Origin of the sequence: Dactylosporangium vinaceum, from assembly GCF_019904175.1 — a bacterium.
GTDB classification, from domain to species: Bacteria; Actinomycetota; Actinomycetes; order Mycobacteriales; family Micromonosporaceae; genus Dactylosporangium; species Dactylosporangium vinaceum.
Genome location: NZ_CP061913.1, coordinates 631,840 through 746,774 on the forward strand (window position 1 = coordinate 631,840; position 114,935 = coordinate 746,774).

Here is a 114,935-nt window from a genome sequence, read left to right on the forward strand (position 1 = left end):
CAGGGCGCCGCCCTCCCGGCCGAGGAGCTGCGCGACCTGCTGGCGGGCTCGGGCTGGGCCGACCTCAACAACGCCCGCACGACCATCAAGGCCGGCGGCCGCACGGTCGAGCTCCTCGGTGTCGACGACCCGCACGTCAACCGCGACGACTACGACGCCGTGGCTGGCCCGGCCGCCCCGGACGCCGACGTCCGCATCGCCCTGACCCACTCGCCCGAGCCCCGCCTCCTGGACCGCATGGCCGACGACGGCTTCGACCTGCTCCTGGCCGGGCACACCCACGGCGGCCAGGTCGCGGTCCCGTTCTACGGCGCCCTGGTCACCAACTGCGGCCTCGACCGGCGCATGGCCAAGGGCCTGCACCGCTGGCCCTACTCGCAGGCATACCTGCATGTCTCGGCCGGCCTCGGCACCCACCCGACCGCCCCGGTCCGCTTCGCCTGCCCGCCGGAGGCGTCGATCCTGACCCTGATCTCGCGATGACCGCCCAGGCCGCTCCGGCGCCGCGCAAGTGGCCGCGCCGCGCCGCCTATGCGGGCCTGGCCGGAGCCGCCGGTCTCGCCGTGCTGCTGCCGACCGGCACGGCCGGCGCCGGCTGGCTGCTCGCCGGCCAGGTGCTGGACGTCCGAGGCCCGCGGGTGTACCCGGTGCGCGTCCGCGCCCGCGCCGGTAACCGGATCACTTTGACCCGCACACCCGACACGACCCGCGACATCCCGCTCAGCTTCGTCTGGGCCACGGGCCACGCCCGCCTCGGCACAGTCCTCTCGGTGGACCGGGCAACCGTGACCCGCGAGGTGGCCGAGGTGACACGGGGCGCGCTGGTGACGGGCTTGAGGGGGTACACCTCGGGATATGTCTTCGAAGGCGACCCCTTGAGCGCAAGGGGCCTCCCGTTCGAGGAGGTGCAGGTCCAGGGCGAGCTCGGCGCGCTCCCCGCGTGGCTCGTCCCCGGCACGACCCCTCCGGACGACACCTGGATCATCGCCGTCCACGGCCGCGGCGCCCCGCGCGGCGAGGCCCTGCGCGCCCTGCCCACCCTGGCCGCCTCGGGCCACCGCACCCTCGTCGTCTCGTACCGCAACGACCAGGACGCCCCGCCCTCCGCCGACCACCGCTTCCACCTCGGCCACACCGAGTGGCGCGACGTGCAGTCGGCAATCGACTACGCCAGGACCAACGGCGCCCGCGACGTCATCCTGATGGGCTGGTCGATGGGCGGCGCCGCGATCCTCAACCTGCTCCGCGAGTGGGACCACGAGGGCTTCCTGCGCGCCCTGATCCTGGACTGCCCGGTGGTGGACTGGAACGCCACCCTGCACATGAACGCCCGCCAGCTCAACGTCCCGCCGATCTGGACCTGGACGGCCCTGAAGCTCATCCAGCACCGCCTGGGCGTCCACACCACCGACCTGGACTACCGCTCGCTGGCCGAGCGCATCGACGTCCCGACCCTGCTGTACGTCGACCACGACGACCGCACCGTAGCCCCCGCCCCGACCGTGGAGTTCGCCCACGCCGCCGCCGCACACGTGCAGCTCGTAGAAACCCGTGAGGCCGGTCACTGCCGCAGCTGGAACCTGGACCCCGACGCGTACGAGCGCCGGCTGGGCGACTTCCTGAAATCCGTGTAGCCCCAGCTCAACCCCGCTCACCCCGACACGGGGGATACCGAGTTGGAGGTGGGACGGGCGTGGGCTACGATTACTCGGCACGCTCGGGGTATAGCGCAGCTTGGTAGCGCGCTTCGTTCGGGACGAAGAGGCCGTCGGTTCAAATCCGGCTACCCCGACTTCGTGAAGTACCAGCTCAGGGCTGGTTTCCTGGAGACAGGGAACCAGCCCTGACTCGTTTGTTGATCTCCTCGGGGAGAATCTCGGGAGAAAATCTTGGTCACAGCATCCCGTCCAAGATCTTTACGGGCGATGCGGGCCGGATCTTCCGCCGCTCGCCGAACGCCGCTTCCCAGAGGTCCGTCAGACCGTCCGTGAGCCTCTGCCGCATCTCCGGCGTGGTGTGGGAGTACCGCGCCTGGACCGAGCCGTCCGAATGGCCGAGTTGCTCATCCATGAGCACCGGCGGGGTTGCCAACAGGATCATCATCGTCTTGTACGTGTGCCGCAGCCCGTGCGGCGTGAGGCCGGGCGCCACAGGCAGCCAGCACGCGTCAGCCCGACCCGCGGCGTTGCGACCCCGCACCGGAATGCCCGGCCACGGCTCACCAAGGAACGGAACCGGGCGGGGGTGCTTGCCGGATACCGGCCCGTCGCAGCCGGCTGAAACAGCCAGGACGCGAAGCCGCTCCGACGCCAGTGCGCAGCCAGGTCTCCGGTTTGGGCGCTTCGGACATAGCCGAGATCAGCGATTGCCTTTGACCACTGTCTCCCTGGTCGCTGGCTGTACTAGATCAAGGCGCCTCGGGCGCAGCCCGCGCTCGGTCAGCCAGCTCGGCGAGCAAGCGGCGCCCGCGCTACGCGCTGGCGCCGGAAGCCCGCCGGCCGGAAGCCCACGCACGGACCGTCTACGACAGCGCCTGATAGGAAGCCCAGTCAGCTCACGGGCGACGAGGGTTCAGCATCCTTTGACTCCGGTCCGCCGAGCGCACGACCGCAGCTCCCGTCAGACACCGGTCGCTGCGCTCCCTGCCGCCCTCGCGTCTGGTTGCGCTTTTGCCTCCGGCGGGGCCTCCAGCCGGGGGCCTCGGGGTTCCGGAGGGGCTGGAGCAGCTGCGCGTGAGCGTAGGGGTCAGTTTGGTGTCTGGACACGCTCAGCCAGCCACCCGTGCAGGAGCGCCACCTGGTCACGGCTCGCCGACCGCAGGACGGCAACGAGCCCGAAGAACAGCAGCGTCGCCACCAACGCACATCCAGCGACCAATGCCGGCAGTCCAGCGGCATCAACGTGGCCAGCGATCGCCTGATAGCCCGCAATCGCCGCACCACCGACAAGCGCAAGCACGAAGGCGCCCAGCCAGATCGCCCCAAACACTTGGGCCGTCAAGGGCCAGTCGATGTCGTAGTACACCACGCAGCCGGTGGGTGTGGCCCGCAGCCAGCCCTGAAGAGCGGTCGGTGACCAGATTCCAAGGCCCGCGTGCATCGCCACCAACTCGATCTTGTCTTGGCGGACGTTGCCTCGGACTACTCCAGCCGGGCCGAGGCTCGCACCGAACGTTCCGCGGTGGCCTTGCAGGGCATCGTCCAGCCGCGCACGTACGACGTCGACAGGCAGAGACGACGAAACCGTGAAACGCCGCCCCTGCAACAAGCCCATATGGATCGAGGACCGATCAGGAAGCAGCGCGACGGGCGGCCAAGACATCGGTGTCGAGGCGGATCGCGAATGGGGCGTCAGACTGCAAGGTCTCGCCAGCGCGGGCTACCGCATGCTCGACGTAGTGCTCGCCGTCCAGGCGCAGTAGCCGCAGCGTCACCGCGGCCGGGTCCTCGGGCTCGATCAGCATGTACCAGCCGATTCGATCGGCGGCATACAGCTGCATCTTCACAAGCCGGTCCGTCGCCGCGTTGCTGGGCGACACGATCTCGCCGACCAGGGCCACATCCACCGCATCGATCGTCGACCCGTCCTCGACATCCGACACCACGAGATCCGGGATGACGATCCGGCCTGTACGAAGGCGAACGTTGACCGCCTCGAGGACCAGCAGCCCGGCATCCCCGGCGCCGGCGTCCAGAGCGTTCGCGATACGGCGGGACAGGATCTGGTGCCGAACCCCCGGCGCCGGACTCACCAGCAGGCTCCCATCGATCAACTCGACCCGGTTCGGCGTCTCCCCGAGCGCGAAATACTCGTCCTCGGTCCACGGCTCCGGATGCTCCAGCACGTCCACGCTCATCGGCGACTCACCCCCACCCGAACAGCGTCCCACGAGCGCCCCTCACCAGGCGACAACCGGCCACCCGCTTGGGAGAATTCTGGGAGACGATCTTGCGAAAACGACACACAAAGCCTGATCCGCACCCACACGGACCGATACCCTGACCTGCGCTTTCGCAAGATCTCCCAGTACAGCAGGCCTCTTTGACCTACTTCGGGACGAAGAGGCCGTCGGTTCAAATCCGGCTACCCCGACTTCGTGAAGTACCAGCTCAGGGCTGGTTCTCTGACTCAGAGGACCAGCCCTGGCTCGTCTCTTGATCTCCGTTCGGAGCAATTTCGGAGACGATATTGTCCGGCAGCATCTCGTCGAGAATGCCCATCGGTGATCTGGGGCTCATCGCTGCTCTTGCCGTGAGTGCCGCCGTCAAGGCGCCTGCGGTGCAGCCCACGCACGGACCCTGCGGTGGGAGCGCCTGATAGAAAGCCCGGCCAGCTCGGGGCCCACGATGGTTCCGCAGCCTTTGACTCCGGTTCGTCGGGCGCAGGTCTCGCCGCGCACTCGCCGTCCAGGCAAGGCCAAAGGGCCGACGGGCATACGGCGGGGCGTGGCCGGCCTCACCCTGCTCGTCAAGGGCTGGACCGCTCCTGCTCGAACTCGGCTTTACGGCGTGCCAGGTAGGCCGACCAGTCGGCGCGGGCAGCGATGACGTCCTCGATCGACAACTTGATCACCGCACAGTGCCCGATCGAGCAGGCCCGGGGCATGGAGGCGTCGATCAACGAGATGCCCTGGATCTCGTCGCCGTCAACGGACGTGCACAGCACCGGGTGGAACGAGCAGTCCTCATAGACGTCGCCCGGCCGGATCTCGCCGGGCTGGTCCTTCGTCACGATGTGGATTGTGGCCGATCAAGACCTGGTGCGGCGTACAGCCAACGCGTCCGTGTCGAGATCACGAGGGGCGGCGCGGATTCGTCCGGGTGGCTGGGCATCGCCGAGACGGTGCCGGTCGACGTGCAGGTAGCGCAGGACCGAGCGCCGTACCGCCTCGACTAGGTGACCGGAAAGGAGTCCTCGAAGTCCAGGCGGCCCGGGGCGGTGGCTGTGTCGATCATGAAGGCGGGTATGTCGTCGCGGGTGGTGACGGTCAGCTGCATGGTCAGCACCCAGTCGCCGGTGTCGAGGCCGAGGAGGTGCTGCTCCTCCGTGGATGCGGGCCGGGTCGAGACGCGCTCGGTCGCGTGACTGTACTGCAGGCCCTTGCGGACGTGCAGGTGCTCCTTCAAGCCCCGTGGCAGCGGGTCGCCCAGGACGATGCCCGTCCCGGCGGCCAGCGCTGCGGGGACGTAGTACGTGCGCAGCTCGACCGGGCCGGCACCGGCGCCGCTCACCAGATGCCGGCGCATCACGACAGGCGTGCCCTGTGCGAGGCCGAGTGCGGCGGCGGCCGTCGCCGGGGCCGGGACCTCGGCGGCGTCGAGCACGCGGACCGAGCCCTCCGCGTCGGCGGCCAGCAGTGTGGCGGCATGGGTCGGCACCGCGCGGGGTGGGGCGGGCTTGCCGCGGACGAAGCGGCCCTTGCCCTGGTGGGACTCTATCCAGCCGGCGTGGCGGAGGATTTCCAGTGCGCGTACCACCACCGGGCGGGAGGCGCCGAACTCGGACATCAGGACGGTTTCGCTCGGCAGCATCAAGCCCGGGCCGTATGTGCCGTCCTCGATCCGGGCCTGCAACGCGGTCACGATCTGGATGTACTTGGGCGGCCTGACATCGAGCTGCACCGAGCCCACCGTTCCTGGAGCCGACGACATGGCATTGCCGGAAACCTATCGGCATCGGCCGGTCGCCGGAACGGGGGTGCGCGGGTCAGGCGTTCTGGCCGGCCACCGTCCAGCGGGTTTCGAACTGCATGCGTTGGCAGCGGTCGTCCGTGTCCGGGTTCAGGGTCACGGCCGAGCGCAGGACGATCGTCACCTCGGCCAGGGACGGGATCCGGTACGCCGCCGGATGCTCGTCGATCGCGAAGACGGGCGTGGTGGCCACGGTGAGGCGGTCGGTGCAGTAGGCGCGGGTCGCGTCGTCGTCCGGGGTGGTGCCGGCCTTGACGACTTTGGCGGCGGTGGCGGCGGGGGTGATGGAGGTGATGGTCATGGCCACGCGGTTCGGGTTGGCGACGCGCATGGTGATGTCGGCGCTGTGGCCGGGGAAGAGGCCGTCCTCGCTGTCGAAGACGGAGTGGACGCTGCCCTCGATGACCACCAGCGGCTTCAGGCCACCGGCGCGGCCGTCGGGGACCCTGGCCTGCGTGGACTTGAACAGGCCGTCGAAGGCCCAGCCCGACGCGCCGATCGTGGCGGCCAGGCCGGCGGCGGTCAGGAGGGTGCGCAGCTCGGCGAGTGTCATGCGGCCGGGGACCCGGTGACGGCGGGGGCGGCGGTGGCCACGGGGGCGGCGACGGTGGACTCGACCACCGGTTCGGCCGCCGGGACCTCGGTGGCCTTCGGGGCGGCTGGCTCGGTGGTCGGCGGGGGAGCGGGAGCGGCGGTGGTCGCAGCGGGGGCGGCGGTGGTCGGAGCCGGAATCGGGGCGCCCGCCTGGGCCGGGGGCTTGCCGATGCCGATGATGGTGCCGTTCTTGGCCCTCGTCGGGTTCCGTACCACGGGGGCCGAGACGGGGGACGGGGTGCCGGCCGAGCCGCCGGAGCCGCCCGGGTTGCGCGTCACGGCGGGAGCGGCGGCCGCGGTGGACTCCTCGACGGCGGCCACCGGTGACGGGGAGGCCGGCTGGGCGAACTGGGCGGCCTGGCCCAGGACCAGGACGTCAGTGGCGGCGGTCCAGCCCGAGCGGGCACCGGCGGGGGCGGCGGCCCAGGCGAGGGCGGCCAGCGTGGCGGTGACGGCGATGACGATGTGGCGGGGTTGCTTGGGGACGCGCACGGGCTGGCCTTCCGGTACAGCAAAAATATCGACAACCGGAAGTTTGCGCAGGTCAGGGCGATTGCACTACTGGTTGACCGGTCGGCCGGGGGCCGTCGAGCGGTGTAACTCTTTCGTGTTTGCGCAGGTCAGCGCCGATGTAGGAGCCCGCGGGGAGTGACGGCCGTCGGGCGGATGTCACTCCCCGGTGGGTGTCGTCAGTACGACTTCTCCTGGCCCAGGAGGTGCTGGGAGACGAAGTTCAGGATCATCTCGCGCGAGACGGGCGCGATCCGGCCGGCTCGGACGGCGCCGAGCAGTGTCGACACGCCGTATTCGGTGGTCATGCCGTTGCCGCCCAGGGACTGGATCGCCGTGTCGACGGCCAGGGCGGCGGCCTCGGCGGCGGCGTACTTCGCCATGTTCGCGGCCACGCCCGCCTCCAGGTCGCGGCCGGCGTCGTAGAGCGTCGCCGCCTTGGCGACCATCAGGCGGGCCAGCTCGACCTGGATGTGGGCGTGCGCCAAGGGGTGCGCGACGCCCTGGTGGCTGCCGATCGGGCGGCCCCACACCGCGCGGGTCGCCGTGTAGGTGGAGGCGCGCTCCAGGGCGTAGCGGGCGGTGCCGCAGGCCATGGCGGCCACGGTGATGCGCTCCGGGTTCAGGCCGGAGAAGAGCGCCGCGAGACCGGCCTCCGGGTCCTCGCCGATGAGGGCCTCGGCGGGGACGCGCACGTCATCGAGGTACAGCTGGAACTGGTTCTCCGGACTGACGATCTCCATGTCGATCTTCGTCGCGGTCAGCCCCGGTGCGTTGGCCGGCACGACGAAGATGGCCGGCTTGAGCTTGCCGGTGCGCTCGTCCTCCAGGCGGGCGACGACCATGATCTTGTCGGACTCGTCGACGCCCGAGATGTACACCTTCCGGCCCGTCAGCGAATAGCCGCCGTCGAACGGTTTGGCGACTGTCGTCAGCCGGTGGAAGTTGGAGCCCGCGTCCGGCTCGGTGATGGCGAAGCAGACCTTCAGCGTGCCGCCCGCGAAGCCGGGCAGGAGCGACTGGCGCTGCGCCTCGGTGCCGTGCCTGGCCACGATCGTGGCGGCGATGGCGGGGGAGACGACGAGCAGCAGCAGGGGGCAGCCGGCCGCGGCCAGCTCCTCGCAGACGATCGCGAGCTCGGTGATGCCGCCACCGCCGCCGTCGTACTGCTCGGGCACGCTGACGCCCAGGTAGCCGAGCTTCGCCGCCTCCTGCCACAGCTCGTCGGAGTGCTCACCGGCCTTGGCCTTGCGCACGAAGTACTCGTGGCCGAAGCGCTTGCCGAGCTTGGCCACCGCGTCACGGAGATCCTGCTGCTGAGGGGTGGGGTCAAAATCCACGCGAAACTCCAAACGACTACGAGGGGGAGAGCACCGCCAGGAGTGCACCGGACTCGACCTGCGAGCCGGCCGCGACCCGCAGGTCGCTGATGACGCCGTCGGTGGGGGCGTGGACGGGGTGCTCGAGCTTCATCGCCTCCACCGTGAGCAGCAGTTCGCCGGCCGCGACCCGCTGCCCGGGGACCACCAGCACCCGGCCGACCGCACCCGGCAGCGGCGCGACCAGGGAGCCTTCGGGCTGGTCGGCGGACGGCAGCGGATACCGCGGCAGCTCCGTCAGCGTCACCGAGCCCTCGGGACTGTCTACAAAGGACATGCCGTCGACCTCGTGCACCGCGAACTGCAGCCGCACGCCGCCGACGTCGAGCACGACCCGCTCGCCGGTGGCGCTGAGGATCGCCGCCGGCGGGTGGTCGGGTGCACCGGCCGGGTCGAGCGCGGCGCCGGGCAGGCCGATGTCCTCGGGGTCGATGCGGCGCACGGCCCACGCGGCCAGGTCGTTGGCCCGGTCGATGCGGTAGCCGACCTCGATGGTGCCGGTCGGGCCCTCGTACACCACCGTCTGCAGCGCGCTCGGAACGTTGCGCCAGCCCGACGGCAGGCCGGGCAGCAGCGCCGTCTTGGCCCGGCGGGCGGCGCCGGCGAGGGCCGCGGCCAGACAGGACAACCGCACCGCGTCCACAGAGGACAGCAGCGGCGCGAAGACCTCGGGGTGACGATCCAGAAAGCCTGTGTCGGTACCCCCGGCAAGAAACGCCGAATGCCGGAGCACCCGCACGAGCAGGTCCCGGTTCGTCGTCACACCGTGGATCCGGGCGCGCGCGAGCGCACCGCCGAGCATCCGGGCCGCCTCGGCCCGCGTCGGCGCCCACGCGATCAGCTTGGCCAGCATCGGGTCGTAGTGCACACCGATGACGGAGCCGTCGGCCACGCCGGAGTCGAGGCGAAGACCGGGGGCGGACAGCGGGCCGAAGGCGTGGGTGACGCCGGGGACGTCGAAGCGGTGCAGCGTGCCGGTCGACGGCATCCAGGCGTAGGCCGGGTCCTCGGCGTAGAGCCGGACCTCGATCGCGTGCCCGCGCAGCGGCGGCGGCCCGTTGAACGGCAGCGGGCTGCCCTCGGCCACGACCAGCTGCATGCGGACCATGTCGACGCCGATGACGCACTCGGTCACCGGGTGCTCGACCTGCAGGCGGGTGTTCATCTCCAGGAAGAAGAACTCGCCGGTCGGGGCGAGCAGGAACTCCACGGTGCCGGCGCCGACGTAGGACACCGCGCGGGCGGCCGTGATCGCCGCCTGGCAGAGCTTCTCGCGCAGGACCGGGTCGACGGCCGGGGACGGCGTCTCCTCGACGATCTTCTGGTGCCGCCGCTGGATCGAGCACTCGCGCTCGCCGAGCGGCACCACGTTGCCGTGCGCGTCGGCCATGATCTGGACCTCGATGTGCCGGGCCCGCTCGACGTAGCGCTCGCAGAACACGGTCCCGTCGCCGAACGCCGCCGCCGCCTCGCGCCGGGCCGCGGCCACCGCCTCGGCCAGGGACTCGCGGTCGCGCACGATCCGCATGCCCCGCCCGCCGCCGCCCGCGGACGCCTTGACAAGCACCGGGAAGGTGTCGACGTCGTCCGGCTCGACGGCCGTCGGCAGCATCGGCACGCCGGCCTCGGCCAGCAGCGCCTTCGCCTCCAGCTTCGAGCCCATCATCGCGATGGCCTTCGGCGACGGCCCGACCCAGGTCAGCCCGGCGTCGATGACCGCCCGCGCGAACTCGGCGTTCTCCGACAGGAAGCCATATCCCGGGTGTACCGCATCCGCCCCACACTTCCGCGCGGCGGATATGAGCAGATCGCCCCGCAGGTAGGTGGCGGACGGCGAGTTGCCCGGCAGGTGCACGGCATAATCGGCCTCGGCGACGTGCGGGGAGTCGGCATCGGCGTCGGAGTAGACGGCGACCGTCTCGACCCCCATCGCCCGGCAGGTGGCGAACACCCGGCGGGCGATCTCGCCGCGGTTGGCTACCAGCAGCCTTCTGATCACTGCAGTTCCCCCTAGTGCCGGAATACGCCGAATTGGGCGTGCTCGCCGGTGCCGACAAGCGCCAGGCACATGCCCAGCACCGTGCGGGTGTCGCGTGGGTCGATCACGCCGTCGTCGTACAGCCGGCCGGAGAGGAACAGCGCCGCCGACTCCTGCTCGACCTTGTGCTCCACCATGAACCGCATGGTGCGGTCCTGCTCCTCGTCGTAGGCGTGGCCCTTGGCCTCGGCCGCCTGGCGGGCCACGATCGACAGCACCCCGGCCAGCTGCTGCGGCCCCATGACCGCCGACTTGGCGTTGGGCCAGGTGAACAGGAACCGCGGCTCGAACGCGCGGCCACACATGCCGTAGTTGCCGGCCCCGTAGGACGCGCCGATGTTGACGGTCAGGTGCGGCACCCGCGAGTTGGCCACCGCGTTGATCATCAGGGCGCCGTGCTTGATGATCCCGCCCTGCTCGTACTCGCTGCCGACCATGTACCCGGTGGTGTTCTGCAGGAAGATCAGCGGTGTGCCGCTCGCGTTGGCCAGCTGGATGAACTGGGCCGCCTTCTGCGCCTCGGCGGAGAACAGCACGCCCCGCACGTTGGCCAGCACGCCGACGCGGTGCCCGTGGATCGCGCCCCAGCCGGTGCACAGCGCCGCGCCGTAGGCGGGCTTGAACTCGTCGAACTCGCTGCCGTCGAGGACCCGGGCCAGGATCTCCCGCGGGTCGAACGGCACCCGCAGGTCGGCCGACGGAATGCCGAGCAGGTCGTCGGCGTCGAACTTGGGCTCGGCGCCGTAGGCCCGGGTGAGCAGGTGCCCGAAGTTGCGGACGCAGGACCGGGCCAGGCGCAGGCCGTCGCGCTCGTCCTCGGCGATGAAGTCGGCCAGGCCCGAGCGGGTGGCGTGCATGGCGGCGCCGCCGAGCGTCTCGTCGTCGACCGTCTCGCCGGTGGCCATCTTCACCAGCGGCGGCCCGGCCAGGAACACCTTGGCCCGGTCGCGCACGAAGATCGTGTAGTCGGACATGCCGGGGACGTACGCGCCGCCGGCCGTCGCGTTGCCGAACACCACCGCCACGGTCGGGATCGCCGCCGCCGAGAGCCGGGTCAGGTCGCGGAACGCCGCACCGCCCGGGATGAAGATCTCGGCCTGCTGCGGCAGGTCGGCGCCGCCGGACTCGACCAGGTTGATGAGCGGCAGCCGGTTCTCCCGGGCGATCTGGGACGCCCGCTGGGTCTTCTTCAGCGAGAACGGGTTGACCGCGCCGCCGCGCACCGTCGGGTCGTTGGCGACGATCACGCAGGGGACGCCCTCGACGATCCCGATGCCGGTGACCACGCTGGCCCCGACCGGGTAGTCGGTGCCCCAGGCCGCGACCGGGCAGAGCTCCAGGAACGGCGAGTCGCGGTCGACGAGCAGCTCGATGCGCTCGCGCGGCAGCAGCTTGCCCCGCGCGTGGTGGCGGGCGATGTACTTGTCGCCCCCGCCGCCGCGGGCCTGCCGCAGCGCCGACTCGAGGTCGGTGAGCCGCTCCAGCATGGCCGCCCGGTTTTCCGCGTAGACCGCACCCCGCGGGTCGAGGGTGCTCGTCAGTATCGGCATGGCCTCAGACCCCCAGCTGCTTCGCGATGATCTCGTTCATGATCTCCGTGGTCCCGCCGCCGATACCCATGATCCGGGCGTCGCGGTAGTGTCGCTCGACCTCGGCGTCGCGGACGTACCCCAGGCCGCCGTGCAACTGCACGGCCTGGTCGACGACGTGGTCGCAGGTCGCGACCGCGGTGTTCTTCGCCATCGCCACCTCCGTAACGAGCCGCTCGCCGCTTGCGACACGGACGGCGACGTGGCGGACGTACGTCTTCGCCACCTCCACCTGCCGCGCCATCTCCGCGAGCCGGTGCCGGACGAGCTGCCGGCTCGCCAGGGGCCGCCCGAACGTGTGCCTGTCGCGCACCCAGGCCAGGGTGAGGGCGAGGCAGCGCTCGGCGATGGCGTACGCCTGCACCGCCAGCGACAGCCGCTCGCTCGCGAAGTGGGTCATGAGCTCGGCGAACCCGCCCACGACGTGGCCGCGCGGCACCCGGACGTCGACGAAGGCCAGCTCCGCCGTATCGGAGCAGTGCCACCCCATCTTGTCCAGCCTGCGGGTGACCCGGAAGCCGCCGTCGGCCACGAGCAGCCGGAAGCCGTCGCGGGTCTGCACGGCGGTGGTCGCGAAGTCGGCCCGGGCCCCGCTGGTGATGAACGTCTTCGTGCCGTTGACGACGTAGTCGTCGCCGTCCTCGACCGCCTTCGTGCGGACGCCGGCCACGTCGGAGCCGCCGTCCGGCTCGGTGATCGCCAGGCAGCCGATCCGCTCACCGGCGAGCGTCGGGCGCACGAACCGCTCGATGAGCTCACCGCGCCCGGTCGCCACGATGTGCGGCAGCGCGATCCCGTGCGTGAACAGCGCGGCCACCAGCCCCGACGACCCGCCGGCGAGGATCAGCTCCTCGGTCACCACTATCGAGTCGAGCAGGTCGCCGCCGGACCCGCCGATCTCCTCGGGGAACCCGATCCCGAGCAGCCCGATGCCGGCGGCCCGCCGATGCAGGGCCCGGGGCACCTCGCCGGCCCGCTCCCAGTCGTCGAGGTGGGGGAGCACCTCCCGGCCGACGAAGGCCCGGGTGAGCTCCCGCAGCCGCCGCCGCTCCTCGGTCGCGAACGGATCGCTCATGCCGGCACCTCCGCAGGCTCCGGCGCCGGCCTGAGCGTCGCCCTGTGACATTGATGAGCGGCCACTCCGCTTCGCTCCGTACCGCTCATGCCGGCACCTCCGCAGGCTCCGGTGCCGGCCTGAGCGTCGCCCTGTGACATTGATGAGCGGCCACTCCGCTTCGCTCCGTACCGCTCATGCCGGCACCTCCGCAGGCTCCGGTGCCGGCCTGAGCGTCGCCCTGTGACATTGATGAGCGGCCACTCCGCTTCGCTCCGTACCGCTCATGCCGGCACCTCCGCAGGCTCCGGTGCCGGCCTGGACGTCGCCCTGTGACATTGATGAGCGGCCACTCCGCTTCGCTCCGTACCGCTCATGCCGGCACCTCCGCAGGCTCCGGCGCCGGCCTGAACGTCGCCCTGTGACATTGATGAGCGGCCACTCCGCTTCGCTCCGTACCGCTCATGCCGGCAGGTCCACGATCCGCGAGCGCAGCCACTCGCCGAGCGCCTTGCCCTGGGGGTCGAACCGCGTCCCGGCCGCCACGCCGTCGCCGAGGATCCCGCGGACGACGAAGTTCACGGCTCGCAGGTTGGGCAGCTCGTACCGCTCGACGGCCAGGCCGACGGTCTCGGGCAGGAGCTCCTGGAGCTTGGTCACGGTCAGCTGATCCCGGAGCCACGCGTAGCCCCGGTCGTCGCGGGCCCAGACCCCGATGTTCGCGTCCCCGCCCTTGTCGCCCGAGCGGGCGCCGAACCGCTCACCGAGGGGCGCCTGCCTGGTCTCGAAAAATCCAGACGCTTCGCGATCCGGATTTTTCGTACTTATCACCATATTGGCGGTCACGACGGGGGCCGGGATCTTGGCGCGGGTGCCGTCGGGGAGCACGGCGACGTGGTCGACCTCGGACTGGGGGAGGTACGCGGCGGTGAAGACGCCGAACGGGGTGGCGTCGCCGGGTGGGGCGGTAAGGGCCAGGCCCGGGTACGAAGCAAGCGCCAGCTCGACCGCGGCCTGGGAGAAGGGGCGGCCGGCCCGCTTGGCGTCCGGGTCCTTGATCGAGACCGTGAGCAGGGCGCTGGCCGCCGCCTCCGTCGACGCGTCGGGGTGGTCGGTGCGGGCCAGGGTGAACTCGAGGCCGTCGGCTCCCAGGGAGTCGGTGAGCTGGGCGCGTACCAGGGCGGCCTTTTCGGGAATCTGCAGCCCGCACAGCACGAACGTCATGGCGTTGCGGAAGCCGCCGAGCGTGTTGACGCCGACCTTGAGCTCCGGCGGGGGCGGGGTGCCGCGGACGCCCTCGATCCGGACCCGGTCCGGGCCGTCGGCGGCCAGGCGGATGGTGCCGAAGTCGGCGACCACGTCGGGGCCGATGTAGGCGGGGGCGCCGATCTCGTAGAGCAGCTGGGCGGTGACCGTCCCCACCGTGACCGCGCCGCCGGTGCCCGGGTGCTTCGTGATCACCGAGGAGCCGTCGGCGTGCAGCTCGGCCAGCGGGAAGCCGGGGCGGCGGGCGCCGTCGGGGAGCTCGGTGAAGAACGCGAAGTTGCCGCCGGTGGCCTGGGTGCCGCACTCCAGGACGTGGCCGGCGACGGTGGCGCCGGCGAGCGCGTCGAGGTCGGCCCGAGCCCAGCCGAAGTGCGCGATGCCGGGGCCGACGACCAGGGAGGCGTCGGTGACCCGGCCGGTGACGACCACGTCCGCGCCCGCCGCGAGGCACTCGGCTATGCCGAACGCGCCAAGGTAGGCGTTGGCGGTGAGGCCGTCGATCTGCGCGGTCACGTCGTCGCCCTCCACGTGGGCGACGGCGACGTCCAGGCCCAGCCGGTCCGCGAGAGCGCGGACGGCCGCGGCGAGGCCCGCGGGGTTGAGGCCGCCGGCGTTTGTCACGAGGCGGACGTTGCGAGACTTGGCGGTGCCGAGGAACCCTTCCAATTGGCGCAGGAACGTCTTCGCGTAGCCGGTGGCGGGGTCCTTCAGCCGGTCGCGGCCGAGGATGAGCATCGTCAGCTCGGCGAGGTAGTCGCCGGTCAGCACGTCGAGCTCGCCGCCGTCGAGCATCTCGCGCCAGGCGCTCGCCCGGTCGCCGTAGAAGCCGGAGGCGTTGCCGATCCGCAGCGTCACCGGGCCGCCGCCTTCGGCTCGCGCTTAGGCCCGGGCGGGCCGGCGAACGCCTGGGCCACGCTCAGCCACTCGTTCGCCCGCTCGCCGGTGGCCTGCAGGGCCAGGTCGGCCGGGTGCCGGCGCTGGGTGACGAGCAGGCAGAAGTCCAGGATGGGGCCGGTCACGCGCTCGTGCGCGTCGGCCGGGCCGAAGGACAGGACTGTCGAATCGGGCATCAACAGCTCGACCCGGAAGGCTTCGGCGGGCGTGGCGCGGCCGTGGCTGGCGAAGCCGTGGCCGATCGTGCGGTAGCCGATGAATGCGACATGTCGTAGACGGGCGGTCGGCTGGACGTACTCCCGCGCCCGCTCGGGGAACGTGTCGGCGATGTCGCGCCCGTGCGCCCACGTCTCCATCAGCCGGCCCGTCGCGCTGGAGACGGGCGACATCGCGGTACCGAACCAGGGGCGTTTGTCGTTGTCCGGCACCGCGCGGAGGGCCTCGGCAAGCGCGGCGCGGCCGGCCCGCCAGCGGGGGAGCAGCTCGTCCGGCGGGGCCACCCCGGCCGCGGCGGCCCGGTCGACGTAGGTGAGGGGGTCGTCCATCGACTCGGACAGCCGGGCCAGGAACGCGGCCGGCTCGCGGTTGGCCAGGGTGGCGATCTCGTCGGTCCAGTGCAGGTGGGCGATCTGGTGGGCCACGGTCCAGCCCGGCGCCGGGGTCGGGCGGCTCCACTCCTGTGGGCTCAGCCCGCTGACCAGCCGGTCGAGCGCGGCCGACTCCGCCTCCAGGTCCTGCAGCACCTCGTCGAGCATTCGGACTCTCCTAGATGAGCGTTGCGAGCTGTTGCTTCCAGGCCGCCAGGAGCAGCGTGCGGCGGGCGGTGTCGTCGGTGAGCAGGTTGGCCACGCCGAGCCCGCGCAGAAGGTCGAGCGTCGCCTGTACCGCCTCGCGGACGCCGGGCCGCGACTCGTCCGCGTCCAGGACGTCGACGGTGAGCCGGTGCATCTCCCGGCCGACCCGGGCCTCGAGGGGCACGAGCGCGTCGCGCAGCTCGGCGTCGGTGCGCGCGGCCACCCAGACCTCGAGGGCGGCGACGAAGAGCGGGCCGGTGAACGCGGCGGCGAGCAGCTCGACGACCCGGTCCAGCCGCTCCGCACGGTCGCCGGTGAGCGCGGCGACCTCCTTGCGGATCTCCTCGGCCCGCCGCTCGGCCAGGTGCTGCACGGCCGCGAGGACCAGGGCGGCCCGGGTGGGGTAGTGGTGCAGCTGGGCGCCGCGCGAGACGCCGGCCCGCTCGGCGATGACGGTGGTGGTGGCGCCGGACCAGCCGAACTCGTACAGGCACTCGACTGTGGCTTCGAGGAGGCGGCGCTGGGTGACTCGGCTGCGCTCCTGCATGTGCTTCAGGGTCTCGCGCCGGAAACAAACAGTCAAGCCTGATTGTTTTCTGGGCAAGTGGAAGGCCGCCGGGGTGTTCGGCGGCCTGTGTGCTCAGACTCGGGCGCGGCGGGCCAGGCGCTCGGGGTCCATGATGATCACGCTCTTGCCGTCCAGCCGCAGCCAGCCGCGCGAGGCGAAGTCGGCCAGGGCCTTGTTCACGGTCTCCCGGGAGGCGCCCACGAGCTGGGCCATCTCCTCCTGGGTGAGGTCGTGGTTGACCCGCAGCACGCCGCCGTCGCGGGTGCCGAAGCGGCCGGCCATCTGCAGCAGCGTCTTGGCCACCCGGCCGGGAACGTCGGTGAAGATGAGGTCGGCGAGGGAGTCGTTGGTGCGGCGCAGGCGGCGGGCCAGCACCCGCAGCAGCTGCTCGGCGATCTCCGGCCGGTTGGTCAGCCAGGGCCGCAGCGCCTGCTTGCGCAGCCGGGCGAGGCGGGTGTCGAGCACCGCGGTGGCGGTCGCCGTCCGCGGCCCGGGGTCGAACAGGGAGAGCTCGCCGACCATGTCGCTCGGGCCCATGACGGCGATCAGGTTCTGCCGGCCGTCGGCCGCGCGGCGCCCGACCTTGATCTTGCCGGACAGCACGATGTAGAGACTGTCGCCCGGCTCGCCCTCGCTGAACACGATCTCGCCCTTGCGGACGTCGATCGTCTCCATCTCCTTGGCGAGCGATTCCGCGGCGTCGGGCTCGACCCCTTGGAAGATCCCGCTGCGCGCCAGTGTCTCGTCCATCGCGTCCACCTCTAAATTCGTCGGCCGAACGCCAGTTTATGCATACGACGTCGCGTTCCGGACGGGGGCGGTCATCCACAATGGCGACCCCCGGGCTCGCGGGGGTGCGATATCTTCGCGTCGGACATGACCCGCTCGTGCTCGCCGTGGGCACGGGGCGTCGCCGAGTGGTGGAGTGGATCTCATGACGGTGTACGGCGGAGGCCCGTCCCGCTGGCCGGACGAGCAGCCGGAGCGGGGCCGCTCTGCTCCCCCTCCCCCTGAGCAACCCACGGGAGCGGCCGGAGGTTACGGGGCGCCGACGGGTCGTTTCGACGGATTTGCGGCGGGTCGTTCAGAACCGAACGATGACCCGGGCTCCGGCAACATCTGGGGCGGCGAGCGCACCGGCTCGGTCTACGGAGCCCCGCCCGTGCAGCCCCTCTACGGCGGCGAGCGTGAGCCGATCCCCGGTCCGCAGCGCCCCGAGGACCTGTACTCCGCCCGCGCCTACGAGCCCGAAGAGCGCGCCGGCCGCCGCAAGCTGCCCCTGCCCCCCGGCGAGCCCGTGGAGCCCCGGCGCGGCGGCGGGCGGCGCACGGCGATCATCCTGGGCGCGGTCGCGGCCGTGGTCATCGGCGCCGGCACCGCGGGCGCCGCCACCTTCCTCGGCGGCGGCGACGACAAGCCGGTCGCCAACCAGGGCCAGTCCTCGCCGCAGCCCGCCGCGGCCGGCGCCGGCTCCAAGTCGACAGGCGGGTCGCCGGCCGGCGGGGTGCCGGGCCCGGCCGAGGGCATCACGCTGAGCGCGACAGGCGACATCGTCATGGGCATGGCCCCCAACGGGCTGCCGCCGAACGCGGGCAAGGGCTTCTTCGACCCGGTGAAGAAGTACCTCGCCGCCGACTTCCAGATGGGCAACCTCGAGCAGGTCCTCACCGACGACACCGGGGTCGGCAAGTGCTCGGCCGACAGCGCCGGCAAGACGTGCTTCGCCTTCCGCACCCCGCCCGGCTACGTGCAGAACCTCACCGACGCCGGCTTCAAGATGATGAACATGGCCAACAACCACGCCTACGACTTCGGCGAGGTCGGCTACAAGAACTCCCAGAAGGCCCTGGACGGCGCCGGCATCAAGTACACCGGCTGGCCCGGCGACATCTCGATCGGCGAGGCCAAGGGCGTGAAGATCGCCGTGATCGGCTTCGCCTCCTACAAGTGGTCGAACCTCTGCTCCGACCTCGACGCCGCCGAGAAGATCGTCAAGGAGGCGGCCACCAAGGCCGACATGGTCGTCGTCCAGGTCCACATGGGCGCCGAGGGCTCCGACAAGACCCACGCCAAGAACGAGACCGAGATGTTCCTCGGCGAGAACCGCTGCAACCCGGTCGCCTTCAGCCACCGCGTCGTCGACGCCGGCGCCGACCTGGTCATCGGCCACGGTCCGCACGTCATGCGGGCCATGGAGTTCTACAAGGGCCGCCTGATCGCCTACAGCCTGGGCAACTTCGCCGGCTACAAGGCGCTGTCGACGGGCGGCACGGTGGGCATCGGCGGTGTCCTCAAGGTGACACTGCTCGGCGACGGTACGTGGAAGGGCGGCCTGCTGACCCCGACGTACATGGCCTCGCCGGGCCTGCCGCAGCCCGACCCGAAGAAACAGGCCATCCCGTTCGTCTCCAACCTGACCAAGCAGGACTTCCCCTCGACGGGCGCGAAGATCGCGGAGGACGGCACCATCACCGCGCCGGCCGCCTGATCTGACCGCCGGCGGATCCGAGAAGTCGGGCACCGCGCGCCGCGCTCCGCTCGACTTCTCGGATATTTCGGATATGTCGGGTTGATGTGGTTGCCGAGCGCTCCGCCGGTGCCGGGGGTTCAGGGGGCGGGAGCCCCCTTGCCCGGGGCGGGAGCGAAGCGGCCTCGGAATCCTCGGCTCTGTGCTTGTGCCTTTGCTCTTCTGCCCTGTCGTTCTGCCTTGTCGTTGCGGCTTCGGCGGGCGGCGCCAGCGGCCGGGGCGGGGTCGTTCGATCGTGTGTCTGAGTGGGCGACGTATTGTCGGTGCGTGACTGAGACCGCGTTGGCACTGAAGCGGCGGGCGCGGCGGATCGGGCGCGCCCTGGTGACCATTCACCCCGATGCCCACTGCGAACTCGACTTCACCAGCCCCCTCGAGCTCGCCGTCGCGACGATCCTCTCCGCGCAGTGCACCGACGAGCGGGTCAACCAGGTGACGCCGAAGTTGTTCGCGCGCTACCCGGACGCGGCCGCCTACGCGAGCGCCGACCCGATCGAGATGCAGGAGCTGATCAAGCCCACCGGATTCTTCCGGAACAAGACCGAGTCGCTCATCGGGCTCGGGCAGGCGCTCGTGGAGCGGCACGGCGGTGAGGTGCCGGGCACCCTCGACGAGCTCGTCGCGCTGCCCGGCATCGGGCGCAAGACGGCGAACGTGGTGCTGGGCAACGCGTTCGACGTGCCCGGGATCACCGTCGACACGCACTTCCAGCGCCTGGTGCACCGCTGGGAGTGGACCGGGGAGACCGACCCGGTGAAGATCGAGTTCGCGATCGCCGAGCTGTTCGCGCCGCGCGACTGGACCATGCTGTCGCACCGGATCATCTTTCACGGGCGGCGGGTCTGCCACGCGCGCAAGCCCGCCTGCGGGGCGTGCACCCTCAAGCGCGAGTGCCCTTCCTACGGTCTGGGCCCCACCGAGGTCGAAGCCGCCGTCAAGCTGCTGAAAGGCCCGCGCGCGGCCGAGCTGGCGGAGCTGGTCCTGTGAGGCTCCTGCCGCTCCTGCTGGCGATCGGGCTGCTGGCCGGCTGCACCGCGGACGTGCAGCCGTCGGCGAGCCAGGCGACCGCAACGGCCGGACCCCGCTGCATCGAGAAGGCGTCGTCGCCGGCGCCCGCCTCGGCGGCCCCGGGCCCCGCGCTGCCGGTGATGGCCCTGCCCTGCTTCGACGGCGGCCGGTTCGTCGACGTCGCCGACCTCGGCGGGCAGCCGACGGTCGTGAACCTGTGGGCGTCCTGGTGCCGGGAGTGCCGCGACGAGTTGCCGGCCGTCCAGCGGTTCGCGGCGGCCGGGAAGGTGCGGGTCGTCGGCATCGCCACCAAGGACCGTCACGACCAGGCCAAGTCGGTGATCGACGAGTTCGGGCTGACGTTTGCCAACCTCGAGGACCAGGGCCAGCAGTTCGTGATCGCCGCGAGCTCGCTGACGTCCAAGTCACTCGTCGCACTGCCGGCGACGCTGTTCGTGACGCCCGGGGGCCGGATCGCGTACGCGTACCAGGGCCCCGCGCTCACGGTGGAGCGGCTGCAGGAGCTGAGCGCGCAGTATCTGGGTGTGTCATGAGACCGGAGTGGCTCGAGCCGTTGCTCACGCGCCTGCGCGACGCGGAGGCGGCCGACTTCACCCGGCTGCCCACGCCCGACGGCGAGGGGCGGCGGCAGAGTGCGGTGCTCATCCTGTTCGGCGAGGACCCGATGACCGGCCCCGACATCCTGGTGCTGCAGCGGGCCGCCACCATGCGCAACCACGCCGGGCAGCCCGCGTTCCCGGGCGGCGCGGTCGACCCCGGCGACGCCGACACGGTCGCCTGCGCGCTGCGCGAGGCCGAGGAGGAGGTCGGCCTCGACCCGAGCTCGGTCGAGGTCGTCGCGACACTGCCGACGCTGTGGATCCCGGTCAGCAACTTCCTCGTCACGCCGGTGGTCGCCTGGTGGCGGGCGCCGCACCCGGTGGGGCCGGCCGACCCGCGCGAGGTGGCCCGGGTCGAGCGCCTGCCCATCGCCGAGCTCGTCGATCCCGCGCACCGCCTGCGGCTTCGCCACCCGAGCGGGTGGATCGGCCCGGCGTTTCGGATACACGACATGTTGGTGTGGGGTTTTACCGCGGGCGTGCTGTCTACGCTGCTGGAACTCGGTGGATGGGCGGTGGAGTGGCCGACCGGCCGAGTCGAGGAGCTGCCGACATCTGGTGCCACCCCTGTACGTTGAATGCGTGTATGGCAGCGTGATCGATATCGTCCTCCTGCTCCTCATGGTGATGTTCGCTATCAACGGATATCGCCAGGGCTTTCTCGTCGGTCTGCTGTCCTTCGTCGGCTTCTTCGGCGGCGCGCTGCTCGGCCTGCAGCTCGGCCCGCTGCTCGCCGAGCACTTCTTCGAGTCCGACCAGGCCCGCGTCATCATCTCGCTCTCGATGGTCTTCGGCCTGGCGATCGCCGGGCAGGCCCTCGCCAGCTACGTGGGCAACCGGCTGCGCAACGCGATCGTGAACCGCAACGCCCAGGCGGTGGACAACGCGGGAGGCGCTGTCGTTTCGGTTGTGGCGGTACTGCTCGTGGTCTGGCTCGTCGCCGCTCCCCTGAGCACCTCGTCGCTGCCGTGGCTGGCCCGGTCGGTCAGCAACTCGATAATCCTCAACGTGGTCGACAAGGCGATGCCGGCTCAGGCCGACGCCCTGTCCCAGGCGCTGCGCGACACGGTCGACACCCGCGGCTTCCCGGACGTCTTCGACGGCCTCTCGCCGACCCGGGTCAAGGACGTCTCCCCGCCCGACCCGAAGCTCGCCGGCTCGGAGCTCGTGAAGAACTCCAAGAAGTCGGTGGTCAAGGTCCTCGGCCAGGCACCGAGCTGCTCGCGGCGGATCGAGGGCTCCGGCTTCGTGTACGCCCAGAACCGCGTCATGACGAACGCCCACGTCGTCGCCGGCACCAAGACCGTGAGCATCCTGGTCGACGGCTCGTCCCGCCCGCTGCCGGCCACCGTCGTCGCGTATGACCCGGAGCGCGACATCGCGGTCCTATACGTCAAGAACCTCCAGGCCCCGATCATGCCGTTCGCCAAGAGCAAGGCCGACTCCAACGCCGACGCGATAGTCCTGGGGTACCCCCTCGACGGCCCCTATGACGCCCAGTCCGCCCGCATCCGCGACTACCGCAAGATCACGGGCCCGGACATCTACGAGGACGGCAAGGTCACGCGCGAGATCTACACCATTCGTGCCCTGGTCCGCTCGGGCAACTCCGGCGGCCCGCTGCTCGCCCCGAACGGTGAGGTCCTCGGCATCATCTTCGCCGCCGCGGCCGACGACCCGCAGACGGGCTTCGCGGTGACCGCCGACGAGGCCGCCGTCGTCGCCAACGCGGGCGTCCAGCACACCGACCCGACAAACACGGGCAAGTGCGCCTAGGGTTTTGTACCGCCCGTCGTGCCGCAAGCACCGGGAGTCCCGCCGCACCACCGCCGGCGGTGGCCTCGCTAGAGGGAGTGCCGCCCGCGCCGACGGTTGTTGCGTAACAGGACGCCCGCGGCACCGGCCATGAGGATCAGCAGCATCGCGGTGAGCCCCGCGACCGCGCTGAGCTCCTCGCGGCCATCGCCGGCCAGCCGCTGCTCCAGCTCCCGGTCGGCCGATGACGAGCTCGGCATCGGCGCCGCACCACCCGGGCGCATCGGCCCCTCGACGGGCGTCGGGTCGGCCTGGACCGGCTCGGCCTCCGCGGTGAGCGGGTTGTCGCCCACCTCCCCGAGCTCGGTGCGCAGCGCCGCCACCGGATCGACCTCGCCGTAGCCGAACCGGTCGTCCCGCCCCTTCGGCCCGAGGTCCTTCGCGGTGCCGATCAGCCGGTTGATGACGTTGGCCGCGCTCATCCGCGGGAACCGCGCCCGCACGAGCGAGGCCGCCCCGGCCACGAGCGGCGCCGCGAAGCTTGTCCCCTGCACCTGCCAGTACCCGCCGCCGGGCTTGGCCCCGGTGAGATTCACCGCGGGCGCCGCGAGCACGGTCTCGGGCCCGGTGAGCGAGCCGGACCAGAGCATGTCCGCGCTCTGCGCGCCGGCGCCGCGGCTCTTGGCCTGCGCCCCGAGCCCGGCGACGGCGACCACGCCGGGTTCACGCGCCGGGTACCAGACCTGATGAATCGACGTGTCGGTGGCGATGTTCCCGGTGCACGCCACGACCACGACGTCATGCGCCGCCGCATACTGCAGCGCCCCCGCAATGGCCTCGCTCCGCAGCGCCCCGCCGAGCGAAAGATTGATCACCGCCGCCTTGTGGTCGACGGCCCACCGCACCGCCTGCGCGATGACCCCCGGATCGTCGTACTTGTTGGCCTTGTCGAGCACCCGGATCGGCAGAATCTTGGCGCCGGGCGCGATCCCCTCCGCCCCGGAGCTGTCCTGGTTACTCCCGGCAATGAGCGCCGCCACAGTGGTCCCGTGCCCGACGGGGTCAACCTGCCCGAGATCCCCGGCCCCGGGGTCGACGAGATCGACCCCGGGCAGCACCTGCCCCTCAAGATCAGGGTGCGACGCATCGACCCCGCTGTCGATTACGGCAACGATCACCCCTTTGCCGGTCGACACCTTCCAGGCATCGCGAGCATCGAGCGCGCCGAGCTGCCACTGCTCACTGCGAGCCTCATCCCCCCAGGCCGCCGAACTCCCACCCACCACAAGACCAGAACAGCCAAGCGCCGCCGACAGCCCCAGAGCAAGGACAAAGCCAGCGGCGCGGACACCAATTCGAAGCGCGATGCCACCATTCTGACCGCAACCCACACATCTGTCAGTCAGGTGGCCACACGTAGCCAGAACGGGGTCCTCGCCCCACCCCGATTCCGTACAACCCCTCGTCTCCCCCCGCCACCACCACGATCACTGGCAGTAACACCACCCACCACCAACCGCCCCTTCACACCAACCCGGCAATCACCCCAAGCCGCCTATATACATTCACCCATCCACCACCCACTCATCTGCCACCCATCACTGCCCCACTCACCTCGCCACCCCTCCGCCGAAGCGATCCGCGTCCGGTGTCCACGAAGTGCGGCCATCGCCGCCCAGGACGGCTTTGGCAGCGCGCCTCGCTCCGGCGCGCTGGAGCTCGCGGCCGCGCCTGGTGCGCTCGGGCGCCCGGCCCACACGTGGCCGTGCAGGGCAGCAGGACGCGCGACCAGGCGGGTGCGGCCGGCCTGCTCACGGACGGGCTGCAGGACGCGCGGCTGAGCAAGTGCGGGCGGCCTGCTCACGGGCCGGCTGCAGGACCCGCGACTGTGCGCGTGCGGGCGGCCTGGTCATGAGCCGGGCGGCGCGCAGGTGCGGGGGCGGCGTGGTCGCGAGCCGGGTGGTGAGCGGGTGTGGGCGGCGCGGTTATGCGGGTGGGCGGTTGGCTATCTGGATCAGGGTGCCTTTCTCCTTTCGGGTTATCAGGCGGGCCCGGCCCGGGGGCAGGGCGCTGAAGCGGACGGCGCCGAGGCCCAGGTTCTCCTCGCGGTCGCCGGACAGCAGGAGGATCGGGGAGGCCAGCTCTTTCAGGCGCTGGAGTATCGGCTCGAAGAGGGCGCGGCCGGCGCCGCCGCTGTGGCGGGTCACGATCAGGTGGAGGCCGATGTCGCGGGCCTGGGCGAGGTACGGCAGCAGCGGCGTCAGTGGGTTGCCGGCGGCGGTCGGGACCAGGTCGTAGTCGTCGACCAGGACGAAGCACTGCGGGCCCGTCCACCAGCTGCGGGCGCGGAGCTGGTCCTCGGTGACCTCCGGGCCGGGCAGGCGCCGCTGCATGTAGTCGGCGACCGAGGCGATCAGGTCGGCGGCCTGCTCCGCGCCGGTGCCGTAGCCGATCAGGTGCTCCGACCGGACCGCCCCGAGCAGGCTGCGGCGGTAGTCGATGAGCACGATCCGCGCCTCCTGCGGCGTGAACCGGGTGCTGATTGCGGTCGCCAGTCCGCACAGCAGCGTCGACTTGCCGCACTCGGTGGTGCCGAACGCCAGCAGATGCGGCTCGCTGCCGAAGTCGATGCGGACCGGGCCCAGGTTCGACTCGGCGATGCCGATCGGCAGGGCGAGGCGGTTGGCCGGGTCGGCATCGTCGGCGATCGCGGAGTAGGGCACCGAGGCCGGCAGCAGCCGCACCGGCCGCGCCGACGCTCCCGGCCAGGCCGCGGCGATGGCCGTCACCAGCTCGGCCGGGTCGGAGCGGCTGACCTGGGGCCGCACCATGAGCAGCTGCAGACCGTCGGCGGTGATGCCGCGCCCGGGAGCCTCGGCCGGCACCGACGCGGCCGCCTTGCGGGAGACGAGGGAGTCGCTCGGGTCGCCGAGGCGCAGCTCGATCCGCGCGCCGAGCAGGTCACGGAAGCCGGCGCGCAGGTCCATCCAGCGCGAGGCGGAGACGACCACGTGGATGCCGTACGCCAATCCGCGCGCCGCGATGTCCAGCAGCACCGGCTCCAGCTCCTCGTAGTCCCTTCGCAGGCTCGGCCAGCCGTCGATGACCAGGAACACGTCGCCCCAGCCGTCATCGAACTCACCCGCGCCGCGCGCCCCGCCATCCGCGCCAGTCGTGCCGCCGTTGCCACCCATGGCGCTATTGCTGACCGCGCTACCGGCGCCAACGCTGCTGACCGCGCTACCGGCGCCAACGCTGCTGACCGCGCCGCCCATGCCGCCGGCGCCATCAGTGCTGCCAGTACTGCCGGTTGCGCGGCGTTGGCGGTAGTCGGCAATGCTCTCAATGCCGGCCGACGCGAAGCGGCGTTCGCGGTCGGCCAGGAGCGTGGCGACCTCGCCGACCGTGCGCCGCACCGCGTCGACGTCGAGGCGGCCCGCGACGCCGCCGACGTGGGGCAGGTCGCGCAGTCCGGCGAGCTGGCCGCCGCCGAAGTCGAGGCAGTACACCTGGATCTCCGCGGGTGTGTGCGTCAGCGCCAGGGTCGCGACAAGCGTGCGCAGGGCCACGGACTTGCCGCTGCGCGGGCCGCCGACGACCGCGATGTGCCCCTGCGCGCCGTCGAGCCGCAGCCAGAGGACATCCCGGCGCTGCTGCAGCGGGTTGTCGATGAGCGCGACGGGCACGTGCAGAGCGCCGTGCAGCTGCGGGAGGGTGACCGCCAGCCCGCGGCCCGGGTGCACGGCGATCGGCCCGAGCAGGTCGTCGAGCGAAGCCGTGGCGCCGAGCGGCGGCAGCCATATCTGGTGCGCCGGCACGCCGTGCCCGGCGAGCTGGTCGACGACGATGTCCAGCAGGGTGCCGCCCTCCGGTGGCTCGGGCGCACCGGGCGCTGCGGGATCGACAGGCGCGGGCGAGGGCACCGGGACGTACGCGGTGCCGTATCGCTGCACGCGCGGCCTGCCCGCGCCCGCGCCCGCCGGCGTGCTCCGCCCGGCCCGGCGCCACGGTCCGCCGACGTAGGCGCCCCGGAATCGGATGACCGGCTCGACGCCGATCCGGATGAGACCGTGCCCGCCCGGCTTCTTCGGCAGCTCGTACGCGTCGGCCACCCCGAGCACCGCCCGCGATTCGAGCGACGTGAAGGTGCGCAGGCCGATCCGGTAGGCCAGGTGCGTGTCCAGGCCGCGCAGCCGCCCCTCCTCGAAGCGCTGCGAGGCGAGCAGCAGATGGATGCCGAGCGAGCGGCCGACCCGCCCGATCTGCACGAACAGGTCGATGAAGTCGGGCTTCGCCTGCAGCAGTTCGGTGAACTCGTCGCACACGATCAGCAGGCTCGGCAGCGGGGCCAGCGGTGCACCTCCGGCGCGGGCGCGCTCGTAGTCGCGGACCGAGTCGTAGTCGCCCGCGCTGCGCAGCAGCTCCTGGCGCCGGATCAGCTCGCCCGTGATCGAGTCGGTCATGCGGTCGACGAGCAGCAGCTCCGAGCTCAGGTTGGAGATGAACGCGGCCACGTGCGGCAGGCGGTCCATCCGGGCGAACGTCGCGCCGCCCTTGTAGTCGATGAGCACGAAGTTGAGCGTCTCCGACGAGTGCGTCGCGGCGAGCCCGAGCACGATCGTGCGCAGCAGCTCCGACTTGCCCGAGCCGGTCGCGCCGATGAGCAGCCCGTGCGGGCCCATCCCGTCCTCGGCCGACTCCTTGAGGTCCAGGTCGACCGGCTGGCCGAGCGGCCCGGTACCGATCGCGATCCGCAGCCGGTCGCGGTGCGGTCGCGGCGCCCACAGGCGGGCAACGTCCAGCGCCTCCGGGTCACCGAGCCCGAGCAGCTCGGGGAAGTCGGCGCCGGGCTCGCGGACCGGCGCCTCCGGCCGGCCCTCGGTGGCCGGGGCCGCCAGCCGCAGCGGGGCGAGCCGCCGCGCGACCGCCTCCGCCTCGGCCGGCTCCAGCGTGTCAGCGCGGCCGATCGGTGGCGGCGGGCCGGGGCCGTCGCTCTCGGCCGAGATCGTGGTGAGCCGCCCGCCGGCCGTGTCGAGCACGAGCGCGGACCGGTCGAGCAGCCGCGGCGGGTCCCGGTCGAGGTCGATGAGCGTCACGCCCTCGATGCCGCCGTCGGTGCCCAGGTGCGCGCTGCCGGCCAGATCGGCGCCGTCAAGCACCACCACGATGTACGGGGTCACCCGCCGCTGCCCGTCCGGCTCGCCATCGAACCGGCCGCGGCTGCGCAGCAGGTCGTCGAGGCGCTCCTCGAGCTCCTTCGCGGTCTCGCCGAACAGCCGCACCGGCCCCAGCGCGTCGGTGCCGGTGGGGTGCAGGGCGTGCGGCAGCCACTTCGTCCACTCCCACCAGGCCCGCCGGTCCGGCCCGGCGCAAACCGCGATCAGCAGGTCCTCGGGTGCGTGGAAGACCGCCAGCTGCGCGAGGACCGCCCGGGCCAGTCCCCGGGCCGGGTCGGCCTCGCCTGTCGGCCCGGGATCGAATCCGTCGCGGGCATCGCGGACCGACAGGCAGTACACCCGGGAGAAGCTCTTAAACGACACGGCGATCGGCAACCCCGGCACCACGGAATAGGCGTCCAGGAACCGGCGCAGCGCCTCCGCCGTCATCGGCTCCAGGTCTTCCAGCGGCCGGGTGGCGGGCGCTATGAGCGGTGTGGCAAGCGTCTGCGGCCCGATCGCGACCCGCACGACGCCGAAGTCGCCGTCGGTCGGCCTTCGCTCCCACAGCCGGAAGCTGTCGACCGAGGACCACAGCGACTGCGGGTCCGGATGCCGGTAGTGAAGGCCGATGCGCTGCCTGGTGATGGTGTCGCGCACGCGCCGGCGCAGCTCGGCCAGGTGGCGCAGGTATTCCCGGCGGGCCGCGATCATCTCCGCTTTCTTCGGGGCGCCGAGGCCGGCCGATGTGAACAGCATGCCGAGCGTCGAGAAGCCGAAGATCGCACCGATGACATAGGAGTAGGTCCCGCCGTCCCGGCCCGCGAACAGGAATGCCGTGGCAATGGTGCCCGTGAGCATCGGCACCACCTGCACCACCTGCTGCCAGCGCGATGCGGGCGCCGGTGGGAGCTGCGGGGGCGCGTTTACGATCACCTCCCCGCTGGGGATCTCCGGAGCGGGGCGGCGAGGTGATCTTTTGACGATTACCGATGCCACGGTCGGGACTCTAGGCGGCCGGTACGACATTTTCCGGCCCGGCATACGTTGATCGTGGCGAATTCGTGACGCTGTGGAGTCGTAATACTTTTGGCCGATCCACGGGTCCGGGAATCGTGATACCTCTATCGGCATGTCGACGGTCGCGGCCGGTCTGGCCCGCATCACCATCAATGCGCCGCGGAGGCGTGTCGATGTCGCGATGCCCGATGCGGTGCCGCTGGCCGAACTGCTTCCCGAGCTGCTCCGGCACGCGGGTGAGGGGCTGGCCGACGACGGGGAGCGGCACGGCGGCTGGGTGCTGCGCCGCGCCGACGGCACCACGCTGGCTCCCGCCGCCGGTCTGGCGAGCCAGGAGGTGTACGACGGCGCCGTGCTGCACCTCGTGCCCGCGCGCACGACCTGGCCCGAGCTCGAGTACGACGACGTCGTCGAGGCCATCGCCGCCGGCGCCCGCCGCCAGGGCGTCCCGTGGAGTGCGGCCGCGACCCGGGCCACCGCGATCGGCGTCACCGGCGCCTGTCTCGTCGTCGCGCTCGTCCTGATCGTCCGGGCCGACCTGGCCCTGGTCGCCGCGGCGGTCGCGGTCGCCCTGACGCTGGCCGGAGTCATGGCCTCCCGGGCCTATGGCGACGCGCTCGTCGGCGCGAGCCTGGCCGCCTACAGCCTGCCGTTCGCCGCCGCCGGGGGCTGGCTGGGTGCGGCCGAGCCCGCCACACCGGCCGCCCGGACACTGCTCGGCGGCGTCGCGCTCCTGCTCGCCGGCCTGATCGCCGCCCCCGCAATTGCGCACCTGCTGCGAATTTTCGTGGCCGGCGTGACGGTGGGTGTGCTCGGCTCGCTCGTGGGCCTGATCGCCCTGGTCACCCGCCCGGCCGCCGCGGCGGCGGTGGTGCTCGCCGTGCTCGTGGCCGGTGTCGCCGGGCTGCCGCTGCTGGCCGTCCGCCTCGGCCGCCTGCCACTGCCGATCGTTCCCCTGGTCGCCGACTCCGCGAGCGACCCGAAGCCGGTCTCCCCGACCACCGCGGCCGAGCGGGGGCGGATCTTCGCTGCCGTTGCGCGGACGGACGAGATGCTCACGGGGATGCTCTTCGGGCTCGCGGCCGCGGCGGCCGGGGCCTCGCTGATGCTCGCGCGCTCGGGGGACGTCTCCGGGCTCGTGCTTGTCGCGGTGGCGTCGGCCGCGCTGCTGCTGCGGGCCCGCACGTTCCTGACCGTCCGCCAGCGCTTGCCGCTGCTCGTGGCGGGTGCGGCCGGCTTCGGCGCGCTCGCGTTGACAGTCCGTTTCGACGGCAGGATCTTGGCGGCTCTGGTACCGCTCGTCGCGTTCACGGTCGCGATAGCGGGGACGCGGGCCGCCGTCCGGCCGGTCTCGCCGTACACGGGGCGCGCCGCGGACCTGCTCGACACGTTGTGCCTGGTGTCGGTGATCCCGCTGGCGTGCGCGGTGCTGGGGCTCTACGGCATGTTCGCCTGACGCCGCCCCGGGCCCTTACGCAACCATCAACGGCACCGGCCGGCGACGACGAAGCGCCCGGCGATGGTGGTGGCCGGGCGCTCGGCGGGCTGGGACTCGGCTATTCGTGGTGGAGCGGGCGGGCGATCGGGGCCACGCCCGGGTCGTGATAGGTGCCGGCCTCGATGGCCTCGGTGTAGCGGCGGCGGGATTCGGCGATCTCGGCCTCGGCTTCCACGCGGCCGACCCAGGTGGCGCCCTCGACGCTCTTGCCCGGCTCCAGGTCCTTGTAGACCTCGAAGAAGTGCTGGATCTCCAGGCGGTCGAACTCGCCCAGGTGGTGGATGTCCCGCAGGTGCTCCAGGCGCGGGTCATCGGCGGGGACGCAGAGGACCTTGTCGTCGCCGCCCTTTTCGTCGGTCATGCGGAACATGCCGATCGCCCGGGAGCGGATGAGGCAACCCGGAAATGTGGGGGACTGGACGAGCACGAGGGCGTCCAACGGGTCCTCGTCCTGGCCCAGCGTGCCTTCGATGTAGCCGTAATCCGCCGGGTACTGCGTGGAGGTGAACAGTGTCCGGTCCAGGCGGATCCGGCCCGTGACGTGGTCAACCTCGTACTTGTTGCGCTGACCTTTGGGGATTTCGACCGTGACGTCGAAGTCCATCTGACGACTCCTCACCCTCGCACCGCTGCGCCTCCTACTAGTCTCGCGTACGGCACGGTGGGGCGACACGGGGAGGGTCACGTGGCGAGTGAAATGCCACAGCGGAGCGGGCGGGCGGGGCTCATCGCCGCCGTCGTCGTGGTGGTCGTGGCGCTCGGGCTGGCCCTGACGTCGGTGTTCGCGGGCAGCGCGATCGTCAACGACCTCGGGCTCGCCGGAGGGCAGAAGACCGCCTGGAAGAACGGCACGCCGCAGAAGGCGCCGCCGGCGGTGCTGGCGGCCATGGACGCGCAGGCCCCGGTGCCGACGCAGGGCGGGGTGGCCTCGGCGCTGCAGCCGCTGCTGAGCGTGCCGCAGCTCGGGCCGCACATCACCGCGTCAGTGGTGGACGTGTCGACCGGGCAGACCATCTACTCCTCGGAGCCGGACGCGGCGATGACGCCGGCCTCGACGACGAAGCTCGTCACCGCGGCGGCGGCGCTGGCGGCGCGCGGGCCGGCGTACCGGATCGAGACAAGGGTCGTCGCGGGTGCGCAGCCCGGTGAGGTGGTGCTCGTGGCGGGCGGCGACCCGACGCTCGCGGTGTTCCCGACGTCGTACTACCCCGGCGCGGCCCGGATCGATGACCTCGCCAAGCAGGTGAAGGAGGCGCTCGGCGGGCAGGCGCCGACGCGGGTCACGTACGACGTGTCGATCTACACCGGCTCCGGCACCGGGCCGGGCTGGGACGCCGACGCGACGACCGGCGGCTCCGGAGCGGTGATGACACCGATCATGACCGAGGGCGGGCGCCAGAAGCAGCAGAAATACTCGCAGCGGTACCCCAGGCCGGATCTCCAGGCCGCGCAGGCGTTCGCGAGCGCGCTCGGGGTGCCCGCGAACGCGGTCGCGGCCGGGAACGCGCCGTCGGGGGCCAAGGAGCTGGGCAAGGTGCAGTCCGCGCCCATGGCCCGGATGGTCGAGTTCATGCTGCAGGAGAGCGACAACGTGCTCGCCGACGCGCTGGCCCGCCAGGTGGCGCTGGCCAAGAGCCAGCCGGCCTCGTTCGAGGGCGGGGCGGCGGCGACGAAGAGCGTGCTGGAGGGGCTGGGGCTGCCGGTCACCGGGTACGGGCTGGTCGACGGCAGCGGCTTCTCGCGCAACGACAAGCTGTCGCCGGCCCTGCTCACCGCCGTCCTCGCGATGGCCGCGCGGGCCGACCGGGGCGATCTGCACACGATCTTCAGCGGGCTGCCCGTCGCGGCGTACTCCGGCACGCTCGCCACCCGGTTCCTCAAGGCGGACCAGGGCGGCTCGGCGGCGGGGCTCGTGCGGGCCAAGACCGGGACGTTGACCGGCGTCAACTCGCTGGCCGGGGTCGTCGTGGACGCCGACGGGCGGACGCTCGCGTTCGCGTTCATGGCCGACCAGACCACGAACGCCGACCAGGCGGTGGTCGCCCTCGACCGCGTTGCCGCAGCTCTGGCCGCATGTGGGTGCCACTGAGCTAGGTGGCGGTGACACTGCGTCGATCAGGGTGTACTCAGGGTTTCCACCTCCAGCGACGGTGGCCCGGCGCGGGTACCGTTGATTCATGGCGCAGTTCGTCGATTGGGATCTGGCCGCAGCAACCGCCGCGGCGCTGGGCAAAAGTGGCCCCGCGGTGTCTTACGAGGAGGCGGCCGACGCCGTCAGCGATTTGCGTGAGCTGGCCGACGAGGCCACGGGTCACGTTTCGGAGTTCACCGGTCTCCAGGCCAAGGTGCTGGCCCCGCCGGTCCGGGTCGTCGACCGCCGCGACTGGGCGGCCACCAACATCGCCGGGCTGCGCGAGGTCATCCAGCCGCTGGCCGAGCGACTCGCGGGCGGCAAGCCGCCGGGCGCCATCGTCGGGGCCATCGGCTCGCGGTTCACGGGCGTGCAGGCCGGGACGGTGCTCGCGTACCTGTCGGGCAAGGTCCTCGGGCAATACGAGGTGTTCTCGGCCGACCCCGGCCAGCTGCTGCTCGTCGCGCCGAACATCGTCGAGGCCGAGCGCAAGCTGGGCGCCGACTCCCGCGACTTCCGCCTGTGGGTCTGCCTGCACGAGGTGACGCACCGGGTGCAGTTCACGGCCGTGCCGTGGATGCGCGGGCACTTCCTCGGCGAGGTCGGCGCGTTCGTCGACGCCTCGCAGCTCAACCAGGACCAGCTGGCCGAGCGCCTCCGCCGCGGCGTCACCGCGATGGCCGACGTGGTCCGCAACCCCGACAGCCGCGTCTCCGTGCTCGACCTGGTCCAGACACCGGGGCAGAAGGCCGTCCTCGACCGCCTGACCGCGCTGATGACGGTCCTGGAGGGCCACGCCGAGTTCGTGATGGACGGTGTCGGCCCCGAGGTCATCCCGTCCGTCGAGGAAATCCGCGGCAAGTTCAACCGCCGCCGCGAGGCCGGCAACCCCATGGACCGCGTCCTGCGCAAGCTGCTCGGCGTCGACGTGAAGATGCGGCAGTACGCCGAGGGCCGCAAATTCGTCCACGCCGTCGTCGAGCGCGTGGGCATGGACAGCTTCAACCGGATCTGGCAGTCGCCGCTCACCATCCCGCGCCTCAACGAGCTCTCCGACCCCGACGCGTGGATCGTCCGCGTCCTCGGCGCGAGCGCCCTCTCCCGCTCGGCAGCGGTGGTCCCGCCGCCGGCCTCCATCGCCGCACCGCACATCGCCGAGCCGCCGGCCCCGATCGCGACGGTGCCCGAGCCGGTCGACGAGTCACCGGCGGAGGCGGGCGTCGCCGAGGCGTCCGACGTGGCGGGTCTGCCGGTCGCGGAGCCGACGCCTGATGCGGTGGCTCCTGCCCCATTTGTACTGCCGGAGCCGGCCGCCCCCACCGCGGAGCCCACCGCGTCCGCAGTGGTGCCCGAGCCCGTCGACTCGGCACCCGGAGAGGCCGGCGTGGCCGAGGCGACAGCGGTGGCCGGGCTGACCGCCGAAGAGGTGGCCGCCACGGAGTCCGCCGCCGGGGCACCGGCCGACGTCTCCACCGAGCCCGCTGATGCGCCGGAGCCGATCGGGGCGTTCGAGCCCGGTGAGGCGATGGGTGTGGCCGAGGGCTCGGCCGGGGCGCAGGGCGTCGAGGTCGACCGGCTCGTCGGCGGCGGCTCGGACACGGAGCTCGACGGCGATTCGGCGCCGGCCTTCTCGCCCTCGTCCGTGGACTCCGACGTGGCCGCGGCCGCCGCCGCGACGACAGGTGCGACCGACAGCTCGAACCTGGACGTGAGCCCGGCCGAGGATGTGCCGGACGGGGGTCGGGGGAACGCTTCAGGCGCCGGGGATCAGGGGCCGGCTCGGCCGGTCGGCAGCGGCTGATCGCGTGGGTGGGCCGGCGCCGGCGGTGGCCGCGGTACGCAACGCGGTCCGGCGCAGCCTGAGCGGCTTGCCCTCTTCGGGAGGAGAGGAGCCGGGCTCGGTATCAGCTCCGGGCTCCCGGCCGGGGGCGTTCGCGGATCAGCCGCGGGCGCTCGACCCGGCCTCGGCGAGGGTCGGTCCGGGCGAGACGCCGCCGGCCGGGAGTTCGGCCGCGGGTCTGCCCGCCGGGGGCACGGTGCTCGTCGCCTGCTCCGGCGGGGCGGACTCGCTGGCGCTGGCGGCGGCGACGCTGTTCGTGGCGCGGCGGATGGGGCTTCGCTGCGGGCTCGTCACCGTCGACCACGGGCTGCAGGAGGGCTCGGGCGAGCGGGCGGCCGAGCTGGGGGACTGGGCGGTGGAGCGCGGGTTCGCGCCCGTCCAGGTGCGCAGCGTGCGGGTCGGTGCGGCCGGGGGACCGGAGGCGGCGGCCCGGGAAGCGCGGTACGCGGCGCTCGAGGCGGCCGCTGTCGAGCACCGGGCGGCGATGGTGCTGCTGGGGCACACCCGCGACGACCAGGCCGAGACGGTGCTGCTCGCGCTGGCCCGGGGATCGGGGCCGCGCGGGCTGGCCGGGATGCCGCAGCGGCGGGTCCGCAACGGCGTCGTGTTCGTCCGGCCGCTGCTCGACGTCGGCCGGGCCGAGACCCGTGCGGCCTGCGCGGCCGAAGGACTCGTGGCCTGGGAGGACCCGCACAACGTCGACGCCTCCTACGCCCGCGCGCGCGTCCGGCCTATCGTCGCCGCGCTCGGCGCCGGGGTGGTCGCCAACCTGGCCCGCACCGCCCGCCTCGTCGGCGCCGACGCCGACTACCTGGACGGCCTGGCCGCCGACGCCCTCGAGAAGGCGCTCAGCGACGGGGGCGGGCTGTCGGTCGTCGAGCTGGGCCGGATGGCCGGGCCGATCCGGACCCGGGTGCTGCACGCCTGGGCCCTGCGGCTCGGCGTGCCGGGCACGGACCTCGCCCTCCGGCACGTCGACGCGCTCGACGCGCTGATCGTCCGCTGGCACGGCCAGGGCGCGGTGGCACTGCCGGGCGGTCTCGCCGTGACCCGCACGGGCGGGCTCCTGCAGACCTGTCGCTGAACCCGCGCGGCTCGCCTGCCCGGCCGACCCGGGCTGCGGCGGCGATCGTCGCTTGAACACCGCACCGCTGCCTTTTCGGGCTCGCGTCGCACCGTTCGTGATGCCGTCGGCCCGGCCAAGTGCGCCGGCCGTTGCGTCCGCCGGCGGCCCCCGCCGGACCCGCGAGGTGGTGGTGTGGGGTGTCGGCGGGGGCGGATCAGTGGTCCACTGCGTCTTGGACGGTGGGGACCGGCGGTGGAGGGTGGGGCACGTGGAGTACGACATCCGGCGCTCTTCGGTTTTTGCTCCTCGCGGGGTGGTGGCGACAAGTCAGCAGCTGGCGGCCGGTGCGGGGCTGGCGGCTCTGCGGCGGGGCGGGAACGCGGTCGACGCGGCAATCGCGGCGGCTGTCGCGCTCACGGTGGTGCAGCCCGGGTCGAACGACATCGGTGGCGACCTCTTCGCGCTGATCTGGGACGGGGAGCGGCTGCACGGGCTGAACGCCTCCGGGCGGTCGCCGCGATTGCTGACGCGTGAGCTGGTGCTGGAGCGCTCCCCGGGTGCCATGCCGGATCGGGGCTGGCTCTCCGTGACCGTGCCGGGAGCGCCGCGGGGATGGCGGGATCTGCACGCCCGGTTCGGGTCGCTGCCGTTCGCCGAGCTGTTCTCCGACGCGATCGAGTACGCCGAACGCGGGTACCCGGTGTCGCCGCGCACGGCCGCCGGGTGGCGGGTGGCCGCCGAGCAGGTCTATCCGGGGCTGGTGGGGGCGGAGTTCGCGGAGTGGGAGCGGGTGTTCACGTTCGGTGGGCGGGCGCCGCGAGCCGGGGAGCGCTGGGCGAATCCGGAGGCGGCGCGGACGCTGCGTCGGATCGCGGATACCGACAGTGACGACATGTACCGCGGGGAGACGGCGGCGGCCATCGTCGCCCACGCCGAGCGGACCGGCGGGCTGCTGCGGGCCGACGACCTGGCCGGCCACGCCTCGGAGTGGGTGGAGCCGATCTCGGTGCGGTACCGCGGGCACGAGGTCTGGGAGCTGCCGCCCAACGGGCAGGGGATCGCGGCGCTCATCGCGCTCGGGGTCCTGGACGGCTACGAGATGTCGTCGCTGCACCAGCAGATCGAGGCGATGAAGCTGGGGTTCGCCGACGCGCGCGCGTTCGTGGCCGATCCCGAGGTCGGCGGGCCGGTCCGGGAGCTGCTCGAGCCCGGGTATCTGCGGGGACGGCGGGCGCTGATCGGGGAGCGGGCCGGGCGGTACGGGGCGGGGGAGCCGCAGCGGGGCGGGACCGTGTATTTGTGTACGGCCGACGCGGCCGGGCGGATGGTGAGCCTCATCCAGTCGAACTACATGGGGTTCGGGTCGTTCGTGGTGCCGCCCGGGACCGGGCTCGGGCTGCAGGACCGCGGGGCCGGGTTCGTGCTGGCCGAGGATCACCCGAACGTGGTCGGGCCGGGTAAGCGGCCGTTCCACACGATCATTCCGGCCTTTCTGACCAGGGGTGGCGAGCCCGTCGGGCCGTTCGGGGTGATGGGCGGGCACATGCAGCCACAGGGGCACGTCCAGGTGGTCCTGTCGACGGTGGACGGGCGGCTCGATCCGCAGGCGGCGCTCGACCGGCCGCGGTGGTACTGGGGGCGCGGGCTGGAGGTGCAGGTCGAGCCCGGCCTGGCCGGCTCCGTCGACGAGCTGCGACGGCGCGGTCACGCGGTGTCGGTCGCGGCCTCGCCGGAGGTCTTCGGCATGGGGCAGGCGATCTGGCGGACCACTCAGGGTTACGTCGCCGGCTCGGAGCCGCGGGCCGACGGGTACGCGGCCGGGTATTAAGTAGGCATTAAGCAGGGAGACCGGTCTCTCATCGGGGCCACCCCCCCCGTCGAATCGGGGCCGCCGATAGTGCAGGCTTGTCGCATGGCCGACGGCACCACCTGGCATTCGTCCGACATCGACCACGTGATCGTCAGCGAGGAGCAGATCCGCGACAAGACTGCGGAGCTCGCCAAGCAGGTGGCGGCCGACCACGCCGACGCCGAGTCGGTCCTCCTCGTGGGCGTGCTCAAGGGCGCGGTCATGTTCATGGCGGACTTCGCGCGGGCGCTCGGGCGGGTCGGGCCGCCGGTGGAGCTCGAGTTCATGGCGGTTTCGTCATACGGGCAGGGGACTACCTCGTCCGGGGTCGTTCGGATCCTCAAGGACCTGGACCGGGACATCGCCGGGCGGCACGTCATCGTCGTCGAGGACATCGTGGACTCGGGTCTGACACTGTCGTGGCTGCTCAAGTACCTGGAGAGCCGCTCGGCCGCCCGGGTCGAGGTGGTGGCGCTGCTGCGCAAGCCCGACGCGCTCAAGGTGAACATCCCGGTGCGGTATGTCGGGTTCGACATCCCGAGCGAGTTCGTGGTCGGCTACGGGCTCGACTACGCGGAGCGGTACCGTGACCTGCCGTTCGTCGGGGTGCTCAAGCCGTCGGTGTACGGGCGGGGCTGAGCCGCGGTCGCCGTGCGCGGCGCCGGCCCGGCCGGAGCGCCCACGGCCCGTCGCGCATAGTCGACTTTCCTGAGAGTCTGCTGAGAGCCTCTCCTCCGCGGCCGACGCCGATCCGCGACTGTCGGTGTCACGGTGTACCGTCAAATGGTCGCAAGCGTCAACTGAGCCCATACCTTGGCGGCGCTTTCGGCACCGCACCGGAAAAGTGGGTCCGGTGTGGTCGACGGCCTTACGGATGGAGGGGCCGGGCGCCGAGTGCGTCCGACGACAACATGGAACGTACCCGTTTGTTCCGCCGGCCGGTGGTCTGGATCCTTTTGGTGATCATCGGTGCCATCGTGCTCAGTTCCTTCTTCACATCCGGCCCGAGCTACACCAAGGCGGACACGTCTCTGGTGCTCGACCAGCTCCGCAGCGGCAACGCGAGCAAGGCTGTGATCCAGGACAAGGAGCAGACGCTCAACCTCGATCTGAAGAACAAGATCAAGGTCAAGGGCACGGAGACCAACAAGATCCAGGGCCAGTTCTCCGCGCAGAGTGCTGACGAGCTGCAGAACGAGCTCAGCAACCTCAAGTCGCAGGAGAAGCTGGGCGACTTCAACGTCAACGTCACCCAGGACAACATCTTCATCAGCCTGCTGATCAACCTGCTGCCGATCGCGGTGCTCGTCGTCCTCCTGCTGCTGTTCATGTCGCAGATGCAGGGCGGCGGCTCCCGGGTGCTCAACTTCGGCAAGTCCAAGGCCAAGCTCATCTCCAAGGACACCCCGAAGACGACGTTCGCGGACGTGGCCGGCTCGGACGAGGCCGTCGAGGAACTGCACGAGATCAAGGACTTCCTGCAGGCCCCGGCGAAGTACCAGGCGCTCGGCGCGAAGATCCCGAAGGGCGTGCTGCTCTACGGGCCGCCCGGAACCGGTAAGACGCTGCTCGCGCGGGCCGTGGCCGGCGAGGCGGGCGTCCCCTTCTACTCGATCTCCGGCTCGGACTTCGTCGAGATGTTCGTCGGTGTCGGTGCCTCGCGTGTGCGTGACCTGTTCGAGCAGGCCAAGGCCAACGCGCCCGCCATCGTGTTCGTCGACGAGATCGACGCCGTCGGCCGCCACCGCGGCGCCGGCATGGGCGGCGGGCACGACGAGCGCGAGCAGACGCTCAACCAGCTGCTCGTCGAGATGGACGGCTTCGACACCAAGGGCGGCGTGATCCTGATCGCGGCGACCAACCGGCCCGACATCCTCGACCCGGCACTGCTGCGCCCCGGCCGCTTCGACCGGCAGATCGCCGTCGACCGGCCCGACATGGAGGGCCGCAAGGCGATCCTCCGGGTCCACGCCAAGGGCAAGCCGTTCACCCCCGACGTCGACCTCGACTCGGTGGCCCGGCGCACGCCCGGCTTCACCGGTGCCGACCTGGCCAACGTGATCAACGAGTCGGCGCTGCTGGCCGCCCGCAACGACAAGCGGGCGATCACCAACGACTACCTCGAAGAGGCGATCGACCGGGTCATCGCCGGCCCGGAGCGGCGCACCCGCGTGATGAGCGAGCACGAGAAGAAGGTCACCGCATACCACGAGGGCGGTCACGCGCTCGTCGCCTGGGCGCTGCCCCACTCAGCGCCGGTGCACAAGGTGACGATCCTGTCCCGCGGCCGCTCGCTCGGGCACACGCTGGTCCTGCCCACCGAGGACAAGTACACGCAGACCCGCTCCGAGATGATCGACACTCTGGCCTACGCGCTGGGTGGCCGGGCCGCCGAGGAGCTCGTCTTCCACGAGCCGACCACGGGCGCCGGCAACGACATCGAGAAGGCGACGGCGCTCGCCCGCTCGATGATCACCGAGTACGGCATGAGTGCCAAGCTCGGCGCGGTGAAGTACGGCACCGGCGACGGTGAGCCGTTCCTGGGCCGCACGATGGGCCACGAGCGGGACTACTCCGAGAAGGTCGCGGCCGAGATCGACGGCGAGATGCGGGGCCTGATCGAGGTCGCGCACGACGAGGCGTGGGAGATCCTGGTCGAGTACCGCGATGTCCTCGACAACATCGTCGAGGAGCTCATGGAGAAGGAGACCATCTCCCAGGCCGACATGACCCGGATCTGCGCCCGCGTCGTCAAGCGCCCGCCGATGTCGCCGTTCAACGGCAACGGCCGGCGCCGCCGGGCGGCCGGTGACAGCGGGGCCAACGGCTCCGGGGTCACCTCCCCGGCCGGCCTCGGTGGCGACGACCACGTGCGCATCGGCGGTGGCGAGACCGCGGACGGCACGCACTGAGCGAGTTCAGCGGCACCGAGCCCGACACCGATGACAACGGTGCCGGGCTCGTTGCCGACCGGGAGCTGGACCACGTCGCCGCCCGCCTCGTCAGCGGCAAGCTCGGCGGCGTCGAGGTCGAGCGCAACATCGACCTGAAGCGCATCGAGGACGCGGTCCGCGAGATCCTCATCGCCATCGGCGAGGACCCCGACCGCGACGGGCTGCGCAAGACGCCGGCCCGGGTCGCCCGCGCGTACGCCGAGCTGTTCGCCGGCCTGCGGGTCGACCCCGCGCAGGTGCTCAGCACGAGCTTCGAGGCCGACCACGAGGAGCTCGTGCTCGTGCGCGACATCGAGGTCCAGTCGATGTGCGAGCACCACCTGCTGCCGTTCCACGGCGTCGCGCACATCGGCTACATCCCGGGCGCCGACGGCCGCATCACCGGCCTGTCCAAGCTGGCCCGGCTGGTCGAGGTGTACGCCCGCCGGCCGCAGGTCCAGGAGCGCCTCACGTCCCAGATCGCGGACCTGCTGATGAGCCGGCTCACGCCGCGCGGCGCCATCGTCGTGATCGAGTGCGAGCACATGTGCATGTCGATGCGCGGCATCCAGAAGGGCGGCTCCCGCACGATCACATCGGCGGTGCGCGGCATCCTTCGCGACGACGCCAAGTCCCGATCCGAGGCCATGGCGCTCATCATGCACAGTTAGATTTCGCGGGTGTACCCCCTGTGGCCGATCCCGGGCCGCAGGGGGTTCGCTGTTTCACAGGAACAGGATCACGCCACCGAACACCAGCACGGGGACGAGCGCCAGCAGGCTGATCACCATCCCGAGGGCCGGTGTGCGGGACGTGGTCTGGCGGGTCATCGCGCCGATCGTGAGCCAGCCGAGGCCGAAGGAGACGGCCGGAAGTACCAGAGCACAGGGCAGCGCCAGGAGACCGGCGCCGGTGAGCCGCTCGCTGGCGAGCAGCGCGGGGATCTGGACGATGGCGGCCAGGAGCGCGAACGCGAAGTAGACGCCGGCGTTCACCCACACCCGCCGGTTGGACGCCGCCTGCCGCCCCGGCGCCGCCAGCTCCGCCTCAGAGCGTTTCAGACCGGCCGCGGCCATCCTGAGGGCCGTGGCGACCCGGCCCGGGATCGACTCCGGCACCGGCATGTTGAGCGGGCGCACGACCCCGGTGCCGACGATGCCACCCGGCCCGGACACCGGCACGCCGCTTATCGGTCCGGTGTGCTGCGTCGGCGGGACACTGCGCGGGGCCACCAGGGGGTAGCCGCCGGTCACCGGGCCGCGCGGCGCCCCGGCCACGGCCGGCGTGCCGGGCATCGCCGACGCCGGCCCGCCGGAGACCGGGGGCACGCTCAGCGGCGGCCGCGGCGGCGCGCTGACCGGCGTGGTCAGCATGCGCTGCCCCTGCGGCCAGGCACCGGAAGCACCCATGAGCGCGGGCGACGGGGGCGGCGGCGGGGCCATCGGGGCGCCCCGGCGCGGGTCGAGCGGCTGCCCGGCCCCGGTGAGCGCGGCGTGCGCGGCCTGGATCTCCGGCCACGCCGGCCGCAGCTCCAGCGGCCGCCCGCCCGCCTCGCCCGCCACCTCGGTCAGGTAGGCCTCATGGTGGGCGAGCTTGGCCCGGATCGCAGTCAGGTCCTGCTGGGCCGCCTTGAGCGCGGTCTTGTGCTCGGCCACGACCGCGATCACCTCGCGGCGGACGGCGTCGAGGCGCTGGCCGGCTCCCACGTACTCCAGCCAGGCCGTCCGGCTGGCCTCCCCGACCGGGGCCGGCGGGGCCGTCCAGGGCCCGCTCAGCTGGGCGCAGACGCGGCGGACGAGCTCGACGGGCGGGTCGGGGTCGAGGTATACAGGGGCGTTGAGCCGGCTCGGCCCGGTGCCGGTCCCGGAGAACGTGGCTCCGGGCGGATCGCCCACCCACGCGTGCGGGTTGCGGATCGCGATCTGGGTGGCGTGCGGCAGGGGAGCCTGCGTGGTCTCCTGCGTCAGCGGCGGTGGCGGCCAGCCCGCCGCGATCAGGTGCAGCCGCCCGGCCGGCCCGGCGTGCGCGAGCTGCGCGATCCGGGCCAGGTCGCGCCCCTCGGTGAGCTCGGGCAGCGAGGCGATCACGAGGAGCAGTGTCGGCGTCGGCGCCGGGCCGTCGCCCCGCGTCGCGAGCCAGCGTTCGCCTTCGTCGAGTACACCGCGAAGGCCCGCAATGTCCGTCGCCGGGGCCGGCATGATGGCATCGATCCCGGTGAACCAGCCGAACGTGGGCCCGTCGACCACCGCGTCGATCGCCCGGATGCGCACCGACCCCGGCGGCGACGACGCGAGCAGCCGCAGCACCAGGCTCCGCAGCAGCCCCGCCACCCGCGGATCCCGCGCGTCGGCGTCGACAGCGATGTGCCCGGCCCGCAGCAGCGGCACGATGACCGGGAAGCGCGCATCATCCAGCGGATGGGCCTGGCCGACGCGCACGAACGTGGGCGGCAGCGGCCCCCCGAGCGGCGTGGCCGGCGCCATGGCGTCCAGCTGCGCCCCGAGCCACCCCGGAGCCAGCATCGCCGCGTTGGCCCGCAGCCCGGCCGCCAGGTCATGCTGCTCCGCGTACTGCTCGGAGGGGGCGGCGTTGGGGGAGTACTTCTCGAGGATCGGCCCGGCGGCGGCGATCAGCGCAGCGGTGTGCCGATGCTGCGCAGCCGCTCGCTCGATCCGTGCCCGCAGGCGTGCCACCGTGCCCCTTCCGATCCAAGCAGTTGCGGGAACGGTAACGCAGACAGCCTTTCTCGTCAGCAGGCACACTGCCGCCGGCGCATAGTCGCAGGTCTCGGGGTTGCCCCGGAACCCTCCGGCGCGGGAGTGGGCCGCCGGGGTGCTCTGCCGCTAGCCTTTGAGCGTGGACCCATCGATTCCTCAGGAGCCGGGCGTTGATCAGGGGCGGTCTATACCGCGCTCCCGGACGGGCGAGAACGAGGTCCTCGAGGGCGAGGTCATCGACAGGGGCGTCCCGCTGGGCCGACCTCAGCCGGGGCCGCCTCCGCCGCCCCGGGCTGCCAAGGACCCGAAGCAGCGCAAGCGGACCCGCCGTACGGTCCTGTGGACCCTGCTGGGAATCTTGGTGTTCGTCTTACTGAGCGGTGTCGGGTTCGGCATCATCTACTACGACAAAGCCACAAAGCCAAACACAGACACACCAGATGCGGCACTCGAAGGGTTTCTAGATGCGCGCTTCAACGGCGCTCGACCGGAACGCGTTCAGCAGCTGATCTGCCGGTCTCCGAACCTGGGCGAGTTCGATGAGTTGGTCAAGGTGTTGGAGGCGAGTAAAGCCCAGCCTGACGAGGCGATCGAGGCTCATGCGTCCGCGCTCGATTTTAAGTATCCGTCGAAAGACAAGACTGAGATCGAGACTGACCTAGTACTGACTTCCGGACCGCAGAACCATGCCAGCTTCGCCAAAGAACGCTGGCATTTCGACGTTGTGCGTGAGGACGGGTGGCGGGTGTGCGGCGCGCATCGTCTTAACTGACAGTTATTCCGCCCAGAGCAGATGGATGGGTACCTCTAGCGTTTTGGGGGGTTGGCCGCTCCAGGCCCACCGGTACCATTCGATCTCGCGGCAGACGCGGATGCAGATGTCGCCTTCGGCGCTGTTGTACGCCTCGGTGACGGCGCGCAGGTCGCGCTGATCGCGGCCGGTCTTGTCGTCCGGGCCGGGCACTCGGACGACTCGCAGGCCGGTGATCGCCTTGACGTCGCGGGCCGCCCGCGGGGGGCGTCCCGGTGGGGCGTCAAGCGATACCAGCGTGAGCTCGGCGGATGCGGTGATCGTGCTCGAGACCCGCTCGACCCAGACCCGCTCCAGGGGTACCAGCGGGGCGAACACCTCGGTCTGCTCGGACTCGGCGCGGTACCACTCCTGCTCCGGCAACGCCGGCACATAGGTGCGGCTGGCCTGCACTACCGCGTTGTCGATGCGGATGTCGCCCCGCCAGCCCAGGCCGGGAACACCGACGACGGCGCGGCGGCCGCGGAGGTCCCGCAGCGACGACGCGGCGACCATCTCGATACCGGCCGGTGTTCGCGCCGAGTCGCCGGCCAGCAGATCCCAGTCGGGGAAGTCTGAATCCCCGGGTAAATCGGTCACGGCTTCATTCCCAACGGCGCACCCATCTGCTGCATGAACGGCACTGGGTCGATTGCGCCATTGTTGCTCGGATCGCTGTTGCGATGGACCTCGAAGTGGACGTGCGGGCCCGAGGAGTGGCCGGTGGTACCGGTGAATCCGATCTCCTGGCCCGGGGCGACGTGCTGGCCGACGACGACGCTCGGCTGCTTCACCATGTGGCAGTAGCGCGTGAGGAAGCCGTTCGCGTGCTGGATCTCCACGTACCAGCCGCAGCCGAGCACCGACGGCGAGCCGTCGCGCCCGCAGCCCCAGTCGGTGCCGTTGGCCAGGTGGGCCTGGCAGCGCACCTTCACCACGATGCCGGCGGCGGCCGCGCCGATCCGGGTGTACCGGTCGACGATGAGATCGACGCCCTGGTGGGTGGGGCGGTCGGCGGTGCGGAAGCCCGAGCCGACCTCGGCCACCACGGGGACCGTCCAGCCGGACGCCGCGATCTGATTGCCGGTGACGCACTGCAGCGTTGTCGAGCCGGCGGCCGAGCGGGCGGCGCCGCCGGTGAGCGAGTTGACGACGGTGCTCGCGAGCTGCTCGTGTTTGGCGTACGCGTCCGGGTATGCGCTGCGCTGCACCTTCTGCGCGGCCTGGGTGAGGCTCATCCGCTCCCAGCCGGGGATTGTCACCAGCTTCTCGTAGAACTTCCGCGCGGCGTACTGCGGGTCCATGATCTGCTCTGGCGTGCCCCAGCCCGTGCTCGGCCGCTGCTGGAACAGCCCGAGCGAGTCGTGGTCGTTGCGCGAACCGAGGTACTTCAGGTTGACCAGGCTGGACTCCTGCATGGCCGTGGCGACCGCGATCACCCATCCCCGCGGCGGTACCTTCAGGTCCTGCCCGACCCGCACGATGACCGCGGCGTTGCGGACCTGCTCCTCGGAGAGCTCGCGGTGGCTCGGCATGTTGGCGGAGACGTTGACGAGCTGCCCGTCGCCGCAGCCGATGTCGTAGTTCTGGGTGTTGCGCTTGGCGTCGAAGAAGAACGCCACGGCCGCGCCCGCGCAGCACACGAGCAGCAGCGCCGCGCCGACCACGGCCAGCAGCGCCGGGCCGATGAACCTCGTCCGCCTCGGCTCCTCGAAGTCCTCGTCCCCTCCGATGACGCTCACGCCACCTCCCAGTCGAGCGAGGTGACCTGCCAGCGCCCGCCCGCGACCTGCAGCCCGAGCACGATCGTCCCGCCCTCCGCCGGGATCCGGGCCACTGTCGTGCCGCCGTTGGCCTGCAGCTGCGTGGCCCCGGTGATCGTGGCCGTCGGTACGTCGGCGGGATCGGTCTCGGCGAGCGACGCCATCAGCTCCGTCGAGGCGTCCGGCTTGAGCCCGGCCCGCCACTGATCACCGGTGACCCCCGGCTTGCGCACCCACGCGTTGGCGAACCGGGTGGCCACGGTCGCCGCGTCGGCGGCACCCTTGCTCAGCGACGGCGCCGCGGCGACCGACTCGTCGACCCCGTCGTCCCCGAGCGAGCTGAAGGGGTCAGCCGATCTCGGCACCGTCGCCACGGTCGGCCCGATGGCGTCGGTGGCCGAGCTCCCGCGCCCGTTGTCGAGCACGGTCCGCCCGAGCGTGACGATCACGAGCACGATCACGAGCAGGACCAACGCGATGCCGTACCGCGTCCCGAGCAGCCGCAGGGCCGTCCGCATCGCCGCCTACCCCGGCAGGCTCGCCGACTCGGGCCGGCGCGCGGGCCCGGTCGTGGACCGGGAGGAGTCGTCCGAGCCGGGTCGGTAGATCGAGTACGACGGCGCGTTCTCGGCCGGTAGGTCGGGCTCCTGCCACGTCGGCTCGCGCCGCTGCGGCGCCTGCTGCTGCCCGGCGCCACTCCGGTTGCCACCCGTCTCCGGCCGCTCCACCGGGACCCCGGCGCCGCTGCCCGCCGAGACAGTGTCCTCACTGCGCGCCTCGGGCCGCTGCGAGCTGTACACATCGCCGCCGCCGCGCTGGGGTGCGGGCTCCTTCGTCCCTCCGGCGTCGACCACCTTGAGCGCCGCGGCCGCCCGCACGTCCCGCATGAACAGCCGGTGCCAGCCTCCGGCTGACGTGATCGCCCGCGTCGAATCCTTGCCGCCGAGCTGCGTGATCCGGCGGTACGGCCTCAGCAGAAGCCACCCGACGACCCCGGTGAGCCAGATCAGGATGACCTGAAGCCAGGGGGCCAGCGCGGCGGTGAGGATCTGGGAGACGGCGAACAGATAGACAGCCGAGCCGGTGCCGAAGATGATGATGTTGAAGATCGCCGCGATGACCGCGTTGCCCAGTCGCCGGAGACCGGCATTGGCCGGTCGCAGAAGCCCGATGGTGCCGAGCATCGGGGCGGCGATGACCGCCCAGCGGAAGAGCAGGAACCCAAGGAGTACCAACACTGAAGCCGTGATGTCGAACAGCGCAAAGAAAAGGGCCGAAAGAATCGCGAGGAATCCCGCACCGACGCGGTCCATGCCTTTCGTCCCCTGCAAGTGTTGGTATGCTTCCGGATCTTCGATCCTAATCCGCTCTGCTATTTCTTTCCAGCGGTCACTCTTCTGCTGAATCTTTTGGGCCCGGAGGTTCGAAGTCTCCAGGGGCTCACCCTTGGCCGCGTGTTCTTCGTTCTTGGCGCGAATGGCCGCCTCGGATGAGCGGATTTCGTCAATTTCGGCCCAGGTAAATGACCTTGCATCATACAGTGCTGGTCCGTATTTTGCAGCTGAAGGACTATCCGCCGATCCGAGTGTTCCCCGAAGCCAGTTTTGATAGAGCAATCCGTCGGTGACGGCGTCGCTGGCGCGTAGTGCTGGAGTTCGGTGATCGACGCATGATTCGGGATGCCTTTGGCACAGAGGTGAGTCACTCTTCTTCTGCTCCACCGGAGGGCCGACGGCATCGTGAATTAGGCCAAGGCTTGATGTAAGCGTTTTGTCGGCAAGGTGCGCGGACCAACTCGGCCACGCCGCCAGAGCACTCATAAGGACCATGACGAAGATGGCCCAGCCCGCGGTTGTCATCGCGTTGGACATGTCCGACTGTCGTGATCTCCAAAGAAGGTAGAGTCCAACGATAGCGAGCGTTATGGCGCCAAATGGAGTGAATACCCGATCGTAAATTGCTTGAGTTGTTCGGTCGACCATTGGGTCAGCCCAGCCCCACATGTAAGAAGCGTCCCAGGCGCGCTCGCGAAGGGCGTTCGATGCACCGAGGATCGACGTTGCCATGACGAATTCGCCGTTTGCAACAGTGTTCTCGAATTCGGCACTGGGATTCGTTACTGTGGCTGCGCATTTGAGGTCGTATGTGTTGAAATCGTAACCAGCATAACCGTATCGCGAATACCGGCCCATAATGCTGTCGCTCTCGGCAGCGGTTGGATGCTGCGCAAACCAGCCAGCCATGCCGGAATCCGGACTGTCTGGGAGCGGTGCGTCAAGGCAGCTTGCCTTGCCGGCGATATCACTTTTTAGGCTGGCAGCGCAGTCATCAAAGTTGCCTAGTTGCTGCCATTCTTCGAGGCTGCAGAGCTTGTCGCCAGGAGCGTACGCCGTAGGAGAGGCTGAAGCAGGAAGCATCGGGCCGGCGAAGAGAGTGGCCACGGCCGTGACGAGGACCACGGCCACGTACACGGGTAGGCGTCTCACCGATCATCCTCCGCGTCGTCGTCAGGGTGGAGGTCCACAACCTCGCCGCGGACCGCGGTCCCCGAAGGGATGCCGCCCGGCGTGGTGTCCAGGTACTTCAACAACTCCGGCACATACGAGACGTCGATGCGCACCTTCTGCACGCGCCCGTCCACGTCGCGCATCACGAATTCGCGGAAGCCGAGCCGGGAGGAGGAGCTGGTGTCGACCTGGGAGAGTGCGGCGAGTGTCTGCTCGTAGCCCACGTCGGTCGGCACCCGTAGCAGGCGCAGCGCCTCGGCGGCGATCTCCGTGTCCTCGGCGATGCGGCCCACGAAGACGGTCGAGACCAGGTTCTGCACGTCCAGGCCCAGGATGTCCTTCGGGTTCTGGGAGGCCACCAGCGCGGCCAGGTTCCACTTGCGGGAGTCGCGGGCCAGGCGGACCAGGAAGGAGCGGCCGGAGCGCCAGCCCTCCATGAAGTGGGCCTCGTCCAGGCCGACGAGTTTGCGCTGGGACATGTCGCCGCCGTAGCAGCGGCGGACGGCCAGGCGGTGGGCGGTGTGGAGCATGGGCAGGGCCAGGGACTCCTCGGCCGACCAGTACTCGCGCTCGATCTTCAGGTCCGGCAGCCGCAGGCCCGCCATGGTGATGACGGTCAGCGCGGCGTCGGCGCCCAGGAGGCCGGGCGGCGGGGACCCGAAGAAGAGCATGGCCAGGGGCATCTCGGCGGTGTCCAGGAGCAGGTTGCCCAGCTCCAGGGCGTCGTGGTCGCCGGTGTCGCGCAGGGCCCGGATCACGTCCTCGAGCGTCGAGGACTCCTCGGCCGGGACCTGGCGGACGGCGTGGCGCAGCATGGTGGCCGTCGATGCCTCGCGGGCCACCTGCGGCGGGACAAGCATCTGGCAGATGTCCTGGACGAGCATGCGGCGCTCGGCGCGGGCGTTGGAGATGGCGATCTCGAACTCGCGGTCGCCGGGCGGGCCCGGTGCGTAGTGGGCCCGCTGGGGGGTCGGGATCAGCGAATACGGCGCGAGTGTGCCCTGCTCCGAGCCGGTCAGGTTCAGGACGCGGGAATACGGTGCCAGCTCCGGCATCCGGCACAGGCGGGCCAGCGGGCCGGACGGGTCCAGCAGCGTCACCTGCGCGCCGCGGCGGGCGGCCAGGTAGCCCAGGGCGCCCATGAGCGTGGACTTGCCACCGCCGGGCTCGGCCACGAAGACCGCGAGGCCGGAGCGCTCGCGGACCTCCATCGGGAAGTGTAGATCCAGGAAGACCGGGCGGCGGGAGGTGCCGGCAGTGCGCCCGATGAGGTCGCCGCGGCGGTCGCCGACGGTGGAGGCGGCCTGGGGCAGCGCCGCGGCGAAGAGCTTGACCGGCATGCGGCGCAGGTAGCCGGTGTTGGCCAGGGGCTCGCCGGGGATGAACTCGCGGGCCAGCCAGTCCTGGTTCTTCGGGTGCTGGAGGGCCACGCGCATCTCGCGGGAGTACATCTGGGTGAGCTTGCGGGCCCGCTCCAGGCACTCCTCGCGGGTGCGGCCGCCGACGGCGATGCGGTGCCAGCCGTGGGCCCGCGACGAGTCGACGGGCAGGCCGGTGCTGATCTCGTCGCCGATGGTGAGGGCGCGCTTGGCGAGGCGCTCGAGCTCCGGGGGCGCGTCCATGCCGTGCTCGCTGTAGTCGGCCTGCTGCGAGCGGATCAGGCGCAGGCGGTGCTCCAGGTTGCGGAACGAGTCGCCCGGGCCCAGGATGTCGATCCGCGACGAGAGCTCCATCGGCCACGACAACCGCTCGTGGAAGTGCAGCCAGGGCTCGTGGCGCTCGGGGATCTCCAGCGGCTCCATGCGCCCGACCGTGAGCACGGCGACGTGGCGCTCCTCGCCGGTCTGGCGGTTGACGAGCTTCACTGTCGAGCCGTACGGCGTGCGGTAGCGCTCCACCTCCTCGGTCAGCGCGAGGAGGTCGCCGCGGTCCCAGGAGCCGTCGAGGGAGTTGATGTGCCCGGGCGGCGACATGCAGAGCGCCACCGAGCGGTACAGCAGCCACTCCAGCTCGAACGCGGTGACCCGCCGCCCGCGCATGCCGAACGCGCCCAGGACCTCGTCGAACTGCTCGACGGTGCGGGCCATGCGGCGCCGCTCGGCGTCGGCGACCCCGCGCTTGAACAGCGAGCCGATGCGCTCGGCGAACGTGTCGCCGAGGGTGCGGCGGGCGAAGGCGATGCCCAGGTAGGTCTGGCCCTCGGCGTGGTTGATCTGCTGGAGGTGCTTCTGGGCGGCGACGAGGTGGTCGGCCCAGGTGGGCCCGCCGGCGCTGGGCAGCGGGTGCGGCGTGTTGCCGTCGACCACGCGGGCCCACTGGTCGGCCGGGAACGGCTTGGTGGTGCGCCGCAGGTGCAGCCGGAAGCCGGCCAGGCCCGCGTACTGCTCGGAGATCGCCGACAGCAGCGCCTCCCGCTCGGCGTCCGGGCGGAACGCCCAGCGCACCTCGGGCAGCCAGTACCAGGCCGTGACCGTGTTGGGCGTGAACGTCAGGTGCCCGGCGATCTCGGTGATCGCCAGGTCGATCGCGGCGCTGCGGTCCTTGTGCTTCGGCTTCGGGGTGCGCTCCAGCGGCGTCCGGCGGCCGCGCTGCGGCGGCGGGAGCGCGCGCGGCGGGCGGGGCGGCTGCTGGGCCGGGACGGTGCGCGCGGGCGCGGCCCGTCGCGTGGGAGGTGGCGGCGGCGGGGCGGTGACCGCCTTGCGCGGCGGCGCGCCGGCGGAGCTGGCCCGCCCGCCCGGAGCCCATTCCGGGGGCCGCGGGGCGGCGGGTCCACCGCGCGCCCGCCGGTCCGGCTGCTCCGCCCAGTTGTCGTAGGGGGGCCGGTCACCGGCGGCAGGGGGCTGCGCGGGCCGGTCACTGATGGCGGGCCGGGTGACGTGGCGCTCCCCGTGCGCGGTGCGCGCCGGGTCGCCGCCGGGTCCGCCGCGGGGGATCGCCCGCTTCGGTGCGCGCAGGTCCTCGGGCGCCCGTGGCGCACCCGAGGAGGGCGTCGCGGAGATCGGGATGCCGGAGATCGGCTCCAGGGCCAGCGGCCGCTCGCGGGCCGGGCCCCCGGCGGGCGGCTCGTCGAACAGCCCCAGGAACGGCGAGTCCACGTCGGCCGCCGGCGCCCGGCGGCCGTTGCCACCGTTGGTGCCGTTGCCACCGTTGGCGCTGTTACCGCCGTTGGTGCCGTTGCCGCGCGCGGCGGCCGGGCCGGTGCCGCGGAACTGCGCGACCCGGCCGCCCTCGGCCAGCGCGCTCAGACCGCCATCGTAGTCGGTTGACAGCGCAGCGTCATCATCGATGTCCGCGCGGTCTGGAAAGCCCCCGGACTTGCGGGGAGGGGGAGTGCTCATACGAGATCACCGGTGAGTTCCGGGCGGATGCGCACCTTGGACCCGACCAGGCGGGCGTCACGCTGCTCGGAGCTGGGCTCGCGAGTGTGGCGCCAGTCGGTCAGGGCGGTGCGGACCACCATGCGGGCGGGTCGATCGGGGTCGACGTAACGGAAGATCAGCGACGTCGCCACGATCGCGAGTGCGATCTCGTAGGCGGGGAAGTAGTCGACGTGCAGCGTGATCAGGTAGCGGATGAACATGAACAACGGCACCAGCAGCGCGAACACCCCGTACTGCGCATAGGGCAGCTGGATCGGCAGCGTGTATCCGGGCGGGCCGAGGTAGACCAGCCGAGCCCGGTAGATGTCGTCATCGGTGCGCAGGCGCATTGGGGCCTGTCCTTATTGACCAGGGAAGATCAGCTTGACCAGCTGCCCGCCGAAGAAGAACAGCGCGCCGGCGCCGAGCACGAAGGCGATGCCGATGATCGCGATCGCTGAGCTGGTGAGGACCCGCGAGACCTCGCCTTTGCTCGCCCGGCCGATGAAGATCACTCCGAGCACCGCGAGGAGGATCGGCACGATCTTGGTGCCGAAGAACCCCACGATGGCGTCGGTGTTGATCGTCTGCGGTGGTTCGGTTGGGGTGGGTGCGAAGGCGATCGCATCCACGGTGTGCCGGGCCGTGCCCCACACAGCCTGGCCGATCTCCATCAACATCATCAAACCTCCCCGGAGGCGCGGCAGGCGAGTTGCATGCCGCGCGTTAAGCGTCGCCGAAAAGACGACCCGGCGGTACAACCCCGGCTGCTGTGTCGCTCTCCAGCGGAACCTTATCCGGGCGTTTGCCCTGCTAAATGCCCATTGTCGGGTTTAACCGTCCGAATAACGTTCACTTGCAGAGAGTACGTGGCAGTCCGGTGTCCAACAAGCTGACCGGTTCGAGGTCAGTGTGCACAGTGTGCCTCGTGAGACCGGTTCACCGCGCCCCCCGTAGGGTTGTCGCAGGTCGCCACCGAGCGCTCGCGGTGAGTTGAGTACCTTCATTCAAGTGATGGTCTTGCGACGTTCAACGCCCGTGGTGATGGGCGTGCTCAACGCGACCCCGGACAGCTTCTCCGACGGCGGGCGCTACGCGGACCTCGACGCCGCGGTGGCGCACGCGCTGCAGATGACGGCCGAGGGCGCCGACCTCATCGATGTGGGCGGGGAGAGCACCCGCCCGGGCGCCGAGCGGATCGACGCCGAGACCGAGGCGGCCCGGGTGCTGCCGGTCATCCGGGCGCTGCGGGCCGAGGGTGTCGCCATGAGCGTCGACACCACCCGGGCGGCCGTCGCCGCGGCCGCGCTGGAGGCCGGGGCCGAGCTGGTCAACGACGTGTCCGGGGGCCTGGCCGACCCCGACATGGCCCGGGTGGTCGCCGACGCCGGCTGCCCCTGGGTGCTCATGCACTGGCGGGGGCACTCCCGGCGGATGGCCGATCTCGCGGTGTACGACGACGTGGTGAAGGAGGTGTCGGCCGAGCTGCTGTTGCGCGTCGACGCCGCCGTCGCGGCCGGCGTGGCCCCGGAGCGGATCATTCTCGACCCGGGCCTGGGCTTCGCCAAGAAGCCGGAGCACACCTGGCGGCTCGCCGCCCACCTGCCCGACCTCATCGCGCTGGGCCACCCGGTGCTCGTCGGCTCGAGCCGCAAGTCCCACCTGGGCCGCCTGCTCGCCGACGCCGAGGGCCGCGACCGCCCGACCGAGGACCGCGAAGCGGCGACGATCGCCACCACCGTGCTCGCCGTCGCGGCCGGTGCCTGGGGCGTGCGGGTGCACGAGGTCCGTGGGAACGTTGACGCGATACGGGTGTGGCAGGCGACGAGGGCGGCAGCGTGAAACCGGACCGTATATATCTGCGCGGCCTGACCGTGAAGGGCCACCACGGCGTCTTCGACTTCGAGCGCCGCGAGGGCCAGGACTTCGTGATCGACGCCGAGCTCGAGCTCGACCTGGGCCCGGCCGCCGCCTCCGACGAGGTCACCGACACCGTGCACTACGGCGAGCTGGCCGAGAGCCTGGCCGCCGTGGTCGCCGGAGAACCGGTCAACCTGATCGAGACCCTGGCCCAGCGCCTGGCCGACGTCTGCCTGGCCGACGGCCGGGTCCGGGCCGCGACGGTCACCGTCCACAAGCCCCAGGCCCCGATCCCGCTGCAGTTCAGCGACGTCGCCGTGATCATCCGGCGGGAGAGCGACAGGGATGGCAGGGGGCCGTCGTGAGCACGGCGGTGCTGGCCCTCGGCAGCAATCTCGGTGACCGCGAGGCCAACCTGCGCGCGGCCGTCGAGGCGATGCAGGATCTCGTCCTGGTGGTTTCCGGGGTCTACGAGACGCCGCCGTGGGGTGACCCCGACCAGCCGCACTACCTCAACGCCGCCCTGCTCGCGGCCGATGCGGGCGCCGGCCCGGCGGACTGGCTGGCGACCGCCCACCGGCTCGAGGACGCGGCCGGGCGCGTGCGCGACCCGGCTCGCCGCTTCGGCCCGCGTACCCTTGACGTTGACGTGATTGCTGTGTGGGACGACGACGGAGCGCCGGTGACGTCCGGCGACCCGGAGCTGACCCTGCCGCATCCGCGCGCCCACCTGCGGGCGTTCGTGCTCCGGCCGTGGCTCGACATCCAGCCGTACGCCCAGCTGCCGGGTCACGGATGGGTCAACGACCTGATCCGCGCCGACGAGGTCGCCGGTGACCTCGCCGACCTGCGTCCACGAGTTGACGTCCACCTCGATACGTGATCTGGAGCGGAAAGCGATGGCCACGCCGCCACCCGTAGACCCCAACGTCAGCGGACCCAACGGCCCCAAGGGCCGGATGGAGCCCACCCGCCCGGCCACGCTGGTCATCGCCGCGCTCTTCACCACCGCGCTGGCCTGGATCGCGATCAGCAACTTCTGGAACAGCCTGCCCACGCTGCCCTGGCTGCCTCCGCTGACCCTGATCGGCCTGGCCATCTTCGAGGGCATCGAGGCGTACTCGACCCGCAACCGCATCCTGCGCAAGGAGGGTGCCGGCCCGCTGCAGCCGCTGGTGATCGCCCGCTACGCCGTGCTCGGCAAGGCGTCGGCACTTGTCGCGGCGCTGTTCGGCGGCATGTACATCGGCCTTGCGTCCTGGCTGCTCACCCAGCGCGGGGTCCTGGCCAAGGTCTCCGAGAACCTGCCGCAGGCCCTGCTCGGGGTGGCCGCCTCGATCGTGCTCATCGCCGCCGCGCTCTGGCTGGAGCGGTCCTGCCGCGTGCCCCCGAACGGCCGGGACCAGGACCTGCCCCGGCAGCAGCGGGGCCCCGCGGGCTCCGACCGCGCGTCGGACGACCAGAACGCATAAAACGCCTCAAACGCAGATTTCGTACCGCCGGGAAGTACGGAATCCGCCGCTTTTCGATGTGACGACAGCCAGGTCGTAGCGCCAGTGTTCGCCGTCGCGGCGGCGGGCCCCGGGACCCGGCGGGCGAAACCCGGCCGATCGGTGCAGGATCGGCGAGAGGCAGGGTCTGTCGCTGGTCACCATCCGCGGTTATCGTGCGACGCGTACCCGTCGGCTGGCAGGAGGCGCGCGCCATGGCGTACGACGACTCGCGGTTCCGCGGTGAGCCCGGATTCCGGGAGGAGCCCGACTTCCGGTCGGGCGGCGTGCCCGAGGATGCACCGACGCTCGGCGTCGTCAACCAGTCCGTGTACACCCCGGGCAGCTTCCCCGTCTCGCCGGCCTACGGCTCCCCGGCCGCCGACGAGCCGGTCGGGCGCCGCCGGGCCCCGACCACCCAGCAGCTCGGCGACGTCTTCGACGATCCGGAGCACGGCGAGCCCGGCCGCGACCGCTTCGCCGTGCACGCGCTGTGGGAGCTGGTCCTGCTGCTGACGGGCGGCGCGCTGCTGTACCTCCTGCGCGACGCCAGCCCGGCCGCCCTGCGCGGTGCCGAACTGCACGCGCTGCTGCTTTCCGGCGCCGCGTTCGGCCTGATCACGGTGGCCATGGGGCTCTCGCTGCGGGCCGGCGCGCCGAACCTGGCCGTGGGCCCCGTCGCCCTCGCCGCCGCGCTGTTCTTCGCGGCCAACTCCAACCGCGGCCTGCTCACGACCGCCCTGATCACCGGCCTGGTCGCGCTCGGCGCCGGCGTGGTCATCGCGGTGGTCGTCGTCGGCTTCCACGTGCCCGGCTGGGCGGCGAGCCTCGGCGGTGCGCTCGCGCTCATCGCCTGGATCGCCGATCAGCCCGACGCGAAGCTCGTCGCCGGCGCCTACGACCCGCACGGGCACGCGCTCTGGTGGGCGATCGGCGTGGCCGGGCTCGCGATCGGCGGCGGCGCGCTGGGCCTGGTCCGGCCGCTGCGCCGGTCCCTCGGCCGGTTCCGCCCGGTCCGCGACCCGGCCGACCGGCGCGGGGGCGGCGCGGCCGCATTCACCGGCTTCGCGATCGCCGGCTCGGCCGTGCTCGCCGCGGCGGCCGGGGTGCTCGTCGCGCTGACCGACCGCGGGGTGGCCGCGGCCGGGGCGACCGCCTCGTTCGGGGGCTTCACGGTCTCCGTGCTCGCGCTGGGTGCGGCCCTGGCCGGCGGCACCTCCGCGTTCGGGCGGCGCGGTGGCGTGCTCGGCACCGCGCTCGCCGTCGTGGTCGTCACGCTGCTGCTGCGGTACACCCAGGCCGAGGGTTGGAAGCTGCAGCCGGCCGCCCTGGCCGCCGGGGCGATAGGCATCGGCCTGGTGGTGACCCGGCTGGTGGAGACGTTCGGGCGTCCGCGCACGGCCCGGGAGATCGCCGAGGACGCGCCCTGGACGCCGCCGTCGATCACGCCGCCGCAGCCGGAGCCCGAGGACAACTGGTCGCCGCCGTCCAGCCGGACCGGCGGCTGGACCCCGGGCGCCTACGACAACACCGCCTACGACAGCACCGGCTACGGAAACACCGGATACGGAAACACCGGCAACGACACCCCGCGCGGCTCCGACCGCGGCTGGGGCGTCGAGGAGCGCTGGGGCACCAGATAGTCTGGTGACCATGGCCGAGGTCACCCTGGAACAGCTCGACGCCCTTCCCACCGAGGAGCTGCGCGACCGGGCGTTTGCCCTGGCCCGCCAGAAGCGCGACATCAAGTTCTTCTGGGACCTGTTCACCCACGTGACGCACAGCGACGACGACACCCAGGACGGCTGGATCGGCTCGCTCGACGCGACGATCGACGACGCCGTCGCGCTGTGGCGCGAGGCCACGAGCCACGAATACGGCGAGCAGGAGCCGCTCGTGCGGGCCGCTTTCATCGACTACATCATGAAAGCCGACAAGTAGTACAAGCAGCACATATCGCCGTCGGTTTATTTTTGGCGGCCGGGGGGCCTTATCCCGGCATGGCAATCACGCGATCCCGCTACCGCACCGCATCGAGTGCCGGTGCCCTTGTCGCATTCCTTCTTGTGCTGATCTTCGGCAGCCCGTGGTACGTCGACTGGACCCAGCAGGGCGACCGCGGCATCTTCCTCGAGACGCTGGCCTGGCCGGCCTGGGACTTCGACACCAACGCCGCCGTGCGCGACGTGCTCGGAGCCGACCTCAAGGCCATCCTGCTGATCGTCTTCACGTGGCTGTTCATCACGCTGCTCGTCGGCGCGCAGCTGGCCTCGGCCCGCGGCACGATCTCGGCGATCTTCACCGGGTGGGCCGCCTACATGTTCGCCGCGGCGCTCGCGGCATTCCTCACGTCGTTCCTGCTTCCGAACCCGTCGTTCAGCGCCGCTACGGCGAACGCGGCCGCGGGCGCTGGCTACGGCCTCATCGTCGGCTGGATCATCGGCCTCGCGACGATGGCCGGGCGGCGGCCGTAACCGCCGCCGCCCCACACTGCACAGCACTCATGCGGCCGGTGTGTCCACCGCCGCGGACGCCAGGGCCACCTGGACGTCGGCGGCGGTGAGCGCGCCGATCGGCGTGTCGCCGTCGCGCACGACCACGGCGCCGCGCCCCGCCGCCAGCATCGCCCCGAACGCCTCCCGCAGCGTCGCGCCGGACGACACGACCGGCGCGCCGTCCCCCGCCTCCGCCGCCGGCCGCAGCCCGTCGGCCGGGATCGGCGTCACCGAGAGCCGCATGATCCCGCGGTCCTCGCCGATGAACCGCTCGACGAACGTGTTGCCGGGCCGGGCCAGCAGCTCGGCCGGCGTGGCGTACTGCTGCAGCTGAGCGTGGTCGGAGAGCACCGCGATTCGGTCGCCGAGCTTGATCGCCTCCTGCAGGTCGTGCGTGACCAGGATCGTCGTCTTGCGCACCGCCTCGCGCAGCCGCAGGAACTCGTCCTGCAGCCGGCCCCGGTTGATCGGGTCGACGGCCGAGAACGGCTCGTCCATCAGCAGCACCCGCGGGTCCGCCGCGAGCGCCCGGGCGAAGCCCACCCGCTGGCGCTGACCGCCGGAAAGCTCGTGGGGGTACCGCTTCGCGTACTGCCCGGCCGGCAGCCCGACGAGCTCGAGCAGTTCGTCGGTGCGCTCGGTGATCCGGCGCTTCTCCCAGCCGAGCATCCGCGGCACGGTGCCGACGTTCGCGCGCACCGTCTGGTGCGGGAACAGCCCCACGCTCTGGATCACGTAGCCGATGGTGCGGCGCAGCTCGTTCGGGTCGGCCGTGGTGGCGTCGGAGCCGTCGATCAGGATCCGCCCGCCCGAGGGCTCGATGAGGCGGTTCACCATCCGCAGCACCGTCGACTTGCCGCAGCCGGACGGGCCGATGAGCACCGTCACCTCGCCGCTGCCGATCTCGAGGCTGAGCTCCTCGACCGCCACCGTCCCGTCGGGATACACCTTGCGCAGCCGATCGAGGGTGATCGGCGCGGCGTCGTGCTTCGCGGTAACGTCCACGCATGTCCTTCCTGGCTCGCGGTGAGGCGGGCAATCCCTGGTTCTCCTGGACGTATGTCCAGGACAACTACGACACGCTGCGGGATGCGCTCCTCGACCACGTGGTCATCACGGTGTGGTCGGTCGCGATCGCGGTGGTCATCGCGATTCCGCTGGCGGTGCTGGCGTACTGGGTACGCCCGCTCGCCACGCCGATTCTGACATCAGCGGGCGTGCTTTACACGATTCCGTCGCTGGCCCTCCTGGCCGCTCTGACCCCGTTCATGGGCACCGGGCGGTCCCCGGTCATCGTCGCGCTCACCTCATACGCGCTCATCGTGCTCATCCGCAACGCCCTCGTGGGCCTCCTGCAGGTGCCCGATGACGTGCGTGAGGCCGCGACCGCGATGGGCTACGGCCGGTTCGCCCGGCTCTGGCGGATCGAGCTCCCGCTGGCCCTGCCGGGCATGTTGACCGGCCTGCGGCTGGCGACGGTCTCGACAGTGGCGTTGGTCACTGTCGGCGCGATCGTCGGGTCGCACGGCGGGCTTGGCTCGCTGATCCTGGCCGGGTTCCGCAACAACTACTACAAGGCCGAGATCGCCACGGCCGCCATCGGCTGCGTGGCGCTCGCCCTGGTCCTCGATCTGGTGCTGATCTTCGTCAGCCGCGCGCTGACGCCCTGGACCCGGAGGCGGGCCGCATGAGTGTGATCAACGATGCTCTGGTGTGGTTCAACGATCCGCTCAACTGGACGAACCCCGACGGGGTCCTGGATCGGCTCACCGAGCACATCGAGATCTCCGCGGGCGCGGTCGTGCTCGGCTGCCTGGTGGCCTGGCCGCTCGGCATCCTGCTGGGGCGGCGCGGGGCCGCGTCGGGCGTCATCGTGCTGCTGTCCAACCTGACCCAGGCCGTGCCCGTCATCGCGCTGCTCACGATCCTCACCCTGACCCCGATCGGCCTGGGCAAGCCGGCCGTCATCATCGCGCTCGCGGTGTTCGCGCTGCCGGCGCTGCTGGCCAACGCCTACACCGGGATGCGCCAGATCGACCCGGAGGTGCGCGACGCGGCCAAGGGCGTCGGGATGACCTCGCTCCAGCGGCTCGTCCAGGTCGAGCTGCCGCTGGCGGTACCGTTCCTGGCCACCGGGCTGCGCATCGCCACCACCACCGTTGTCGCCACCGCCACGCTGGCCACGGCGGTCAACGGCGGCGGCCTCGGAATGATCATCTCGGCCGGCTTCGGGCTCGGTCCCGGCCACGGCGGCCAGATCCTCGCCGGCGCGATCCTGGTCGCCGGATTGGCCCTCATCATCGACGGTGTGATGGCAATCATTGAGCGCAAGCTCACACCAAAAGTGCTTCGCCGGGCCGCCGGCCGCGTATGACCACGATCGGGTGACGGGTCGTTACGAAAACGTGCCTGGTTGCGGTTGCCGATTTCGCATCATCAGAGTTGCCTATTTGGAAGCGGGCGGGCTTCCATTGCCACATTAAGCGCCGCCCGTCGGACACGCGGCCGGTCACAGTGATCGCGCCGGGACACGGAAGGCGGGCCATTTTGCGAACAGCCATACGCGCCTCGCTCGGAGTAGTCCTCGGTCTCGCCAGCATGGGCCTCGTGGCCTGCGGCGAGTCGGGCTCTTCGGGCACTGAGGCGCCGGCGAGCGTCAGCGGTGCGGGTTGCGCCCCGGTGGCCGGAGACAAGCTTGTCGTGCTCAACGACGACAAGAAGCTCCAGCTGGCGGACAACGTCATTCCGGCGATCAACACCAAGATCGCCGACCCGGCTCTCATCGCGGCGTTGGACAAGGTCTCCGGAGCACTCACGCCGGAGAAGCTGATCGCGCTCAACAAAGCGGTCGACGTGGACCGCAAGACGTCAAAGGTCGCGGCGGAGGAGTTCGCCAAGGCCGAGAACATCACCACCGGCCTGGAGAAGGGCAAGGGCGGCGCCATCAAGATCGGCGCGGCCGACTTCTCCGAGAGTGCCACCCTCGGCGCGCTCTACGAGATCGCCCTCGACGCCGCGGGCTACGACGCCTCGGTGCAGACGATCGGTAAGCGCGAGGTCTACTACGGCCAGCTCACCAAGGGCGACATCCAGATCGTCCCGGAGTACGCGGCCACGCTCACCGAGTTCATCAACCAGGCGGTCAACGGCAAGGACGCCAAGACGCTCGCCTCGGGCGACGTCGACGCGACGGTGACTGCGCTGAAGGACATCGGCGGCAAGCAGGGTCTGTCCTTCGGCAAGGCATCCACGGCGACCGACGGCAACGCGTTCGCCGTGACCTCGGAGTTCGCCACCAAGTACGGGGTGAAGACGCTCAGCGACTTCGCCACCAAGTGCTCCGGCCAGGCCACCGTCCTCGGCGGGCCGGCCGAGTGCCCGCAGCGCCCGTTCTGCCAGCCGGGCCTGCAGAACACGTACAAGATTCAGTTCGGCAAGGTGCTGAGCCTCGACGCCGGTGGCCCGCAGAGCAAGGACGCCCTCAAGAAGGGCACCGCCTCGCTCGCGCTGGTGTTCTCGTCCGACCCGTCACTGGGCTAGTTCGCCGGAGATGTCCTCCCGGGCCGCTTCCTCGAGGCGGTACGGGAGGACATTTCGTTTGCGGGCAAAGGCGGGTAAGTTCTCTGCTCATGCCGGCCGCTGAGACCACCGGGCCCCCCGGGGTGAAGCGGAGCACTCAGCTGCTCCAACTGCTCTTCTGGGGCGGGGTCGGGCTGGCCCCGCTGGCCGCTCTGCTGTTCCTCGTCGGCAGCGGTTTCGTTCTCCAGTTCGCGGCCGTCATCGGCCTGCTCGCCGTCGTCCTCATCGGCCTGTCGATCGCGCTGCGCCGCGAGGGCGAGACGGTCAAGGGCGAGGTCGAGGAGATGATGTACGAGGAGATCGACACGCTCCGTGAGAACGTCAGGGCCGACATCACCCACGCCGCCCGGCAGACCCACGGCCAGCTCATGGAGCGCATGGGCGTGCTCAACGAGACCGTCGACGCCCTGCGCAGCCAGGTCGAGATGATGCGCGGCCAGCTCGGGCAGCTCGAGCGGGCCGCCGCACAGCCGCCGCCGGCCCCGTCGCAGCAGGCCGCCGCGGCCGCCGTGCCGTTGCAGCGGTACACCGAGACGGTCCACGTCACCACGAAGACCACTGTCGTCGACCCCAGCGAGTCGCGCACCGGCACCGTGTACGGCGGCGGTCCCCGCCCCGAGCCGCGCGCCGACATCCCGCAGCAGCGCCGGCCCGACCGCTCGGAGCGCATCTCGGCCCGGCCCGAGATGCGGCCCGACGCGCACGACGAGCCCCGCCGCGCCCACCGCGACGAGCGGCCGCGCGAGCGGGACTGGCGCGACGAGCCCCGGCGGGAGGCACCCCGGCGCGACGAGCCGCGGCGTGAGGAGCCCCGGCGCGACGAGTCGTGGACCGAGCAGCTGCTGCGTGAGCGGATGGAGCGGGCCGAGAGCGGCGAGTGGCCCCAGGCACCCCGCCGCGGCGAGCGGCCCGAGCCCACCGAGCGGCGCGCCGGCGGGCGGCGGCGGGCCGACGACGACGACAGCGTGGCCGGCCTGCGCCAGACCGACCGCTGGGCCTCCGTGCACAGCGACGAGCGCGGCGGGCGCGAGCTGCGGATGGGTGAGCGGCGCTCGGCGATGCACGCCGACGAGACAGGCACCCATGTGAGCATCGAGGACCGCTGGGCGTCGGTGCGCCAGGAGGAGTACTACTCCGGCGAGACCCGCGCCGGCGGCCACCTGGCGAGCCCCGGCGAGCGGCGCATGGACCGGTCGGAAGAGCGGCACATGGACCGCTCGGGCGAGCGCCACCTGGATCGGACCGGCGAGCACCGGGGCGTCGGCCGTCGCCGGGCCGAGCCCGACGACCGCACCGACGAGCCGCTCGACGCCCGGTTCGAGGAGCGTTACAGCGCTGGCACCGAGAGCCCGCGCCGCTCGGAGGCCCGGCGGGAGCGCGAGCGCACCTGGGCCTCCGGCGAGCACGCCCGGGTCGAGGTGGGCCGGCGGCCGGAGGAGAGCTGGTCGCAGACCAGCTACGAGGAGGCCCGGCGCGACCAGACCGGCTCCACCCGCTGGTCCGAGGTGCGCGGCCCCGATCGCGCGCTCGGCGGCCCGCGACCGGCCCTGCCCGCCTCTCCGGCCGAGCCCGCTTCCCGGTGGACGGACGGCCCGGTCCGCGACGAGGAGCGGGTCGGGCGGCGGGCGCGGGTGGAGGACGACGACGAGTACGGGTGGAACGGCGCCCGCGACGACCGCCGCGGCGGCCGGGCACCCCGCCCGATCGTCGACTTCGAGGGCAACGACGACCGCTGGCGCTAGCCCCTACTTGTCGATGTCGCCGACGACGAAGAACATCGAGCCGAGGATCGCGATGAGGTCGGGCACGAGCGTGCCCGGCAGCAGCGTGGAGAGCGCCTGGACGTTGGCGTAGGAGGCGGTGCGCAGCTTGAGCCGCCATGGGGTCTTCTCGCCGCGGGAGACCAGGTAGTAGCCGTTGATGCCGAGCGGGTTCTCGGTCCAGGCGTAGGTGTGGCCCTCCGGGGCCTTCACCACCTTCGGCAGGCGCACGTTTACCGGGCCGCTGAGCTGGTCCACCCGGTCCAGGCACTGCTGGGCGAGGTCCAGGGAGACGTACACCTGGTCCAGGAGCACCTCGAACCGCGCGTGGCAGTCGCCGGCCGTGCGGGTCACGACCGGCACCGACAGCTCGCCGTAGGCCAGGTACGGCTCGTCCCGGCGCAGGTCCAGGTCCAGCCCGGAGGCCCGCCCGACCGGCCCGGAGGCGCCGAACGCGGCGGCATCGGCGGCGCTGAGCACGCCGACGCCGACCGTGCGGGCCAGGAAGATCTCGTTGCGCCGGATCAGGTTGTCCAGGTCGGGCAGGCGCCGGCGGACCTGGTCGATCGCGGCCCGGGCCCGGGTCGTCCAGCCGGCCGGGACCTCCTCCTTGAGGCCGCCGACCCGGTTGTACATGTAGTGCATCCGGCCGCCCGACGCCTCCTCGAGCACTGTCTGGATCGTCTCGCGTTCACGGAAGGCGTAGAAGACGGGCGTGATCGCGCCGATCTCGAGTGGGTACGAGCCCAGGAACATCAGGTGGTTGAGCACCCGGTTGAGCTCGGCCAGCGCGGTGCGCAGCCAGACCGCCCGCTCGGGGACCTCGATGCCCATGAGCCGCTCGACGGCGAGGACCACGCCGAGCTCGTTGCAGAACGCCGAGAGCCAGTCGTGCCGGTTGGCCAGCATGATGATCTGGCGGTAGTCGCGCACCTCGAAGAGCTTCTCGGCGCCGCGGTGCATGTACCCGATGATCGGCTCGGCGCTGATGACGCGCTCGCCGTCCAGCACCAGCCGCAGGCGCAGCACGCCGTGGGTGGAGGGGTGCTGCGGGCCGATGTTGAGCACCATGTCGGCGGTGTCGAGACCGGCACCCGTGCCGACGGTGACCTCGGACGTCATGGGGACCAGCCTAGAGGGCGGCGGCCCGCGGACCGCAGCCTAGAGGTCCTGCAGGATGCGCAGCGCTCTCGATACGTTGTGCATGGTGCCGGTGTCGGCCACGGCCACGCGCTCGACGAACCAGCGCTTGAGCGGCGACGACAGCCGGTCGGGCATGACGACGAGGTCGTCGAGCTCCACCGCCAGCGGCGAGTCGCGCAGCTCCTCGGCGTCGATCACCTCGGCCACGATGACGACGGGGACGTCGGTGCTGTTGAAGACGTCCGAACTGATGATCAGCCCGTACCGCTCACGGGCACCCTTGATGAGCCAGACTTCACCGCGACGCACGGCGTCCACGGTATAGCTCGGCGTTGACGAGTGCGATCTCCTCCTCGTCGGTGAGCGCGGCGGCGTCGAGATCGATCTTGGCCCGGCGGACCGCCTCGGCGTGGGCGGTGAAGATCTCCCGCAGGGCCCGCTCCTGGGCGGCCCGGTCGATCCAGGCGCTGAGCGAAACCCCGTCGCGCTCGGCCCAGTGGCGGGCGTCGGTGATGGTCTGGTCCGAGAAGGACAGCGTCACTTTTGTCGTCATGGCTTCGAGTGTACGTCCAGTATGACCACGAGTCATACCCAGTGCATGACCCAGTGGTGTCCGCCCAGGCCCGCCGGGTCCGTGAGCTCGGCCGCGGCCGACGCCTGGGCCAGCCGCTTCAGGTAGCCGACGGGATCTGTGCCCGCCAGTGCCAGGGGCGGGCGGGTGCCGTCGACGCCCAGCAGCCGCAGGGCCTCACGCTGGGGCAACGTCTCGGAGCCGAGCGAGTCCAGGGCCACGGCGACGGTCAGGTCGCGCTCGCCGTCCGGGATCGGCTCGACCTGGTGGCCGCGCTGATATGCGCTCAGCGTGCCGAACAACGGGCGGTCGGCGGCGAAGTGGCCGTAGTCGACGGCGAGGGCCAGGCCGCGCTCGACGCTGCGCACGGCCGCCGCCCACGCCTCGTCGCGCGGCCGGCCGATCTCGGCCCGGGCCCCGGGCGGCGCGTCGTCGAGCGGCCACCAGCGCCGCAGCCACGCGTCGTCCGGCGGGTCCAGAGGGTCGTCGCTGCCGAGGTACCGGATAAGCCCGGTTTCGGATTTTTCGACTATGTCGACGGGCACGTTGTCCAGCCACTCGGTGGCGATCAGCAGGCCGGTGATGCCGCTCGGCAGCTGCGCGGTCCACTCGATAGTGGGCGGAAGATCACCCGGTCGGGGCGCCTTCTCGACAGCAGTTGCGCGGACCCGGCCGGCCGCGGGGCCCGGGAGCGCGGCCAGGACGGCGCTCAGCAGCTCGCCGCGCCCGGCCCCGACATCGACCAGGTCGAGGCGGCCGGGGTGCTCCAGCGCCTCGTCGATGCGCATGAGCAGCGTGGCGATCGCCCCGGCGAACAGCGGCGAGGCGTGCACGCTCGTGCGGAAGTGATCCCGCGGCCGCTGCCTGATGAAGAAGCCCTCGGGGCCGTAGAGGGCCGTCTGCATGACGTCGCGCCACCGGGTCACAGGAAGGCTCGGCCCTCGCCGCGGTAGGTCGGGACGGTCTCCGCGATCCGGTCGCCCTGCACCAGGTGGACCTCGTTGACGTGCTCGCAGAGCTCGCCGGCCTTGGAGTGGCGGAAGTACACCCGGTCGCCGACCCGCAGGCCGCGCGCACCCGGCCCGACGAGCGGTGTCTGCACCTCGCCGGCCCCCTCGGTGCCGATCAGCTTCAGGCCCTCCGGCAGCCAGGGCAGCGGCTGGCGGGTCGGCGCCGTCTCGCCGGAGGCGATCCAGCCGCCGCCGAGCGTTGTCGCGGTGTCCGCGTTGGGGCGGCGCACGACCGACATCGCGAAGAACGCGGCGGGCTGCGGGCGCCAGTTCCGGTAGCCGTCGAAGAGCCACGGGCCGAAGAGCCCCGACCCCGCGGCCACCTCGGTGACGGCCGGGTCGGCGGCGGTCGCGGCCACGCTGCCCGTCCCGCCGCCGTTGACGAACTCGAGCTCGGCGTGGCGGCTCACCGCGGCGACGACCGCGGCCCGGCGGGCCAGCAGCTCCGGCATCGAGCGGGCCTGGATCGCCCGGATGAGCGCGCCCCGGACCGGGCGCCCGGGCGGGGCGTCACCCAATCCGGCGATCTGCGCCTCGTAGGACATCACGCCCACGACGCGGAACCCCGGCCGCGCGGCGATGGCGGCGGCCAGGTCACCTGCCTGCTTCGGGCTGTGCACGGGGGAGCGGCGCACGCCGATGTGGACCTTTGCCAGCGGGCGCCAGGAGGCGTCGAGGTCGATGCAGACCCGCACGGTGATCCCGTCCGTGCGCGGGACCAGGTCGAGCTGCTCGGGGCTGTCGACCATGATGGTGATCGCGGCGGCCAGCTTCTCATCGCTCGCCAGGCGGCGCAGCGCGGCGCGGTCGGCGGTGGGGTACGCGACGAGGATGTCGTCAGCGGTGCCGTGCTCCGCCAGCCAGACCGCCTCCGCCAGGGTGAACGCCATGATCCCGTGCCAGCCCGGCCGGGCCAGGGTGCGCTCGATCAGCGCGCGGACGCGGACCGACTTGCTCGGCACCCGCAGCGGCTTGCCGGCGGCCCGGGCGAGCAGGGCGCCGCTGTTGGCGTCGAAGGCGTCGAGGTCCACGATCGCGAACGGCGGATCGAGGTCGGCGGTGGCCCGGTTGTAGCGGGTCCACAGGGCGGAGCGTTCGCTTGACACGTTGGTCACCGTAACTGGCCTTCGATAAATGCGAAAGAACCTCGCGTCCGTCGTGGTGGTTCCGGAATTGTCGGGGGTGGCCTGTAGCGTGAAGGCGGAGATTTTAGGGGGTGCCGCCATCGCCAGCAGCGACCTCTCCGGATTCGGGGAGCTTCAGGCCGTGCTTCGCATCCGGCCCTTCCGCCGGCTGTGGGCGGTGCTCGGCCTCTCCTCCCTCGGTGACTGGCTCGGCCTGCTCGCCGCCTCCACGTTCGCCGCCGCGCAGGTGTCCGACCCGGCCGCCCAGGGCGTGGCCTTCGGCTCGGTCATCGCCGTGCGCCTGCTGCCCGCGCTGATCCTCGGCCCCGTGGCGGGCGTGTTCGCCGACCGGTTCGACCGCCGGCTCACGATGGTCGTCTGCGACCTGCTGCGCTTCCTGTTCTTCGCCTCCATCCCGGCCGCCGCGCTGGTGCTCGACGACAGCGCGCTGATCATCACGTGGACCGCGATCGCGACGTTCGTCATCGAGACCGTCGCGATGATCTGGACACCGGCAAAGGAGGCGGCGGTACCCAACCTGCTGCCCCGGGCCCGCCTGGAGACCGCCAACCAGCTGACCCTGGCCACGACCTACGGCATCACGCCAGTCGCCGCCGCGCTCGTCCTCATCGCGCTGCAGTGGCTGGTAACGGCGGTCTTCGGCGACGACGCCCCGGCCGGGGTGCAGCCGAGCAACGTCGCGCTCTGGTTCAACGCATGCACGTTCCTGGCCACCGCGGCCACCGTGTTCTTCGGCATCCGCGAGATCAGCGGCCGGCGCACCGCGGGCGTCGAGCGCAAGCCCGGCATGATCCGGGAGTTCACCCAGGGTTGGGCCTTCGTCAGCAAGACCCCGCTGGTCCGCGGCCTGGTCCTGGGCATCTTCGGCGCCTTTGCCGGCGGCGGCGTGGTGGTCGGCACGGCCAAGTTCTACGCTCAGTCCCTCGGCGCCGGCACCTCCGCGTTCGCCCTGCTCTTCGCCGTGCTGTTCCTCGGGCTCGGGGCCGGCATCGCGGCCGGCCCGAAGCTCGTCGGCGCGCTCTCCCGCCGCCGCTGGTTCGGCCTGTCGATCATCCTGGCCGCCGGCTCGGTGCTCATCCTCGCAGTGGCCGGGCACCTGACCATCGCCGTGGGCGGCGCGCTGCTGGTCGGCGTGGGCGCCGGCATGGCGTTCCTCTCCGGCACCACGCTCCTCGGCGGCGAGGTCGCCGACGACATGCGCGGCCGCGCGTTCGCCTTCGTGCAGATGGGCACCCGCGTGGTGCTCATGCTGACCATCTCGCTCTCCAGCGTCATCGTCGGCCTCGGCGGCACCCGCACGATCAACCTGGGCGTCATCGCCTTCGACGTCTCCAGCACCCGCCCGCTGCTGGCCATCGCCGGCGTCCTCGGCGTCTTCGCGGGCGTGTTCGCGCTGCGCCAGATGGACGACAAGCCGGGCGTTCCGCTCTTCGCCGACCTCATCGGCTCCGTTCGCGGCCGCCCGCTGAGCGTGGCCGACCCCAAGTCCGCGCACGGCCTGTTCATCGTGTTCGAGGGCGGCGAGGGCGCGGGCAAGTCGACCCAGGTCAAGCGCCTGGCCGAGGAGCTGCGGGCGATCGGCCGCGAGGTCGTCGTCACGCACGAGCCGGGCGCGACCCCCATCGGCAAGCGCATCCGCAGCCTGGTCCTCGACCCGCCCGGCGAGGGCGGCGACGTGGTCACGCCGCGCGCCGAGGCCCTCCTCTACGCGGCCGACCGCGCCCATCACGTGGCGTCGGTGGTCCGCCCGGCGCTCTCGCGCGGCTCGGTGGTCATCAGCGATCGGTACGTCGACTCGTCGCTCGCCTACCAGGGCGCCGGGCGCACACTGCCGGTCGACGAGGTGTCGTGGCTGTCGAAGTGGGCGACCGGTGGACTCAAGCCGGACCTGGTCGTGCTGCTCGACCTGGACCCGTCGGTCGGCCTGGCCCGAGCCGGGAAGCGCGGCCCGGTGGATCGGCTGGAGAGCGAGTCGCTGGCCTTTCACGAGCGGGTGCGGTACGCGTTCCTGGACCTGGCCGCGGCCGACCCGAGCCGCTACCTGGTGCTCGACGCGACGAACGGCATCGATGCGCTGGCGGAGGGCATCCTGCAGCGGGTGCGCCACCTGATCCCCGAGGACGAGTCCTCGATCGATGAGGTGCTGCACGACTCCGCCGACGTCGCCTCCGCCCTGATCGGCGAGCCGGCCGCCGAGTCCTCGGGTTCTGCTGGTTCGGGGGCCGAGGGCCGGCGGTCCGGCGAGTCTGATGCGCCTGACGAATCCGACTTACCGGAAATCTCGGGTTTGCCGGGGAAGGGGTCCCGGGTATGACGCCGCCGATCTTCGAGGAGCTCGTCGGCCAGGCGGACGCGGTGGCCACGCTGTCGCGGGCCGTCGCGGCGGCCGACGCGATCGTGCGCGGCGATGAGCCCGACGCGGCCGGGCAGCAGGCGATGACGCACGCGTGGCTGTTCACCGGGCCGCCGGGCTCGGGCCGGTCGGTGGCGGCCCGGACGTTCGCGGCCGCGCTGCAGTGCCCCAACGGCGGGTGCGGCACGTGCCGGGCCTGCCACACGGCGCTCACCGGCACCCACGCCGACGTCCGGTTCGTGGTGCCCGAGGGCCTGTCGATCGCCGTCGGCGAGATGCGCGCCCTGGTGCTGCGGGCGGCGAGCGCCCCGACCCAGGGCCGCTGGCAGGTCCTGCTCGTCGAGGACGCCGACCGGCTGACCGAGGCGGCGGGCAACGCGCTGCTCAAGGCGGTCGAGGAGCCCCCGGCCCGCACGGTCTTCCTGCTGTGCACGCCGAGCACCCACCCCGACGACATCTCCGTCACGATCCGTTCGCGCTGCCGGGTGGTACCGCTGCGCCAGCCCCCCGCCGAGGCCATCGCCTCCGTCCTGCACCGCCGCGACGGCGTCGACCCGGAGACCGCCGCCTGGGCCGCCGCCGCCTCGCAGGGCCACGTCGGCCGGGCCCGCCGCCTGGCCCGCGACCCGCAGGCCCGCTCGCGGCGCGACGCCGTGCTGGCCGTCCCGCGGCGCCTGACCGGCATCGGCGCCGCCTTCGACGCCGCGAGCGCCCTGATCGAGGCGGCCGAGGCCGAGGCCGCCGCCTCCGTCGCCGAGGTCGACACCAAGGAGCGCTCGGCCCTGGAGACCGCCCTGGGCGCCGGCGGCACGGGCAAGGGCGCCGCGGGTGCGGTCCGCGGCTCGGCCGGTCAGCTCAAGGAGCTGGAGCGCCGCCAGAAGTCCCGGGCCACGCGGGCCCAGCGCGACTCGCTGGACCGCGCCCTCGTCGACCTGGCCGGCTTCTACCGCGACGTGATCGCCCACTCCTTCAAGGCCGACGTGGCCCCGGTCCACGGCGACGTGGACGAGCTGGCCGGCGCCGCCGCCGAGAAGTGGAGCCCGGAAAGCACCCTGCGCCGCCTCGAGGCCATCCTGGAGTGCCGCGTCGCCATCGAGGCCAACGTGAAGCCGCGGATCGCCGTGGAGGCCATGATGCTCTCGCTCTGGCGCGGCTGACATCTCGTTCCCCTGTCCCGCCGCGCGGCGCCGCTCACGCTTCCGTGCCCTCCGCGGGCTTTCCGGGGCGATTCCGCTGCCTGGAGGGCTTGCGCGGGAATGGCGGCGGTCGATGCCTTGACAAGTTATCCACAGGGTGGAGATTTGTCTTCCGCGGGGGTGTGGGGGTGCCGTACGGTCGGCCGGGGAGGTCGAATGGGGCGTGAGATCGATGAGGGTTGGATCGAGGAGGCGGTCGAGCGTTACCGCCAGATCGAGGCACTGCAGGCCCGGTTCGACAAGGCGATCGCGACAGTCGAGGTGACGGTGCGCTCGGCCGACGGTCTCGTCGAAGTGGTGGTGAGCGCGGACGGGACGATTCGCAATGTCCGCATCCACGGGTCACTGCAGAACAGGACGGGCGAAAGCGTTGCGCGCGCGGTGCAGGAAGCGGTCACCGCAGCCGCGGACGCGGCGGCCTGGGCGCGCAGGAAGCTCCAGGCCGAAACCTTCGGCGACTACCGCTCACTCCAATGATCCGGCGCGGGGAACCAGCATGATGCGGCTCGACGAACTGGCCAACCGACTCGAACTGGCCGGCGACCAACTCGCCGCCGCCAGCACCACCATCACCGTCATCGACCCGGGCCCCCGCTCGCTGGGCGCCGACACCGCCGGAGCACTCGGCCAGGCCGGCCGGGAGCTGCACCGCATCCTGGCCATCGCCCTGAGCGCCCGCAGCCGCGAAACCGCCGCCCACGGTGCCCGCCTGGCCGAAACCGGCCAGTCCCTCCGCGCGGCCGCGGGCGCCTACCGCGCCGCCGACGAAGAGGCCTCATGAGGACGCGCCCGCCGGACCGGCGCGGCCGCTCGGCCCAGGCGCCGCCACCGGAGACCGTCATGCGGCCCGCGGCCCAGCCGGAACCGGCGCCGCGGCACGCGCGCAGCGCCGCGTCGGTGCCGCGGTGTGCCGGGACGGCTCGGGGGTGAGTGGTGGCTGACGCGCTCGATCGGCTGGCGGTGCCGGGTGAGGAGCTGCTGCGGCGGGTGGATCGGATCCTCGCCCGTGGCGGGGTCTCGCCCGAGAGTGATGTCGCCGGGCTGCTGCGGCTGGTGGGGATGCTGCCCGGGGAGGTGCTCGAATACGGGCTGCGGCTCGACGTCGGAAGCCTCCAGGAGGCGGCCAGGGAGCTGGCCGGGGTCGGCGACCGGTTCCGGGTGCTGCCCGCGAAGCTGTCGGCCGATGTCGATCGCAGCGGGTGGCAAGGCGGCGGCGCGGCGGCGTTCGGGGCCGTATGGGTGGCGCTGGCCGACCACATCGGAGACGGGGGCAGCGCCGACAGCATCGTCGGGCGGATCGACGCGACAGCGGATTACCTCGACGCCGTTGTCGACTGGGCCGCCGGGCTTCGCTACGAGCTGGCCGAGGCCGTAGCCCGGGTCATCTCCTCCGCCGAGGCCGTCACCGTGGTCACCGCCGGCGCCGGCGGGCCGGGGGCCGGGGGCGAAGGAGAGGCGGCCGGGGCGGCCGGGCGGATCGCCGAGCGGGTGCTGCGGACGGCCGTGGACGCCCTCGACCGGGCCGACACCCTGCGGCGCGAGTGGGAGAGGCGGCTCGGCGAACTGCCGTACCGGCCGCCCGAAGCCCAGACCGGCGCGGCCGGAGTCACCCGGGTCACGCTGTAAGCACCGTCAACGCGCACGCCGGCGCCGGCCGCGACACCCAGAGCCGTCGCGGCGGCGGGTGCACTGCCGGTATGCGCTCACCGCAGCTCGATCGGGGCGTCGATCAGGTGGACGTCCATCGGGCGGCCCGGCACGAACCACGGGCTGCCGGGCGCGGCCTCGGGTGCGGCGTGCCAGTGCCGGCCGGTCCGGCGCACGCCCAGCGGGTAGATCGTCAGGGTGCCGTCCGGTTTGAAGTGCAGGCGCAGAAAGCCTTTGTAGCCGGTGATGCCCTGGCCCGCGAACAGCTCGTTGAGGTTCACGTCGAATTTCGCGGCGATGAGCAGATACAGCGCGAACAGTTCACCGGCGGCGACCGCGGACAACGGCAGGTACAGCACAATGGCAATGAGCAGCGGCAACGGCCAGACAAGCGTCAGGAACGGCAGGTTCAGCCAGGCCCAGGTGCCGAGCGTCGCCACGCCGATGAACGCCAGACCGTGCAGAAAGCCCAGTATCCAATGCCGCGGCCGGCGCTGACCGGCGGTTCTCGGCATGGCCAGCATGCACGTTCCGAGCAGGTCGACGATCACCATCAGCACGGCGGGGACCGTCACGAGGCGCTGCTCCACACCCGAGAGCACGCGATCGGCGGCATTGACGAAGGCGAGCATCGTCAGCGTCTGGAGCAGGCCCAGCAGCCCCAGGAACATCGGGTTGCGCCACGGCAGGCGCCAGAACACCCCGAACGCCAGACCGCGGGACTGCCGCTTCGTCGGAAAAGCGCTCTGCAGCTTGTACTGCAGCGACGGCGACGCATTGCGCACGAGTGAACGCACCGGCGGTACCGCAATCTGATCCGGCAGTTCATGCGTCGGATACAGGTAGGCGCCTCCGCCACCCGAGGTGATGAGCTCCCGCCCCGGCCGTGAATAGCGCGCGTAATGGTGCAGGTCGCCGGAGATCATGAGCGGGACGGACGCGCCTGTCGGATCGATGATGGTGCGGATGAAATAGTCGAGACTGTCGTACGCCTTGCGGTCGTCGGTCGCCTCCACCCAGCTCGGCGACGGCGGGCAGATGATGACCTTGTCGCCGGGGCCGAGGCGCGCCGCGACCGAGCGGAAATAGCGCAGCTGCGGATCGTCGATGTACGCGCCCGCTTGGACGTCCAGGCCGAGCAGCCACCATCGGTTCGGCAGTTCGACGGCGAAGTACGAGCGCGACTGCCGGGTCTGCCAGCCGCCGATCGAGCCCTCGTCGCCGCGGACGAAGAGGCGCAGGAACGCGGTGAGCCCGTCGTACCAGTCGTGGTTGCCCGGCACCGCATAGAGCCGCGGCCGTGGGCCCTCCGCGGGCGGCTCGGGCATCGCGGCGCGGAACGGGCCCTTGAAGCGGTCCTCGTACTGCCCGCCGCTCGCCGTCGGGTAGACCTGATCGCCGCCGAGCACCAGCACCTCGCCCCGCGGCAGCTCGTGGCCGTCGACGGTGAGGCTCGGCTGGGCCAGGAGGTACGCCACCGAGTACGTGGCATTGAACCCGTCCCCGGTGTCGGCCGCGTAGTCCACCCAGAGCTCGCCCGTGTCGGGCCACTCGTCGTCGGTGACGGCGCCGGCGTATCCGGGTGCCTCCCGCAGGATGCGCGGCGAGAGGGCGTCCTGCAGCTCGCGCTTGTCCAGGTATGCACCGAACAGGTCGGCCAGCACCACCCGCACCGCCGTCCCGCTGAGCAGCACCGGGCTCAGCCACGGCACCGCCCGTCGCGGGGTGAACCCCATCTGATCGGGGTCCAGCGCGGTCGGGCGCCCGTTGGGCGGGGCGGGCCGGGCCTCGTCGTCCTCCTGCGGGATGGGCAGCAGGGGCTCGCCCGGTTCGGCGCTCAGCTCCCCCGGCGCGGGCGGCATATCGTCGGGCATCACGCGCAGGACGGTACCCGTGTCCGGGAGAACGGGGAATCCCCTCGCACACGCCCCCGGGGCGTGCCGTACACTTGGGAACCGTTGCCGCCTTAGCTCAGTCGGCAGAGCGATTCACTCGTAATGAATAGGTCAACGGTTCGATTCCGTTAGGCGGCTCCACCGGCTTGACCAGCCAAAACGAAGGCCCGGGAGGTGCTCCCGGGCCTTCGTCGTCTCAGAACTTCGGAATGACCGCGGCCAGGGCGCTCACCACGAAGGGGCTCACGATCACCAGGCCGCTGCGCAGCTCGCCGAATGTGGTCTGGTCGATGCCCAGCAGCTTCTCCAGCTTCCCGCGCTCGTCGGCCTTGTCGACCAAGTTGTCCAGGGCGACGTCGGACAGGGGGAAGTGGCGGTCCACGAAGAGGGCGCAGCGGCGGCGGAGGGTGGTCGAGGCCGGGACGTACATGACGCCGACCACGAACGAGGCGACCGCGCCGGAGAAGAGGACGACCGACTTCGGCAGCTCGGCGCCCCAGTCGGTGGCGGCCCCGTTGACCAGTGTCACCAGGAGCACCAGGAAGCCGAGCTGGTTGAGCAGCCGGGACACCAGCTTGCGCAGGCTCAGCAGGGTGTTGAGCTGCTGGCCGGGCGAGCCGGCCAGCGGTCGGCGGGCGACGCGGTGGACCGCGCTCAGGGTCGCCGCCGACGGGAGGGCGCCGCAGATGGCGATCGCCGAGAGGGCCACGCCGCGGCTGGTCAGGCCCTGCTGGCCGAGCACGTAGGGCGTGGCCGCGACCAGGCCGACGGCGACCGCGACGGACGCGAGGACCAGGTGCAGCACCTGATACAGCCGGATCCGGTGGACGTTGCCCAGGTCCCGCCACCGCGCGGCGCCGAAGCCGAACGCCTCCCCGCTGGCCGCGCCGAGCACGGCGGCCAGGACGGCGAACAGCACCCAGCGGGGCTCGTGCTGGTGCCCCGGGCTGGTCCAGGCGATGAACGTGCCGAGGACCGCGCCGCCCAGCATGGCGAGCAGGCGCAGCTCCCCGGTGATCGTCTCCTCGGCGTCGGCGAGCGCCACGTCCTCAACTGTCGAAGCCATTGGCGCACGTTAACGCAGTTGCGCCCTCAGTCGATGAACAGCATGTTGAGGTCCTGGCCGGTCGGTGAGCGCTGGGCCAGCCAGACCGCGGCCACGAACAGGGCAGCAACGACCAGGGCCACCCGGAGGCGGGCCCGCGGGCCGCGGCTCAGGGTCGCGAACAGGACAGCGGCGACGGCGGCCAGCGGATAGGCGAACGCCAGCGCGCCCGGCCGGTACGGCACCGCGTGCGGGGCGAGCGGGATCGAGGCCAGCACCGCCACCAGCCCGCCCAGGATGACGAGGCCGCGGTAGCGCGGCGTGCGGCCGCGCTGGGTGGCGCCGACCGCGACAAGCGACAGCCCGGCCGCGAGCAGCAGGCCGACCGCCCCGGTGATCATCGAGTAGGCGCCCAGGACGAACATCGCCTGCACGGGGATCGTCACCGGCTGGTCGAGCCAGTCGAGCTGCCGGTGGAACAGCAGGCGCACCGGCACGGCGAGCACCCACGAGCCGGCCGGCCAGGCCAGCGCGAGCAGGAGCACCCGGGCCACAGTGGTCGCCGGGCCGCGCTCGACGGTGGTCGCCGGGGCCGGTGGGACCAGGCCGCGCCGGCCCGCCGCCACCCACAGGGCGGGCAGCGTCCAGGCGGCCCAGAACAGGTAGCGGCGGCGCTCGGCCGGACCGAGCTCGGCCAGGTCGGCCGCCCACTCGTCGCGCTGGCGGCGGCGGATGCCCGGCGGCAGCAGCATGCCGAGCAGGCGCACGCCCGCCCGGGGCCGGGCCGGAGCCGAGGCCGCGGTCACCACGCCGGCCTCGGGTTGGCGGTGCGGCGCCGGGCCGCCGCCGAGTCGAGGGCCGTGCGGGCCGCGGTCTCGCCCGCGGCCGTCAGCCGGTAGTAGCGCCGCCGCGGCCGGCCCGCCGCGTGCACGTCGACGTCCTCCTCGCGGCTGCTGAGCCAGCCCGCCGTCTCGAAGGCGACGAGGATCGGGTAGATGGTGCCGGGCTCCAGGCCCGCCGCGCCGGCCAGCTCCAGGCCGTAGCGCTCCTGGGCCGGATCGGCCAGCAGCGCCCGCAGCACGAGCAGGCGCGGTGTCGTCATCCGCATGTCCGTACTCTATATAGCTATTCCTAGTTCTGCATAGCCCCTACCGGGCGGCTCCGTCGAGACGCGTCCGCCGAGACCGGCCTCGGCCCTTGCCGAGCGTCTTGTCCTGACAGGCGTCGCCCGCGCCCACGGGCGGCGACGGTCCGTCAGACACAGGCATGGAGCGGAGCTATGACGCGTTCATCAGCTATGCCCGCGACGACCAGGCGGTCGTCGAGGAGCTGATCGTCACCGCCCTGGAGCGCGACGGGTTCCGAGTATGGTTCGACAAGCGGGACGCACCGGCCGGGATCTCCGTGCCGATGCTCATCGCCGACGCGCTCGACGACTGCCGGCACGTGATCGCCTGCCTCAGCGACAGCTATGTGACGCGCAACTGGACGACCCACGAGCTGACCCAGAGCGTCTACCGCGACCCGACCAGCCGCGCGGCCGGGACCATCCCCGTGCTGATCGCCCCGGTCACGCTGGAGCTGCCGGGGTATCTGGCCCAGCTGTCCCGCCTGGACCTCACCGACCCGGCCGCCTACGCCGGGGAGTACGGCCGGTTGGTGCGCCAGCTGAGCTCCAGCCGCCCGGCCGGGCCACCGGTCGACCCGGCCGAAGTGCTGAGCGCCACCGACGACGCCTTCGGCCACCCCGACGACCCGCTGCTCACCCTGTTCCACGTGCGCCGGGCGACGATCGGGCTGGCCAAGGTGCTGCACCTGCGGCACGTCGGCCCCCTGCCGCCGGACATCACCCTCGACCGGCTGATCGACGTCGTGCTGCTGTCCGCCCGGACGCCGCCGGACGCGAAGGCGCCGCTCGCCCTGCTGCACACGTTCTGCCGGCAGGCGGTGGACGGCAAGATCGACGACCCGCTGCTGACCCGGGACAGCAGCGTCCCGGCGGTCGGCGCACTCCGCATGCTCGTCGGCTGGATGTTTCCCGACCGGCCGGACCTGCGCACCGCGGAGAGCGTCTGGGCGAGCCTGCCGCTCGGCGGGGGCCTCAACGAGCGGGTCATCCCCGGCACCCCCTACCGGCTGCGCGAGCCGCGCCTGGGCGTCAACAGCCTCGGCCCGGTCCACCCCGGCCACGACGCCGACCGCCAGGAGCCGGTCGCGGTCAACCTGGTGGTGCTGCCGCAGAGCGCCGACGACCGCTTCTTCGAGGAGGCGGCCCGGTTCCGCCGGCTGAGCGGACCCAACATCATCGCGCCCCGCGACGCCGGCCGGATCGTCGTCGACGGCGAGCGGCTCGGCCTCTACCTGGTGCTGCCCACGCTTGACGGGATCGACGGGCAGGAACTGCTCGACCGCAACGGGCCACTGCCGCCCCGGGCCGCGGTCGAGCTCGCCCTGGGCATCGCGACCGCGCTGGCCGGCTTCCACACCGCCGATCCGCCGGTGGTCCATGGCGACATCAAACCCGCAAGCGCGTTCGTCGGCCGGTTCGGCACGGTCGGCGTTGTCTGCATCGGCCGGCAGGCCAGGCCGGCCGGCGCGCCCGCGCCCGCCACCGATCTGTTCGCACTGCGCGCCGTGCTGGCGTATCTGCTGACCGGTACCCCCGACGGCGGGCGCGGGCACCCGGAGGCCGAGCGCTGGTCGGCCCGGCTGGCCGGCTGCCGGACCGCGCAGGACGCCGTCCGGGTGCTGCGGGACCTGCCGCCCGGCGAGTCGCTTGCCGCAGTGGTCCGCCGGCACCTGCCCGATCTCACCGGCGACACCCGGCTGCGCCTGCTGGAGAGCACCCCGATCGCGGCCCGGGCGGCCTGGCCGCTCGGCGGCGACGCGCTCCTCGTCTGGGAGCGCGGAACCCGCACGCTGGCCGTGGTCCGCGGCGGGGAACTCGCGTGGCGCGACGACAACCCGATCCCGCTGCGCCGGGTGGCCGCCGGTTCGCGCGGGCGGTTCGCCGCCGGCGGGTGGAACGGCGCGGTCCGGTGCTTCGCCGACGGCTCCCCGGGCGCGTCGACCCGGCTCGACGGCGCCGTCGGTGACCTGGTCTACACCGATGACGGCCTGCTCGTCGGCGCGTGGAACCGGGCGCTCTGCCGAATTGCCGACGATTCGACGGTACTGCCACTGCTCGCCGTCGACCGCGGAGTCCACCGCATCGCGGTGAGTGGCCGGGCCGACCGGTTCACCGTCGCCGACCAGTCCGGCCGCCTCATCGGCTACGGGGGCGACCGGCGGGTCGACGAGATGGCCGCGCCCGAGCCGGTGCGCGACATCGCCTATGCCGGCAACCGCCTGATCGTCCTGGGTGAGGAGTCGCTGTGGGGCGTGCGGCTCGACGGCAGCCGCACCGAGCCCACGCCGGCCCCCGGCGCCTTCGCGCTGCACCGGCTCGCCGACCCCGGCCAGTGCCTGCTGCTCGCGGCCGGCAGTGGTGCGGCCGGCGCGGCGGTGACGGCCTGGCGGATCGACGAGAGCGAGCGCCGGTTGACGGCGTTCACGCTGCCGCCGGGCGAGCGGGTGCTGTCCGTCACGCCCGGCGGCGACCGGCTCACCGTGTCACGGGCGGCCGGCGGCTGTGCGTACCGCCGCGGCGATGCGGAGGTCCACGTCTGGCCGGATGCGGTGGCGGCGGCCGTGTCGGCCGACGGCCGGCTGGTGACGGTGGTCCGGCCGGAGCGGGTCGAGCTCTACGAGGACACCGCATGATGCGCGACCGGGCCGCTCTGCTCGACGCCATCGCGGCCGTCGAGCGGCTCCCCACGACCGCGGAGCACCGCCTCGTCCTGGCCGAGGCCGAGTTCCGGGTGGCCATCGCGCCCGGCACGCCGCCCGGCGAGGCGGTCGCCCGGCTGCGCCGGGCCATTCGTCACGACCCCTTCCAGCCCAAGCTGTATCTGCACCTGGGGCGGCGACTGCACCTGGACGGGCGGCCCCGGGCCGCGGTGCCGGCCTATCGCCGGGCGGTCGAGCTGGCCCCGGACAGCCGCCGGGTCCACCTGCTGCTCGCCCTGGCTCTGCTCGATCTCGACCCGGCCGCGTCCGAGCTGGGGCGGCGGCTGCTCGTCGCGCTCGCCGCCGGCGACGACGGCGAGCGGGCGGCGGTGCTGGCCGCGCTCGACGACCCCGACAACGCCGCGAAGGCGCCGATCAAGGAGCCCGTCGGGTCCACTGCGGACACGTGGCGGCCCGGGCTGCTCGCCGGGCTGGCCCGGACTCCGTCCAGCCGGCGGCACGTCGACGCGCACCTGTTCGCCGCGGCCGGCGAGGGGCCGGCCGCCTACGCCACCGCGTGCGCGCTGCTGCTCGCCGCCGTCGAGCCGGTCGAGGGCGTGCGACAGCTGCTGGCCGCCGCCGAGCTGCCGACCGGCCATCCGGCGGTGGCGATGCTGCAGGCGGCGCTCGACCTCGCCGCCGTCGCCGACCCGGTCCGCCGGCTCGACGCGATGCTGGCCGCGACCCGGCGGGGCGCGCTGCCGGCCCAGCTCGCCTGGTGGCTCTGGTACTCCCGGTTCGTCAAGGACCCGCCGCCGCTGCCGACCGCGCTGCGGCTGGTCCGGGCGGTCCCGGAGCCGGAGCTGCGGATCGCGATCCTCGACGTCTACGCGCAGCGCGCCTGGGCGGACGGGCGGTGGGACGTCGCCCGGCTGCTCTGGCAGGAGATGCACGCGCTCGACCCGCACCGGGTGCCGGTGGCGCTCAACCTGGCCCTGCACGCCGCCCGCACCCGATCGCCGGCCGAATACGGCCCGGCCTGGGAGCATCTCGCGGAGACCCTGTACCTGGCCGCAGCCGGCCTCGGCGACCTTTCGGCGCACATCGACGACCGGATCGCGCTGCACCTCGCGCTGAGCCAGCAGGCCGCCGCGGGCGCGGCCGACGACGCTGGGCCGGCGGCCTGGCTCGCCGACCGCGACGCCTTCGACGCGTGGCTGCGGGAATGGGACCTCTACTTCCTGAATCGGCGGCTGCGGTTCCGCTCGCCGGTCCACGTGCTCGGCGTCGCCCGGGACGCCCGGCCCGAGGAACTCGTCCGGGCCCACGCCCGGCTGTGCCGGCACGCGGACCGGGTGCTGCTCCCGCGCGGCTGGGCCGGCGGCGCGGTGTTCCGCGACCTGGCCCGGGCCCGCGCCGATCAGGCCCTGCGCACGGCCCACGAGCCCGACCGGCACCACGACGCGGAGCTCGCGGCGGCCGACGCACTGCTCGACGAGGCGCTGGACCGGGCGCTGCGGCTGCGCCGGGCCGGCCGGCACATCGCGGGTCTGCGCTCGGCCGCCACCCTGCCCCTGGGTGCGGCGGTGGCCGCGAGCCAGTTCGCCCTGCCGCTCGATCGGCTCACCCGGCTGTGCGCCGACCGTGGCGCGCTGGAGGGCGAGGAGACGCTGACCGGGATCTTCGGCGCCGATCTGGTCGCGGTCGCGGCCGCCTGGGACCGACCCGCGCCGGCCGGCAAGGACGAGGTCGCCGCCCGGCTGCGGGCCCTCGACGAGTGCATCGCCGCCGCGCCGGACCTGGTCGCCCTCCGGCTGCACCGGTGCCGGCTGCTGCAGTCGGCGGGCCGGGACCGCGACGCGTTCGCGGCGGCCGCCGAGGTGCTGGCCGGCCCCTGCGACGGCCTCGACGAACTGGTCGCGGCCGTCCGCGCCGGCTTCACCCCCGAGCAACGAGCACATCTGCCGCGGAGGTCCTGAATGTTCATGGTCGAGCTCGACGCCGACTCCTACTACAGCCTGCTCGGCGTCGACCCCAACGCGACGCCGGCCGCCATCCGCAAGGCCCGCGACAACCTGATCAAATCGCTACGCGACCGGGCCCGGCAGGAGCCGGCGAGCCGCGAAGAACTGACCGCCCGGCAGCGGCAGGTCAACGCGGCCGGCCGGACCCTGACCGCGCCGGCTGAGCGGCAGCAGTACGACCGGGAGCACGCGCACCTGCGGCTGTTCACGATCCGCGCGGCCGCTGCGCCGATGTTCACCGACCCGCAGGACCGCCTGGATGCGATATACCGGGCGATCAGCGACCATCTCCGGCGGCTGGGGGCACCACTCCCACCGCTGTCCGACCTGGACCGCACCGACTTCAGCGCCGACCTGACCCTGACGCCGCTGCTGGACGGCCGGGGATGAACCGCGAGCGGCTCGAGCAGATATCGGCCCTCCTGGAAGAGGTCGTCGAGGGCAACACCGCGCTGGTGAGCGACGTGCGCGGGATGGGCGCCGAGCTCAGCGCGCTGCGCGGCGACTTGGACGCGGGTGCCGGCTTCCGTGCGCGTCAGGACCTGTGCCGCGAGCTCGTCGGGCCGCTCGGCGCCATCGAGGCCATGGTGGACCGGGCCGACCTCGGCGACACCGCGGTCGTCGCCGGGCACCTGCGGGGCCTCGCGGCCACGCTGCGCGGGGTGATGACCCGGATGGGTGCCGAACCGGTGCCGGTCGTCCCCGGTGCCGACCGCTTCGACCCGGCCGTCCACCGGTGTGTCGAGGTCGTCGCGCCGGCCGACTCGCCGTTTCCCGCCGCCCCGCCGCACACCGTCGTGCGCGTCGTCGAGGACGGCTACACGCTCGACCGCCGCCAGATTCTGCCGGTGCAGGTGGCGATCCAGGCCGCAACGACCCGGCGCCAGCCGGACTGAGGAGGGTCACCATGCCGTTCCACAAGGTCATCGGGATCGATCTCGGCACGACGTATTCGGCGGTGTCCATCTGGGACGGCCGGGAGACGACGGTGATCGAGACGCCGTTCGGCACCCGCACAGTGCCGTCGGTGGTCGGACTGGACTCGGAGGGCCAGGTGATCGTCGGCGCACCCGCCCAGAACAACCTGGTGCTGGACCCGGAAAACACGATCATCGAGGTCAAGCGCGAGATGGGCGCCTACGAGCGGGAGCCGCGCGACGCCGACGATCCGGGCGTGCCGCGGACAGTGCGCTTCCGCGGGCGCGACTACCTGCCGCAGGAGATATCGGCGTTCATTCTCATCGAGCTCAAGCGGCAGGCGGAGCAGTACGTCGGCGAGCCCATCCACGACGCTGTGATCACTGTGCCGGCGTACTTCAAGGAGCCCCAGCGCGGGGCCACCGAGGACGCCGCGATGATGGCGAAGCTGAACGTGCGGCGGCTGCTCAACGAGCCGACCGCGGCCGCCGTCTGCTTCGGCGCGGACAAGCTCGAGGACGAGGGCGTGCACACCTACGCGGTCTACGACCTCGGCGGCGGCACATTCGACGTGTCGATCATCCAGGTCAGCCCAGGCAATGTCAGCGTCGTCGGCACCGGCGGCGACCCACGCCTCGGCGGCGGCGACTTCGACGACCTGATCGTCGCCCACGCGCTTGACGAGATCCGCAACCGCCACGGCGTCGACCTGCACAACGACATCAAGGTGCGGCAGCGCATCAAGCGCGAGGCCGAGGTGCGCAAGCGGGAGCTCTCGGTGGCCGGCGCGGCGACGCTGAACCTGCCCTACCTCACGCCGACCGTGAGCGCCAACGTGACGATCACCCGGGCCCGGTTCGAGGAGCTCATCCGGCCGCTGCTCGATCGCTCGCTGCAGTGCCTGGACGAGGCGATCGAGTCGGCCGAGCAGAGCAATGGCGTCGAGCGCCGGGAGATCGAGCAGGTGCTGCTCGTCGGCGGCTCGACAAAGATCGCCTGCATCAAGGCGATGCTCGCCGAGCACCTGGGGCTGGAGCTGCGCGACATCCGCAGCGACATCAGCCCGGACGAGGTGGTGGCCCGCGGCGCCGGGATGGTGGCCCGGGAGTTCGCGCCGTCGGAGCGCTACACCGGGCGGGAGCTGGCGGTCGGCCCGCAGGCCGGGGACGAGCCGGTGCCGGAGGTATCGGTCGGCATCGAGCTGTAGGACGTTACCAGTCACACGCTCGGCATCCTGGCCAACCGGTCGGACTTCATCCCGATCCTGCCCAAGGAGAGCCGCATCCCGGCCGAGGCGATGCAGGACAACTTCATCAACGGCGACGCGTACACCAGCGTCGACGTGCTCATCTTCCAGGGCGAGGAGAGGGTGGCGTTCGACAATACGCTGATCGGCAAGGTGCCGATCGAGCTGCCCGAGGCCCGCGAGCGCGGGTACTACAAGTTCGCCGTCACCTTCAGCCTGGATCAGAACGGCCTGCTCGGCGTCGAGGTCAAGTGCCTCAACGACAACCAGATCTGGCGCACCGAGCTGGTGTGCCGGGTGCGCATGAGCGAGCAGCAGCTCAAGGTGCGCGGCGACGAGGCGGAGCGGGCGATGCTGCCGAAGCCGCCGGCGCGCCCGCGCCCGGTCGCCATCCCTTCCCCGCCGGAGGCGACCCCGGCTGACCACCGGCGCATCGTGCAGCGCTCGTTCAAGGTGCTCGGGCAGCTCGGCCCCGACGAGCAGGCGCGGCTCCTGGCGCCCTACAAGGCGTACGTCGAGGCCGTGGAGGCCGGCGCGGAGGATCTGGAGGACCTGGCCGACGCTCTCGAGGACGCCTTCCACGCCGTGCGCCGGCCGGCATGACCGGACCCGTGACCGGACGAGGGCCCGGCGGGGCCACGCTTACCACCCCGATCGGGCCGACCGACCGGGGCGTGCTGTGGCGGGCCGAGCGGGACCGCCCGGGCGACCGCATCGTGCGCCTGGTCGATCCGCGGTTCTGCGACGACCGGTTCCGCGACACGCTGCGCCGGCTCCGCGAGCGCCCGCACCGCCAGGCCGTGCGGATCGTCGCCGAGGGCTGGTCCGAGGCCGGCTACGCCGTCGAATACGCGCTCGACGGCCCGATGCGGACGCTCGGCGAGCGGCTGGCCGACTGTCCACGGTGGACCGACCGGCTGCGGCTGCTCGGACGCCTGTGCGACGCGCTCGCGCAGTGGCAGCGCGACCCGCAGCTGCACCCCGGCGTCGGCCGGCACAACCTGGTGTTCGCGGCCGACGCCGCCACGGTCTACTTCCTGCCCTGCCCGGCCTTCACCCTCGCCGCCCCCGACGACCTGTTCGGCCTCGACGCGCAGACACTTGCCGCGGTCGCGCCGGAGACCGTGCGGGGCGTGCCGCTGCACCGGCCCGCGCAGGACCGCTACGCCCTCGGCACGCTCGCCGCCCAGGCGATCGGGTGCCGCCCGTCGCGTCTGGCGGTCGACGACGCCGAGCGGATCGAGGCCCAGGCCCGCGGCGCGCTGCTCGGCACCGCCGAGGACATCGAGCCGTTCCTGCTGGGCACGCCGCCGCTGGTCCGGCTCATCGACACCATCGGGCGTTACCGGCATCCGGTGCCGGAGGCGCGGCCGGTCGGCGTCGGGCCGCTACGCACCGCGATCGACGGGGCCGCCGACCCGCTCGCGTTGGCCCGGGAGCTGATGGCGGCCGCACCGGACCGGGCCCTGGAGGTGCTGACCTGGGCCGGTGACGACTCGCTGGAGGCGCTGCGCCTCGCCGCCGGCATCTGCGGGCAGCGCGGCGACCACGAGGGTGCCCTGGAGCGGCTCGACCGGGCCGTGCGGCTGCGGCCCGACCGGCTCGACCTGCGTCGCGAGCGCATCGCCGCCCTGGAGCACCGCTGCCCGTCGCCGCGGTGCGCCGACCTGATCGCCGACCTCGAGTACGTCGACCAGCGCGACCCGCAGCCGGACTTCGGCCGGATCCGCCGCATCGCCGCGGAGTGGCGCCATCTCGACGACCGGCACGCCGAGGCCGAGGCCCTGTACCGGGCCATCGAGCGCGACGGCACCGACTTCGAGCTGATGTACCGCTACGGCGAATGCCTGTGCTTGATCGGCACGAGGGCCGACGTCGAGGACCTGGTGCGGCTGGCCCGGCTCCGCATCGCCGGCGTCGGTCGGGCGGGCCGGCTCAGCGAGGAAGGGAGGCTGCAGTGGCACGGCCGATTCGACGCGCTGCTCGACTGCTCACCGCCGCAGGGGTGACGGCGATCCTGCTCGCGACCCCGGTGCCGGCCCGGGCCGCTCCCATGCCGTCGGCACCGGTCGGCGGCACCATCCAGGTGCCCCTGCCGGCCGGCACCGCGCTGCCGCCGGGCACCTACGAGGTCGTCATCAGCGGCAACGGCGCGAAGGTGGCCACCACGGTGACCGTCACGCCGGCGCCGGCCGGGGACGGCGGTGTGCCGGGCGGGCTCCTGTTCGCGGTCGGGCTTGTCGTGCTCGTCATGGCCGCGGTCGTGGTGCTGCTGCGGTTCCGGCGGCCACCCGGTGACCCGGCTCCGGCCCCGGCGGCGCCGGTCGCCGCGGGGCCGACGGTCCTCGACGCGTACCACGCGGCGGTCCGGTTGGTCGACGCCGGGCGCTACCACGAGGCGCTGCCGCGGCTGACCCGCATCGAGGCCGGGCTGCCGGAGGGGCTCCGCACCGAGGCCGGGTTCTTCATCGCGTTCTCGCTCTACCAGACCCTGTACCTCGACGAGGCCGAGCATCGCCTGGCCGCGCTGCATCGCGAGGACCCGGACGATGCCGACGTCGCCGAGCTGCTGGCCCGGCTGCGGGTGCAGCGCCGCGACTTCGACGGCGCCGAGCCGGTGCTCGAGGGCCTGGCCCGGCAGCGTCGGCTGACGAGCGGCGGGCGGAAGTTGTACAGCATCGTGGAGTACCAGCGCGCCCTCAACGCCCTTCGTGAGGGCAACATCGACGCCGCCGCCACCCTGTTCGAGCGGGTCGAGCGGCTGGGGGATCTGCGCGACCGGGTCCCGGCCGACCTGCGCAACCGCCACGTGCTGCTCGGAGCCCGGGCCCTGGTGGAGAAGGACGTCACCACCGCCCGGTCGCACTTCGAGCGGCTCGAGGACGTCGCCGGGACGCTGCCGGCCGAGCGCCGCGGCGATCTGCTCGCGGCGGCCAAGCTCGGCCGGGGCCTGGCCGCGTGGATCGACGGTGCACTGCCCGACGTCGAGCGGCTCCTGGCCGAGGCGATCCGGACGATCGATCCGGCCGCGCCGCTGGAGGCGGACTGGCCGCCGGACATCCGGGCCGACACGCTCGCCGAGGACATCGCCGCACTCGACGCGGGCCCGGACGGGAGGGCCGACGCCGCAGTCGACACCCGGCGCGTCCTGCGCGACATGCACTTCGTCCGCGGCCTCGCGGCGCTGCGGGCCGGCGCCGGAGACGCCCGCCGGGCGGCCCTCGTCCGGTTCGCCTGCGCGCGGCGGCTCGACCACACCTTCGCCGACGTGTACCTCGTGGTCGGCCTCCTGTCGTTCCGGCTGGGCGACGAGCAGGTCCGGCGGCACGGGCTGGCCGCACTGCGCGAAGCGCGCAAGCGCGGGGCCCGCGACCCGAAGCTGATCCGGATCCTCAACCGGTACGACACCCGCCCGGACGCCGGACCGCTGGCCCAGATGGAGATCATCGAGTCCTACGCCGACGACCCGGGCGTGCCCGCGGCGGTCCGCGAGGAGCTGCTGCGCCGGCTGGCCCAGCTCGGCCGGCGCCGGGACAGCGACCAGCGGCCCGACCTGGCCGCCGCGGCGCGCAGCGAGCCGACGGTCGCCGAAGTCGCCCAGCGGGCCGAGCTGCTCCTGGCCCGGGTCCGTCAGTTGGAGGGGGCCGGTGTCTCCGTCGCGGCGGCCCAGCGCGCGGCCGACGAGCTGGCCGGCGCCAGCGCGCTGCTGGCCGCCCAGGCTCGCGCGGTCGAACGCAGCGAGGCCGCCGTCCTCACGCTCATCGGCAACGCCATGCTCGACGACACCAGGGGGTGGACTTCATGACCCGACCCGCAAGGCTGACACCCGCGGCCTGCCTGGCCCGGCTGCCCGAGCCGGTGCTCGAGATCGACGAGGACGACAACCCGCTCGACGACCTCCGCGCGGTCGAGCTGCGCCGTTCGGTGCTCGCCATCGCCGGGCTCGACCACGTGAGCGAGATGCGCCTGGTCGACGAGTTCGCCGCGCGGGAGCGGGCGACATGACGGGCATCGCAACGGCGCGCGACGATGAGGACGACGACGACCGGTATCGGGGCATCGCGTTCGAGCTGAGGCGCACGGGGGAGGCGGGGCCCGAGACGGTGCCGCCGGCCGAGAGTGAGATCGACAGACGGCTGCGCCGGGCCCGGCAGCGGCTCGACGACCGGGATCACCAGGCGGCGCTGGCCCTCGTCATCGAGGCGCTGCGGCTGGACCGCCGCCATCCCGGTGCCCACCTGTTGCAGGCCGAGTGCCTGCTGGCCGGGGACGAGCCGGCCCGGGCCCTGGAAGCCGCGCAGACGGCCCGGGGGCACGACGGCGACGCGGCGCTGACCGAGCGCATCGACGCCGTCGTCGCGCGGTGCCGGGCGGCGATCGCGGCCGATGCCCTCGAGGCGGCCCGGGCCTGCCTGCGGCGCGGGGACCACCGGCGGGCCCTGGACCACCTGAGCCGCGTGCCGGACGCGTCGGCCGACGTCCTCACCTACGCGCGCGGCGACCGGGCGCTGGACCCGGCGCGGCTGGAGGCGGTCCTGCGCTGGCTCACCCAGGAGGAGCTGGCCGCTGCCCGCCAGGCGCTGGCCGACCAGCAGTACGACCGGGCGCGCCGGGAGTGCGGGGCGGCCGCGAAGATCGATCCGCGGGGCCGCCAGTGCGCACTGCTGGGGGCGACGGCGCTGCTGGGCCTCTACTACACCGCCGTCGCGCAGGATCAGCCGCCCGCCCTGGAGACGCTGCAGCGGACCCTGCGGCAGGCGGCCGAGCTCGCCCGGAAGGCCGCCGACGACGAGACGCTGCGCCACGAACTCGCCCCCGTGCAGCGTGACATCCAGGCGCGGCTGCGCACTGTTGCGGAGGCGCTGGTCCAGCGGGCCGCCTGGCGGGAGATCAAGGCGCTCGCCGACCGCTACCGCGGGGTCATGGACGCCTACGACCGCATGGTGACCTCCGTGCAGGCCGGCAACATCCGCGCCTCCCTGGCCCCGATCGCCATCGAGGTCGGCCGGCTGCGCGAGGTGCACCCGCCGGCCTCGCCCGAGGGCGAGACGCTGCGCAAGCTCGCCGAGGCCATCGCCCGTGTCATGCACAACCTCCGCTGATCAAATGGGCCGGACCGGGCCGTGGCCGTCGGCGATCATGGCGGCCAGGGCGGCGCGGGGTGGCAGGGAGCCGGGGAGGGTGCGGGCGGCGATGGCGCCGGTGGCGGTGGCGGCGGCGAAGGAGGTGCCGCTCCACTTCGCGGCGCCGGTGAAGGGGGTCGTCTCGCCGTTGATGTCCACGGCCGTGTCGAAGTAGGCGCCGACGACGTCGACGCCGGGTGCGGCGTACCTGATCCACGGCAGGCTCGGGGACCAGGCCGGGACGGCGCCGGCGCGGTCCACGGCGCCGATCGCCACGACCGGTGGGATCGCAGCCGGCCACGCCGCCGAGTGCCGGTCGTGGCCCCTGGTCAGCACCTCGAGCTCGCCGTGGTTGCCGGCCGCGGCGACGACGAGCACGTGCGGGCCGAGCCGCTCGATCGCGCGGGCGATGACGAGCGGCGGGCCGCCGGACGCGGTGAAGCAGCCCAGCGAGAGGTTGAGGATGTCCAGCTCGTGCTCGGCGGCGAGGGCGACGATCGCCCGGGCGGTGTCCCACGAGCTGGCCTTGCCGTCCTGCGGGTTCAGCACCGGGTGCTCGACGATGTGGGCCGCCGGCGCCTCGGCCGCGATGAGGCTGCGCACGAACCCGGCGTGGCCGGCCCGGTAGGGGATCGGGACCACGCCCGCCGCCGGCCTGGTGTCCACGATGCCGATGCGCACGCCCTGCCCCACGTGCGGGCCGGCCGGTGTGGGCAGGTCGGCGACGTCGGCCGGCTCCGGCGGTCCGCCGTCCATCGGCTTGTGGCTCTCGCCGATCACGCCGTACATGTCGCGGTTGCGCCCCATAGTCGGGGTCCAGCCGTCGCGCTCGCGGGCACAGCGCTGCTGCAGCAGGGCCAGCACCTCGCCGACGTCGAGCGGGACGCTGCCGTCGGTGAGGCCGGCGAGCCGGACGAGGCCGAGGCGCTCGTCGCGGTCACTATCGGCAATCGGGTTGTAGCCGATGCCCAGGGGCCTCAGCATTTCCTCGACGACCTCGAGGTGCAGCAGGTCGACCACGAGCTCGTCCGGGTTGTCAGCCATCTGCAAAGCCATAGCCGACAGAGTCACAGAGGGAGCCGGTGATACAACCGCATCACCTGTTGGTGGACGCCGCCGCCGCGCTGGCCGCCGTCGACCGCGACCCCGGCAGCGGATTGCCGCTGGCCGAGCGGGCCGCGCGGCGGGCGGTGCGGGCCGGGCACGCGGCCGCGGCGTCGACGGCCGAGCGGGCCTGGGGGCACGCGCTGCTGCACCGGGGCGACCTGGCCGGGGCGGTACGGCACCTGGGCCGGGCCGTCGCCTGGGGCACCCGGGCCGGCTCGCCGGAGCTGACCGCCGAGGCGCGGCACAAGCTCGCGTTCGCCGTGCTCCAGCGCGGGCGGCCGCAGGCGGCGCTGCGCGAGGTGGACGCGGCCCTGCCCGACCTGACCGGCGTGGCGGCGGCGCGGGCCCGGGCCCAGCGCGGCATCGTGCTGCACAACCTCGGGCGGCTGGACGAGGCCCTGGGCGAGTACGACACGGCGCTGCGGGTGCTGCGGCGGGAGGACGACCGGCTGGGCGTGCAGCGGATGCTCATCAACCGCGCGCTGGTGCACGCCGACCGGCACGCGTTCGCCGCGGCCGCGCGCGACCTGGCCGAGGCCGAGCAGCTGGCCCGGGAGCTGGGGCGGCCGCTGACGATCGGACTCATCGCCAACAACCTGGGGCTGATGGAGACGCTGCGCGGGGACGTGCCCGCGGCGCTGCGCCACCTCGACCGGGCCGAGCGGATCATCGGCGCGCACGGTGCCCAGCTCGGCACCCTGCACCAGGACCGGGCCGAGCTGCTGCTGTCGGCCGGCCTGACCGCCGAGGCGCGGCTGGCCGCCGAGCGGGCCGTCTCGACATACCGCCGCGAGCACCGCCACCTGAAGGTGCCCGAGGTGCAGCTCCTGCTCGCGCAGGCCGAGCTGCTGGCCGGTGACCCGGGCGCGTCCGGGCGCCACGCGGCCGCCGCGCGGCGGGGCTTCCGGGCCCAGGACCGGGCCGCGCACGCCGAGCTGGCCCGCCTGCGCCTCCTGCAGGCCCGGGTGGCCGGCGGAGCCCGGCCCCGGGTGCCGGCCGCGGTCCTCGACGCCATGCTGGCCACCCTCGCCACCGCCGGCTGGCCGGGCGCGGCCACCGACGCCGCACTTGTCGCGGCCGGGCTGGTGGCCGACGGGCGGCCCTACCTCGCGCGGGCCGCGGCGGCCGCCCGGAGCCGGGGGCCGGCGCTGGTGCGGGCCCGCGGCTGGTATGCCCGGGCGCTGCAGTGCCGGGCCGCCGGCGACGGGCCGGGCACGCTCGCCGCGACCCGGGCCGGGCTGCGCATCCTCGACGAGCACGGCTGGGCCATGGGCGCCACCGACCTGCGGGTGCACGCCGCCGCGCACCGCGCCGACCTGGCCGCGCTCGGGCTGGAGACGGCGCTGGCGACCGGGCGGGCGGCGGCGCAGCTGGAGTTCTCCGAGCGGGCCCGGGCCAGCCGGCTGCCCGCCACCCCGGTGCGACCGCCTGACGATCCGGTGCTGACCGAGCTGCTGGCCCGGCTGCGCGCGGTCACCCGGGAGCTGGCCGAGCGGCCCGGCGCGCGGCTGCTGGCCCGGCAGGCCGCCCTGGAGCGGCGGATCCGCGACCGCAGCCGGCACGTCACCGGAGGCTCAGCCGGGGCCGCCGACCGGCCCGCGTCCGCGCGTGCGCTCGGGAGCGCTCTGGGGGAGTGGGGGCTTGTCGAGTACACCCGCAGCAATGTCATCACGATCGTCGACGGGCGCATCCGGGTCCGCCCGCTCGGCGAGATCGGGGACCTGGTCGACCGGATCACCTTCGCCGCCACCCGGCTCGACCACCCGGCGACGGCCGCACTGCTGAAGGACGCGGCCGCGCGGCTCGACGCCCGGCTGCTCGGCCCGCTGCCGGAGGTGCGGGGGCGGCCGCTCGTCGTGGTGCCGACCGGGCCGCTGCACAGCCTGCCGTGGTCGCTGCTGCCGTCCTGCGCGGGCCGTCCGGTGACGGTGGCTCCGTCGGCGACGCTCTGGCTGCACGCCCACGCCCGGGCGGCCGGTGGTGGGCCGGTGGTCGCGGTGGCCGGGCCCCGGCTGACGGCGGCCGCACCGGAGGCGGAGGCGGTCGCGGCACTGCACGGGGGTACCGCCCTGACCGGCGCCGCGGCGACCGTGGAGGCGACGCTCGCGGCCCTCGGCACCGCCGGGCTCGTGCACCTGGCCGCCCACGGCCGCCTGTCCGCCGACAACCCGCTCTTCTGCGACATCGCCCTCGCCGACGGGCCGCTCGTCGTGTACGACGTCGAGCGCCTCCCGCGGGTCCCGCACACGCTTGTCCTGGCCGCGTGTGCGAGCGGGCGCCCGGTCGTGCGCACCGGCGACGAGCTGATGGGCCTCGGCGTGGCGTTCCTGGCCCGCGGCGCGGCCCAGCTCATCGCGCCCGTGCTGCCGGTGCCGGACCTGAGCACCCGGCCGCTGATGATCGCCTTCCACCGGGGCCTGGCCGCCGGGCGCGCCCCGGCCGCGGCGCTCGCCGACGCCGCGCTGCGCCACCCCGAGGCCGCGGGCTTCGTCTGCATCGGCGCCGGTTTTCGTTAAGTTCGCGCCGCTTCGGCCGATCGGGGCAGGGTGGAGCCGGGACGGCGGGATGCGTGACGTGGTGGCCGCCGCGCTGAGCCGCGGCGCGCTCGAGGGCCGCAGCACCGCCGTGCTGCTCGTGGGCCTGGAGCCGGCCGCCGGTGCCCCCAGCGACGGCGACTTCAGCGAGCGCATGCGCCGCAGCGTGCTGCGCGACGATCCGGTCGGGCGCTTCGGCGACGAGTACGCGGCGGTGCTCTGCGACATCCGCAGCGTCGACAACGCCGAGGCGGTCGCGCGCCGCATCGCCGTGGCCGGGCCCGCGCGGATCGGGATCGCGGTGGCCGCGCCGGGGGAGTACGAGGCCGACGACCTGCTGCGCCGGGCCGCACTCGCGCTCGAGGAGGCGCGCAGCCGGACCGACGGCGCCCCGTGGGCCTGTTACGAGCCGAGCATGACGGGTGGCTCGCCGCTCGAACAGGAGCTGCGGGAGGCGATCCGCAAAAGCCAGTTGCGCCTGTTGTACCAGCCCATCGTCGCGCTTCCCGATGGCGACCTCGCGGGCGTGGAAGCCCTGGTCCGCTGGGCCCATCCCGGCCGCGGAACCCTGGACCCGGACGCCTTCATCCCGCTGGCCGAGCGCATCGGCGTCATCGGCGACCTGGGCCGGTGGGTGCTGCGCGAGGCGTCGGCCCAGGCCGCCCGCTGGCAGCGGCGCCTGCCCGCCCTGCAGCTGAACGTGAACGTCTCCCCGCGCCAGCTCGACGAGGACGGCTTCGCCGCCCAGGTGCTCGCCATCCTTGACGACACCGGCTTCTTCCCCGGCAACCTCGTGCTGGAGGTCACCGAGGGCGCGGTGATCGGGGAGCGGGCCTCGGTCGCGCAGCTCGCGGTGCTGAGCAACGCCGGCATCCGCATCGCGCTCGACGACTTCGGGACCGGGTACTCGTCGCTGCGGTACCTCGCCCGCCTCCCGGTCGACGTGCTCAAGCTCGACCGGCTCTTCGTCGCCGAGCTGGACGGCACCTCCCGCGGCGGGGCGGTCGCCCAGGCCGTGCTGCGCCTCGGCCAGATCCTGCACCTGGACACGGTGGCCGAGGGGGTGGAGAGCGAGGCCCAGGCCCGCGAGCTGACGATCCTCGGCTGTCACAAGGCGCAGGGCTTCCACTACGCGCACCCGCTCACCCCGGCTGACCTGCAGCGCTGGCTTCCGGCCGGGGATCTGTCGCGATACGAGGCCGAGATCTGGGGCCCGGAGGTGTGATACTGCACGGGCCATGGGTGCCCATTTACGATTCCGTCTCGGATCAGCGCTCCTCGCGGCTCTCGTAGCCGGGGTGGTGGCCACCGTACTGCCGTCGCTTCCGGGCGCGATCGTGCTCATCGCCGCCGCCGCGGCCGCCGGGGCACTCCTCGGCTGGCCGGGCGCCGTTGTCGGCCTGGGGCTGGCGGTGCTCGTCGAGGGCACCGCGGCCCGGGTGGCGGTCGGGCTGGCCGGCATCCTGCCGTGGGCCGCGATGCTGGCCTGGCGGCGCTACCTGGCGTTCACCCGGGCCCGGCGGGCGGCCCGGGTCGACCTCGACGCGACAATGGAGTTTCCCCGCGCGCCGCTGCCCATCCTGGTCGCCGCGCTCACCCAGGAGTGGTCGGCCCGCACCGGGATCGGCGTGATCCTGCACAGCGCCGGCCTCGACGACGACCCCGGCGACGACCCGGCCGGGCGCGAGCTGAGCTGGGTCCTGCGCGAGGCGCTGCGCAACGTCGCCGCCCACGCCCGCGCCTCGACGGTGGCGGTGACGCTCCAGCGCGACGCGTCGGGCCTGACGCTGGAGGTGCGCGACGACGGCGCCGGGTTCGTGGTGCCCGACGTCTTCGACGGCTTCGGCGGGCTGCTCGGCATGCAGGAGCGGGCCCGGGCGGCCGGCGGCCGGCTGGAGGTCTGGTCGCGCCCGGGCGGCGGCACCCGGATCACGGTGACCGTCGCGGCGGCCGGTGTCGTGCGCATCGGCGGGCCGACGTGGCGGGTCCGGCTCGGCGCGGGGCTGGCGGCTGCGGCGGTACCACTGCTGCTGGTGGCTCTGATGCCCACGCCGGACGGCCGCAACACGCCGTTGGCGGCCGGTGAGACGGGCGTGCCGTTCGACCCGAACGCGACCCGAGGCCCGGCGACACCGCTGCCGGCCACCTCGGGAGCTCCCGCGCGATCGGCGGCGCCGGCGCGGACCCCGCCGGCACGGACCTCATCAGCACCGAGCACAGCCGCCAGCGCCCCGGCGCCACCGCCGCCCGCGACGGAGGGCACCGGCACCGCCCTGGCCGAGCAGCGGACCTGCCGGGTGGCGTACGTGAAGCGCAGCGAGTGGAGCCCCGGCTTCGTCGCCGACGTGACGCTCACCAACCTGGCGGCGACGCCGGTCTCCGGCTGGACGCTCCGGTTCGACTTCACGGCCGGCCAGAAGGTCACCACGTCCTGGAACGGCGTGGTGACGCAGAACGGCCCGACGGTCACGGTGGCGCCGCCGGGTGACCGCCCCTCCCTGGCCGCCGGGGCGTCGCTGACCATCGGCGTGCAGGGCACGTGGCAGGGCACCAACCCCAGCCCGGCGTCCTTCACGCTCAACGGCGCGGCCTGCTCCTAGGCGTGGCGCTCCTCGTAGGCCTGGCGTGAACCGCAGACCGAGGCGCGGCTGCACGAGCAGCGGGAGCCGTCGGCGTCCATGCGCACGATGACGGAGTCGCGGGGCACGCTGTGGCCGCCGACGCGGCCCTCGCCCTCCGGGTGCTGACCCGCGCGCCCACGGCCGGGGCGGTGGCCTGGAACTGCGAGTAGAGCGGGTGCCTTCACTTTATTTTGAGCAGTTCACAGCCTAATATGGCCCTATGGCAACTACTAGCCGCGTCAAGAGTGCCGCCAGGCGCCGCGCCATGAAAGCTTCGGCGCCCGCCGCAACAGCGCTTCGAGCGGTGCTGTATCTGCGCATGAGCATGGACAGGACCAATGAGGGCGCGGGCCTGGAACGTCAGGAGCAGGCGTGCCGGGCGCTGGCGCTGGCGCGAGGGTGGGAAGTGGTTGCCGTGGTTGACGACACGATTTCGGCAACCACAACGCGACTCGGAGATCGAGCGGGCTGGCAACGCGTAGTCCGGATGGTCGAGGAGAGCGAGGCCGATTTGATCGTCGCCTGGCACCTTGATCGGGTAACCCGTTCGATGAAGGACCTGGAGTCCCTGATCGAGTTGGCAATGGATCGGGACATCGGACTCGCAACAGCCACCGGGGATATCGACCTCACCACGGACATCGGCCGCATGGTTGCTCGGATCTTGGCGGCCGTCGCGTCCGCCGAGACCGAGCGAAAGGCCGAGCGGCAGGTACTTGCCAACGATCAGCGGATAGCCGCCGGTAGACCTCAGTGGATCCGGCGACCGTTCGGCTACGAAATGGACGGCACTCTACGCGAGGAAGAGGCGGCGGCTTTGCTGAGGGCATACCACGAAGTGCTGGACGGTAAGGCCCTCACGACAATCGCTCGCGAGTGGAACGAGGCCGGCTTCACCACATCGGCGCCGGATTCAGGGATGGCCCGGTCGCGAACCGACCGCAAGCGGAACTATGACCCTTCGGGGCGCTGGACGAATGTGGCTGTACGGCTCCTGCTGCGCTCGCCGCGCAACATGGCGAAGTCGACGCTGTATGGAGCGATCGTTGGCGAGGGGACGTGGTCGCCGGTCGTCGATGAGATGACCTGGCGCGCAGTGGAACGCAAGCTCGCCGATCGGGAGAGGCCGGACTCGTCCTGGGGCAGGTTGGCAAATCTCCTGTCTGGTATCGCGATTTGCTCGGTCTGCGGCGGATCCATGGGTGCATCCCGACGCGGCCAACAGAACACCGGCATCTACGTTTGTAAGGGTAGAGCGGGCCAGGCTGAAATTGGACGAGGGCACTGCTCGATCCCGGTAGACTTCGCCAACCAGCAGATCGTCTGCCGCCTCGTCGCGCGAATGAAGGTCATGGGGCGCGTTGCGTTCCGATTGCACCCGCGCGTTACTGAAACAGCCCCCCTGATGGAACGAAAGGGCGAGATTAAGAAGCTCATGGCCGAGCTGGTTGAGGACCGAACGGCCGGCCTGATTGACCGTGCAGCTCTGCTCGCCGGCACCGCACGACTACGGGCGGAGCTAAGCGACATCCATGGCGCATTGGCGGCAGAAAATTACCGCGAGCGCAAGGGATCGACACCGAGGCAGCCTATGAAGAGTTCGGCCAACTCGATCTTGGTGAACGGCGCACCATCTTGCGAGATGCCTTCGAATCCATCGTAGTGGTCCCGCGCGGCAAGGGCCGACCACGGCGGGGCGAGTCTGCTTGGCAGGCGGAGCTCATACAGACTGAGTTCACAACAGGCTGGTCGATGGACGCTACCGCCCGCAATGGTCAACGGCTGTCGTAAGCCAGCCTCGGCACGCTGTGTCCCACAACGCAATCACACCCGCGGGCGTCGTCGCGCGACTTCCATGATCCATCGGAACTTGTCTTAGCCGTGGCGCTCCTCGTACGCCTGGCGGGAGCCGCATACGGAGGCCCGGCTGCACGAGCAACGAGATCCGTCAGCGTCCATCCGGACGGTGACCGCGTCGCGGGGGACGCTGTGGCCGACCACGCGCCCGTCGCCGTCCGGCGTCGACACCCGCGCGCCAACCGGCGGCGCAGTGGCCTGGAAAGAAACGTACAAAGGGTGCTCGTACTTCAGGCAGCACATCAGCCGGCCGCAGGCGCCGGAGATGCGCAGCGGGTTGAGCGGCAGGTCCTGGTCCTTGGCCATCCGGATGGTGACCGGCTCGAAGTCGTTGAGGAACGTCGCGCAGCACAGGTCGCGCCCGCAGGAGCCGATGCCGCCCTGCACCCGGGCCGAGTCGCGGGCCGAGAGCTGCCGCAGCTCCACCCGGCAGTGCAGTGTCGCGCCGAGATCGCGCACCAGCGAACGGAAATCCACCCGATGGGGGGCGGTGAAGTAGATGGTCGTCCGCGCGCCCTGCCCGCCCGCGGAGTCCAGCACGTGATCTACTGCGACGACCTTCATCGGCAGCTCGTGGTCGCGGATGAGCCGCTTGGCCGCCACCTTGGCCTCGGCCTTGCGCTTGCGCAGCAGCTCGTCGCGGCGCAGGTCGTCGTCGGCGGCCATGGCCACCAGGCGCGGGAAGCCCTCGGTCTCGTCGGTGACCCACTGGGCGGCCCAGACGCACTCGGCCACCTCGGGCCCGTCGTCAGTCGGCACCAGCACCCGGTCGCCCACCGCGGGCCGCAGCTCGCCCGGGTCGAAGTAGAACAGCCGCCCGTAGCGATTGAAGCTCACCGCGCACAGCATGCCCATGCGGATCACAGTAACGCGGGTCACGCCGAGCGCCTACGCCTCGCAATGAGATGGACGGGTAAGTCAGGAAAAGTCCGACTCGACACTTTTGAGCGACCCCGTACCTATCTCGTCGCTTTCGTCGTTACTAGTGCGGATGAGCCCGTAAAAATGGGCGTAACTCCGGCCGGGAAGGCGTCGTTGGGCGCAGCAGTGGCACGCCCTTGCAGGTCGTGTTCCCCGCTTCTCCCCGGTCTCGGAGGACCTCATCGCCATGACAGCTGTAGCTTCCGCGCGCCCAAAATCGGCCCGATACCTCGCCGTCCTCGCTGCGGCGGGGGTGCTCGGAGCAGTGAGCCCGGTCGCGTTAGCGGCACCCGCGGCGGCGGGTGCGGCGGAGAGCTCCGGCTGCCCGAACGGCTTCGGCGCCACCGCCGCCGCCAACACCCTCGCCGTCGGCGGCCTGGATCTGCGCGGCATCGGCATGGACACGCCCCCGCTGCCGGAGCTGCGCGCGGCCACCGCCCACGCCGGGTTCGCCGGCGGTCCTTCCCGGGCGGCGGCGGACGCGCGGTACATCCAGAGCAGCGGCGTGCTGCCGCCGGGGCTGATCGGGCCCAGCGCGTATCAGCAGGCGCCGCCTCCGCACGAGAACCCGGCAACGGTCCCCGTCCCGGGCGTGGACCTGGGCGTCCTCACCGCCGGCGCGGGCGGCCTCAAGGCCCACGCCACCTGGGATGACGCCACGAAGTGCACGGCGTCTGCGGGCCCGCAGGCCACGGCCGACGCCCGCCTCGGCGGCCTGGCGATCCTGCCCGCCCGCGGCGGCCGCGCGCTGCTGCGCTTCGGCGCCATCTCGAGCAGCACGGACACGGGCGTCGCCGCCGTCGACGGGAAGTCCGCGGCCAAGGCGACAGCGACCGGCAGCATCGCCGACTTCGCGCTCCTGGCGGGCGGCCCGTCGCCGATCTCGGTCCGTGTCGTCAGCCCGCCGAGCCTCACGGTGGCCGCCGGGGCGAAGAAGACTGTCGAGTACAAGGCGCCGGTTGTGGAGGTACGCATCCCGGGCCGCGACGTGCTGAAGGCCGACTCGGCCGGCTCCCACATCGACGTGGTCGTCCCGGTCGACGGCAACTCCCGCACGGAGGCCGCGGAGCTGGCCCAGGCCGAGAACCTCCCGCTTGTCGGCTCGGTCCCGCTGCTCGACCTGCTGGGCGGCGCGACGAGCGCCCTGTCCGGCTCGCTGGCCGGCGCGACCGCCGTCCCGGAGTCGCTGCTGGAGGGCCTCCTGCCGGGCCTGCCGGTGGTGGGCGGCGGCCAGTCGACGGTCCGCAACACCGAGGGCCGCTCCGGCCACCCGGCCCGCGCCGTGGTGCTGCGCGTGGAGCTCGGCTCGCTGGAGAAGCAGTCGAACGCGACGGGCCTGTACGCGAAGGCGTACTCGATCCGCGTGAAGCTCATCGTCCGCACGAAGTGGAAGACCGGCGGCTACGGCGACCAGGCCGACCAGGCCACGATCCTGGACCTGGGCGTCTGCGCCCTGGAAGCCGCCGCCGCCGCGCCGTCCGCGAACGGCTACGGCACGGGCGGCCACTCCCACGGCGGCTACGGCGGCGTGAGCGGCGGCACCGGCGGCGGCGACACGCTGCCGGTCACGGGCCCCCGCGCGGCAATCGTCCTGGGCGCCGGCCTCCTGCTCCTCGTGGCCGGCCGCATGTTCGTCATCCTGTCCCGCCGCCGCTCCACCACCTGACCGCCGGCCCTTCCGAGAACCCCTTCGCTGCCCGTGCAGCCTCCCGCCAAGAGGCTGCCCGGGCGGCGTTTTTCTTTCCGGAACGCGAAAAGCCGCCCCTGTAAGGCGGAAGCGGTGGTGGTGAGCGCCTGACGGTCAGGCGTTGGGGGTCCGGCGCAGGACGGCGGCGAACTCCAGGGCGGCCGAGGCCATGCGCTGGGCGCCGGTGATGGCGTCCTTCCAGTCGCCGTTCATGCCGGAGCTGAACTCGACCTGGACGTCGCCGTCGTCGATCAGCAGGATTGGGTCGCCCTCGTCGTTGGTGATCGTGGTCGTGATGGCGCGCAGATCCAGGGAGACGGCCGGGCTCAGTTCCTCGTCGTGGTCCAGCATCGCGCGTGCCTCCCGCGGTCAGGTGGGGTGTGGCGTCCGTGCGGCTCGCAGCAAAGGGGACGGGCGCCACACCCCGGATCTGGGAGCGCGAAGCCCTGACCGCCCAGCCGGGGCCCCGCGCTGAGCAACATAGTAGCCGTGCGGCCCTAAGGCCACAATACTCGCTGCCGATTGACATTCGTATGGTCGCCAGCATGATCTCCCGGAGCTCCGGCCTGTCGTTGTATCGGCAGGTCGCGGACGCGATTCGGCAACAGATCATCAGTGGTGAGCTGCCGCCCGGGAGCCTGCTGCCCTCGGAGAAGTACCTGGCCGAGGAGCACGACGTCGGCCGCGACACCATCCGTGACGCCATGGCCCACCTGCGCAGCGAGGGCCTCGTCGAGAGCAAGCGCGGCTACCGCAGCCGGGTGCGCTCCCTCCAGCCGCGCGAGCGGGTCTGGCTGCACCCCGGCGAGATGGTGACCGCCCGCATGCCCACGCCGGCGGAGAAGAAAGAGCACAGCATGCAGGAAGGCGTGCCGGTGCTCGTGGTCGGCGACAAGGCCTACCCGGCCGACCGCTACGAGTTCGGCCCCGCCGAAAGCTGAGCTCGACCCGGGGTAACGCGCATCACGCGTAAATGAGTTGTTCCTCGCCGCCCGCGAACCGATGCTTGTAGCAAGCAAGTATCGACGACGAGTGGGATCGGCGGGAACGTGTCCGAAGACAGCCAGGCGACCCGGGCCGCGTCGGCGGAGACGGAGTCGGCCGGCGCCGACATCGGCCGGCAGGTCGGGAAGTTCATCCGGCTGTCCGAGCGGCTCTTCGCCACGCTCAAGTGGAACGAGGCCGGTCGCGGCCTCGAGCGCCCCGCCTACATGCTGCTGAACCGGATCGCGGTCGACGGGCCGTTCCGGTTGTCGGCCCTCGCCGGCGAGGTGAGCCTCGACCTCTCGACCGTCAGCCGGCAGGTCGCCGCGCTGGAGACGGCCGGGCTCGTCGCACGCTTCCCGGACCCGTCCGACAAGCGGGCCAGCCTCGTCGAGGTCACCGTGCTGGGCCGGGAGGTCTTCGCCGAGAACCGGGCCCGCTGGCTCGCGATCTGGGAAGACCTGCTCGCTGACTGGACGCCGCAGCAGCGCGAGGAGTTCGCCGCGCTGTTCACCCGGCTCAACGAATCGATCGCGGAACGACTGCCGACCGAAAGAGACGCTCGATGACCACCGAAACCCGGCCCACCCTCTCCCATCGGCAGATCCTGCTGCTGATGGGCGGCCTCATGACGGGGATGCTGCTCGCCGCGCTCGACCAGACGATCGTGGGCACCGCGCTGCCGACGATCGTCGGCGACCTCGGCGGCCTCGAGCATTACTCCTGGGTCGTGACCGCATACCTGCTGGCCTCGACCGCGTCGACGCCGCTCTACGGCAAGATCAGTGACCTGTTCGGCCGGCGCCCGGTGCTGCTGTTCGCCATCGCGACGTTCCTGGTCGGCTCGCTGCTGGCCGGGCTCTCGCAGAACATGCCCGAGCTCATCGCCACCCGCGCGCTGCAGGGGATCGGGGCCGGCGGCCTCATGACGCTGGCGTTCACGATCGTCTCCGACGTGGTGGCGCCGCGGGAACGGGCGCGCTACCAGGGCCTGTTCGGCGCCGTGTTCGGCATCTCGTCGGTGGCGGGCCCGCTCGTGGGCGGCTACTTCGCCGAGCACGACTGGCGCTGGATCTTCTACATCAACGTACCCCTGGCCATCTTTGCGCTCTTCGTCTGTGCCCGCGTCCTGCGCCTCGTCCCGCACACCCGCCGCGAGCACCGCATCGACTACCTCGGTGCCGTGCTGATGGTGGCCGGGTCGAGCGCGCTGCTGCTCGCGCTTTCGCTCGGCGGCAGCGACGGCTACGCCTGGGACAGCGCCAAAATCATCGGCCTGCTCGCCGCATTCGCCGTTTTGGCCGCGCTGTTCATCGTGGTCGAGCTCAGGGCGGCGGAGCCCATCCTGCCGATGCGACTGTTCAAGCGGGCGACATTCTCGCTGTCCAACACCGCGACATTCATTCTCGGTTTCGCGATGTTCGGATCCATCATTTACGTCCCGCTGTACCTGCAGATCGTGAAAGGCGCCACGCCGACCCGTTCGGGCCTGCTGATGCTGCCGATGATGGCCGGCGTCATCGTGACGTCGATCGTGTCCGGGCGCGTCATCTCGAAGCTCGGGCGATACAAGTGGTTCCCGGTCGCCGGTACAGTCGTCATGGGCTCCGGGCTTCTGCTCTTCACGAGCCTCGAGGTCGACACGCCGCTGTGGCAGGCGTTCATCTACATGACGGTGATCGGTGTCGGCCTCGGCCTGGCCATGCAGCCGCTGATCCTGGCCGTCCAGAACTCGCTGGAGCTGCGGGACATGGGCGCCGGCACGTCCGCGGCGACGTTCTTCCGCTCGCTCGGCGGCTCGGTCGGTGTGGCCGCGCTCGGCGCGGTGATGACAAGCAAGCTCAGCGGGGCCGGTGGCGGGGTGTCGATCAACGCGCCGTCGCAGGTCCGGGCGCTTCCCCCGGCGCAGTTGCAGATGGTCGAGCACCTGTTCGTCAACGCGCTGCACCCGGTGTTTCTGGCGGCCGCGGTCGTCGCGCTCGTCGGCACGCTCATCACGCTGGCGCTGCCGGACCGGCCGCTGCAGGGCGCCACGCCTGTCGAGTCCACCGAGCCGGCCGCCGATATGGAAGCCAAAGTCGCGGCGTTCTGAAACACCGCGCAAATACGAAAAACGACGAAATGTCCGGACGGGTAAACGCGTCCGGACATTTTGTTACTGCTGGGTTTTCAATGTGGCGCAGCGCACATTACTTTTGCAGGCATGCGCAGCACGATGATGAAGACACCCCTCCTGATCTCCCGCATTCTGCAGCACGGGAGCACCGTCCACGGTGACTCCGAGGTCGCCACCTGGACCGGCGAGGGTGCTCGCCGCACCAGCTACGCCGAGGTCGGCCGCCAGGCCGCCCGCCTGGCCCACGCGCTGCGCGGGCTCGGGGTCACCGGCGACGAGCGGGTCGGCACCCTCATGTGGAACAACGCCGAGCACCTGATCGCGTACCTGGCGGTGCCGAGCATGGGCGCCGTGCTGCACACCCTCAACCTGCGGCTCTTCCCCGAGCAGCTGATCTACATCGCCAACCACGCCGAGGACCGGGTCGTGATCGTCGACTCGACGCTTATCCCGCTGCTGGCCGGCGTCCTGCCGCACCTGAGCACGATCCGCCACATCGTGGTCGTCGGCGGCGGTGACACGTCGAAGCTCGTCAAGGACGGCGTCGAGGTGCACGCCTGGGACGAGATCCTCCAGGGCCGGCCGGACACGTTCGACTGGCCGGAGGTCGACGAGGACGACGCGGCCGCGCTCTGCTACACCAGCGGCACCACCGGCAACCCCAAAGGCGTCGCGTACTCCCACCGCTCCATCTACCTCCACTCGATGGAGGTGTGCATGGCGGAGTCGTTCGGCCTCGGCCCGCAGATGCGCAACCTGGTGATCGTGCCGATGTTCCACGCGATGGCCTGGGGCCTGCCCTACGCCGCGCTCATGAGCGGCGCCCAGCTCGTCATGCCCGACCGGTTCCTGCAGGCCGCCCCGCTGGCCAGGATGATCGAGGTCGAGAAGCCCTCGTTCGCCGGCGCGGTGCCGACGATCTTCACCGACCTGCTGGCGTACCTCGACGCGAACCCGACCGACGTCTCCTCGCTGCAGGAGGTCGTGATCGGCGGCTCGGCCTGCCCGCCCGCCCTGATGCACGCGTACGCGGAGCGGTACGACATCCAGGTCATCCACGCGTGGGGCATGACGGAGATGTCCCCGCTCGGCTCGATCGCCCGCGCCCCGTTCGGCGTCGACGGGCCGGAGGCGTGGGCCTACCGCTACACGCAGGGCCGCGTCCCGGCCGGCGTCGAGGCCCGCATCGTCGGCCCAACCGGCGAGGCCATGCCCAGCGACGGCAAGGCGGTCGGGGAGCTGGAGGTCCGCGGACCCTGGATCACCGCCCAGTACATCGGCGAGGACGGGCCGGACCCGGACAAGTTCGACAACGGCTGGCTGCGCACCGGCGACGTCGGCACGCTCACGCCCAACGGGTACCTCACCCTCACCGACCGCGCCAAGGACGTCATCAAGTCCGGCGGCGAGTGGATCAGCTCGGTCGACCTCGAGAACGCCCTGATGGCCCACCCCGCGGTGCTCGAGGCGTGCGTCGTGGGCGTCCCCGACGACAAGTGGGGCGAGCGCCCGCTGGCCACGGTCGTGCTCAAGGAGGGCGCCGCGGCCGACGCCGAGACGCTGCGCGAGTTCCTCCTGACGAAGGTCGCCCGCTGGCAGCTCCCGGAGCGCTGGTCGTTCATCGAGGCCGTCCCGAAGACGAGCGTTGGCAAGTTCGACAAGAAGCGCGTCCGCTCCGACTACGCGGGCGGCTCACTCGAGGTGGTACAGATCAACGGGTGACGCGCTCGGTAAAGGTCGCTCTGGCGATCACGGCCGCCGTTGTGGCGTGCGTGATCTCGTTCTGCGGCGTGGCCCTGGCACTGCGCGACTGGGTGCCGGGGCTGGCCGGCTGCCCCGACCTCACGCGGTCGCCGAAGACCGCCGTCTTCACGGAAAAAGCCAGGATCGAGATTTTGTACCCGCAGCTGCTCCCGATCCTGAGCGTGCACTGGCAGGAGCACGAGGCCCGCGCCCGCAGCTGCCCGCAGATCGGCGAGATGGACTACGAGATGAACGGCTTCGCCCTCGTCACCGCCGAGCGCGCGGCCGCGGCGCCCGAGGGCCACGCCGCGCCCGCCCCGGACGTCCCGGCCGACCTGCGTCAGTTCGCCCCGCCGGCGCCGCAGTGGGTGGACGTCGGGGGAGGGCTGCTGCTCGACCGGGCGTCGGCGACCGTCTACTTCACGCGGATTTCTTCGCAGCCGTCTTCTTCGCCGGGGCCTTCTTGGCGGCCGTCGTCTTCTTCGCCGGCGCCGCCTTCTTCGCCGCCGCCTTCTTGATGGGCGTCGGCTTCTTCGCGTCCTTGTCGTCGTCGTCCTCATCGTCGGCGGAGGAGCCGGCGGCGGGCTCCTCGCCGCGGGCGGCCCGGGCCCGCTCCACCGAGGCGCGCAGGGCGGCCATCAGGTCGACGGCGGCGGCCGGGGCCTCCTCGGCCTCGTCCGGCTGGACGACCTCGCGCCCGGCCACCTTGGCGTCGATGACCTCCTGCAGCGCCTCGCGGTAGTTGTCCGTGTAGGAGGTGGGGTCGAAGTCGGCCGCCATGGACTCGATGAGCGAGCCGGCCATGGCCAGCTCGGCCGGGCGGGCGGTGACGTCCTCGTCGAGGATGTCGAACTTGGCCGCGCGGATCTCGTCCGGCCAGAGCATGGTGTTGAGGACCAGCACGTTGTCGCGGACCCGGAGCGTGGCCAGCTGCTCGCGCTGGCGGAGGGCGACCTTCACGATCGCCACGCGCTCGACGTTTGTCAATGCGTCGCGCAGGAGGGCGTAGGGCTTGGCCGCGGTCTGCTCCGGCTCCAGGTAGTACGCCTTGTTGTACAGGATCGGGTCGACCTGCTCGGTCGGGACGAACTCCAGGACCTCGATCGCGCGGCTCGTGGTCAGCGGCAGCTCGGCGAAGTCGTCGTCGGTGAGGATGACCATCTCGCCGCCGCCCAGGTCGTAGCCCTTGGCGATGTCGTCGTAGGCGACCTCTTCGCCGTCGACGGAGCACACGCGCTTGTACTTGATGCGGCCGCCGTCGTCGCGGTGCACCTGGTGGAAGCGGATGTCCTTCTCCTCGGTCGCCGAATACAGGCGGACGGCGATCGAGACCAGCCCGAAGGAGACCGCGCCCTTCCAGATCGCGCGCATTGGAGATCCTTTCCCCCTGGTAAGCACCAACGAATCCTCAGCTTGTCATCGTTTTGACCCGGGCGCGAGGAACTCGCAGGCGAATGCGGGCCCCGGCCGGGTTTTACCTGCGTAGCGGCCGTAAAGCCCGGCTGGGTGCATGCGGGCCCCGGCCGGGTTTTGCCTGCGTAGCTGCCGTGAAACCCGGCTGGGTGCATCTATGGTGTTACTCGTGGTGACGCCGCCGGTGCCGATGCTCGCGTCGCCCGGAATGCTGCCCTCCGGACCCGGCTGGGTATACGAGTTCAAGTGGGACGGCATTCGCGCGATCGCGGTCGTCAAAGACGGCGCGACAAGGCTCTTCGCCCGCAGCGGGGCCGAGGTGACGGCCGCCTATCCCGAGCTGGCCGGGGTCGGTCGGGGGCTGGCCGACTCGGTGCTCGACGGCGAGGTCGTGGCCATGGACACGGCCGGGCAGCCGTCGTTCCAGGTGCTGGCCGAGCGGATGCACGTGCGTGAGCCACTGCGGGCGGCCCGCCTGGCGGCGACGGTGCCGGTGACGTACCTCGTCTTCGACGTGCTGCGGGCGGAGGGTGACGAGCTGCTGACGCTGCCGTACCGCCGCCGCCGCGAGCGCCTCGAGCGCCTGGCGCTGGGGCCCCGCGCGATGGTGCCGCCGTCCTTCGACGACGGGCCGGCGACGGTCGCGGCGAGCGTCGAGAACAAGCTCGAGGGCGTTGTGGCGAAGCGGGCGGATTCGCAGTACCACCCGGGGATCCGCACGTCCGACTGGATAAAGGTCAAGCTCGAGGAGAGCGCGGAGTTCCTGGTCGGCGGCTGGCGGCCGGGCAAGCGCGCGCTCGGAGCGCTGCTGGTCGGGGTGCCGGCGCCGGGCGGGCTCGCCTATCGCGGCCGGGTCGGCGGCGGTATTTCCGGCGCGGCCGAGCGGTCGCTGCTGGCGGCGCTCGAGCCGTTGTCGGCCCGGCAGAACCCGTTCGGCTCATCGGTACCGCGAGAAGACGCCCGGGGAGCCGTCTGGGTCACCCCGCACCTCGTCGTGGAAGTGAAGTTCAGCCACCGGACGCGCGACGGCCGGCTGCGTTTCCCGCGGTTCCTGCGCATCCGCCCGGACCTGACCGCCGAGGAGGTCCGCGATGCCTGAGCGCCTGCACGTGGAGGTGGACGGCCGCCGGCTCGACATCTCCAATCTCGACAAGGTGCTGTATCCGCAGGCCGGCTTCACCAAGGGCGAGGTGCTCGACTACTACACGCGCATCGCGCCGACACTGCTGCCGTATCTGCGCGACCGCCCCCTGACCCGCACCCGCTATCCGAACGGCGTCGAGGGCGCCGGCTTCTTCGAGAAGAATGCGCCGGCCGCGACCCCGGAATGGGTGCGCACGGTCCGCCTGCCCGTCCCCGGCTCGTCCAAGAACCGCGAGAACATCGACTTCATCGTGGCCGAGGAGCTGGCCACAATAGTGTGGCTGGCCAACCTGGCCGCCCTGGAACTGCACACGCCGCAGTGGCGGGTCGACGCCGGCGGCCACGCCCTCGACCCCGATCAAATGGTGGTCGACCTGGACCCGGGCCCGCCCGCGGGCCTGCCGGAGTGCTACGCGGTAGCCCTGCTGCTGCGCGAGCGCCTGGCCGTCGACGGCCTTTCCGGCTGCGCGAAAACGTCCGGCAAGAAGGGCATGCAATTGGTGGTACCGCTACCCGGCGACGAATCCGCCGACGACATCAGCGGCTACGCCAAGGAGGTGGCCGACGAACTGGCCCGGGCCCACCCCGGGCTCATCGTGTCGAAAATGGCGAAACAGCTCCGCCCGGGCAAGGTGTTCATCGACTGGAGCCAGAACAACGCCTTCAAAACCACGGTCGCGCCCTATTCACTGCGCGCCGGCGCCGTCCCGACCGTGAGCGCGCCGCTGACCTGGGCGGAGGTCGAGGCCGGCGAGCTCACCGCCACCGACCTGACCCCATCCGTCGTGCTGGAGCGCGTCGAGACCCTTGGCGACCTACTGGAGTGCGGCGAGTAGCCGGTCGATGTGCTCCGGCGTCGTCCCGATGCCGAAGCTCGCCCGGATGGCCTGACCACTCGACGACGCCGGCACTGCCGGCTCCGGCTGCGCGGGCCCGTCGTCGTCGAGCAGGCGGCGGGTGAGCGGGTGCGCGCAGAACAACCCGGCCCGCACCCCGATGCCGTGCTCGCGGCCAAGCGTCACCGCCAGCTCGCCGGGGTCGCGGCCGGCCACCGTGAACGACACGATCCCCACCCGCTCGGCGTCGGCCGGAAACAGGCGCAGCTCCCGCACGTGCGGGAGCGCGGCGAGACCCTCCCGGAGCCGGCGCAGCAGGGCCTGCTCACCGGTGGCGAGGTCACGCTCGTGCAGGAAGCGCAGGGCGGTGGCGAGGGCGACGGCACCCAGCAGGTTGGGGGTGCCGGCCTCGTGGCGGGCCGGGCCGGTCACCCAGCGCGTGGTGCCGTCGTCGGCGACGTGCGCGCCGGCCCCGCCGCCGGCCAGGTACGGCTCGGCCGCGTCCAGCCAGTCGGCCCGCCCGGCCAGGACCCCGGCCCCGAACGGCGCGTACAGCTTGTGCCCCGAGAACGCGATGTAGTCCGCACCCAGCCCGGCCAGCCGGCCCGGCGCGTGCGGGGCGAGCTGGGCGGCGTCGACGGCGATACGGGCGCCCGACCCGTGGGCCACCGCGGCGAGCCGCTCGACCGGCCACACCTCACCGGTGACGTTGCCGGCGGCGGTGACGCTGACCAGGACGTCGCCCTCCAGCTCGGCCAGGCACGCGCGGAGGTCGGCGACGGCCTCGCCGGGCGAGCGCGGCGCGCGCAGCCGCACGGCGTTGCGCCAGGGCAGGAGGTTGGCGTGGTGCTCGGAGTCGAACGTGACGACGGTGGTGCCCGCCGGGACCGCCCGCGCCAGCAGGTTGAACGCGTCGGTGGTGTTGCGGGTGAAGACGACCGTGTCGCCCGGGCCGTGCCCGAGGACGTCGGCCACGGTCTCGCGGGCCTGCTCGTACTCCCGGGTGCACCGCTCGGACAGCGCCCCCGCCCCCCGGTGCACGCTGCCGTAGAACGGCAGCAGCTCGGCCACGGCGTCGGCGACGACCCGCAGGCAGGGGGCGGTGGCGGCGACGTCGAGGTTGGCGAACTCGACGGATCGGCCGTCGGCGAGCTTGACCTCGCCGGGCGTCAGGATCTGGACAGCGTCATGGGTCGACACGGGCGCACTCCTCTGATGCTCGCGCTTGCCCGGCACATCGCGCGCCGGGCCGGGTCATCACCCGGGGCACCCCGCCGCGAACGCGAGGGTTGCCGGCCAGCAAGCCGGGGCTGTGCGCTGGCACTCATGACCTATGCCGACGGTACCGCGGATAAAGTTGCCCCATGAGCGATCTCCCGCCGAATGGGACGCCGTCCGCGCCCGAGCCCGCGTCCGGGCCGCCCGCCGCTCCCACATCGGGCGCAAACCCGTGGGCCTCGCCGAGCGGCCCGCCGCAGGCTTCCCCGGCGGGCCCCCCGTCGCTCCCGCACAGTGACACCCCACCCCCGCCGCCCACTGACACCCCACCCCCGCCGCCCACTGACACCCCACCCCCGCCGCCGGCCTGGGGTGCGCCGCCGCCCTACCCCGCGTCCGGGGCGTCCTATCCCGCCTCCGCGCCGCCCACCCCGGCCGGGCCGGCTTCCGCGCCGCCGGGCTCGGAGTGGTCGCGTCAGGCCGCGTCGGGCCAGGGCCCGGTGCTCCCCCAGATGGTCGCGGTCCCCAACGTGACCGAGGCGAGCGAGCCGAGGACCGGCCAGCAGGAGTACCCGACGGCCGCTCTCGCGCTGGCCGCCGCCCCGCCCGCCCGCCGCTCCGACCGCCGCCGCCTCTGGACGCTCATCGGCGTCATGGGGTTCATCGCGGCCTGCGGCGTGGCCGTGCTCACGTTCTTCGGCTTCAACGGCGGCTGGACCGCCCTGGTCATCGGCATCTCCTCGGCCATCATCCCGGTGCCGGTGCTCGTCTCCTGCTTCCTGTGGCTGGACCGCTACGAGCCGGAGCCGGTGAAGTACCTCGTCTTCGTCTTCGGCTGGGGCGCCTTCGTGGCGACAGCCGTGGCGCTCGTCGTCAACACCGCCGGCTCCTACTTCGCCGAGAAGGCCGGCTTCTCCGACGCGCTCGTGGCGGTGCTGGTGGCGCCGCTGATCGAGGAGAGCATGAAGGCGCTCGGCCCGGTGCTGCTGTTCTGGCGGCGGCCGCGGGCGTTCTCCGGCATCATCGACGGCATCGTCTACTGCGGACTGTCGGCGACCGGGTTCGCGATGGTCGAGAACATCCTGTACCTCGGCTTCAAGGGCTACGGCGAGACGGCCGACAAGTCCGGGCCCGCGACCGGGGCCGCGGCGCTTGTCGGCATCTTCATCGTGCGCATCCTGATGACCGGGTTCGCCCATCCGCTGTTCACCTCGATGACCGGCCTCGGCCTCGGCGTCGCCTCCCGCTCCTCGGCGAAGGCGGTGCGCTGGCTGGCCCCGCTCGCGGGCCTGCTCGTCGCGATGATGCTGCACGGCTCCTGGAACCTGATGTCGGTCGTCGCGACGACGAGCGCCTGGGTGCTGCTCTACGGATACTTCGCGGTGATGATGCCGATCTTCCTGTGCATGGTCGGCTTCGCGCTGTGGCTGCGCTCCAACGAGGGCAAGCTCACCGAGCGCGTCCTCGGCGAGTACTCCCGGGCCGGCTGGTTCTCCCCGCCCGAGGTCTTCGCGCTGGGCACGCTCGGCCGCCGGCTCTCCGCCCGCCGCTGGGCCAAGCGCGTGGCCGGCGACGCGGGGGCCAAGGCCATGCGCGCCTTCCAGTTCGATGCGACCCGGCTCGCCCTGCTGCGCGACGGCCTGCACCGCGGCCTGGACAAGGAGCCGAAGCGGCGGATGGAGGCCCTGGCCGAGGAGCGGCAGCTGCTGACCGCCCTTGACGCCTACCGCCACGTGTTCGTCGGCCGCGACCCGGCCTCACCGCGCGCGGTGTGGGACGGGGCGCGGTACCACATCACGTTCCCGGACGGCGTCGTGCGCGTCCTGGACGCTCCGGCCTCTCCGGTGGTACCCGTCCCGGTCCCGCTGGCCCCGCCGATCCCCCCGCCGCCGGCGTTTGCGATGCCCTACTACAGGTAGAGGCCCGTCGAGTCCGGCTCGACCCGCCGGGCCGCGACCGCGTGCACGTCCCGCTCGCGGAGGAGCACGTAGTCGCGGCCCTGCAGCTCGACCTCGGAGCGGTCCTCGGGGTCGAAGAGCACCCGGTCGCCGGAGACGATCGAGCGCACGTTGGGCCCGACGCCGACCGCCGTCGCCCACGACAGCCGCTTGCCGACGGAGGCGGTGGCCGGAATCACGATGCCGGAGATGTGCCGGCGCTCGCCCTCGGCGCCCTCCAGCTTGACGAGCACGCGGTCGTGCAGGAGCCGGATCGGCAGCGCGTCGCCCTGGGGGTTGTCCACCGGGACGGTGGATGGAACGTCGGTGGACGCGTGGTAACCAGCGGCTGGTTGGGCTGTCACGCTTGCGACGCTACCGCCTCGGTACGTGCAACCGCCGCGCGACCCGGTCTAACGTGGGAGGCCGTACGGGGCGGTGGGCGGGGCAAGGGGGCTGTGAGTGGGCCGGTTCGACAGGGTGCGCGCGAATCTGCGCCGCGCCTACATCCAGCGCCTGGAGGCGGCCAAGGCCGAGCGTGAGCTGGCCGCCGCGGAAGAGCCCGACCCGGCACCGCCCGCGCCGGTCCGGGACCTGGACCATGCCACGACGACGAGCAAGGACGACGCGGAGGTACCGCACGGTCTGCGCATCGCCGCCGCCTGGTCCTGGCGCCTGCTGCTGCTGATCGCCGCCGCCGCGGTGCTGCTGTGGCTTGTCGGCCGCCTGAAGACGGTGCTCATCCCGCTCAGCATCGCCCTGCTGCTCTCGGCGCTGCTGGCCCCGGTGATGGCCTTCCTGCGCCGCCGGGTGAAGCTGCCCCCGTCGCTTGCCGCCTTCCTCGTCCTGGTCATGGGCCTGGGCGCGGTCGCGGGCGTGCTCACCCTGGTCATCAGCGAGTTCGTGGCCGGCTTCCCGGCGCTGGCCGAGAAGGCGTCGATCGGCGTCCAGCAGATCCAGGACTGGCTGACCACCGGCCCCCTGCACCTGAGCGGCCGCCAGCTCGACGCCACCTTCGACGCGGCCACGACCTGGCTCAACGACAACCGCGGCAGCCTCACCGACAGCGCCGTCAACACGGCCACGGCCACCGTTGAGTTCCTGGCGCTGATGCTGCTGATCCTGTTCGTCACGTTCTTCTTCATGCGCGACGGCAAGCGCATCTGGCACTTCGTGACGGGCATCCTGCCGACACCGGCCCGCGACCCGATCCGCCGGGCCGGCGAGGCGTCCTGGCGCACCCTCGTCGCCTACGTGCGGGCCACGGTCCTCGTCGCGTTCATCGACGCCCTGGGCATCGGCCTGCTGCTGTTCTTCCTGCACGTCGACTTCTGGTTTCCGCTCGGCACCCTGGTCTTCCTGGGCGCCTTCGTCCCGATCGTGGGCGCCACCGTCTCCGGTGCCGTCGCCGTCCTCGTGGCGCTCGTCGATGAAGGACCGATCACCGCGCTTGTCGTACTCATCGGCGTCATCGCCGTCCAGCAGCTGGAGGGCCACGTCCTGCAGCCGCTGATCATGGGCCGGGCCGTGTCGGTCCACCCGCTGGCCGTGATCGTGGCCATCGCCACCGGCGTGGTCCTGGCCGGCATCATCGGCGCGCTCGTCGCCGTCCCCCTTGTCGCCGTCCTGAACACGGGCATCCGCCACCTGGTCCAGCACCGCGCCGAGCCCCCACCGGACGCGGTGATCGTCTCCTCCGACTAGCCGGATGTGTATCAGCCCGCCGGTCGGGGGCTCCGTAGGGCGCTATGCGATGCATGATGGAGGCCATGCGTGACGACCCGGCGCTTGTGACGTTCGTCGAGCGGGCGCGGGCCGGGGACCAGGCCGCCTGGAACGCGCTCGTGGACCGCTACGCGCCGCTCGTCTACGGCATCTGCCGCCGGTACCGCCTCCAGGACGCCGACACCGAGGACGCCGGCGCGGCCGTGTGGCTGCGGCTGGTGGAGCGGCTGGCGACGATCCGCGAGCCGGCCGCCCTCCCCGGCTGGCTCACGACGACCACGCGCAACGAGTGCCTCCGCGTCCTGCGCACCCGCCGGCGCGACATTCCGGCCGAGCTGGTCGACGGCCCCGACACCCGGGCCGACGAGGACTTCCTCGTCGTCCAGGAGCGCGCGATCGCCCTCCGTGCCGCCTTCGCGCAGCTCAACGAGCGCTGCCGGGAGCTGCTGTCGCGCCTGTTCGCCGACCCGCCGACCCCGTACGCCAAGATCAGCACCGACCTCGGCATCGCCGTCGGCGCCATCGGGCCCAGCCGCCGGCGCTGCCTCGAGCACCTGCGCCGCGACCCGGCCCTCGCCCCACTGCTCACGGAGGTGACCGGATGACCGGCGACGACCGCCTGCTGGCCGACCTGGGCGCCGCTGTCACCGAGGCCGCGCGGGTCCCGGAGTCGTTCCGCGCCGCCGGCCGGGCCGCGTTCGCCTGGCGGAGCGTCGACGCCGAACTGGCCACGATCACCGAACCGGCGGCCGCCCTGATGCGTGGCTCCGAACGGGTCTGGACGCTGCGCGCCGGGGACGTGACAATCGAGCTCGAGGCCACCGAGGACGCGCTCGTCGGCCAGGTCGCGCCCCCGGGGCCGGGCTCCATCGAGCTGACGACCCGGGACGGCGGCACCGGCACCGCGCTCACGGCGCCGGTGGACGAGCTGGGCTGGTTCGCGCTGCGCCCGCTGCCCGCCGGGCTGTTCCGCCTGCGGCTGACCCGGTCGATCGGCTCGCCGGTAGTGACCGAATGGCTGACCCTCTGACGCGTATCAGAATGGGGTCGGACGGGTTCTGTATTGCATGACGACGTTGAAGTACTGGGCCGGACCGACCCGCCGCATATAGTCGGCTCTCATGGGTGTCACACATCACGGCCGCACGCACCGGCTCGACCTGGCCGACCCGACGCTGCGCGAGTGGACCGCCGAGGTCCTGCACTCGTCGGCCGACGACGGCATCGTGCTGGACCGTTCGGCGTTCTACCCGGGCGGGGGCGGCCAGCCCCCGGACCACGGCGTCCTGCTCTGGCAGGGCGTCCAGACCCGCATCGCCGGCACCCGCAAGGCCGACGACCTCTACCTCCTGCCGGTCGAGGGTGACCCGCTCCCGCCGGTCGGCACCCAGGTGACGGGCGCTGTGGAGGACGACCGCCGGACCAAGCTCATGCGCACCCACTCCGGCCTGCACGTGCTGTGCGGCGTGGTGTTCCGCGACTTCGGCGCCCTCGTCACGGGCGGCAGCATGGAGCCGGCCGAGGCCCGCATGGACTTCAACCTGCCCGAGGTGCCGCCGGACTTCAAGGCCCGCCTGGAAGAGCTGGTCAACGCCGAGGTGAGCGCCGACCGCAAGGTGGTGACGAAGGTCCTGGCCCGCGACGAGGCGCTCGCGCTCCCGGACATCATCCGCACCCAGTCCAACCTGATCCCGGCCGACGAGCAGGAGATCCGCATCGTCGACATCATCGGCCTGGACACGCAGGCGGACGGCGGCACGCACGTGGCGTCGACCGCCCAGATCGGCCGCCTGACCGTCGTAAAGGTCGAGAGCAAGGGCAAAGCCAACCGCCGAGTCCGGATCCGCCTGACCGACTGACGCCGCGAAGGCCCCGGGCCACGGGCGAGGGGACGAGCCGCTCGGCCGGGGTTCGTCAGGCGTTCAGGAAGTCGGAGATCCGGGTGCGCAGGTCGGCCCGCTGGGTCCACAGGATGCCCGGGCGCTCGTAGATGTGCAGGTCGGCCTTGGGCAGGGCGGCGGCGAGCTGCTCGGCGACCGCGGACGGGTGCAGGTCGTCGCCGCGGCAGCCGATGACCAGGCACTCGGCGGTGACGGTGGCGAGGGCGGCGCGGTCGTCCAGCGCGGCCTGCTGCGGGAGGCTGGCCAGGCCCGCGGCCAGCCCGTCGCGCATGAGCTGGTCGAGGCGCTGGCGCAGGAAGGCCCAGACCGGCGGGGAGTTGCGCAGCTGGGACGGGATCTCCTGGGCGATGACGTCGGCCACGGAGGCGGCGTCGCCGGCCTCGATCGCCTCCAGCAGCGCGCTCAGCCGCTCCTGGGCGGCGGCCGGCCGCGGCGAGTCCAGGACCGCGGGCAGGAAGAAGACGACCCGCTCGAACCGGCCCGGGTTGTCGGCCAGGAGCCGGGTCAGGGCGCCGGCGCCCAGGCTGACGCCGAGGGCCCGGGTCGCGCCGGTCAGGTCGGCGATCGCCCGCAGGTCGCGGGCCAGGTCCAGGTAGGTCCACGTGCCGCCGGGCGCCGCGGACTGCCCGTGGCCGCGGAACTGGAAGAAGACCTTCCGGCCCCGCACGGCGCTGCCCAGCGGGCGGGTCTCCGCGATCCCGCCGCCCAGGCCGTGGGCGAACACCGTCACCGGGTCGCCTTCGCCGGTCACCAGCTGCTCCAGCTCGACGCCGTGCGGCGTGGCCACGAGCTCGGTCGGCGGCGCCGGGAGCGTGGGGCGGCCAGTCTGCGGACCCCTTGTCACGGGCGGGCGGAACCGGTCAGGGCGCCCGTCCGGCGGGGGCGGCCAGCGGAAATCCATTACCAGGAGCCGTGGCCGTCGACCGCGTCGCGCAGGGCGGGGCGGATGTCGAGCAGGTACACCGAGAAGATCCCGGCCGCGATGAGCGAGAAGATGCCCAGGTAGCCCAGCTGCAGGTTGGGCGAGATCGCGGTGAGCAGCTCGCCGCCGCCGATCAGGGCCAGCCAGATCGACTTGGACATGGTGCCGATCGCGGGGAACGCATCGGTGCGTTGGACCACGCAATGCAGGAAGGCCGCGGCTCCGAGCACCAGGCAGAAGATCCACACGGTGATGGAGATGTAATTCTCGACCTGGGCGTAAAAGATCGGGACGGCACTCACCATGCAACGAGCTTATGCCGAAGCCCTCCGGCCCGTGTACGACGGTGCCGGAGGGCTCTGACAAAACCCGTTTACTTCTTCGGGGCGACCTTCTTGGCGGCGGTCTTCTTCACGGCCGCGGGCGTGCCCACCTCGGCCGGGTCGGCTTCCCCGGTGGTGGAGACCAGCGCGGTCACCTCCTTGGAGGCCGGCTCCAGCTCGACCTTCGCCTCGGCGCCGCGGGCGGTGCTGACTACCTTCTCGCCCCGGGCGACGAGGCCGGTGTACACGGCCAGCGCCCGGTCCTGCGCGACCTGCGCGCCCTGCTGCGCCGTGGCCAGGAAGGTGGCGGCGTTGCGGCGGGCGACGTCGCTGAGGCGGTTGAGGTCGCTGCGCAGGCCGGCGTCGGCCACGGCCGGGCGGAACTCCTCGACCCGGGCGCGCAGCTGGGCGACCTGGGCCGGCAGCTTGCGCAGCTGCTCGTAGGCGAGGTCGCCGGCGCCGGCGGCGGCGTAGAGCGGGGTGGGGATCTTGCGAGTGGTGCTCTTGGTGGTGGTCTCCGTGCTCATTGCGACTCCTCCTGGGAACGGGTCGGCTGGGTAACGGGCGCGTCGGTGCCTGCGCGCTCGGGTCCGGACGGGACGTGGGCCCCGCCGGCGTCGGGCGGGCTGGGTGCCTGCCCTGGTTCAGGTGACTGCGCGGCCGTGCGCCGGCCGCGCTCGGCCCGGTCCGGCGCGACAGGTCCCGTCCCCGTGCGGGGACGCCCGGCTCGTCCGGGCTCGACAGCGCCGGCTGGTGCGCCGTCG

General features: G+C 72.4%; 101 protein-coding genes, 2 tRNA genes, 4 pseudogenes and 1 riboswitch (2 of these 108 only partly in view). Of the genes and pseudogenes, 60 read left to right on the forward strand and 47 right to left on the reverse strand.

The genetic code is table 11. From position 1 onward, the window contains the following. From Dvina_RS02895 to Dvina_RS02905, 3 genes are all read left to right on the forward strand, one after another. Nucleotides 1-483, forward strand: partial view of a metallophosphoesterase gene (locus tag Dvina_RS02895; protein ID WP_223100825.1) — the 3' portion only. 411 nt of this gene lie to the left of the window's left edge; only the last 483 of its 894 coding nucleotides appear in the window; its start codon lies off the left edge, out of view; it ends in the stop codon at nt 481-483. Further along, nucleotides 480-1,634 (forward strand): alpha/beta hydrolase family protein, encoded by a 1,155-nt coding sequence (locus Dvina_RS02900; protein WP_223100826.1) that lies wholly within the window; start codon nt 480-482, stop codon nt 1,632-1,634. Before Dvina_RS02895 ends, Dvina_RS02900 begins: the two co-directional genes overlap by 4 nt. An 84-nt stretch (nt 1,635-1,718) precedes the next feature. Continuing rightward, a tRNA-Pro gene (locus Dvina_RS02905) sits at nt 1,719-1,792 on the forward strand. A gap of 101 nt (nt 1,793-1,893) precedes the next feature. Here the strand turns inward: Dvina_RS02905 and Dvina_RS02910 are convergent. From Dvina_RS02910 to Dvina_RS02980, 15 genes and pseudogenes are all read right to left on the reverse strand, one after another. Continuing rightward, nucleotides 1,894-2,369: pseudogene (locus Dvina_RS02910) on the reverse strand (LacI family transcriptional regulator); the annotation flags it as partial. Between the two features lie 376 nt (nt 2,370-2,745). Next, on the reverse strand, nt 2,746-3,273 hold the full coding sequence (locus Dvina_RS02915; RefSeq protein WP_223100827.1) for a hypothetical protein: 528 nt from the start codon (nt 3,271-3,273) through the stop codon (nt 2,746-2,748). Nucleotides 3,274-3,289: 16 nt separating this feature from the next. Continuing rightward, complete coding sequence (locus tag Dvina_RS02920; protein ID WP_223100828.1) at nt 3,290-3,856, reverse strand: Uma2 family endonuclease; 567 nt, start codon at nt 3,854-3,856, stop codon at nt 3,290-3,292. 611 nt (nt 3,857-4,467) lie between these two features. Continuing rightward, on the reverse strand, nt 4,468-4,731 hold the full coding sequence (locus Dvina_RS02925; protein WP_223100829.1) for a hypothetical protein: 264 nt from the start codon (nt 4,729-4,731) through the stop codon (nt 4,468-4,470). Between the two features lie 161 nt (nt 4,732-4,892). Next, nucleotides 4,893-5,621, reverse strand: a complete 729-nt coding sequence (locus Dvina_RS02930; protein WP_223100830.1) for a GntR family transcriptional regulator — start codon at nt 5,619-5,621, stop codon at nt 4,893-4,895. Nucleotides 5,622-5,706: 85 nt separating this feature from the next. Then, on the reverse strand, nt 5,707-6,243 hold the full coding sequence (locus Dvina_RS02935) for a hypothetical protein (RefSeq protein WP_223100831.1): 537 nt from the start codon (nt 6,241-6,243) through the stop codon (nt 5,707-5,709). Then, nucleotides 6,240-6,776, reverse strand: a complete 537-nt coding sequence (locus Dvina_RS02940) for a hypothetical protein (protein WP_223100832.1) — start codon at nt 6,774-6,776, stop codon at nt 6,240-6,242. The genes Dvina_RS02935 and Dvina_RS02940 overlap by 4 nt, the downstream gene beginning before the upstream one ends. Nucleotides 6,777-6,973: 197 nt before the next feature. Then, nucleotides 6,974-8,134 (reverse strand): acyl-CoA dehydrogenase family protein, encoded by a 1,161-nt coding sequence (locus Dvina_RS02945; RefSeq protein ID WP_223100833.1) that lies wholly within the window; start codon nt 8,132-8,134, stop codon nt 6,974-6,976. Between the two features lie 16 nt (nt 8,135-8,150). Further along, a complete protein-coding gene (locus Dvina_RS02950) occupies nt 8,151-10,172 on the reverse strand; it encodes an ATP-binding protein (protein ID WP_223100834.1) in 2,022 nt (673 codons plus the stop codon). An 11-nt stretch (nt 10,173-10,183) separates the two neighbouring features. Continuing rightward, nucleotides 10,184-11,761, reverse strand: a complete 1,578-nt coding sequence (locus Dvina_RS02955; protein WP_223100835.1) for an acyl-CoA carboxylase subunit beta — start codon at nt 11,759-11,761, stop codon at nt 10,184-10,186. Between the two features lie 4 nt (nt 11,762-11,765). Continuing rightward, on the reverse strand, nt 11,766-12,875 hold the full coding sequence (locus Dvina_RS02960; RefSeq protein ID WP_223100836.1) for an acyl-CoA dehydrogenase family protein: 1,110 nt from the start codon (nt 12,873-12,875) through the stop codon (nt 11,766-11,768). Between the two features lie 441 nt (nt 12,876-13,316). After that, complete coding sequence (locus Dvina_RS02965; protein ID WP_223100837.1) at nt 13,317-14,975, reverse strand: acyclic terpene utilization AtuA family protein; 1,659 nt, start codon at nt 14,973-14,975, stop codon at nt 13,317-13,319. Further along, a complete protein-coding gene (locus tag Dvina_RS02970) occupies nt 14,972-15,769 on the reverse strand; it encodes a TIGR03084 family metal-binding protein (protein WP_223100838.1) in 798 nt (265 codons plus the stop codon). Before Dvina_RS02970 ends, Dvina_RS02965 begins: the two co-directional genes overlap by 4 nt. A 10-nt stretch (nt 15,770-15,779) precedes the next feature. Continuing rightward, a complete protein-coding gene (locus tag Dvina_RS02975) occupies nt 15,780-16,355 on the reverse strand; it encodes a TetR/AcrR family transcriptional regulator (RefSeq protein ID WP_223100839.1) in 576 nt (191 codons plus the stop codon). Between the two features lie 93 nt (nt 16,356-16,448). Then, nucleotides 16,449-17,126, reverse strand: a complete 678-nt coding sequence (locus Dvina_RS02980; protein WP_223100840.1) for a Crp/Fnr family transcriptional regulator — start codon at nt 17,124-17,126, stop codon at nt 16,449-16,451. A gap of 547 nt (nt 17,127-17,673) precedes the next feature. On the opposite strand from Dvina_RS02980, the gene Dvina_RS02985 reads away from it, so the two are divergent. The 5 genes from Dvina_RS02985 to Dvina_RS03005 all read left to right on the forward strand — a co-directional run bounded on the left by Dvina_RS02985 (nt 17,674) and on the right by Dvina_RS03005 (nt 22,307). Further along, nucleotides 17,674-18,864: a CapA family protein gene (locus Dvina_RS02985; RefSeq protein WP_380027285.1), complete on the forward strand. Its 1,191-nt coding sequence runs from the start codon at nt 17,674-17,676 to the stop codon at nt 18,862-18,864. A 306-nt stretch (nt 18,865-19,170) separates the two neighbouring features. Beyond that, nucleotides 19,171-19,890, forward strand: a complete 720-nt coding sequence (gene nth, locus Dvina_RS02990; protein WP_246655988.1) for an endonuclease III — start codon at nt 19,171-19,173, stop codon at nt 19,888-19,890. Further along, nucleotides 19,887-20,465 carry a TlpA family protein disulfide reductase gene (locus Dvina_RS02995; RefSeq protein WP_223100843.1) on the forward strand — a complete coding sequence of 193 codons (579 nt, stop codon included), beginning with the start codon at nt 19,887-19,889 and terminating at the stop codon, nt 20,463-20,465. The genes nth and Dvina_RS02995 overlap by 4 nt, the downstream gene beginning before the upstream one ends. Further along, a complete protein-coding gene (locus tag Dvina_RS03000; protein WP_223100844.1) occupies nt 20,462-21,109 on the forward strand; it encodes an NUDIX hydrolase in 648 nt (215 codons plus the stop codon). The genes Dvina_RS02995 and Dvina_RS03000 overlap by 4 nt, the downstream gene beginning before the upstream one ends. 43 nt (nt 21,110-21,152) lie before the next feature. Continuing rightward, entirely contained in the window at nt 21,153-22,307 is a 1,155-nt protein-coding gene (locus Dvina_RS03005; RefSeq protein ID WP_246656481.1) for a MarP family serine protease, read from the forward strand. A 68-nt stretch (nt 22,308-22,375) separates the two neighbouring features. Here Dvina_RS03005 and mycP read toward each other — a convergent pair whose 3' ends face one another. Continuing rightward, entirely contained in the window at nt 22,376-23,569 is a 1,194-nt protein-coding gene (gene mycP, locus Dvina_RS03010) for a type VII secretion-associated serine protease mycosin (protein ID WP_246655989.1), read from the reverse strand. Between the two features lie 702 nt (nt 23,570-24,271). Continuing rightward, nucleotides 24,272-28,441: a type VII secretion protein EccCa gene (gene eccCa, locus Dvina_RS03015; protein WP_223100845.1), complete on the reverse strand. Its 4,170-nt coding sequence runs from the start codon at nt 28,439-28,441 to the stop codon at nt 24,272-24,274. Nucleotides 28,442-28,574: 133 nt separating this feature from the next. Between eccCa and eccD the strand changes: the two genes are divergently transcribed. Continuing rightward, complete coding sequence (eccD, locus tag Dvina_RS03020) at nt 28,575-29,918, forward strand: type VII secretion integral membrane protein EccD (protein ID WP_223100846.1); 1,344 nt, start codon at nt 28,575-28,577, stop codon at nt 29,916-29,918. 100 nt (nt 29,919-30,018) lie between these two features. Here eccD and Dvina_RS03025 read toward each other — a convergent pair whose 3' ends face one another. Beyond that, on the reverse strand, nt 30,019-30,564 hold the full coding sequence (locus tag Dvina_RS03025) for an inorganic diphosphatase (RefSeq protein WP_223100847.1): 546 nt from the start codon (nt 30,562-30,564) through the stop codon (nt 30,019-30,021). Nucleotides 30,565-30,645: 81 nt separating this feature from the next. On the opposite strand from Dvina_RS03025, the gene dacB reads away from it, so the two are divergent. The 7 genes and pseudogenes from dacB (at nt 30,646) to folE (ending at nt 40,450) form a co-directional block, all read left to right on the forward strand. Further along, nucleotides 30,646-32,049: a D-alanyl-D-alanine carboxypeptidase/D-alanyl-D-alanine endopeptidase gene (gene dacB, locus Dvina_RS03030; protein ID WP_246655990.1), complete on the forward strand. Its 1,404-nt coding sequence runs from the start codon at nt 30,646-30,648 to the stop codon at nt 32,047-32,049. Nucleotides 32,050-32,137: 88 nt separating this feature from the next. Then, nucleotides 32,138-33,178 (forward strand): annotated as a pseudogene (locus Dvina_RS53990) (zinc-dependent metalloprotease); the annotation flags it as partial. Between the two features lie 931 nt (nt 33,179-34,109). Beyond that, nucleotides 34,110-35,015 (forward strand): tRNA lysidine(34) synthetase TilS, encoded by a 906-nt coding sequence (gene tilS / locus Dvina_RS03040; protein WP_246656482.1) that lies wholly within the window; start codon nt 34,110-34,112, stop codon nt 35,013-35,015. Between the two features lie 250 nt (nt 35,016-35,265). Beyond that, nucleotides 35,266-36,825, forward strand: a complete 1,560-nt coding sequence (locus Dvina_RS03045; RefSeq protein WP_246655991.1) for a gamma-glutamyltransferase family protein — start codon at nt 35,266-35,268, stop codon at nt 36,823-36,825. Nucleotides 36,826-36,909: 84 nt separating this feature from the next. After that, nucleotides 36,910-37,485, forward strand: coding sequence for a hypoxanthine phosphoribosyltransferase (hpt, locus tag Dvina_RS03050; RefSeq protein ID WP_223100851.1), 576 nt, complete (start codon nt 36,910-36,912; stop codon nt 37,483-37,485). Nucleotides 37,486-37,757: 272 nt separating this feature from the next. Beyond that, on the forward strand, nt 37,758-39,758 hold the full coding sequence (gene ftsH / locus Dvina_RS03055; RefSeq protein ID WP_223100852.1) for an ATP-dependent zinc metalloprotease FtsH: 2,001 nt from the start codon (nt 37,758-37,760) through the stop codon (nt 39,756-39,758). A 65-nt stretch (nt 39,759-39,823) separates the two neighbouring features. Beyond that, nucleotides 39,824-40,450, forward strand: a complete 627-nt coding sequence (gene folE / locus Dvina_RS03060) for a GTP cyclohydrolase I FolE (RefSeq protein WP_223105280.1) — start codon at nt 39,824-39,826, stop codon at nt 40,448-40,450. 54 nt (nt 40,451-40,504) lie between these two features. Here folE and Dvina_RS03065 read toward each other — a convergent pair whose 3' ends face one another. Continuing rightward, nucleotides 40,505-42,472, reverse strand: a complete 1,968-nt coding sequence (locus tag Dvina_RS03065; protein WP_223100853.1) for a hypothetical protein — start codon at nt 42,470-42,472, stop codon at nt 40,505-40,507. 163 nt (nt 42,473-42,635) lie between these two features. On the opposite strand from Dvina_RS03065, the gene Dvina_RS03070 reads away from it, so the two are divergent. After that, the gene (locus Dvina_RS03070) at nt 42,636-43,268 is read left to right on the forward strand and encodes a hypothetical protein (protein WP_223100854.1); all 633 of its coding nucleotides are present in this window, start codon (nt 42,636-42,638) and stop codon (nt 43,266-43,268) included. Between the two features lie 3 nt (nt 43,269-43,271). Here the strand turns inward: Dvina_RS03070 and Dvina_RS03075 are convergent, their stop codons facing one another. From Dvina_RS03075 to Dvina_RS03105, 7 genes are read right to left on the reverse strand one after another with little or no spacing between them, the layout of a single operon-like run. Then, a complete protein-coding gene (locus Dvina_RS03075; protein WP_223100855.1) occupies nt 43,272-43,886 on the reverse strand; it encodes a hypothetical protein in 615 nt (204 codons plus the stop codon). Beyond that, entirely contained in the window at nt 43,883-45,019 is a 1,137-nt protein-coding gene (locus Dvina_RS03080; protein WP_379993158.1) for a M23 family metallopeptidase, read from the reverse strand. The genes Dvina_RS03075 and Dvina_RS03080 overlap by 4 nt, the downstream gene beginning before the upstream one ends. 5 nt (nt 45,020-45,024) lie before the next feature. Further along, nucleotides 45,025-45,567 carry a hypothetical protein gene (locus Dvina_RS03085; RefSeq protein WP_223100856.1) on the reverse strand — a complete coding sequence of 181 codons (543 nt, stop codon included), beginning with the start codon at nt 45,565-45,567 and terminating at the stop codon, nt 45,025-45,027. A gap of 6 nt (nt 45,568-45,573) precedes the next feature. Continuing rightward, nucleotides 45,574-47,490, reverse strand: coding sequence for an MFS transporter (locus Dvina_RS03090; RefSeq protein ID WP_246655992.1), 1,917 nt, complete (start codon nt 47,488-47,490; stop codon nt 45,574-45,576). Between the two features lie 41 nt (nt 47,491-47,531). After that, on the reverse strand, nt 47,532-50,894 hold the full coding sequence (locus tag Dvina_RS03095; protein ID WP_223100858.1) for an ATP-binding protein: 3,363 nt from the start codon (nt 50,892-50,894) through the stop codon (nt 47,532-47,534). Further along, nucleotides 50,891-51,265, reverse strand: coding sequence for a hypothetical protein (locus Dvina_RS03100; protein ID WP_223100859.1), 375 nt, complete (start codon nt 51,263-51,265; stop codon nt 50,891-50,893). Before Dvina_RS03100 ends, Dvina_RS03095 begins: the two co-directional genes overlap by 4 nt. 12 nt (nt 51,266-51,277) lie before the next feature. Continuing rightward, nucleotides 51,278-51,598, reverse strand: a complete 321-nt coding sequence (locus Dvina_RS03105) for a hypothetical protein (protein WP_223105282.1) — start codon at nt 51,596-51,598, stop codon at nt 51,278-51,280. 331 nt (nt 51,599-51,929) lie between these two features. On the opposite strand from Dvina_RS03105, the gene folP reads away from it, so the two are divergent. From folP to Dvina_RS03140, 7 genes are all read left to right on the forward strand, one after another. Further along, on the forward strand, nt 51,930-52,757 hold the full coding sequence (folP, locus tag Dvina_RS03110) for a dihydropteroate synthase (RefSeq protein ID WP_223105283.1): 828 nt from the start codon (nt 51,930-51,932) through the stop codon (nt 52,755-52,757). Further along, entirely contained in the window at nt 52,754-53,140 is a 387-nt protein-coding gene (gene folB, locus Dvina_RS03115; RefSeq protein ID WP_223100860.1) for a dihydroneopterin aldolase, read from the forward strand. The genes folP and folB overlap by 4 nt, the downstream gene beginning before the upstream one ends. After that, nucleotides 53,137-53,658 (forward strand): 2-amino-4-hydroxy-6-hydroxymethyldihydropteridine diphosphokinase, encoded by a 522-nt coding sequence (gene folK, locus Dvina_RS03120; RefSeq protein WP_223100861.1) that lies wholly within the window; start codon nt 53,137-53,139, stop codon nt 53,656-53,658. The genes folB and folK overlap by 4 nt, the downstream gene beginning before the upstream one ends. Before the next feature lie 16 nt (nt 53,659-53,674). Beyond that, nucleotides 53,675-54,247 carry a DUF3180 domain-containing protein gene (locus Dvina_RS03125; protein WP_223100862.1) on the forward strand — a complete coding sequence of 191 codons (573 nt, stop codon included), beginning with the start codon at nt 53,675-53,677 and terminating at the stop codon, nt 54,245-54,247. Nucleotides 54,248-54,441: 194 nt separating this feature from the next. Continuing rightward, a complete protein-coding gene (locus Dvina_RS03130) occupies nt 54,442-55,908 on the forward strand; it encodes an ABC transporter permease (protein WP_223100863.1) in 1,467 nt (488 codons plus the stop codon). 10 nt (nt 55,909-55,918) lie between these two features. Then, complete coding sequence (locus tag Dvina_RS03135) at nt 55,919-56,206, forward strand: hypothetical protein (RefSeq protein WP_223100864.1); 288 nt, start codon at nt 55,919-55,921, stop codon at nt 56,204-56,206. A 59-nt stretch (nt 56,207-56,265) separates the two neighbouring features. Then, nucleotides 56,266-56,739 (forward strand): hypothetical protein, encoded by a 474-nt coding sequence (locus Dvina_RS03140; RefSeq protein ID WP_223100865.1) that lies wholly within the window; start codon nt 56,266-56,268, stop codon nt 56,737-56,739. A 27-nt stretch (nt 56,740-56,766) separates the two neighbouring features. Here Dvina_RS03140 and Dvina_RS03145 read toward each other — a convergent pair whose 3' ends face one another. Beyond that, nucleotides 56,767-57,765, reverse strand: a complete 999-nt coding sequence (locus tag Dvina_RS03145) for an ABC transporter ATP-binding protein (protein ID WP_223100866.1) — start codon at nt 57,763-57,765, stop codon at nt 56,767-56,769. 2 nt (nt 57,766-57,767) lie between these two features. Here Dvina_RS03145 and Dvina_RS03150 point away from each other — a divergent pair, with 2 nt between their 5' ends. The 4 genes from Dvina_RS03150 (at nt 57,768) to Dvina_RS03165 (ending at nt 62,081) form a co-directional block, all read left to right on the forward strand. Continuing rightward, nucleotides 57,768-58,451 (forward strand): ABC transporter permease, encoded by a 684-nt coding sequence (locus tag Dvina_RS03150; RefSeq protein ID WP_223100867.1) that lies wholly within the window; start codon nt 57,768-57,770, stop codon nt 58,449-58,451. Then, nucleotides 58,448-59,134: an ABC transporter permease gene (locus Dvina_RS03155; protein WP_223100868.1), complete on the forward strand. Its 687-nt coding sequence runs from the start codon at nt 58,448-58,450 to the stop codon at nt 59,132-59,134. The genes Dvina_RS03150 and Dvina_RS03155 overlap by 4 nt, the downstream gene beginning before the upstream one ends. 224 nt (nt 59,135-59,358) lie before the next feature. Next, nucleotides 59,359-60,300: a glycine betaine ABC transporter substrate-binding protein gene (locus Dvina_RS03160; protein WP_246655993.1), complete on the forward strand. Its 942-nt coding sequence runs from the start codon at nt 59,359-59,361 to the stop codon at nt 60,298-60,300. A gap of 89 nt (nt 60,301-60,389) precedes the next feature. Next, nucleotides 60,390-62,081: a hypothetical protein gene (locus Dvina_RS03165; RefSeq protein ID WP_223100870.1), complete on the forward strand. Its 1,692-nt coding sequence runs from the start codon at nt 60,390-60,392 to the stop codon at nt 62,079-62,081. Between the two features lie 3 nt (nt 62,082-62,084). Here the strand turns inward: Dvina_RS03165 and Dvina_RS03170 are convergent, their stop codons facing one another. From Dvina_RS03170 to Dvina_RS03190, 5 genes are read right to left on the reverse strand one after another with little or no spacing between them, the layout of a single operon-like run. Beyond that, nucleotides 62,085-63,221: an NADH-quinone oxidoreductase subunit D gene (locus tag Dvina_RS03170; RefSeq protein ID WP_223100871.1), complete on the reverse strand. Its 1,137-nt coding sequence runs from the start codon at nt 63,219-63,221 to the stop codon at nt 62,085-62,087. Between the two features lie 39 nt (nt 63,222-63,260). Beyond that, the gene (locus Dvina_RS03175; RefSeq protein ID WP_223100872.1) at nt 63,261-63,560 is read right to left on the reverse strand and encodes a type II toxin-antitoxin system PemK/MazF family toxin; all 300 of its coding nucleotides are present in this window, start codon (nt 63,558-63,560) and stop codon (nt 63,261-63,263) included. Further along, nucleotides 63,538-63,795, reverse strand: a complete 258-nt coding sequence (locus tag Dvina_RS03180; RefSeq protein WP_223100873.1) for a DUF6364 family protein — start codon at nt 63,793-63,795, stop codon at nt 63,538-63,540. Before Dvina_RS03180 ends, Dvina_RS03175 begins: the two co-directional genes overlap by 23 nt. Nucleotides 63,796-63,827: 32 nt before the next feature. Then, complete coding sequence (locus Dvina_RS03185; RefSeq protein WP_223105284.1) at nt 63,828-64,718, reverse strand: SAM-dependent methyltransferase; 891 nt, start codon at nt 64,716-64,718, stop codon at nt 63,828-63,830. A gap of 17 nt (nt 64,719-64,735) precedes the next feature. Continuing rightward, entirely contained in the window at nt 64,736-65,929 is a 1,194-nt protein-coding gene (locus tag Dvina_RS03190) for an amino acid deaminase/aldolase (protein ID WP_223100874.1), read from the reverse strand. A 196-nt stretch (nt 65,930-66,125) separates the two neighbouring features. Between Dvina_RS03190 and tmk the strand changes: the two genes are divergently transcribed. The 5 genes from tmk (at nt 66,126) to Dvina_RS03215 (ending at nt 71,143) form a co-directional block, all read left to right on the forward strand. After that, entirely contained in the window at nt 66,126-68,282 is a 2,157-nt protein-coding gene (gene tmk / locus Dvina_RS03195) for a dTMP kinase (protein WP_223105285.1), read from the forward strand. Further along, nucleotides 68,279-69,478 carry a DNA polymerase III subunit delta' gene (locus Dvina_RS03200; protein WP_223100875.1) on the forward strand — a complete coding sequence of 400 codons (1,200 nt, stop codon included), beginning with the start codon at nt 68,279-68,281 and terminating at the stop codon, nt 69,476-69,478. Before tmk ends, Dvina_RS03200 begins: the two co-directional genes overlap by 4 nt. Nucleotides 69,479-69,673: 195 nt before the next feature. Continuing rightward, the gene (locus tag Dvina_RS03205; RefSeq protein ID WP_223100876.1) at nt 69,674-69,994 is read left to right on the forward strand and encodes a YbaB/EbfC family nucleoid-associated protein; all 321 of its coding nucleotides are present in this window, start codon (nt 69,674-69,676) and stop codon (nt 69,992-69,994) included. A gap of 19 nt (nt 69,995-70,013) precedes the next feature. Next, on the forward strand, nt 70,014-70,298 hold the full coding sequence (locus tag Dvina_RS03210) for a hypothetical protein (protein ID WP_223100877.1): 285 nt from the start codon (nt 70,014-70,016) through the stop codon (nt 70,296-70,298). A 152-nt stretch (nt 70,299-70,450) separates the two neighbouring features. Next, nucleotides 70,451-71,143 (forward strand): hypothetical protein, encoded by a 693-nt coding sequence (locus tag Dvina_RS03215; protein WP_223100878.1) that lies wholly within the window; start codon nt 70,451-70,453, stop codon nt 71,141-71,143. A gap of 77 nt (nt 71,144-71,220) precedes the next feature. Here the strand turns inward: Dvina_RS03215 and Dvina_RS03220 are convergent, their stop codons facing one another. Beyond that, nucleotides 71,221-73,038, reverse strand: coding sequence for a popeye domain-containing protein (locus Dvina_RS03220; protein WP_246656484.1), 1,818 nt, complete (start codon nt 73,036-73,038; stop codon nt 71,221-71,223). 86 nt (nt 73,039-73,124) lie between these two features. Between Dvina_RS03220 and Dvina_RS03225 the strand changes: the two genes are divergently transcribed. Beyond that, nucleotides 73,125-73,200: transfer RNA gene (locus Dvina_RS03225), tRNA-Thr, on the forward strand. 55 nt (nt 73,201-73,255) lie between these two features. Here Dvina_RS03225 and Dvina_RS03230 read toward each other — a convergent pair. The 3 genes from Dvina_RS03230 to Dvina_RS03240 are packed head-to-tail and all read right to left on the reverse strand — an operon-like array spanning nt 73,256 to nt 75,212. Further along, the gene (locus Dvina_RS03230; protein WP_223100879.1) at nt 73,256-74,125 is read right to left on the reverse strand and encodes a hypothetical protein; all 870 of its coding nucleotides are present in this window, start codon (nt 74,123-74,125) and stop codon (nt 73,256-73,258) included. A gap of 26 nt (nt 74,126-74,151) precedes the next feature. Further along, a complete protein-coding gene (locus Dvina_RS03235) occupies nt 74,152-74,913 on the reverse strand; it encodes a hypothetical protein (RefSeq protein WP_223100880.1) in 762 nt (253 codons plus the stop codon). Then, nucleotides 74,907-75,212 carry a PadR family transcriptional regulator gene (locus Dvina_RS03240; protein ID WP_246655995.1) on the reverse strand — a complete coding sequence of 102 codons (306 nt, stop codon included), beginning with the start codon at nt 75,210-75,212 and terminating at the stop codon, nt 74,907-74,909. Before Dvina_RS03240 ends, Dvina_RS03235 begins: the two co-directional genes overlap by 7 nt. 158 nt (nt 75,213-75,370) lie before the next feature. On the opposite strand from Dvina_RS03240, the gene Dvina_RS03245 reads away from it, so the two are divergent. From Dvina_RS03245 to Dvina_RS03290, 9 genes and pseudogenes are all read left to right on the forward strand, one after another. Continuing rightward, on the forward strand, nt 75,371-77,866 hold the full coding sequence (locus tag Dvina_RS03245) for a TIR domain-containing protein (protein WP_223100881.1): 2,496 nt from the start codon (nt 75,371-75,373) through the stop codon (nt 77,864-77,866). Further along, complete coding sequence (locus Dvina_RS03250; RefSeq protein WP_223100882.1) at nt 77,863-79,851, forward strand: tetratricopeptide repeat protein; 1,989 nt, start codon at nt 77,863-77,865, stop codon at nt 79,849-79,851. Before Dvina_RS03245 ends, Dvina_RS03250 begins: the two co-directional genes overlap by 4 nt. After that, nucleotides 79,852-80,286 carry a J domain-containing protein gene (locus Dvina_RS03255; protein ID WP_223100883.1) on the forward strand — a complete coding sequence of 145 codons (435 nt, stop codon included), beginning with the start codon at nt 79,852-79,854 and terminating at the stop codon, nt 80,284-80,286. Further along, complete coding sequence (gene grpE / locus Dvina_RS03260; RefSeq protein ID WP_223100884.1) at nt 80,283-80,792, forward strand: nucleotide exchange factor GrpE; 510 nt, start codon at nt 80,283-80,285, stop codon at nt 80,790-80,792. Before Dvina_RS03255 ends, grpE begins: the two co-directional genes overlap by 4 nt. A gap of 11 nt (nt 80,793-80,803) precedes the next feature. After that, nucleotides 80,804-82,663 (forward strand): annotated as a pseudogene (locus tag Dvina_RS03265) (Hsp70 family protein). A gap of 8 nt (nt 82,664-82,671) precedes the next feature. Next, nucleotides 82,672-84,069 carry a hypothetical protein gene (locus Dvina_RS03275; RefSeq protein WP_223100886.1) on the forward strand — a complete coding sequence of 466 codons (1,398 nt, stop codon included), beginning with the start codon at nt 82,672-82,674 and terminating at the stop codon, nt 84,067-84,069. Continuing rightward, nucleotides 84,066-85,865 carry a tetratricopeptide repeat protein gene (locus tag Dvina_RS03280; protein WP_223100887.1) on the forward strand — a complete coding sequence of 600 codons (1,800 nt, stop codon included), beginning with the start codon at nt 84,066-84,068 and terminating at the stop codon, nt 85,863-85,865. The genes Dvina_RS03275 and Dvina_RS03280 overlap by 4 nt, the downstream gene beginning before the upstream one ends. Further along, a complete protein-coding gene (locus tag Dvina_RS03285; RefSeq protein WP_223100888.1) occupies nt 85,862-86,065 on the forward strand; it encodes a hypothetical protein in 204 nt (67 codons plus the stop codon). Before Dvina_RS03280 ends, Dvina_RS03285 begins: the two co-directional genes overlap by 4 nt. Continuing rightward, nucleotides 86,062-87,162, forward strand: coding sequence for a hypothetical protein (locus Dvina_RS03290; RefSeq protein WP_223100889.1), 1,101 nt, complete (start codon nt 86,062-86,064; stop codon nt 87,160-87,162). Before Dvina_RS03285 ends, Dvina_RS03290 begins: the two co-directional genes overlap by 4 nt. Here the strand turns inward: Dvina_RS03290 and Dvina_RS03295 are convergent, their stop codons facing one another. Beyond that, nucleotides 87,163-88,227 carry a S8/S53 family peptidase gene (locus Dvina_RS03295; protein ID WP_223100890.1) on the reverse strand — a complete coding sequence of 355 codons (1,065 nt, stop codon included), beginning with the start codon at nt 88,225-88,227 and terminating at the stop codon, nt 87,163-87,165. Nucleotides 88,228-88,265: 38 nt separating this feature from the next. On the opposite strand from Dvina_RS03295, the gene Dvina_RS03300 reads away from it, so the two are divergent. The 3 genes from Dvina_RS03300 (at nt 88,266) to Dvina_RS03310 (ending at nt 93,424) form a co-directional block, all read left to right on the forward strand. Next, nucleotides 88,266-90,806, forward strand: a complete 2,541-nt coding sequence (locus Dvina_RS03300) for a CHAT domain-containing protein (protein WP_223100891.1) — start codon at nt 88,266-88,268, stop codon at nt 90,804-90,806. 49 nt (nt 90,807-90,855) lie between these two features. Then, nucleotides 90,856-92,049, forward strand: coding sequence for a putative bifunctional diguanylate cyclase/phosphodiesterase (locus Dvina_RS03305; protein WP_223100892.1), 1,194 nt, complete (start codon nt 90,856-90,858; stop codon nt 92,047-92,049). Nucleotides 92,050-92,122: 73 nt separating this feature from the next. After that, on the forward strand, nt 92,123-93,424 hold the full coding sequence (locus Dvina_RS03310; RefSeq protein ID WP_223100893.1) for a cellulose binding domain-containing protein: 1,302 nt from the start codon (nt 92,123-92,125) through the stop codon (nt 93,422-93,424). Here Dvina_RS03310 and Dvina_RS53995 read toward each other — a convergent pair. Beyond that, nucleotides 93,421-93,623: pseudogene (locus Dvina_RS53995) on the reverse strand (regulatory iron-sulfur-containing complex subunit RicT); the annotation flags it as partial. The gene Dvina_RS03310 and the pseudogene Dvina_RS53995 sit on opposite strands and share 4 nt — an antisense overlap. 42 nt (nt 93,624-93,665) lie before the next feature. Here Dvina_RS53995 and Dvina_RS03315 point away from each other — a divergent pair. Further along, nucleotides 93,666-95,108 carry a recombinase family protein gene (locus Dvina_RS03315; RefSeq protein ID WP_223100894.1) on the forward strand — a complete coding sequence of 481 codons (1,443 nt, stop codon included), beginning with the start codon at nt 93,666-93,668 and terminating at the stop codon, nt 95,106-95,108. 212 nt (nt 95,109-95,320) lie between these two features. Here the strand turns inward: Dvina_RS03315 and Dvina_RS03320 are convergent, their stop codons facing one another. Then, entirely contained in the window at nt 95,321-96,157 is an 837-nt protein-coding gene (locus tag Dvina_RS03320; protein ID WP_223100895.1) for a PSP1 domain-containing protein, read from the reverse strand. 331 nt (nt 96,158-96,488) lie between these two features. Here Dvina_RS03320 and Dvina_RS03325 point away from each other — a divergent pair, with 331 nt between their 5' ends. Continuing rightward, nucleotides 96,489-97,889 carry a hypothetical protein gene (locus tag Dvina_RS03325; protein WP_223100896.1) on the forward strand — a complete coding sequence of 467 codons (1,401 nt, stop codon included), beginning with the start codon at nt 96,489-96,491 and terminating at the stop codon, nt 97,887-97,889. Between the two features lie 135 nt (nt 97,890-98,024). Here the strand turns inward: Dvina_RS03325 and Dvina_RS03330 are convergent, their stop codons facing one another. Next, nucleotides 98,025-98,261 carry a hypothetical protein gene (locus Dvina_RS03330; RefSeq protein ID WP_223100897.1) on the reverse strand — a complete coding sequence of 79 codons (237 nt, stop codon included), beginning with the start codon at nt 98,259-98,261 and terminating at the stop codon, nt 98,025-98,027. Between the two features lie 194 nt (nt 98,262-98,455). Here Dvina_RS03330 and Dvina_RS03335 point away from each other — a divergent pair, with 194 nt between their 5' ends. From Dvina_RS03335 to Dvina_RS03355, 5 genes are all read left to right on the forward strand, one after another. Further along, nucleotides 98,456-98,851 (forward strand): winged helix-turn-helix domain-containing protein, encoded by a 396-nt coding sequence (locus Dvina_RS03335; protein ID WP_246655996.1) that lies wholly within the window; start codon nt 98,456-98,458, stop codon nt 98,849-98,851. Nucleotides 98,852-98,959: 108 nt separating this feature from the next. After that, nucleotides 98,960-99,463 carry a MarR family winged helix-turn-helix transcriptional regulator gene (locus Dvina_RS03340; protein ID WP_223100899.1) on the forward strand — a complete coding sequence of 168 codons (504 nt, stop codon included), beginning with the start codon at nt 98,960-98,962 and terminating at the stop codon, nt 99,461-99,463. Next, on the forward strand, nt 99,460-100,986 hold the full coding sequence (locus Dvina_RS03345; protein ID WP_223100900.1) for an MDR family MFS transporter: 1,527 nt from the start codon (nt 99,460-99,462) through the stop codon (nt 100,984-100,986). Before Dvina_RS03340 ends, Dvina_RS03345 begins: the two co-directional genes overlap by 4 nt. Before the next feature lie 111 nt (nt 100,987-101,097). Next, a complete protein-coding gene (locus Dvina_RS03350; protein WP_223100901.1) occupies nt 101,098-102,732 on the forward strand; it encodes a fatty acid--CoA ligase in 1,635 nt (544 codons plus the stop codon). Next, nucleotides 102,729-103,271, forward strand: coding sequence for a hypothetical protein (locus tag Dvina_RS03355; protein ID WP_223100902.1), 543 nt, complete (start codon nt 102,729-102,731; stop codon nt 103,269-103,271). The genes Dvina_RS03350 and Dvina_RS03355 overlap by 4 nt, the downstream gene beginning before the upstream one ends. On the opposite strand, the gene ku is transcribed toward Dvina_RS03355, so the two are convergent. Continuing rightward, on the reverse strand, nt 103,174-104,124 hold the full coding sequence (ku, locus tag Dvina_RS03360; RefSeq protein WP_223100903.1) for a non-homologous end joining protein Ku: 951 nt from the start codon (nt 104,122-104,124) through the stop codon (nt 103,174-103,176). The two genes, Dvina_RS03355 and ku, sit on opposite strands and share 98 nt — an antisense overlap. A 199-nt stretch (nt 104,125-104,323) precedes the next feature. Between ku and ligD (Dvina_RS03365) the strand changes: the two genes are divergently transcribed. Together ligD (Dvina_RS03365) and ligD (Dvina_RS03370) are read left to right on the forward strand one after the other, a co-directional pair. Next, entirely contained in the window at nt 104,324-105,265 is a 942-nt protein-coding gene (gene ligD, locus Dvina_RS03365) for a non-homologous end-joining DNA ligase (RefSeq protein WP_246655997.1), read from the forward strand. Next, nucleotides 105,258-106,145, forward strand: coding sequence for a non-homologous end-joining DNA ligase (ligD, locus tag Dvina_RS03370; protein WP_223100904.1), 888 nt, complete (start codon nt 105,258-105,260; stop codon nt 106,143-106,145). Before ligD (Dvina_RS03365) ends, ligD (Dvina_RS03370) begins: the two co-directional genes overlap by 8 nt. Here ligD (Dvina_RS03370) and Dvina_RS03375 read toward each other — a convergent pair. Then, a complete protein-coding gene (locus tag Dvina_RS03375) occupies nt 106,125-107,321 on the reverse strand; it encodes an aminotransferase class V-fold PLP-dependent enzyme (protein ID WP_223105290.1) in 1,197 nt (398 codons plus the stop codon). The two genes, ligD (Dvina_RS03370) and Dvina_RS03375, sit on opposite strands and share 21 nt — an antisense overlap. Nucleotides 107,322-107,361: 40 nt before the next feature. Continuing rightward, nucleotides 107,362-107,477: riboswitch (SAM riboswitch) on the reverse strand. A 386-nt stretch (nt 107,478-107,863) separates the two neighbouring features. Between Dvina_RS03375 and Dvina_RS03380 the strand changes: the two genes are divergently transcribed. Further along, on the forward strand, nt 107,864-109,282 hold the full coding sequence (locus Dvina_RS03380) for a PrsW family intramembrane metalloprotease (RefSeq protein WP_380027224.1): 1,419 nt from the start codon (nt 107,864-107,866) through the stop codon (nt 109,280-109,282). On the opposite strand, the gene Dvina_RS03385 is transcribed toward Dvina_RS03380, so the two are convergent. Continuing rightward, a complete protein-coding gene (locus Dvina_RS03385) occupies nt 109,273-109,605 on the reverse strand; it encodes a GroES family chaperonin (RefSeq protein ID WP_223105292.1) in 333 nt (110 codons plus the stop codon). The two genes, Dvina_RS03380 and Dvina_RS03385, sit on opposite strands and share 10 nt — an antisense overlap. 157 nt (nt 109,606-109,762) lie before the next feature. Here Dvina_RS03385 and Dvina_RS03390 point away from each other — a divergent pair, with 157 nt between their 5' ends. The 4 genes from Dvina_RS03390 (at nt 109,763) to Dvina_RS03405 (ending at nt 112,884) form a co-directional block, all read left to right on the forward strand. After that, a complete protein-coding gene (locus tag Dvina_RS03390; RefSeq protein ID WP_223100905.1) occupies nt 109,763-111,004 on the forward strand; it encodes an AI-2E family transporter in 1,242 nt (413 codons plus the stop codon). A gap of 65 nt (nt 111,005-111,069) precedes the next feature. Then, complete coding sequence (locus Dvina_RS03395; RefSeq protein ID WP_246655998.1) at nt 111,070-111,630, forward strand: RNA polymerase sigma factor; 561 nt, start codon at nt 111,070-111,072, stop codon at nt 111,628-111,630. Next, entirely contained in the window at nt 111,627-112,055 is a 429-nt protein-coding gene (locus Dvina_RS03400) for a hypothetical protein (protein WP_223100907.1), read from the forward strand. Before Dvina_RS03395 ends, Dvina_RS03400 begins: the two co-directional genes overlap by 4 nt. A gap of 91 nt (nt 112,056-112,146) precedes the next feature. Further along, nucleotides 112,147-112,884 (forward strand): alanyl-tRNA editing protein, encoded by a 738-nt coding sequence (locus Dvina_RS03405; RefSeq protein ID WP_223100908.1) that lies wholly within the window; start codon nt 112,147-112,149, stop codon nt 112,882-112,884. Between the two features lie 55 nt (nt 112,885-112,939). On the opposite strand, the gene Dvina_RS03410 is transcribed toward Dvina_RS03405, so the two are convergent. The 4 genes from Dvina_RS03410 to Dvina_RS03425 all read right to left on the reverse strand — a co-directional run. Then, complete coding sequence (locus Dvina_RS03410; RefSeq protein WP_223100909.1) at nt 112,940-113,827, reverse strand: alpha/beta fold hydrolase; 888 nt, start codon at nt 113,825-113,827, stop codon at nt 112,940-112,942. Next, nucleotides 113,827-114,153, reverse strand: a complete 327-nt coding sequence (locus Dvina_RS03415; RefSeq protein WP_223100910.1) for a DUF2516 family protein — start codon at nt 114,151-114,153, stop codon at nt 113,827-113,829. The genes Dvina_RS03410 and Dvina_RS03415 overlap by 1 nt, the downstream gene beginning before the upstream one ends. A gap of 68 nt (nt 114,154-114,221) precedes the next feature. Next, a complete protein-coding gene (locus Dvina_RS03420; RefSeq protein WP_223100911.1) occupies nt 114,222-114,698 on the reverse strand; it encodes a hypothetical protein in 477 nt (158 codons plus the stop codon). After that, a protein-coding gene (locus Dvina_RS03425; protein ID WP_223100912.1) for a helix-turn-helix domain-containing protein crosses the window boundary here: on the reverse strand, nt 114,695-114,935 show its 3' end. The gene runs 404 nt beyond the window's last position; the window shows 241 of its 645 coding nt (coding positions 405-645); its start codon lies beyond the right edge, outside the window; its stop codon occupies nt 114,695-114,697. Before Dvina_RS03425 ends, Dvina_RS03420 begins: the two co-directional genes overlap by 4 nt.

Bases quoted from the DNA above. Each gene is read 5' to 3' on its own strand.
- grpE (WP_223100884.1), top strand. From the start codon at position 80,283: ATGAACCGCGAGCGGCTCGAGCAGATATCGGCCCTCCTGGAAGAGGTC.
- Dvina_RS03230 (WP_223100879.1), bottom strand. From the start codon at position 74,125: ATGGCTTCGACAGTTGAGGACGTGGCGCTCGCCGACGCCGAGGAGACG.
- Dvina_RS03085 (WP_223100856.1), bottom strand. From the start codon at position 45,567: ATGCGGACGGCCCTGCGGCTGCTCGGGACGCGGTACGGCATCGCGTTG.
- Dvina_RS02915 (WP_223100827.1), bottom strand. From the start codon at position 3,273: ATGGGCTTGTTGCAGGGGCGGCGTTTCACGGTTTCGTCGTCTCTGCCT.
- Dvina_RS03025 (WP_223100847.1), bottom strand. From the start codon at position 30,564: ATGGACTTCGACGTCACGGTCGAAATCCCCAAAGGTCAGCGCAACAAG.
- Dvina_RS03330 (WP_223100897.1), bottom strand. From the start codon at position 98,261: ATGCTGGACCACGACGAGGAACTGAGCCCGGCCGTCTCCCTGGATCTG.
- Dvina_RS03125 (WP_223100862.1), top strand. From the start codon at position 53,675: ATGGCCACGCCGCCACCCGTAGACCCCAACGTCAGCGGACCCAACGGC.
- Dvina_RS03240 (WP_246655995.1), bottom strand. From the start codon at position 75,212: ATGCGGATGACGACACCGCGCCTGCTCGTGCTGCGGGCGCTGCTGGCC.
- Dvina_RS03315 (WP_223100894.1), top strand. From the start codon at position 93,666: ATGGCAACTACTAGCCGCGTCAAGAGTGCCGCCAGGCGCCGCGCCATG.
- Dvina_RS03165 (WP_223100870.1), top strand. From the start codon at position 60,390: ATGCCGGCCGCTGAGACCACCGGGCCCCCCGGGGTGAAGCGGAGCACT.
- Dvina_RS03160 (WP_246655993.1), top strand. From the start codon at position 59,359: ATGGGCCTCGTGGCCTGCGGCGAGTCGGGCTCTTCGGGCACTGAGGCG.
- Dvina_RS03420 (WP_223100911.1), bottom strand. From the start codon at position 114,698: ATGAGCACGGAGACCACCACCAAGAGCACCACTCGCAAGATCCCCACC.
- Dvina_RS03320 (WP_223100895.1), bottom strand. From the start codon at position 96,157: ATGGGCATGCTGTGCGCGGTGAGCTTCAATCGCTACGGGCGGCTGTTC.
- Dvina_RS03410 (WP_223100909.1), bottom strand. From the start codon at position 113,827: ATGGATTTCCGCTGGCCGCCCCCGCCGGACGGGCGCCCTGACCGGTTC.
- Dvina_RS03255 (WP_223100883.1), top strand. From the start codon at position 79,852: ATGTTCATGGTCGAGCTCGACGCCGACTCCTACTACAGCCTGCTCGGC.
- Dvina_RS03155 (WP_223100868.1), top strand. From the start codon at position 58,448: ATGAGTGTGATCAACGATGCTCTGGTGTGGTTCAACGATCCGCTCAAC.
- Dvina_RS03285 (WP_223100888.1), top strand. From the start codon at position 85,862: ATGACCCGACCCGCAAGGCTGACACCCGCGGCCTGCCTGGCCCGGCTG.
- Dvina_RS03200 (WP_223100875.1), top strand. From the start codon at position 68,279: ATGACGCCGCCGATCTTCGAGGAGCTCGTCGGCCAGGCGGACGCGGTG.
- Dvina_RS03295 (WP_223100890.1), bottom strand. From the start codon at position 88,227: ATGGCTGACAACCCGGACGAGCTCGTGGTCGACCTGCTGCACCTCGAG.
- ligD (WP_223100904.1), top strand. From the start codon at position 105,258: ATGCCTGAGCGCCTGCACGTGGAGGTGGACGGCCGCCGGCTCGACATC.
- Dvina_RS03400 (WP_223100907.1), top strand. From the start codon at position 111,627: ATGACCGGCGACGACCGCCTGCTGGCCGACCTGGGCGCCGCTGTCACC.
- Dvina_RS03140 (WP_223100865.1), top strand. From the start codon at position 56,266: ATGGCAATCACGCGATCCCGCTACCGCACCGCATCGAGTGCCGGTGCC.
- Dvina_RS03105 (WP_223105282.1), bottom strand. From the start codon at position 51,598: ATGATGTTGATGGAGATCGGCCAGGCTGTGTGGGGCACGGCCCGGCAC.
- ftsH (WP_223100852.1), top strand. From the start codon at position 37,758: ATGGAACGTACCCGTTTGTTCCGCCGGCCGGTGGTCTGGATCCTTTTG.
- Dvina_RS03335 (WP_246655996.1), top strand. From the start codon at position 98,456: ATGATCTCCCGGAGCTCCGGCCTGTCGTTGTATCGGCAGGTCGCGGAC.
- Dvina_RS03345 (WP_223100900.1), top strand. From the start codon at position 99,460: ATGACCACCGAAACCCGGCCCACCCTCTCCCATCGGCAGATCCTGCTG.
- Dvina_RS03170 (WP_223100871.1), bottom strand. From the start codon at position 63,221: ATGACGTCCGAGGTCACCGTCGGCACGGGTGCCGGTCTCGACACCGCC.
- Dvina_RS03185 (WP_223105284.1), bottom strand. From the start codon at position 64,718: ATGCAGACGGCCCTCTACGGCCCCGAGGGCTTCTTCATCAGGCAGCGG.
- Dvina_RS03405 (WP_223100908.1), top strand. From the start codon at position 112,147: ATGGGTGTCACACATCACGGCCGCACGCACCGGCTCGACCTGGCCGAC.
- Dvina_RS03210 (WP_223100877.1), top strand. From the start codon at position 70,014: ATGATGCGGCTCGACGAACTGGCCAACCGACTCGAACTGGCCGGCGAC.
- Dvina_RS02900 (WP_223100826.1), top strand. From the start codon at position 480: ATGACCGCCCAGGCCGCTCCGGCGCCGCGCAAGTGGCCGCGCCGCGCC.
- Dvina_RS02980 (WP_223100840.1), bottom strand. From the start codon at position 17,126: ATGGACGAGACACTGGCGCGCAGCGGGATCTTCCAAGGGGTCGAGCCC.
- folP (WP_223105283.1), top strand. From the start codon at position 51,930: ATGGTCTTGCGACGTTCAACGCCCGTGGTGATGGGCGTGCTCAACGCG.
- Dvina_RS03395 (WP_246655998.1), top strand. From the start codon at position 111,070: ATGCGTGACGACCCGGCGCTTGTGACGTTCGTCGAGCGGGCGCGGGCC.
- Dvina_RS03150 (WP_223100867.1), top strand. From the start codon at position 57,768: ATGTCCTTCCTGGCTCGCGGTGAGGCGGGCAATCCCTGGTTCTCCTGG.
- Dvina_RS02975 (WP_223100839.1), bottom strand. From the start codon at position 16,355: ATGCAGGAGCGCAGCCGAGTCACCCAGCGCCGCCTCCTCGAAGCCACA.
- Dvina_RS03180 (WP_223100873.1), bottom strand. From the start codon at position 63,795: ATGACGACAAAAGTGACGCTGTCCTTCTCGGACCAGACCATCACCGAC.
- Dvina_RS03005 (WP_246656481.1), top strand. From the start codon at position 21,153: ATGGTGATGTTCGCTATCAACGGATATCGCCAGGGCTTTCTCGTCGGT.
- Dvina_RS03350 (WP_223100901.1), top strand. From the start codon at position 101,098: ATGCGCAGCACGATGATGAAGACACCCCTCCTGATCTCCCGCATTCTG.
- Dvina_RS03415 (WP_223100910.1), bottom strand. From the start codon at position 114,153: ATGGTGAGTGCCGTCCCGATCTTTTACGCCCAGGTCGAGAATTACATC.
- Dvina_RS02920 (WP_223100828.1), bottom strand. From the start codon at position 3,856: ATGAGCGTGGACGTGCTGGAGCATCCGGAGCCGTGGACCGAGGACGAG.
- Dvina_RS03245 (WP_223100881.1), top strand. From the start codon at position 75,371: ATGGAGCGGAGCTATGACGCGTTCATCAGCTATGCCCGCGACGACCAG.
- hpt (WP_223100851.1), top strand. From the start codon at position 36,910: ATGGCCGACGGCACCACCTGGCATTCGTCCGACATCGACCACGTGATC.
- ligD (WP_246655997.1), top strand. From the start codon at position 104,324: ATGGTGTTACTCGTGGTGACGCCGCCGGTGCCGATGCTCGCGTCGCCC.
- Dvina_RS03205 (WP_223100876.1), top strand. From the start codon at position 69,674: ATGGGGCGTGAGATCGATGAGGGTTGGATCGAGGAGGCGGTCGAGCGT.
- Dvina_RS02970 (WP_223100838.1), bottom strand. From the start codon at position 15,769: ATGCTCGACGAGGTGCTGCAGGACCTGGAGGCGGAGTCGGCCGCGCTC.
- Dvina_RS02935 (WP_223100831.1), bottom strand. From the start codon at position 6,243: ATGACACTCGCCGAGCTGCGCACCCTCCTGACCGCCGCCGGCCTGGCC.
- Dvina_RS03135 (WP_223100864.1), top strand. From the start codon at position 55,919: ATGGCCGAGGTCACCCTGGAACAGCTCGACGCCCTTCCCACCGAGGAG.
- Dvina_RS03000 (WP_223100844.1), top strand. From the start codon at position 20,462: ATGAGACCGGAGTGGCTCGAGCCGTTGCTCACGCGCCTGCGCGACGCG.
- ku (WP_223100903.1), bottom strand. From the start codon at position 104,124: ATGCGCGCGATCTGGAAGGGCGCGGTCTCCTTCGGGCTGGTCTCGATC.
- Dvina_RS03220 (WP_246656484.1), bottom strand. From the start codon at position 73,038: ATGCCCGACGATATGCCGCCCGCGCCGGGGGAGCTGAGCGCCGAACCG.
- Dvina_RS03305 (WP_223100892.1), top strand. From the start codon at position 90,856: ATGCGTGACGTGGTGGCCGCCGCGCTGAGCCGCGGCGCGCTCGAGGGC.
- Dvina_RS02960 (WP_223100836.1), bottom strand. From the start codon at position 12,875: ATGAGCGATCCGTTCGCGACCGAGGAGCGGCGGCGGCTGCGGGAGCTC.
- Dvina_RS03250 (WP_223100882.1), top strand. From the start codon at position 77,863: ATGATGCGCGACCGGGCCGCTCTGCTCGACGCCATCGCGGCCGTCGAG.
- eccD (WP_223100846.1), top strand. From the start codon at position 28,575: ATGTCGACGGTCGCGGCCGGTCTGGCCCGCATCACCATCAATGCGCCG.
- Dvina_RS03100 (WP_223100859.1), bottom strand. From the start codon at position 51,265: ATGCGCCTGCGCACCGATGACGACATCTACCGGGCTCGGCTGGTCTAC.
- Dvina_RS02955 (WP_223100835.1), bottom strand. From the start codon at position 11,761: ATGCCGATACTGACGAGCACCCTCGACCCGCGGGGTGCGGTCTACGCG.
- Dvina_RS03290 (WP_223100889.1), top strand. From the start codon at position 86,062: ATGACGGGCATCGCAACGGCGCGCGACGATGAGGACGACGACGACCGG.
- Dvina_RS03095 (WP_223100858.1), bottom strand. From the start codon at position 50,894: ATGAGCACTCCCCCTCCCCGCAAGTCCGGGGGCTTTCCAGACCGCGCG.